113 protein-coding genes, 1 tRNA gene, 1 other RNA gene and 3 pseudogenes (1 of these 118 running past the window's edge) are annotated in these 115343 nt (G+C 38.8%); 66 read left to right on the top strand and 52 right to left on the bottom strand.

Annotated elements, in window-relative coordinates:
• The 4 genes from gatA to DBU79_RS05170 all read left to right on the top strand — a co-directional run.
• Positions 1-428, top strand: partial view of an Asp-tRNA(Asn)/Glu-tRNA(Gln) amidotransferase subunit GatA gene (gatA, locus tag DBU79_RS05185; protein WP_154411749.1) — the final stretch only. Its footprint begins 934 nt before the window's first position; only the last 428 of its 1362 coding nucleotides appear in the window; its start codon lies off the left edge, out of view; the stop codon is at positions 426-428.
• A gap of 9 nt (positions 429-437) precedes the next feature.
• Positions 438-1883 (top strand): IMP dehydrogenase, encoded by a 1446-nt coding sequence (guaB, locus tag DBU79_RS05180; protein ID WP_154411748.1) that lies wholly within the window; start codon positions 438-440, stop codon positions 1881-1883.
• A 121-nt stretch (positions 1884-2004) separates the two neighbouring features.
• Complete coding sequence (locus tag DBU79_RS05175) at positions 2005-2685, top strand: F0F1 ATP synthase subunit A (protein WP_000401209.1); 681 nt, start codon at positions 2005-2007, stop codon at positions 2683-2685.
• A 322-nt stretch (positions 2686-3007) separates the two neighbouring features.
• A complete protein-coding gene (locus DBU79_RS05170) occupies positions 3008-3256 on the top strand; it encodes an RNA-binding protein (protein ID WP_000790555.1) in 249 nt (82 codons plus the stop codon).
• Between the two features lie 219 nt (positions 3257-3475).
• Here the strand turns inward: DBU79_RS05170 and DBU79_RS05165 are convergent, their stop codons facing one another.
• From DBU79_RS05165 to DBU79_RS05135, 7 genes are all read right to left on the bottom strand, one after another.
• Entirely contained in the window at positions 3476-4297 is an 822-nt protein-coding gene (locus DBU79_RS05165) for a glycosyltransferase family 25 protein (RefSeq protein ID WP_154411747.1), read from the bottom strand.
• Between the two features lie 357 nt (positions 4298-4654).
• Positions 4655-5590, bottom strand: a complete 936-nt coding sequence (gene trxB / locus DBU79_RS05160) for a thioredoxin-disulfide reductase (protein ID WP_042631524.1) — start codon at positions 5588-5590, stop codon at positions 4655-4657.
• Positions 5591-5594: 4 nt separating this feature from the next.
• Positions 5595-5915 (bottom strand): thioredoxin, encoded by a 321-nt coding sequence (gene trxA, locus DBU79_RS05155; RefSeq protein ID WP_000020199.1) that lies wholly within the window; start codon positions 5913-5915, stop codon positions 5595-5597.
• A gap of 88 nt (positions 5916-6003) precedes the next feature.
• Positions 6004-6348 (bottom strand): YraN family protein, encoded by a 345-nt coding sequence (locus DBU79_RS05150; RefSeq protein WP_001211718.1) that lies wholly within the window; start codon positions 6346-6348, stop codon positions 6004-6006.
• Positions 6349-7614 (bottom strand): homoserine dehydrogenase, encoded by a 1266-nt coding sequence (locus tag DBU79_RS05145; RefSeq protein WP_120910038.1) that lies wholly within the window; start codon positions 7612-7614, stop codon positions 6349-6351.
• 10 nt (positions 7615-7624) lie between these two features.
• Positions 7625-9409, bottom strand: a complete 1785-nt coding sequence (gene uvrC, locus DBU79_RS05140) for an excinuclease ABC subunit UvrC (protein WP_154411746.1) — start codon at positions 9407-9409, stop codon at positions 7625-7627.
• Positions 9410-9871: a hypothetical protein gene (locus tag DBU79_RS05135; protein WP_097687839.1), complete on the bottom strand. Its 462-nt coding sequence runs from the start codon at positions 9869-9871 to the stop codon at positions 9410-9412.
• On the opposite strand from DBU79_RS05135, the gene DBU79_RS05130 reads away from it, so the two are divergent.
• The gene (locus DBU79_RS05130; RefSeq protein WP_000468791.1) at positions 9863-10042 is read left to right on the top strand and encodes a hypothetical protein; all 180 of its coding nucleotides are present in this window, start codon (positions 9863-9865) and stop codon (positions 10040-10042) included. The two genes, DBU79_RS05135 and DBU79_RS05130, sit on opposite strands and share 9 nt — an antisense overlap.
• Positions 10043-10053: 11 nt before the next feature.
• On the opposite strand, the gene egtV is transcribed toward DBU79_RS05130, so the two are convergent.
• The 7 genes from egtV to DBU79_RS05095 all read right to left on the bottom strand — a co-directional run bounded on the left by egtV (position 10054) and on the right by DBU79_RS05095 (position 15820).
• Complete coding sequence (gene egtV / locus DBU79_RS05125) at positions 10054-10695, bottom strand: ergothioneine transport ATP-binding protein EgtV (RefSeq protein WP_154411745.1); 642 nt, start codon at positions 10693-10695, stop codon at positions 10054-10056.
• Position 10696: 1 nt separating this feature from the next.
• Positions 10697-12358, bottom strand: coding sequence for an ergothioneine transport permease/ergothioneine binding protein EgtU (egtU, locus tag DBU79_RS05120; protein WP_154411744.1), 1662 nt, complete (start codon positions 12356-12358; stop codon positions 10697-10699).
• Positions 12359-12426: 68 nt separating this feature from the next.
• On the bottom strand, positions 12427-12864 hold the full coding sequence (locus tag DBU79_RS05115; protein WP_001875641.1) for a hypothetical protein: 438 nt from the start codon (positions 12862-12864) through the stop codon (positions 12427-12429).
• Between the two features lie 5 nt (positions 12865-12869).
• A complete protein-coding gene (gene motB, locus DBU79_RS05110) occupies positions 12870-13643 on the bottom strand; it encodes a flagellar motor protein MotB (RefSeq protein ID WP_001085358.1) in 774 nt (257 codons plus the stop codon).
• Between the two features lie 2 nt (positions 13644-13645).
• Positions 13646-14419: a flagellar motor stator protein MotA gene (gene motA, locus DBU79_RS05105; RefSeq protein ID WP_000366185.1), complete on the bottom strand. Its 774-nt coding sequence runs from the start codon at positions 14417-14419 to the stop codon at positions 13646-13648.
• A 15-nt stretch (positions 14420-14434) separates the two neighbouring features.
• The gene (locus DBU79_RS05100) at positions 14435-15202 is read right to left on the bottom strand and encodes a HesA/MoeB/ThiF family protein (RefSeq protein WP_154411743.1); all 768 of its coding nucleotides are present in this window, start codon (positions 15200-15202) and stop codon (positions 14435-14437) included.
• Positions 15203-15820 (bottom strand): MBL fold metallo-hydrolase, encoded by a 618-nt coding sequence (locus DBU79_RS05095; protein ID WP_154411742.1) that lies wholly within the window; start codon positions 15818-15820, stop codon positions 15203-15205.
• A 132-nt stretch (positions 15821-15952) separates the two neighbouring features.
• Between DBU79_RS05095 and DBU79_RS05090 the strand changes: the two genes are divergently transcribed.
• From DBU79_RS05090 to DBU79_RS05065, 6 genes and pseudogenes are all read left to right on the top strand, one after another.
• Entirely contained in the window at positions 15953-16963 is a 1011-nt protein-coding gene (locus tag DBU79_RS05090; protein WP_154411741.1) for a class I SAM-dependent methyltransferase, read from the top strand.
• 434 nt (positions 16964-17397) lie between these two features.
• Positions 17398-17724 carry a dihydroneopterin aldolase gene (locus DBU79_RS05085; protein ID WP_140530995.1) on the top strand — a complete coding sequence of 109 codons (327 nt, stop codon included), beginning with the start codon at positions 17398-17400 and terminating at the stop codon, positions 17722-17724.
• Positions 17703-18305 (top strand): 16S rRNA (guanine(966)-N(2))-methyltransferase RsmD, encoded by a 603-nt coding sequence (gene rsmD, locus DBU79_RS05080; RefSeq protein ID WP_154411740.1) that lies wholly within the window; start codon positions 17703-17705, stop codon positions 18303-18305. The genes DBU79_RS05085 and rsmD overlap by 22 nt, the downstream gene beginning before the upstream one ends.
• An 8-nt stretch (positions 18306-18313) precedes the next feature.
• A complete protein-coding gene (fliL, locus tag DBU79_RS05075) occupies positions 18314-18865 on the top strand; it encodes a flagellar basal body-associated protein FliL (protein ID WP_154411739.1) in 552 nt (183 codons plus the stop codon).
• Between the two features lie 6 nt (positions 18866-18871).
• Positions 18872-19228, top strand: a complete 357-nt coding sequence (gene acpS, locus DBU79_RS05070; RefSeq protein WP_154411738.1) for a holo-ACP synthase — start codon at positions 18872-18874, stop codon at positions 19226-19228.
• A gap of 191 nt (positions 19229-19419) precedes the next feature.
• Positions 19420-21800 (top strand): annotated as a pseudogene (locus DBU79_RS05065) (TonB-dependent receptor family protein).
• Positions 21801-21810: 10 nt separating this feature from the next.
• On the opposite strand, the gene DBU79_RS05060 reads toward DBU79_RS05065, so the two are convergent.
• The gene (locus tag DBU79_RS05060; protein WP_154411785.1) at positions 21811-22425 is read right to left on the bottom strand and encodes a M48 family metallopeptidase; all 615 of its coding nucleotides are present in this window, start codon (positions 22423-22425) and stop codon (positions 21811-21813) included.
• An 81-nt stretch (positions 22426-22506) separates the two neighbouring features.
• On the opposite strand from DBU79_RS05060, the gene DBU79_RS05055 reads away from it, so the two are divergent.
• The 16 genes and pseudogenes from DBU79_RS05055 to DBU79_RS04980 all read left to right on the top strand — a co-directional run bounded on the left by DBU79_RS05055 (position 22507) and on the right by DBU79_RS04980 (position 37509).
• Entirely contained in the window at positions 22507-23343 is an 837-nt protein-coding gene (locus DBU79_RS05055) for a glycosyltransferase family 25 protein (RefSeq protein WP_154411737.1), read from the top strand.
• 82 nt (positions 23344-23425) lie between these two features.
• Entirely contained in the window at positions 23426-24460 is a 1035-nt protein-coding gene (locus tag DBU79_RS05050) for a bifunctional 3,4-dihydroxy-2-butanone 4-phosphate synthase/GTP cyclohydrolase II (protein ID WP_058337857.1), read from the top strand.
• Positions 24461-24639: 179 nt separating this feature from the next.
• Positions 24640-25386: a DUF3943 domain-containing protein gene (locus tag DBU79_RS05045; RefSeq protein WP_229764023.1), complete on the top strand. Its 747-nt coding sequence runs from the start codon at positions 24640-24642 to the stop codon at positions 25384-25386.
• A gap of 474 nt (positions 25387-25860) precedes the next feature.
• Complete coding sequence (gene ribA, locus DBU79_RS05040) at positions 25861-26439, top strand: GTP cyclohydrolase II (RefSeq protein ID WP_000825041.1); 579 nt, start codon at positions 25861-25863, stop codon at positions 26437-26439.
• Positions 26440-26516: 77 nt separating this feature from the next.
• Positions 26517-26738, top strand: coding sequence for a MoaD/ThiS family protein (locus tag DBU79_RS05035; protein ID WP_167599563.1), 222 nt, complete (start codon positions 26517-26519; stop codon positions 26736-26738).
• On the top strand, positions 26739-27176 hold the full coding sequence (locus DBU79_RS05030) for a molybdopterin synthase catalytic subunit (RefSeq protein WP_154411735.1): 438 nt from the start codon (positions 26739-26741) through the stop codon (positions 27174-27176). It abuts the gene before it with no gap.
• A 12-nt stretch (positions 27177-27188) separates the two neighbouring features.
• Positions 27189-27719: a molybdopterin adenylyltransferase gene (gene mog, locus DBU79_RS05025; protein WP_154411734.1), complete on the top strand. Its 531-nt coding sequence runs from the start codon at positions 27189-27191 to the stop codon at positions 27717-27719.
• A gap of 8 nt (positions 27720-27727) precedes the next feature.
• Positions 27728-28204, top strand: a complete 477-nt coding sequence (gene moaC, locus DBU79_RS05020; RefSeq protein WP_154411733.1) for a cyclic pyranopterin monophosphate synthase MoaC — start codon at positions 27728-27730, stop codon at positions 28202-28204.
• 118 nt (positions 28205-28322) lie between these two features.
• Entirely contained in the window at positions 28323-29105 is a 783-nt protein-coding gene (gene hpaA / locus DBU79_RS05015; RefSeq protein ID WP_120884880.1) for a flagellar sheath lipoprotein HpaA, read from the top strand.
• A gap of 28 nt (positions 29106-29133) precedes the next feature.
• Entirely contained in the window at positions 29134-29970 is an 837-nt protein-coding gene (locus DBU79_RS05010) for an outer membrane protein (RefSeq protein ID WP_154411732.1), read from the top strand.
• Positions 29971-30081: 111 nt separating this feature from the next.
• Entirely contained in the window at positions 30082-31437 is a 1356-nt protein-coding gene (gene tig / locus DBU79_RS05005; protein ID WP_154411731.1) for a trigger factor, read from the top strand.
• A 21-nt stretch (positions 31438-31458) separates the two neighbouring features.
• A complete protein-coding gene (gene clpP, locus DBU79_RS05000) occupies positions 31459-32046 on the top strand; it encodes an ATP-dependent Clp endopeptidase proteolytic subunit ClpP (protein WP_000540573.1) in 588 nt (195 codons plus the stop codon).
• 4 nt (positions 32047-32050) lie between these two features.
• Complete coding sequence (gene def / locus DBU79_RS04995; RefSeq protein ID WP_154411730.1) at positions 32051-32578, top strand: peptide deformylase; 528 nt, start codon at positions 32051-32053, stop codon at positions 32576-32578.
• 2 nt (positions 32579-32580) lie between these two features.
• On the top strand, positions 32581-34101 hold the full coding sequence (locus DBU79_RS04990) for a YifB family Mg chelatase-like AAA ATPase (protein WP_154411729.1): 1521 nt from the start codon (positions 32581-32583) through the stop codon (positions 34099-34101).
• A gap of 24 nt (positions 34102-34125) precedes the next feature.
• The gene (locus tag DBU79_RS04985) at positions 34126-36186 is read left to right on the top strand and encodes a heavy metal translocating P-type ATPase (RefSeq protein WP_154411728.1); all 2061 of its coding nucleotides are present in this window, start codon (positions 34126-34128) and stop codon (positions 36184-36186) included.
• A 35-nt stretch (positions 36187-36221) separates the two neighbouring features.
• Positions 36222-37509: pseudogene (locus tag DBU79_RS04980) on the top strand (restriction endonuclease subunit S).
• Positions 37510-37722: 213 nt separating this feature from the next.
• Here the strand turns inward: DBU79_RS04980 and hofF are convergent.
• The 3 genes from hofF to secA all read right to left on the bottom strand — a co-directional run bounded on the left by hofF (position 37723) and on the right by secA (position 43320).
• Positions 37723-39222 (bottom strand): outer membrane beta-barrel protein HofF, encoded by a 1500-nt coding sequence (hofF, locus tag DBU79_RS04975; RefSeq protein WP_154411727.1) that lies wholly within the window; start codon positions 39220-39222, stop codon positions 37723-37725.
• Positions 39223-39500: 278 nt separating this feature from the next.
• On the bottom strand, positions 39501-40733 hold the full coding sequence (locus DBU79_RS04970) for an ABC transporter permease (protein WP_154411726.1): 1233 nt from the start codon (positions 40731-40733) through the stop codon (positions 39501-39503).
• Positions 40723-43320: a preprotein translocase subunit SecA gene (secA, locus tag DBU79_RS04965; RefSeq protein ID WP_154411725.1), complete on the bottom strand. Its 2598-nt coding sequence runs from the start codon at positions 43318-43320 to the stop codon at positions 40723-40725. Before secA ends, DBU79_RS04970 begins: the two co-directional genes overlap by 11 nt.
• 146 nt (positions 43321-43466) lie before the next feature.
• On the opposite strand from secA, the gene lolA reads away from it, so the two are divergent.
• The 3 genes from lolA (at position 43467) to DBU79_RS04950 (ending at position 45033) form a co-directional block, all read left to right on the top strand.
• A complete protein-coding gene (lolA, locus tag DBU79_RS04960; protein ID WP_154411724.1) occupies positions 43467-44021 on the top strand; it encodes a LolA-like outer membrane lipoprotein chaperone in 555 nt (184 codons plus the stop codon).
• Between the two features lie 56 nt (positions 44022-44077).
• Positions 44078-44463, top strand: a transfer-messenger RNA (tmRNA) gene (gene ssrA, locus DBU79_RS04955).
• A 42-nt stretch (positions 44464-44505) separates the two neighbouring features.
• Positions 44506-45033, top strand: coding sequence for a hypothetical protein (locus DBU79_RS04950; RefSeq protein WP_025313891.1), 528 nt, complete (start codon positions 44506-44508; stop codon positions 45031-45033).
• A gap of 21 nt (positions 45034-45054) precedes the next feature.
• On the opposite strand, the gene DBU79_RS04945 is transcribed toward DBU79_RS04950, so the two are convergent.
• From DBU79_RS04945 to acnB, 4 genes are all read right to left on the bottom strand, one after another.
• The gene (locus tag DBU79_RS04945; RefSeq protein WP_154411723.1) at positions 45055-46422 is read right to left on the bottom strand and encodes an outer membrane family protein; all 1368 of its coding nucleotides are present in this window, start codon (positions 46420-46422) and stop codon (positions 45055-45057) included.
• 92 nt (positions 46423-46514) lie between these two features.
• The gene (locus tag DBU79_RS04940; RefSeq protein ID WP_154411722.1) at positions 46515-47804 is read right to left on the bottom strand and encodes a hypothetical protein; all 1290 of its coding nucleotides are present in this window, start codon (positions 47802-47804) and stop codon (positions 46515-46517) included.
• A gap of 267 nt (positions 47805-48071) precedes the next feature.
• Positions 48072-48338 carry a hypothetical protein gene (locus DBU79_RS04935; RefSeq protein WP_180582319.1) on the bottom strand — a complete coding sequence of 89 codons (267 nt, stop codon included), beginning with the start codon at positions 48336-48338 and terminating at the stop codon, positions 48072-48074.
• A gap of 79 nt (positions 48339-48417) precedes the next feature.
• Positions 48418-50976, bottom strand: a complete 2559-nt coding sequence (gene acnB / locus DBU79_RS04930) for a bifunctional aconitate hydratase 2/2-methylisocitrate dehydratase (RefSeq protein WP_195834233.1) — start codon at positions 50974-50976, stop codon at positions 48418-48420.
• A gap of 131 nt (positions 50977-51107) precedes the next feature.
• Here acnB and DBU79_RS04925 point away from each other — a divergent pair, with 131 nt between their 5' ends.
• From DBU79_RS04925 to DBU79_RS04890, 8 genes are all read left to right on the top strand, one after another.
• Positions 51108-51794, top strand: a complete 687-nt coding sequence (locus DBU79_RS04925; RefSeq protein ID WP_154411719.1) for an MqnA/MqnD/SBP family protein — start codon at positions 51108-51110, stop codon at positions 51792-51794.
• A 109-nt stretch (positions 51795-51903) separates the two neighbouring features.
• Entirely contained in the window at positions 51904-52626 is a 723-nt protein-coding gene (gene pyrH / locus DBU79_RS04920) for a UMP kinase (protein ID WP_001148049.1), read from the top strand.
• Between the two features lie 42 nt (positions 52627-52668).
• Positions 52669-52893, top strand: a complete 225-nt coding sequence (locus tag DBU79_RS04915; RefSeq protein ID WP_000712202.1) for a DNA-directed RNA polymerase subunit omega — start codon at positions 52669-52671, stop codon at positions 52891-52893.
• Positions 52880-55207, top strand: a complete 2328-nt coding sequence (locus DBU79_RS04910; protein ID WP_154411718.1) for a RelA/SpoT family protein — start codon at positions 52880-52882, stop codon at positions 55205-55207. The genes DBU79_RS04915 and DBU79_RS04910 overlap by 14 nt, the downstream gene beginning before the upstream one ends.
• A gap of 23 nt (positions 55208-55230) precedes the next feature.
• Positions 55231-56439, top strand: a complete 1209-nt coding sequence (gene tyrS / locus DBU79_RS04905; RefSeq protein WP_154411717.1) for a tyrosine--tRNA ligase — start codon at positions 55231-55233, stop codon at positions 56437-56439.
• A gap of 16 nt (positions 56440-56455) precedes the next feature.
• A complete protein-coding gene (gene fabX, locus DBU79_RS04900; RefSeq protein ID WP_000255219.1) occupies positions 56456-57547 on the top strand; it encodes a decanoate oxidase/trans-2-decenoyl-[acyl-carrier protein] isomerase FabX in 1092 nt (363 codons plus the stop codon).
• Positions 57548-57553: 6 nt separating this feature from the next.
• On the top strand, positions 57554-58861 hold the full coding sequence (locus tag DBU79_RS04895; protein ID WP_154411716.1) for an N-acetylmuramoyl-L-alanine amidase family protein: 1308 nt from the start codon (positions 57554-57556) through the stop codon (positions 58859-58861).
• 18 nt (positions 58862-58879) lie between these two features.
• Positions 58880-59617 (top strand): hypothetical protein, encoded by a 738-nt coding sequence (locus tag DBU79_RS04890; protein WP_154411715.1) that lies wholly within the window; start codon positions 58880-58882, stop codon positions 59615-59617.
• 82 nt (positions 59618-59699) lie between these two features.
• On the opposite strand, the gene flhB is transcribed toward DBU79_RS04890, so the two are convergent.
• The gene (flhB, locus tag DBU79_RS04885) at positions 59700-60776 is read right to left on the bottom strand and encodes a flagellar biosynthesis protein FlhB (protein ID WP_154411714.1); all 1077 of its coding nucleotides are present in this window, start codon (positions 60774-60776) and stop codon (positions 59700-59702) included.
• A complete protein-coding gene (gene mobA, locus DBU79_RS04880; protein ID WP_154411713.1) occupies positions 60769-61374 on the bottom strand; it encodes a molybdenum cofactor guanylyltransferase MobA in 606 nt (201 codons plus the stop codon). The genes flhB and mobA overlap by 8 nt, the downstream gene beginning before the upstream one ends.
• A gap of 87 nt (positions 61375-61461) precedes the next feature.
• Here mobA and moaA point away from each other — a divergent pair, with 87 nt between their 5' ends.
• From moaA to DBU79_RS04855, 5 genes are all read left to right on the top strand, one after another.
• Complete coding sequence (moaA, locus tag DBU79_RS04875; RefSeq protein ID WP_154411712.1) at positions 61462-62427, top strand: GTP 3',8-cyclase MoaA; 966 nt, start codon at positions 61462-61464, stop codon at positions 62425-62427.
• A gap of 277 nt (positions 62428-62704) precedes the next feature.
• Positions 62705-63565 (top strand): hypothetical protein, encoded by an 861-nt coding sequence (locus DBU79_RS04870; protein WP_180395580.1) that lies wholly within the window; start codon positions 62705-62707, stop codon positions 63563-63565.
• Positions 63566-63576: 11 nt separating this feature from the next.
• Positions 63577-63879, top strand: a complete 303-nt coding sequence (locus DBU79_RS04865; RefSeq protein WP_134890017.1) for a lipocalin/fatty acid-binding family protein — start codon at positions 63577-63579, stop codon at positions 63877-63879.
• Positions 63880-63890: 11 nt separating this feature from the next.
• Complete coding sequence (locus DBU79_RS04860; RefSeq protein WP_134890018.1) at positions 63891-64940, top strand: TrbL/VirB6 family protein; 1050 nt, start codon at positions 63891-63893, stop codon at positions 64938-64940.
• A 60-nt stretch (positions 64941-65000) separates the two neighbouring features.
• The gene (locus DBU79_RS04855) at positions 65001-65321 is read left to right on the top strand and encodes a YkgJ family cysteine cluster protein (RefSeq protein WP_134890020.1); all 321 of its coding nucleotides are present in this window, start codon (positions 65001-65003) and stop codon (positions 65319-65321) included.
• An 8-nt stretch (positions 65322-65329) separates the two neighbouring features.
• Here DBU79_RS04855 and ftsY read toward each other — a convergent pair whose 3' ends face one another.
• Both ftsY and DBU79_RS04845 read right to left on the bottom strand, forming a co-directional pair.
• Positions 65330-66223, bottom strand: coding sequence for a signal recognition particle-docking protein FtsY (gene ftsY / locus DBU79_RS04850; protein WP_154411711.1), 894 nt, complete (start codon positions 66221-66223; stop codon positions 65330-65332).
• 6 nt (positions 66224-66229) lie between these two features.
• Positions 66230-66787, bottom strand: coding sequence for a hypothetical protein (locus tag DBU79_RS04845; RefSeq protein WP_154411710.1), 558 nt, complete (start codon positions 66785-66787; stop codon positions 66230-66232).
• A 97-nt stretch (positions 66788-66884) separates the two neighbouring features.
• Here DBU79_RS04845 and DBU79_RS04840 point away from each other — a divergent pair, with 97 nt between their 5' ends.
• Positions 66885-67559 carry a 5-formyltetrahydrofolate cyclo-ligase gene (locus DBU79_RS04840; RefSeq protein ID WP_154411709.1) on the top strand — a complete coding sequence of 225 codons (675 nt, stop codon included), beginning with the start codon at positions 66885-66887 and terminating at the stop codon, positions 67557-67559.
• On the top strand, positions 67537-69048 hold the full coding sequence (gene rny / locus DBU79_RS04835; protein ID WP_229764025.1) for a ribonuclease Y: 1512 nt from the start codon (positions 67537-67539) through the stop codon (positions 69046-69048). The genes DBU79_RS04840 and rny overlap by 23 nt, the downstream gene beginning before the upstream one ends.
• On the opposite strand, the gene DBU79_RS04830 is transcribed toward rny, so the two are convergent.
• The 15 genes from DBU79_RS04830 to DBU79_RS04760 form a co-directional block, all read right to left on the bottom strand.
• Positions 69049-70365, bottom strand: a complete 1317-nt coding sequence (locus DBU79_RS04830; protein ID WP_268221533.1) for an MATE family efflux transporter — start codon at positions 70363-70365, stop codon at positions 69049-69051. It abuts the gene before it with no gap.
• A complete protein-coding gene (locus DBU79_RS04825) occupies positions 70365-71678 on the bottom strand; it encodes a Na+/H+ antiporter family protein (protein ID WP_154411706.1) in 1314 nt (437 codons plus the stop codon). The genes DBU79_RS04830 and DBU79_RS04825 overlap by 1 nt, the downstream gene beginning before the upstream one ends.
• Before the next feature lie 126 nt (positions 71679-71804).
• Entirely contained in the window at positions 71805-72683 is an 879-nt protein-coding gene (locus DBU79_RS04820; protein ID WP_000638533.1) for a carbon-nitrogen hydrolase, read from the bottom strand.
• 3 nt (positions 72684-72686) lie between these two features.
• Positions 72687-72833 (bottom strand): hypothetical protein, encoded by a 147-nt coding sequence (locus tag DBU79_RS04815; protein ID WP_000656207.1) that lies wholly within the window; start codon positions 72831-72833, stop codon positions 72687-72689.
• 25 nt (positions 72834-72858) lie between these two features.
• Complete coding sequence (locus tag DBU79_RS04810) at positions 72859-73518, bottom strand: tRNA threonylcarbamoyladenosine dehydratase (protein WP_195834232.1); 660 nt, start codon at positions 73516-73518, stop codon at positions 72859-72861.
• Positions 73519-73570: 52 nt separating this feature from the next.
• Positions 73571-73810: a hypothetical protein gene (locus DBU79_RS04805; RefSeq protein WP_154411705.1), complete on the bottom strand. Its 240-nt coding sequence runs from the start codon at positions 73808-73810 to the stop codon at positions 73571-73573.
• A complete protein-coding gene (gene fliS, locus DBU79_RS04800; RefSeq protein ID WP_001199081.1) occupies positions 73797-74177 on the bottom strand; it encodes a flagellar export chaperone FliS in 381 nt (126 codons plus the stop codon). Before fliS ends, DBU79_RS04805 begins: the two co-directional genes overlap by 14 nt.
• A gap of 39 nt (positions 74178-74216) precedes the next feature.
• Positions 74217-76274: a flagellar filament capping protein FliD gene (fliD, locus tag DBU79_RS04795; RefSeq protein ID WP_195834231.1), complete on the bottom strand. Its 2058-nt coding sequence runs from the start codon at positions 76272-76274 to the stop codon at positions 74217-74219.
• Between the two features lie 16 nt (positions 76275-76290).
• On the bottom strand, positions 76291-76650 hold the full coding sequence (locus DBU79_RS04790; protein WP_060760708.1) for a FlaG family protein: 360 nt from the start codon (positions 76648-76650) through the stop codon (positions 76291-76293).
• 99 nt (positions 76651-76749) lie between these two features.
• Positions 76750-77952, bottom strand: a complete 1203-nt coding sequence (locus DBU79_RS04785; RefSeq protein ID WP_154411704.1) for a murein hydrolase activator EnvC family protein — start codon at positions 77950-77952, stop codon at positions 76750-76752.
• A complete protein-coding gene (locus DBU79_RS04780) occupies positions 77945-78751 on the bottom strand; it encodes an FtsX-like permease family protein (RefSeq protein WP_154411703.1) in 807 nt (268 codons plus the stop codon). Before DBU79_RS04780 ends, DBU79_RS04785 begins: the two co-directional genes overlap by 8 nt.
• A complete protein-coding gene (locus DBU79_RS04775; RefSeq protein ID WP_000111061.1) occupies positions 78738-79409 on the bottom strand; it encodes an ABC transporter ATP-binding protein in 672 nt (223 codons plus the stop codon). Before DBU79_RS04775 ends, DBU79_RS04780 begins: the two co-directional genes overlap by 14 nt.
• Entirely contained in the window at positions 79406-80587 is a 1182-nt protein-coding gene (gene trmB / locus DBU79_RS04770) for a tRNA (guanosine(46)-N7)-methyltransferase TrmB (RefSeq protein ID WP_134890325.1), read from the bottom strand. The genes DBU79_RS04775 and trmB overlap by 4 nt, the downstream gene beginning before the upstream one ends.
• A gap of 10 nt (positions 80588-80597) precedes the next feature.
• Positions 80598-81845, bottom strand: coding sequence for a fibronectin type III domain-containing protein (locus DBU79_RS04765; protein WP_195834236.1), 1248 nt, complete (start codon positions 81843-81845; stop codon positions 80598-80600).
• The gene (locus DBU79_RS04760; protein WP_154411701.1) at positions 81808-82791 is read right to left on the bottom strand and encodes an RluA family pseudouridine synthase; all 984 of its coding nucleotides are present in this window, start codon (positions 82789-82791) and stop codon (positions 81808-81810) included. The genes DBU79_RS04765 and DBU79_RS04760 overlap by 38 nt, the downstream gene beginning before the upstream one ends.
• 133 nt (positions 82792-82924) lie before the next feature.
• Between DBU79_RS04760 and DBU79_RS04755 the strand changes: the two genes are divergently transcribed.
• From DBU79_RS04755 to DBU79_RS04740, 4 genes are all read left to right on the top strand, one after another.
• Positions 82925-83377 carry a GTPase gene (locus tag DBU79_RS04755; RefSeq protein WP_134890327.1) on the top strand — a complete coding sequence of 151 codons (453 nt, stop codon included), beginning with the start codon at positions 82925-82927 and terminating at the stop codon, positions 83375-83377.
• Between the two features lie 106 nt (positions 83378-83483).
• Positions 83484-84134 carry a YcjF family protein gene (locus DBU79_RS04750; protein ID WP_229764020.1) on the top strand — a complete coding sequence of 217 codons (651 nt, stop codon included), beginning with the start codon at positions 83484-83486 and terminating at the stop codon, positions 84132-84134.
• Positions 84135-84156: 22 nt separating this feature from the next.
• Positions 84157-85302 (top strand): FtsW/RodA/SpoVE family cell cycle protein, encoded by a 1146-nt coding sequence (locus DBU79_RS04745; protein WP_154411783.1) that lies wholly within the window; start codon positions 84157-84159, stop codon positions 85300-85302.
• Positions 85264-85340 (top strand) — tRNA-Ile (locus tag DBU79_RS04740). The genes DBU79_RS04745 and DBU79_RS04740 overlap by 39 nt, the downstream gene beginning before the upstream one ends.
• Positions 85341-85379: 39 nt before the next feature.
• Here the strand turns inward: DBU79_RS04740 and DBU79_RS04735 are convergent.
• The 6 genes from DBU79_RS04735 to DBU79_RS04710 form a co-directional block, all read right to left on the bottom strand.
• Positions 85380-86336, bottom strand: a complete 957-nt coding sequence (locus DBU79_RS04735; RefSeq protein ID WP_154411700.1) for a ribose-phosphate pyrophosphokinase — start codon at positions 86334-86336, stop codon at positions 85380-85382.
• 64 nt (positions 86337-86400) lie between these two features.
• Complete coding sequence (locus tag DBU79_RS04730; protein WP_154411699.1) at positions 86401-86886, bottom strand: HIT family protein; 486 nt, start codon at positions 86884-86886, stop codon at positions 86401-86403.
• A gap of 9 nt (positions 86887-86895) precedes the next feature.
• The gene (locus DBU79_RS04725) at positions 86896-88377 is read right to left on the bottom strand and encodes a Mur ligase family protein (protein ID WP_154411698.1); all 1482 of its coding nucleotides are present in this window, start codon (positions 88375-88377) and stop codon (positions 86896-86898) included.
• Positions 88364-89089, bottom strand: a complete 726-nt coding sequence (gene estV, locus DBU79_RS04720) for a lipase EstV (protein WP_154411697.1) — start codon at positions 89087-89089, stop codon at positions 88364-88366. Before estV ends, DBU79_RS04725 begins: the two co-directional genes overlap by 14 nt.
• Positions 89089-90132: a D-alanine--D-alanine ligase gene (locus DBU79_RS04715; protein WP_154411782.1), complete on the bottom strand. Its 1044-nt coding sequence runs from the start codon at positions 90130-90132 to the stop codon at positions 89089-89091. Before DBU79_RS04715 ends, estV begins: the two co-directional genes overlap by 1 nt.
• Before the next feature lie 77 nt (positions 90133-90209).
• Positions 90210-90686 carry a phosphatidylglycerophosphatase A family protein gene (locus DBU79_RS04710; RefSeq protein WP_154411696.1) on the bottom strand — a complete coding sequence of 159 codons (477 nt, stop codon included), beginning with the start codon at positions 90684-90686 and terminating at the stop codon, positions 90210-90212.
• 149 nt (positions 90687-90835) lie between these two features.
• On the opposite strand from DBU79_RS04710, the gene DBU79_RS04705 reads away from it, so the two are divergent.
• From DBU79_RS04705 to sabA, 11 genes are all read left to right on the top strand, one after another.
• The gene (locus DBU79_RS04705; protein WP_154411695.1) at positions 90836-91945 is read left to right on the top strand and encodes a pyridoxal-phosphate-dependent aminotransferase family protein; all 1110 of its coding nucleotides are present in this window, start codon (positions 90836-90838) and stop codon (positions 91943-91945) included.
• Positions 91946-91953: 8 nt separating this feature from the next.
• A complete protein-coding gene (locus DBU79_RS04700) occupies positions 91954-92415 on the top strand; it encodes a phosphoribosyltransferase (protein WP_108305339.1) in 462 nt (153 codons plus the stop codon).
• A gap of 1 nt (position 92416) precedes the next feature.
• Entirely contained in the window at positions 92417-93736 is a 1320-nt protein-coding gene (gene rimO / locus DBU79_RS04695; RefSeq protein WP_154411694.1) for a 30S ribosomal protein S12 methylthiotransferase RimO, read from the top strand.
• Between the two features lie 106 nt (positions 93737-93842).
• Positions 93843-95927, top strand: a complete 2085-nt coding sequence (locus tag DBU79_RS04690) for a GTPase (RefSeq protein ID WP_229764019.1) — start codon at positions 93843-93845, stop codon at positions 95925-95927.
• A complete protein-coding gene (locus DBU79_RS04685; protein WP_154411692.1) occupies positions 95917-97635 on the top strand; it encodes a LeoA/HP0731 family dynamin-like GTPase in 1719 nt (572 codons plus the stop codon). The genes DBU79_RS04690 and DBU79_RS04685 overlap by 11 nt, the downstream gene beginning before the upstream one ends.
• A 163-nt stretch (positions 97636-97798) precedes the next feature.
• Positions 97799-98050 carry a hypothetical protein gene (locus tag DBU79_RS04680; protein ID WP_223822635.1) on the top strand — a complete coding sequence of 84 codons (252 nt, stop codon included), beginning with the start codon at positions 97799-97801 and terminating at the stop codon, positions 98048-98050.
• 9 nt (positions 98051-98059) lie between these two features.
• Complete coding sequence (locus tag DBU79_RS04675) at positions 98060-99127, top strand: HP0729 family protein (protein ID WP_154411691.1); 1068 nt, start codon at positions 98060-98062, stop codon at positions 99125-99127.
• Positions 99128-99149: 22 nt separating this feature from the next.
• Positions 99150-100181 carry a tRNA lysidine(34) synthetase TilS gene (tilS, locus tag DBU79_RS04670; protein ID WP_154411690.1) on the top strand — a complete coding sequence of 344 codons (1032 nt, stop codon included), beginning with the start codon at positions 99150-99152 and terminating at the stop codon, positions 100179-100181.
• 93 nt (positions 100182-100274) lie between these two features.
• Positions 100275-101261 (top strand): tRNA dihydrouridine synthase, encoded by a 987-nt coding sequence (locus DBU79_RS04665; RefSeq protein WP_000346138.1) that lies wholly within the window; start codon positions 100275-100277, stop codon positions 101259-101261.
• Positions 101231-102148, top strand: a complete 918-nt coding sequence (locus DBU79_RS04660; protein ID WP_154411689.1) for an outer membrane beta-barrel protein — start codon at positions 101231-101233, stop codon at positions 102146-102148. Before DBU79_RS04665 ends, DBU79_RS04660 begins: the two co-directional genes overlap by 31 nt.
• A 215-nt stretch (positions 102149-102363) precedes the next feature.
• Positions 102364-104337: a Hop family adhesin SabA/HopD gene (sabA, locus tag DBU79_RS04655; RefSeq protein ID WP_229764018.1), complete on the top strand. Its 1974-nt coding sequence runs from the start codon at positions 102364-102366 to the stop codon at positions 104335-104337.
• A 70-nt stretch (positions 104338-104407) separates the two neighbouring features.
• On the opposite strand, the gene DBU79_RS04650 is transcribed toward sabA, so the two are convergent.
• On the bottom strand, positions 104408-105739 hold the full coding sequence (locus DBU79_RS04650; protein ID WP_154411688.1) for an anaerobic C4-dicarboxylate transporter: 1332 nt from the start codon (positions 105737-105739) through the stop codon (positions 104408-104410).
• A gap of 75 nt (positions 105740-105814) precedes the next feature.
• Between DBU79_RS04650 and DBU79_RS04645 the strand changes: the two genes are divergently transcribed.
• Positions 105815-106867, top strand: a complete 1053-nt coding sequence (locus DBU79_RS04645) for a type II asparaginase (RefSeq protein ID WP_154411687.1) — start codon at positions 105815-105817, stop codon at positions 106865-106867.
• A gap of 275 nt (positions 106868-107142) precedes the next feature.
• On the opposite strand, the gene DBU79_RS04640 is transcribed toward DBU79_RS04645, so the two are convergent.
• Together DBU79_RS04640 and DBU79_RS04635 are read right to left on the bottom strand one after the other, a co-directional pair.
• A complete protein-coding gene (locus DBU79_RS04640) occupies positions 107143-107613 on the bottom strand; it encodes a sialic acid-binding protein (RefSeq protein ID WP_154411686.1) in 471 nt (156 codons plus the stop codon).
• A gap of 28 nt (positions 107614-107641) precedes the next feature.
• Entirely contained in the window at positions 107642-108064 is a 423-nt protein-coding gene (locus DBU79_RS04635; RefSeq protein WP_154411685.1) for a DUF1104 domain-containing protein, read from the bottom strand.
• A gap of 262 nt (positions 108065-108326) precedes the next feature.
• Between DBU79_RS04635 and DBU79_RS04630 the strand changes: the two genes are divergently transcribed.
• The 5 genes from DBU79_RS04630 to DBU79_RS04610 all read left to right on the top strand — a co-directional run bounded on the left by DBU79_RS04630 (position 108327) and on the right by DBU79_RS04610 (position 113150).
• Positions 108327-108959: a LysE family transporter gene (locus DBU79_RS04630; RefSeq protein ID WP_154411684.1), complete on the top strand. Its 633-nt coding sequence runs from the start codon at positions 108327-108329 to the stop codon at positions 108957-108959.
• Between the two features lie 68 nt (positions 108960-109027).
• Positions 109028-110770 carry a DNA polymerase III subunit gamma/tau gene (locus DBU79_RS04625; RefSeq protein WP_154411683.1) on the top strand — a complete coding sequence of 581 codons (1743 nt, stop codon included), beginning with the start codon at positions 109028-109030 and terminating at the stop codon, positions 110768-110770.
• The gene (gene tsaE, locus DBU79_RS04620; RefSeq protein WP_134890002.1) at positions 110767-111168 is read left to right on the top strand and encodes a tRNA (adenosine(37)-N6)-threonylcarbamoyltransferase complex ATPase subunit type 1 TsaE; all 402 of its coding nucleotides are present in this window, start codon (positions 110767-110769) and stop codon (positions 111166-111168) included. The genes DBU79_RS04625 and tsaE overlap by 4 nt, the downstream gene beginning before the upstream one ends.
• 12 nt (positions 111169-111180) lie before the next feature.
• Positions 111181-111903 (top strand): LPS export ABC transporter ATP-binding protein, encoded by a 723-nt coding sequence (lptB, locus tag DBU79_RS04615; RefSeq protein ID WP_000353224.1) that lies wholly within the window; start codon positions 111181-111183, stop codon positions 111901-111903.
• A 2-nt stretch (positions 111904-111905) separates the two neighbouring features.
• Positions 111906-113150, top strand: a complete 1245-nt coding sequence (locus DBU79_RS04610; RefSeq protein WP_154411682.1) for an RNA polymerase factor sigma-54 — start codon at positions 111906-111908, stop codon at positions 113148-113150.
• An 11-nt stretch (positions 113151-113161) separates the two neighbouring features.
• Here DBU79_RS04610 and DBU79_RS04605 read toward each other — a convergent pair.
• Positions 113162-113865 (bottom strand): annotated as a pseudogene (locus DBU79_RS04605) (Fic family protein).
• Complete coding sequence (locus DBU79_RS04600; protein ID WP_154411681.1) at positions 113865-115085, bottom strand: HD domain-containing protein; 1221 nt, start codon at positions 115083-115085, stop codon at positions 113865-113867. Before DBU79_RS04600 ends, DBU79_RS04605 begins: the two are co-directional and overlap by 1 nt.
• Between the last annotated feature and the right edge of the window lie 258 nt (positions 115086-115343).

The following is a 115343-nucleotide window of genomic DNA, read 5'->3' as shown; positions in this document are numbered from 1 at the left end:
AAGAGTTGTATCTCAAAAGCCGCGCTGAAGGTTTTGGCGATGAGGTGAAACGGCGTATCATGTTAGGGAATTTTGTCTTAAGCAGCGGGTATTATGACGCTTATTATTTGAAAGCCCAACAAATGCGTTTGATGATTAAAGAGCAATACAACAAGATTTTTGAAGAAGTGGATTTGATTTTCACCCCTGTAGCTCCCACGAGTGCCCACTTATTCAATCACCATGCAAGCCCTTTAGAAATGTATTTGAGCGATATTTACACGATTGGGGCGAATTTGAGTGGTTTGCCGGCGCTTTCCTTGCCGGTCGCTAAAGATCCTTTAGGCTTGCCCATAGGGATGCAATTCATTGCTAAGGCTTTTGATGAGCAAAGCCTTTTAGATGTTTCTTACGCTTTAGAGCAGGAATTAGATTTAAAATTAGATTAAGGATAGAAAATGAGAATTTTACAAAGGGCTTTGACTTTTGAAGACGTGTTGATGGTGCCTAGAAAATCTAGCGTTTTACCTAAAGATGTGAGCTTAAAATCTCGCTTAACTAAAAACATTCGTTTGAATATCCCTTTTATTAGTGCGGCTATGGATACGGTTACAGAGCATAAAACCGCTATCGCTATGGCGCGCCTTGGGGGTATTGGCATCGTGCATAAAAACATGGATATTCAAACGCAAGTCAAAGAAATCACTAAAGTTAAAAAAAGCGAGAGCGGGGTGATTAATGATCCTATTTTTATCCATGCGCACAGGACGCTAGCGGACGCTAAAGTCATAACGGATAATTACAAGATTTCAGGCGTGCCTGTGGTAGATGATAAGGGGTTGTTGATTGGGATTTTAACCAACAGAGATGTGCGCTTTGAAACCGATTTGAGTAAAAAAGTGGGCGATGTGATGACTAAAATGCCTTTAGTTACCGCTCATGTGAGCATTAGTTTGGAAGAGGCTAGGGACTTGATGCACAAGCATAAGATTGAAAAATTGCCCATTGTGGATAAGGATAATGTTTTAAAAGGCTTGATTACGATTAAGGACATTCAAAAACGCATTGAATACCCTGATGCCAATAAAGATGATTTTGGGAGGTTGAGAGTGGGGGCGGCTATTGGAGTGGGGCAGTTGGATAGGGCTGAAATGTTAGTTAAAGCTGGGGTGGATGCGTTGGTGTTAGACAGCGCACATGGGCATTCAGCTAATATTTTACACACTTTAGAAGAGATTAAAAAAAGCTTGGTGGTGGATGTGATTGTGGGGAATGTGGTAACTAAAGAAGCCACAAGCGATTTGATTAGCGCGGGAGCGGACGCTATTAAAGTGGGTATTGGGCCAGGAAGCATTTGCACCACTAGGATTGTGGCTGGGGTGGGAATGCCTCAAGTGAGCGCGATTGATAATTGCGTAGAAGTGGCGTCTAAATTTGATATTCCTGTGATTGCAGATGGAGGGATCCGCTATTCAGGCGATGTGGCTAAGGCTCTGGCTTTGGGGGCATCAAGCGTGATGATAGGCTCTTTACTCGCTGGCACAGAAGAATCACCGGGGGATTTTATGATCTATCAAGGGAGGCAATATAAAAGCTATAGGGGAATGGGCAGCATTGGGGCTATGACAAAAGGGAGTTCTGATCGGTATTTTCAAGAGGGCGTGGCGAGTGAAAAATTAGTCCCAGAAGGCATTGAGGGGCGTGTGCCTTATCGTGGTAAGGTTTCGGATATGATTTTCCAATTAGTGGGGGGCGTGCGCTCTTCTATGGGGTATCAGGGGGCGAAAAATATTTTGGAATTGTATCAAAACGCTGAATTTGTAGAAATCACTAGCGCGGGGTTAAAAGAAAGCCATGTGCATGGCGTGGATATTACTAAAGAAGCCCCTAATTATTATGGGTGAATTTTAAAAGAAAACAAGACAAATCGTTAAAAAACTCGTTAAAAAGCTTGGTTTAATGAGTTTTTAAAACTTAATTGCTACAATTAAGGAAATTTTCAATAAGGCTTAGAGAAACTTTTTCATGGAACACAGAGTATTTACTATTGCTAATTTTTTTAGCTCCAATCATGATTTTATCACCGGGTTTTTTGTCGTTTTGACAGCGGTTTTGATGTTTTTCATTTCGCTTGGCGCGTCGCGCAAAATGCAGATGGTGCCTATGGGTTTGCAGAATGTGTATGAGAGCATCATTAGCGCGATTTTGAGCGTGGCTAAGGATATTATAGGCGAAGAATTAGCCCGCAAATACTTCCCCCTAGCAGGCACGATCGCTTTGTATGTCTTTTTTTCCAACATGATAGGCATCATTCCTGGTTTTGAATCCCCTACGGCTAGCTGGAGCTTTACGCTGGTTTTAGCGCTGATTGTGTTTTTTTATTACCATTTTGAAGGCATTAGAGTGCAGGGCTTTTTTAAGTATTTCGCTCATTTTGCAGGCCCTGTGAAGTGGCTCGCCCCTTTCATGTTCCCTATTGAGATCATCTCGCATTTTTCTAGGATCGTGTCTTTATCGTTTCGTTTGTTTGGGAATATCAAGGGCGATGACATGTTCTTGCTCATCATGCTTTTATTAGTGCCTTGGGCGGTTCCTGTAGCGCCCTTTATGGTTTTGTTTTTTATGGGGATTTTACAAGCTTTTGTTTTTATGATCCTCACTTATGTGTATTTGGCAGGGGCTGTTTTAACTGATGAAGGGCATTAAGCAAAACGTTCTTGTTTGGCTTTAATATTGTTTTTTAAAACTTTGTTTTATGGTAAAGCTTTTAAAAGGATAGGGGGTGATTTTGAAACCATGTTCCCCTTATCTTTTGATAACGCTTTTTAAAATTACCGCTTGCTTGTGTAAGTTCTATTTTATTATCAATACCCAATTTTAATAGCTTTTATAATTTTTTAAGCAATCATTAGATAAAATCCACTATACTTCTGTTTTGGATGTGTTTGGGTTTTAGAAGTGTTACTTTTTTATAACTTTTTCATATTCTTATGGGTATGTTGTCATTTTTTTACCGGAGAATTTTATCTTGAAAAACATTTATGTAGGGAATTTGGTTTATAGCGCTACCAGTGAGCAAGTCAAGGAGCTTTTCAGCCAATTTGGCAAGGTGTTTAATGTCAAGCTGATTTATGACAGAGAAACAAAAAAACCTAAAGGTTTTGGCTTTGTGGAAATGCAAGAAGAGGGCGTTAGGGAAGCGATTGCTAAATTGGATAATACGGATTTTATGGGCAGAACGATTAGGGTAACCGAAGCCAATCCTAAAAAGTCTTAATCTTAAAGCATTAGAAAATTAGAAAATAATTTTCTAATGCGCTTCATTCTTTTAATGCGTCTTATTTAGATTGCTTATAGAGGCTAAAAGGGGTTAAAACCCTTTTAAAATCTACTTAAAATTTTAATCCATTTTTAAAAGCGGTTAAAAACTGGTTTTGTTCTAATCAAACAGGGATAGCTAAAGCTTTAAAACGCTCTTTAGTATTTTTATTATTGATTATACAAACTGCCAATATTTCAAATATTTGAAATGGAGTTCTCTCATTAAAGCGATTTTAGGGCTATAGGGTTCTTCTTTTCGCGCTATCGTAGAGATTTGCTCATCATCAGCGATCACAAAAGGTTGTAACACCAGATTTTTCACGCCATGGATAAAAGTAGCGTCCATTATCGTATCCACAGGAACAACCCATTTTCGGCTGTGTTTCAAAAAAACTTTGGCAATCTTGGGCGTGATTACATAGCCTTGCGTCCCCACCCCATGACTATAAGCTTTAATGATCCCCACACGCTCTTGTATCTCGTGGTTTTTATGGCTCAATGGCTCACTTTTCACGCTGGCATCATACAATAAATGCATCAAGCGGATATAACCTAACTCTTGGATGTGTTTTTCTAAAAAATCCAAGCCCTCTTTAAAATCCTCTTTCAAGGTTATATCGTCTTCTAAAATACAGATCGCTTCATTGAGCTCTATGCATTTTTCCCACAAGGAATAATGGCTCGCATAGCACCCAAGCTCCCCCAAGCTCATAAACTTCGCATGGTATTTTAAAGCGTAATAAAACTTAGAAACCTCACTGATGAGACTGGTTGTAATCCCCATGTCTTTGATATTTTGCGTGATGAAATAAGGGTGTAAATGCTTTTTCACTAAGGGGTGCAACCCGCCTTCAAAAGTTTTAGAATAAATCGCATCAAAAATTTGCGCTTGGTGGTGGGTAGCATTGATGCTATTGAGTAAAGTCGTGGTGTCTCTAAAAACCAAACCAAATTTATCGCACACTTTTTGATTTAAAGAAATGATAAAAACACGCAAAGCTTAGACTCCCATAATTTTTAATAGAGTATATCGTTTTTAGGCTCTGTTTTACAATAAAACTCTTAAGAGAATAGGGGGCATTAAAATAGTTCTCCCCCCTACAACCCCCAACTAAATCCCCACAACCCCCTAAGGAGCGCTTTTTTGATCAAACAAGTTCTTTTATTATATTGATTGTAAAAAATATTTTGAGCGTTTTTAAATTTTGTGATCAATATTTAATTAAAACAAAGCAAGAGAACGAAATCGCATTGCAACTAAACAAAAAACTAAAATACCTTACAAGTTTTGAAAATCCAATGAATGTTTGAAGCGAGAACTCATAACCCTAAAATCTAGGGCTATAAGCTTGATTTAATGGTGTTCTAAATAAGAAATCACGCTTAAGGCTGCCGTAGCGCCATCGCTTGCCGCGCAAACCACTTGCTTAGGGGCAAAAATGCGAATATCTCCTGCCGCAAACAAGCCTTGAACATCCGTTTTCATGGAAAAATCCACGACTATAGATCCGTATTCATCGCATTTGCATAGCATAGAGCCGTCTTCTTGTTTCAACACGGCGTTATTCACATCATAACCCACAAAAATAAAAAACCCCGGCACGACTAATTCTCTTTTTTCGTTAGTGGCTGTGTTTTTAATGCTTAAAGAAGACACGCCAGAAGCATCGCCCTTGATTTCTTCCACCACATAAGGGGTTAAAAACTCAATCTTATCATTGTTTTTGGCATGTTCTAAAGTGATAGGCGCACACCTAAAACCATCTCTTCTGTGGATGAGATAGACTTTTTTGCAGATATTGGCCAGATAAATCGCCTCTTCTACGGCGGTATCGCCTCCACCAAGCACCGCTACTTCTTTATTTTTGTAAAAGAAGCCATCGCATGTCGCGCAAGTGCTAACGCCTTTACCCCAATATTCTGACTCGCCCTTGATGCCTGTGCGTTTAGGGCTACCACCGGTAGCGATAATCACGCTCTTAGCTTCAAAAGTCTTGCCATCTTCTGCCAAAATAACAAAATGAGAGTCTTTTTTAGAAACCCTTTGAATAGCGGTCATTTCATGTTTTAAGCCAAAGCGAAAACATTGCTCTTGCCATGGTTGCATGAAATCCAACCCGCTCACCACTTCCTTAACGCCCGGATAGTTTTCAATCTCACTACTGCCAGTGATTTGCCCTCCAGGCATTCCTTTTTCAAATAAAACGGCGTTTTTAACACCGCCTCTAGTGGCGTAAAGCCCCGCGCTCAAACCTGCAGGACCACCTCCAATAATCGCACAATCTATCATGCTATTAGCCTAAAAGTTTGTTCAATTGCTCTTTTAAAGCAACTTTAGTTTGCACGCCCACCAACTGATGGACTACTTCGCCATCTTTTGTGAATAAAAGCGTAGGAATACTTCTAATCCCAAATTTCGCACTCAATTCTTCTTGCTCATCGGTATTGACTTTACAAATCTTAGCCTTACCTTCATATTCGCTAGCTAATTCATCAATCACAGGGGATAGCATCTTACAAGGACCACACCATGGCGCCCAAAAATCCACTAACGCAACCCCTTTTTTAATGGTGCTTTCAAAATTTTCTTCAGTTAATTCAATATAGTGACTCATTGGTTACTCCTAAATATATGATTTTGATTAACGAGAATTATATTAGCTTAAGAATGTTAATAAAAACGCATTGATTTTTGATAAAAATCTAAAAAGTGATATTTTCTAAAAGCTCAAATTTACCATTTTTCACAATAAGAGCGTCAATGCAAAAATCGCTATTGGGATCTTTTTGAGACAAATAACAGCGGATCGTTTTAATCATCTTTTTCAATTTGCTCGGCGTGATCGCATAAATGGGATCAAAATTTTCCCCGCTTTTGACTTCAATGAAATGCAAAACCCCTTTTTTCAAAGCGATAATATCAATTTCGCCAAATTGTGAAAAAAAGTTCCTCTCCACCATTTCAAAACCCAGCGTTTTTAAAAATCCGCAAGCTTCTTCTTCAGCCTTTAAGCCTTTTTCTCTATGTTTGTTGTTTAAAAAACGCATTCAATTTTCCAAACGGATCATTTTAGGGGTATCCAACACGCTTTGTAAATTTTCAAGCTCTTTAAGGGCGTTCAGCATAGATTTTTCGTTGGTGGTGTGCGTGGAAAATAAGATTTTAGCCTTGTTGGAATGCGGGATTTCTTTTTGCAAAACATTGTTGAGCGAAATATCATTTTGGGCTAAAATCGCGCTGATTTGAGAAAAAACCCCTTTTTCATCGCTCACTAACAAGCGTGCATAATAAGCGCATTGGATTTCTTCTTTAGGTTTTAGGGGGAGTTTTTGAGGGGTTTCAAAGCCTAGCATTAGAGAGCTTTTTTTCCTTGCGATTTCTATAATATCGCTAATGACCGCGCTTGCGGTAGGCTCTCCCCCAGCCCCAGCCCCATAATACAAAGTTTCGCCCACCTTATCCCCTATAACGCTGATAGCGTTCATCACCCCATCCACTTTAGAAAGCATGCATTCGTTTTTAATCATACTTGGATGCACCCTTAATTCAATGCAATCTGGGTGTTTTTTAGCGATGCCTAAAAGTTTAATGCTATAACCAAACTCTTTAGCAAACTCCATGTCGTCTGGCTCTATTTTTTCAATGCCTTCAATCAAGATTTCTTCTAATTTCGCGTCAATGCCATACGCTAAAGACGCTAAAATCAACAATTTGTGCGCCGCATCAATGCCTTTAATGTCAAATTCAGGGTTCAATTCCGCATAGCCTAAATGCTGCGCGTCTTTCAAAGCGTCCTTAAAGCTCGCTTGATTTTTAAACATCTGGCTTAAAATGTAATTGCTCGTGCCGTTTAAAATCCCTTTAAAAGAAAGGATATGATTAGCGCTCAAGCCGTCTTTTAAAGCCTTGATAATAGGGATACCTCCGCACACGCTCGCTTCAAAGCCTATGGGGGTGTTTTTAGCGATTTGCTCTAATTCATAGCGGTGATACGCTAACATGGCTTTATTGGCTGTAACGAAGGCTTTTTGTTTGGCTAAAGTTTTTTTAGCTAAAAGATAAGGCGCTTCAACCCCACCCATAAGCTCCACAACAATATCAATTTCTTTATCTTCTATCAAGCTTTCTAAATCATCACTGATTTCAAAAGCATAGCCTTTGTGCTTTTTCACATCTCGCACCACCGCTTTTTTAATTTTAATTTCCACACCGGCCCTGTCTTTAATGATTTCTTGATTTTCTTGTAAGATTTTAGCGACCGCGCTCCCCACACACCCTAAACCCACAAGCCCTATATTCAATCTTTTTTTCATGTCTTTTCCTTTAAATTCGTTTTTTTAAAACGGCGTTTTTTTCCTGCTCGCTCGCTTTTTCTATCGCTTCAAAACTCCCAAAATAATCCAACAATTTTTTCACGCTGGCTTCTCCTATGCCCTTTTCTTTTAAAAGAGCGATTTGTTTCATGTTTTTAAGTTTAGTGGATCTGTGGAAGTTTATCGCATACCGGTGGCTTTCATCGCGCAATTTTTGCACCCACTGCAAGCGTTTGTCGCTAGGGATCAATTTAAAAGTATTGTTAGGCGTATGGATAATGTCTTTAGCACCCCCTTTAGAGCGATAAGCTTTAGAATCCCTTTTTTCTTTAGAAATAGCGATCACTTCTACAAAACTCCCACTGCTTTTTAAAATTTCTAAAGCGATGTTTAATTGCGCCCTCCCTCCATCTATCACCCACAAATTAGGCGGTGGCTCTTTGGCAAAGTCTAAAGCCCTTCTGGTGAGCAATTCGCTCATTTGATCGTATTCGTTAGAGCCTTTTAAATGGTAGCGCCGATAAGAGTTTTTTTGGAAGGCGTTATTTTCATACACGACCATTCCCCCCACGCATTGGCTGTTGGCATGGTGGCTTGCATCAAAGATTTCCACCCTATAAGGCACGCACTCTAAATTGAAAAGTGATCGCGCTTCTTCTAAAATCAGATCTTCATTAGAGGTTTTTTCCTGGCTAAAAATCTCTTGAGCGTTTTTCATAGCGATTTCTATTAAAGCGAGCTTATCGCCTTTTTTAGGAATGCTAAGAGCGATTTTTTTAGAATATTGATGAGAGATAAATTCTTGCAATTCTTTAAGCACTTCATTAGAGCAAGCACTCAATAAGATTTGTTCAGGCATCAAAGGCAAATGCGATTGGTAATGGTTGATAATGGCTTGTTTCATCGCTTCATCAGTGTCAAACCCATTGAGGGAGTGGATTTTTTCAAACGCTGAAGAAATGATTTTACCCCCGCGCATGAACATTTTCACTAACACCGCCTTATTGCTTGCGCCATAAAAAGCAAAAATATCCAAATCGTAGAGTTTGGCTAAATCCATGCAAGTGAAAGGGGCGATTTTTTGGATTTTTGCAATCCTGTCCCTATAAATGAGGGCTTCTTCAAAACGCAAGTTATTAGAAAGGCGCTCCATTTTTAATTCAAGCTCTTTGATGAGTTTGTCTTTATTTTCAATCATTTCTAAACATTCTTTAGCGATTTTCAAATACTCTTCTTTGGTGATTTTATTCTCGCATGGGGCTTTACAACGCTCTATTTGATAAAACATGCATGCCTTTTTATCTTTGATGCAATTTTTCTTTTGAACTAACGGGAGCAATTCATACAAGCTGTCTAAAATATCCTTAGCCCCGCTCGTAAAAGGGCCAAAATATTTAACGCCAGGCTGTTTTAAAATTTTTCGTGTGATTAAAGGGATAGGGAAATCAGTGGAAAAATCCATGTAAATATAAGGGTAAGTTTTATCATCTCTTAAAAGAATGTTGTATTTGGGCTTGAGCTGCTTGATTAAAGAATTTTCTAAAATCAAAGCGTCTTGCTCGTTTTCCACTAAAATGGTTTCTAAAAAAGCGATTTGTTTGACCATCATTTGGATGCGTAAGCTTGTGCGATGATTGGGCGTGATTTCATTATTGCGGATAGAAAAATAGCTTTTGATGCGCTTTTTTAAGTTTTTCGCTTTACCGATATAGAGTAATTGGCGGTTTTTATCAAAATATTGATACACGCCACTACTATTAGAAAGGTTTTTCAAACTGGACAATAAATCAGCCATTCATTTCTCAAAAAAACTTCGTTGGTAGTGGATCAAAGCGCGCGCTTTTTCAAAACATTCATGCAAACGGGCGTCTTTAATGGGGTTATGGAACAACCCTAAAGCGCTAGGGCGATAAAAACGGGCTTGTTTTTTAATGGGGGCATAAAAATTGGCTTTTTCTAAGGAATCTTTAGGCACATAACCTAAAATTTCTAACGCGCTAAATTCATCAAACCCATAAGCATGCCCTTGCGTGTTCAAAAAATGGCTGATTTCTTTAGCGAATCGCTGGTTAAATTCCTTAGAAGCCCAAAGATCTTTAAACGCAAAAAGCAATTTAGAGTCTTTTATGAAGATAAAAAGCAAATTTTCTTGTAAACTTAAAGGCATAAAAACCTTAAGCTTTTTGAGTTTCAAAAGAGTTTCAAGCTTTTTATAAGACTTTTTTTGAATGAGTAAGGAGAAAATATTTTGTTCCATAAACTGATCTTAACATGCTTTTTAATACTTGTAGCGATAACGATTCAAGCTTGCGGCTATAAAGCCCCCCCATTCAATGAAAAACCCGCTAAAAAAACTTCAAACAGCTCTAATTCTTCTATGCAAACGCCCACTAACAACACCACGCCAGAATTTTTAAACGAGCCTTAAAATCATTGCTCTTATTTAAGGGCTTTGATTTCTAGGGTTTTTGTGGCTAACTTTTGCGCCTCGCTTTCATCATGCGTTACCATAATGAAAGTAGCGCAAGAATTTTGGTGTATTTCTTTGATGAGATCCTGTAAATTCTTACGATTTAAACTATCTAAAGCGCTAAAAGGCTCATCTAATAAAATGAGTTCTGGCTTGTGGATAATCCCCCTAATAATGCCCACTCTTTGGGCTTGCCCCCCACTCAATTCATTAGGGAATTTATCCATAAGGCTCTCGTCTAACCCCATTTTTAACGCTAAGGCTTTGGCTTCTTTTTGAGCGGCTTCTTTGTTTATGCCTTGTAAATTAAGACAAAAAGTCATGTTTTGTAGAGCGTTTAAATGAGAAAATAAGGAATTGCCTTGAGCGATATAGCCTATTTTTTGGCGTAAAAAAGCGTTGTTTGAAAGGGTCTCATTAAAGATTTTAACGCTCCCCAAACTGGGTTTTAAAAGCCCTAAAATCAAGCCCAAAAGCGTGCTTTTACCGCTCCCGCTCTCCCCTAAAACGCATAAAAAATCCCCTTTTTCAATGCTTAAATTAAAATCCTTAAAAACAGCGCGATTGTGGTAGTTAAAAGACACATTCTCTATTGTAACGATTTCTTTCATGCTATAACCCCAAGCTTTCTAAAAACTCTTTAGCCACGATTTTAGGGCTTTTTTTCAACACTTCCACCTGATAGTTTAAATCCTGCATTTTCTCATCGTTAATTTTTGCATTCAATTTTTCTAAGATTTCTAGTGCTTCAGGATACTTTTTTATAGTTTCTTTTCTTATAACAATACCGGCCTGATAATTAGGGAAAAATCCTTTATCGTCCTTAAGCACCTTTAAATCCAATTCTTTGATTTGAGCGTCTGTAGTGAAGACATCTAAAGCGTTGATCTTATGGGATTCAAAACTCTTATAACGCAAATTAATATCCATTTCATGCAAACTTCTAAAATGAAAGCGATAAGCTTTCACCAAGCCTTTAAAAGCGTCCTCTCTTTCAAAAAAGTCAAACTCCGCGCCAAAATCAAAATTTTGGCTATGAAGGGCTAAATCGCTGAAAGTTTCAATCGCGTATTTTTGAGCGTCTTCTTTAGAAATCGCTAAGGAATAGGTGTTATTAAAGCCCAAAAGCCCCACCCATAAAAGATTAAATTCCTTCTCATAACGCTTTTTAATCGTTTCAAAATCCACTTTTTGAGTCAAAGGGTTTTTGAGCGTGTTCACCCAAGCGGTGCCGGTATATTCCACATACAAATCAAAATCGCCCCTAATTAATGCCGGATGGATATTCATCGTCCCCCCACCAATACCAAACGCTCGCTTGATAGGGATATGGTGTTTTTCTAACAAAAGGCTTAAAATTTCGCCCAAAATATACTGCTCGCTGTTAGGTTTTGTGGCCACGACTAAGGGCTTTTCTTCTATGGCGTTTCTAGGAATGAGCCATAAAGCGCTCGCTAGCAATAAAAAAAGAAACACCGCTAAATTAGTATAAACTCTTCTTTTTTGTTTTTGGGTGGCGTTTTGAGAAAATAGGCGTTGCAAGGCGTTTTCATGCTGAAAAACGCTCACAAATTGATCCGCTAAAACGCTAAAAAGAGCAATGATCAAACTGCCCGCCACTAAAAGCGTGGTATTTTGCGTGTTTAGCCCTCTAAAAATCGCCTGCCCTAAGCCTCCAGCCCCAATGAGCGCCCCGATCCCAGCCATCGCCACTAACATCACCACCGCAACCCTTAAGCCCGCTAAAATTTGGGGGATAGCGAGTAAGAAGTGCACCCTAAAAAACAACTCTTTGGGGTTACACCCTAGCCCAACAGCGGCCTTAATGACTTCTTCTCGCACCTCTTTAAAAGCGTTATAAGTGCTATGGACAATGGGTAATAAGCCGTATAAGACCAACACTAAAAGGGCGTTTTTTAACCCCACCCCAATCACAGGAATGAATAACGCAAATAACGCCAGCGATGGGATGGTGTAGAGAAAATTCACCACAGGGAGCAAAAACGCCCTAGCCTTTGAGTTATAAAACACAAAAACCCCAATCAAAACCCCAAACACCAGAACGAGAAGACTAGAAAGCGCAACGATGATAAAATGCTGTGCAATCAAATCTATAAAGTAAATAAAGCGATCATGAAATTCTTTTACCAAATATTTTACCATGCTTATTTTTAACACCATAACAACTAAATGCTGCGTAATTACATCCACAGAATGGAGCAACCATTCATACAATTCTCTGATCAATTGTTTAAAAACGCCCATGCTTAGCATTATAACCAAACTTATTTGAATAAAGGGGTTTTAAAACGCTAAAGGCATTCTTTAATGTTGGTTGTAGGTTAAAACTGAAAGGTGCGTTTGCCTAAATTGGTGCTCACTTCTATCCATAGCGGTTGGTTTTCGCATAAAATTTCATAGGCTACGCTTTGATTCCTAACCAAAGAAACGCTTTTAGGCGTGGGGTAGAGCGAGCAAGAACGCCCTTGATTGATGTCAATCTTTAAAATAACCACGCTCTCCACCACAGCGCTCACCTTCAAATAATACGACTCCCTAGCCCCTTGCCATTCTAAATAGGGCGTTTCTTGGGGGACAATCTCTAACGCTACTAAAGGGCTTTGAGCCAGTTTCAAGCGCGTTTTTTGCTCCTGCTCTTTTAATTCTTGTTCTCTGTTGATCCCCTTATCAATCAAATCAAAAAGGTTTGAAGAAGCGTCCTTTTCTCTAGCAACAAGGCTCGCTAACAACAAAAAGATTAACAAAAAAATTGGTTTCATGCGATTCATTCTTGCTGTTTGTGGGGATTGAATTCTTCATCTAAAATAGAATGGATCTTACTCAAATCGTTCGCATCGGTTGAAAAAAAGATTTCCACACGATTGTTTTTCATTCTGTTTTCTAGGGAGTCATTAGGCGCGATAGGGTTTGTAGAGCCGTAAGAAGAAAAAGACAATTGGTTAGGATCCACGCCGTATTGTATAAGGACTTTCATCACCCTATAAGCGCGATTGGCGGCTAATTCATAGTGGCTTTTAAAACGGGTTTTAGTTAAAGGCGTATTATCCGTAAAACCTCTTACATTGATATGCACCCTTTTAGGGAGTTTTTGAATGATTTTAGCGATCCGTTCAATATAGAGCATCATGTCTTGATTGATAGCGTCTGAAGTGGCGTTTTCAAACAGCAAACTAGAAGGGAGCTTTAAAACAGAGCCTTGATCAATTTGCTCTAAAACACTGCCTTCGCCTTTGCGAGCGATAGTGGCTTTTGTTTCGGTATTTTGCGAAGCCGGTTTGGAGCTTTCGCTCGCCATTTGCTCTTCTTCTTTCCCTGAATCAGGGGGGATCACTACAACCGGTTGCATCGCCTCTGGCTTGGGAGCGTAATTAAAAATCTTAATAAATTCGGTTTTTAAGGCTTCCACTTTGGATTTATTGACCGCTGAAATGGCATAAAGAGCGATAAAAAGTGCGAGCAACAACGACAAAAAGTCCGCATAAGGAACCGCCCATTTTTCGCCGGCGGGGCATTCGGTGGGTTTGTTTTTCTTAGCCATCTTTAGCCCTCAAATTGAGATTTTTTAGGCTCACCGGGAGCGATGTAGTTTAAGAGTTTGTTTTCTAAATCCCTTGGGTTTTCTCCGTTAGCGATGCCTAAAATCCCCTCTAAAAGAACGGTTTTTTCTTTGATAATGTCTTTAGACTTAGCTTTGAGCTTATGCCCAAAAGGGCCAAAAATCGCATAAGAACACATAATCCCTGTAACAGTAGCCGTAAATGCCCCAGCGATCCCTGCTGCCATTTCAGCCGGGTTGTCTAGTTTTTGTAGAGCAAGCATAAGCCCCATAACCGCCCCCACTAACCCCATCGTAGGAGCGGTCTCACCGGCAGTCTCCCAATAATGAGCGGCACCGTGGTAATACTCTTCCATTTCCTCAATGCTGATTTCTAAGCTTTCCTTAACGGATTTTAAATCCTTGCCATCTATGATCATAGACAAGCCATTGCGGGTGAAATCGTCTTCAATTTGCGCCACTCGCCCCTCTAAACTCAACACCCCATCTTTTCTGGCTAAAGTGGCTAATTCCACTAAATTTTTAATGGTTTCGTTCAAATTGATTTTAGGGTTTAAAAAAACAATTTTTATCTCTTTGTAAGCGGCTTTCACATAACGCGCATGCGTGCCTGTCATAGCGGCAAAAAGCGAAGTAGGCACGATGATAATGACTGAACTCAAATGGATAATGTGCAACGGGTTGCCATCTTCTAAAATATCGCCTAACGAAATAGAAGCGACCGCCAATACCAAGCCTAGTATGGTTGATAAATCCAAAACTTACCCCTTAATCTAAATTTCATAATCTTGTAAATGCGTGATTTTATGCGTGCCACAAACCCTACATTCAGGGTTTTTGGGTGCTTGAATTTTTTTAAAATCCATCGTTTTAATATCGGCTATAAGTAAAGTATTTATAAGTAAAGTTTCAAACCCTAAAAAATATTTAAGGCATTCGCTCGCTTGGATACACCCTAAAACCCCAGGTAAGACCCCAAAAAGCCCTGAAAGTGGATTTAATCCCTTTTTAGGGGGCTTATCAAAAACACACGCTAAGCATGCGCTATGGGGTAAAACACTCATGCTTTGCCCCCTGTATTTTAAAACCCCGGCATGCGAATAGGGTTTTTGGGCTAACACGCAAGCGTCATTGATCAAAAATTTAGCGTTGAAATTGTCTGTAGCGTCTATGATAAAATCGTAAGGCTCCATAAGAGAAAGAGCGTTATGGGCCTCAAAGCGTTCTTCAAAGGTTTCTATTTCAATACTAGCATTGAGTTGTTTTAAGCGCGCTTTCGCGATAGAGGCTTTAGGTTGGTTTAAAAAATCCTGTGAATGGATGATTTGGCGTTGCAAATTACTCATACCCACCACATCAAAATCCACAATGCCTATTTTTCCTATCCCAGCGGCGCAAAGATACATCAAAACCGCTGATCCAAGCCCTCCGGCTCCAATGACTAAAACGCTAGATTTTAAAAGCTTCAATTGGCCTTCTTCGCCCACATCTTCTAGCATGATATGGTGCAAATAACGCTCTTTTTCTAGCCGGCTTAGCAATTAAGCCATCCTTGAAACCCAAATTTTAGAATGCTCTCTTTCGGCAAAAAAACTCGTTTTATCCCCATGCCCTGGATAAATCTCTATGTCTTTAGAAAAATCTAAATTTTGAAACCTTATCAGGGACTCTTTCATGTCTTTTTCATTAGAATAAGGGAAATCATAACGGCCAATGCTGCGATAAAAAATAAAATCCCCGCTAAAAATCACCCCTTCAATTTCTATGATAGAACAACCGGGCGTGTGTCCGGGAAAATGCCAATATTTAATGGTGGTGTTTGCTATCTCTAAAGTGGTGCAACCCTTATTGCAAGGCACGCTAAATGTGGGGCTAAAAACCGGCATGCCCAAATGAAAAATATCATTTTTTAGCATGAACACATCGTCTTTGGGGGCGTAAATGGGGGTGTCTTTAAGGGCTTTTGACAATTGAGCGCTATCCCATACATGATCATAATGCCCATGCGTGATTAAAATCGCCTTAGGATTTTTGGCGTTTTCTAACACCCATTCGCTGCTAGAAAATCCGGGATCAATGATAAAATCTATCCCACTAGAAAGCTTCACAATATAAGCGTTTTCTTCCACCGCCCCACACTCTCGCCTTAAAATTTCCAAACTCTAAACTCCCTTCAAACTTAGCTCAAAAAGTCATTATTATTGAATATCATAGCGCAAAAATAAGGCGATTTTGACTAGAATAGCGCTTCTATTGTTGTTGGTTGAGATGGGTTTAATGAAAGGAAAATCATGCGTTCGTTTGGGAATTACATGCAAGAGTGGCTTTATGGAGAAAAGGGGTATTACAAAAAGGCGCTAATCGGTCCAAAAGGGGATTTTTACACTTCGGTGTCTTTGAGTAAGTTTTTTGGGGGCGCTGTTGCGTTTTATATCATCAAGCTTTTAGAAGAAGAAAAATTATTTTTGCCTTTAAAAATTGTAGAAATTGGCGCTCATCATGGGCATTTTTTGAGCGATATAGCGAATTTTTTAAACGCTTTGAGCGTGGGCGTAATGGAAAAATGCGAGTTTGTCAGCTGTGAGCCTTTAAAGGAATTGCAAAAACTCCAACGAACTATTTTCAAACAAGCCACGCAATTAGATCTAATCAGTTGCGCTTTAGAAGAGCTTGATTTTAAAGAGCGCGAAAGCGCGTTTGTTGTCTCTAATGAATTGTTTGACGCGTTCGCTTGCGAGATCATTAAAGACAACAAAATGCTTTTTATTACCCATGATCATCAGGGCGTTTGGGGCGGTATTGATGAACCCACTAAAGAACTTCTTAAAACTTTGAATTTAAAACAAGGGTGCGCGCCGTTATTTTTGAACGCTTTCATTAAGGATTTGTTAGAGAAATTGAACGAGGCTTCTTCTTGGGTGTTTTTGAGCTTTGATTATGGCGATGAATTAGAGCGGAAAGACATGCATTTAAGGGCTTTTAAAAACCACCAAGTATTAGATTTTAAGGATATTTTAAACCATCTGGCTTCTTTGTATCAAAAGAGCGATCTGACTTATGATGTCAATTTTTCTCTGGTGCGCTTTTTGTTTGAAAAACACCATGCACAATTTTCATTCTTCAAATCGCAGGCTAGTGCTTTATTGGATATGGGGCTTATGGAGTTACTGGAAACATTTTCAAAGAGCGTGAGTTATGAAAGGTATCTAAAAGAAGCGGCTAAAATCAAGCCTCTAATTAGCCCTGGGGGTTTGGGGGAGCGTTTCAAAGCGTTAGAGTTGGTGAAAAAAAATAAAATGTAAATTAAAAGTATTTTACAATCTAAATAATAGAGAGTTTGCGTATTTTTAAAGGGGGGATTGGTATAATTGGTATATTGGATTTTAGAATATTAAACACTACGCTTTCAAGATCAGTTTGTGTGAAAAGTTGAGAGAGACTGACTCGCTTTCTCAATTACAAGGTAAGAGCGTCAGGACATTTTAATGAAAAAGTTTATTAAAATGCTAAGTTATAGTAAAGAAGGAAGGAATATAAAACGCCTTTTGCTCTTACCTTCGCCGAGCATTATACAAAAAAAAAAAAAAACGATGTTATTTAAACTCTACTTTTAACATTCTTTTTAACTTTTTTACAAAATGAAACAATTTTTGAATTTATTTATTTAATATGGCACTTAAAAGAAAGAATTGCTATAATTTGAAACAATTTAAATTGATGGGATAAAAGGGGTTTTTTGAAAATTTTTCTTTCTTGCAAGTCTTTGTTGATCCAAAGGAGTTTGGAATTTTATTTGAGCGGTTGTCTTTCTCCTATGGAAGTTTGCGACTTTGTTTTAAGCGATGATGAAACGCTAGAAACCAATAAGCCCCTATGCTTTATAGAAGAGCGCTTAAGAAAGCCTTTCACTAAACAGAGCGTGAAAGAAGATATAAAAAATTTTTATCACGCTTTAAAGACGAGCGAAAAACCTTGCGAAGAAATCCCATTTTCTAAAGAGCAAAAGATCCAACAATTACTAGAAGAATACACCCAAAAATTATGCCAAATCATCAGCCAGTAAAAAAATTTAAGATTATTGGGGGGGCTTGTAAGGGATTGGGCTTGAATTTGCCCAAAATTTCTAGCACGCGCCCCACGAAAGCGATCATAAGAGAGTCGTTTTTTAACACCTTGCAAGCAGAAATTAGGGGAGCGCATTTTATAGAAGTGTTTTCAGGTAGCGCTTCTATGGGTTTAGAGGCTTTGAGTAGGGGGGCTAAAAGCGTGGTGTTTTTTGAGCAAAATAAAAGCGCTTATGCCACGCTTTTAGAAAATATTTCCCTCTTTAAAAACCGCCTGAAAAAGGAAATTGAAATTCAAACCTTTTTAGATGACGCTTTCAAGCTTTTGCCCACGCTGTGTTTAAAAAATGGCGTTTTGAATATCCTTTATTTTGATCCTCCTTTTGAAACAAGCGGGTTTTTAGGGATTTATGGAAAGTGTTTTCAAGCTTTAGAAATGTTATTGAAACGCTTCAATCCAAAAAATCTTTTAGTGGTTTTTGAGCATGAAAGCGCGTATGAAATGCCTAAAAGTCTTGTAACTTTAGCTATAATCAAACAGAAAAAATTTGGAAAAACCACTTTAACTTATTTTCAATAGGAATAGGCATGGCAGAAGAACAAGAAAATACCGCGCAACAATCTCCCAAAAAAAGCAAAGCCCTTTTATTTGTCATTATTGGAAGCGTGTTAGTGATGCTTTTATTGATGGGGGTGATTATCATGCTGCTTATGGGGAATAAGGAAGAATCTAAAGAAAACGCTTCTAAAAACACCCAAGAAGTTCAAGCTAATCCTATGGCAAACAAAAATCAAGAGGCCAAAGAAGGTTCTAATATCCAGCAATATTTGGTGCTTGGGCCTTTGTATGCGATTGATGCGCCTTTTGCGGTGAATTTGGTTTCTCAAAATGGCAGACGCTACCTTAAGGCTTCTATTTCGTTAGAATTGAGTAATGAAAAGCTCTTAAATGAAGTCAAGGTTAAGGACACAGCGATTAAAGACACGATTATAGAAATTCTGTCGTCTAAAAGCGTGGAAGAAGTGGTTACCAATAAAGGCAAAAACAAGCTTAAAGATGAAATTAAGAGCCATTTGAATTCGTTTTTGATTGATGGCTTTATTAAAAATGTCTTTTTCACTGATTTTATCATCCAATAATTTTAAATGATTGGCATAGATATTGTTTCTATTGCTAGGATAGAAAAGTGCGTAAAACGCTTTGAAATGAAGTTTTTAGAGCGTTTTTTATCGCCAAGTGAGATTGTTTTATGTAAGGATAAATCTAGCAGTATCGCCGGGTTTTTCGCGCTTAAAGAGGCTTGCTCTAAAGCCCTTCAAGTAGGCATTGGTAAGGAATTGAGTTTTTTGGATATAAAAATTTCTAAAAGCTCTAAAAACGCCCCCTTAATCACCCTTTCTAAAGAAAAAATGGATTATTTTAATATCCAAAGCTTGAGCGCAAGCATCAGCCATGACGCTGGTTTTGCGATAGCGGTTGTAATGGTTTCTTCATCAAATTGATAAATAACGCATTCTAAAACTAACATTCTGTTTTAAAAAGTGCTTAGCGGCTGTTAAAAAACCTTTTTCAAATTGTTTGGATAACAAAATAAATAAAATCAAACTTCAAATTTTAAGATAATTTTAAGATAATTTTAAGATAATTTTAATAATATCCTTTAGTTTAATTTTGATTAATTAAAGGCTATTGTATGAACGATTGTTTTAGGATAAAATCCCTTTCCTTTTTAGCATTGGGTGCTTTGACTTTTCTCTCTTTTAATTCTTTTGTGGGCGCCAGAGAACAGCATCACACTTTACAAAAAGTGACAACTACCGAGCAACAATTCAGCTCAAGCGCGCCGCTTTCATGGCAAAGCGAAGAAGTGCGTGACTCCACAAGCTCTCGCATGGTGATTTCCAACAGACAACTCAAAAAAACGGGTAATTTGAATATTGAAAATGCCTTGCAAAATGTGCCAGGAATTCAAATCAGAGACGCTACAGGCACAGGCGTGTTGCCTAAAATTTCGGTGCGCGGTTTTGGTGGAGGCGGTAACGGGCATAGCAACACTAACATGATTTTAGTCAATGGTATCCCTATTTATGGTGGTCCGTATTCTAATATTGAACTAGCGATTTTCCCTGTTACTTTCCAATCAGTGGATAGGATTGATGTGATTAAGGGGGGCACGAGCGTGCAATACGGCCCCAACACTTTTGGTGGCGTGGTGAATATCATCACTAAAGAAATCCCTAAAGAGTGGGAAAATCAAGCGGCTGAAAGAATCACTTTTTGGGGGCGATCATCTACGGGGGGTTTTGTAGATCCTAAAGAAAAAGGCAAGCCTTTAGCCCAAACTTTAGGCAATCAGATGCTGTTTAACACTTATGTGAGAACGGCTGGAATGCTGGGCAAACATATAGGCATTAGCGCGCAAGCCAACTGGATCAACGGGCAAGGTTTCAGGCAAAACAGCCCCACAGGGGTGCAAAACTACTTGCTTGATGCGATTTATAAAATCAATCCAAGCAACACTTTTAAAGCTTATTACCAGTATTATAAATATAATTCTTACCATCCAGGCACTTTGAGCACGCAAGATTATGCCTATAACCGCTTCATTAACGAACGCCCTGACAATCAAGATGGAGGGCGAGCCAAACGCTTTGGGGTCGTGTATCAAAATTATTTTGGCGATCCGGATAGTGGGGTTGGAGGGGATTTTAAATTCACTTATTTCACGCATGACATGAGCAGGGATTTTGGGTTTTCTAACCAATACCAAAGCGTGTATATGAGCAGTCAAAATAAGATTTTACCCTTTAAAGGAAAGGGGGAAATTAGTGCAAAAAACCCTAATTGCGGTTTGTATTCTTATAGCGACACAAATAGTCCTTGTTGGCAATTTTTTGATCAGTTCCGCCGCTTCGTAGTGAATGCCTTTGAGCCCAAACTCAATCTCGTCGTCAATACCGGCAAGGTCAAACAAACTTTTAATATGGGAATGCGGTTTCTAACTGAAGATTTATACCGCCGATCCACCACCAGGAAAAACCCTAGCGTGCCTGGAAACGGGTTTGATGCAGGAACTTCAGTCAATAACTTCAACAATTATACCGCTATACCGCCGTGTATGCCAGCGATGAAATCAATTTCAATAACGGCATGCTAACGATCACGCCGGGCTTGAGATACACTTTTTTAAATTACGACAAAAAAGATGTTCCTCCTTTTAAAGAAGGTCAAACAGGAAAAACCACGAAAGAGCGTTATAACCAATGGAATCCGGCAGTGAGTGTCGGCTATAAACCCATTAAAGATTGGTTGTTTTATTTCAATTATCAAAGAAGCTATATTCCGCCCCAATTCAGCAATATCGGTAATTTTGTAGGCACAAGCACAAATTATTTTCAAATCTTTAATGTCATGGAAGGCGGCCAAAGATTTTATTTTAACAATCAAGTGAGCTTTAATGCGAATTATTTTGTGATTTTTGCGAATCACTATTTTACCGGGCGCTATGGGGATAACCAAGAGCCGGTCAATGCGAGATCGCAAGGCGTGGAGCTGGAATTGTATTACACGCCTATTAGGGGGCTTAATTTCCATGCGGCTTACACTTTCATAGACGCCAATATCACAAGCCACACGATGGTTACTAACCCTGCTAGTCCTAAAGGGCCTAAAAAAGATATTTTTGGCAAAAAGCTCCCTTTTGTCAGCCCGCACCAGTTTATTTTAGACGCGAGCTACACTTACGCTAAAACCACGATTGGCTTAAGCTCTTTCTTTTATAGCCGTGCCTATACAGATGTGTTAAACACCGTGCCTTTCACAGAATACGCTCCCACCATTAAAAATGGGGCCATCACCACAAGGACAGCGGGAATGACGCCATGGTATTGGGTGTGGAATTTGCAGATTTCTAGCACTTTGTGGGAACGCAAAAAGCAAAGCATTAATGCGAGCTTGCAAATCAATAACATCTTTAACATGAAATATTGGTTTAGCGGAATAGGCACTAGCCCTAATGGGAAAGAAGCCGCGCCTCCTAGGAGCATCACAGCGTATGTGAGTTATAATTTTTAAGGTTTAATTTTTATGGTTGTAGTTGCTTGAGCAGTTGGGTATAAAAAACAACCTTTTGTTTTAAATGCTCTCTTAGAGCGCGGTAATTAGGGCAAAAGATTTCCACGCAACGCCAGAAATTTTTGGAATGGTTTTTGTGGATCGTGTGGGCGAGTTCATGGATAATGACATAATCAATCGCTTCTTTTTTGGCGCAAACCAATAATAATGCAAAACTCAAGCGGTTATGATAAGAGCAACTCCCCAAAACTTTAGCGTTGTTTCTGACGCTAAAATGGGTGTATGAAGTTTGCATTTTTTGAGCGCTTAAAGGGAGTTTCTGCTCCAAATAAGTTTTTAAGATTTTTTTAAGCTCTGTTAGGGTGTAATCGTTGGCGTTTTTTTCCTCATCAAACACAAGGATTTTGTTTTGATAGGTTTGCGAGTGTAAAAGGGAGTATTTTTTTTGCATGGCTGAAAGGGTTTTTTGTAGCCAAACTTTCTGTTCTTTTAAAAAAGCATGCGCTCTATTTTGAGAGCAAGAATCAGGCATTTTTAGAATCACTTCTAAAGAGGGCGTGATATTCAAGCTTAAGGTTTTGATTTTTTTACTTTTTTGAATGGTAATAGGAATATCATCTAACATCATGCGTATTTTACTAAAATTTGCGCTAGAATGTAAGTCTGTTTAATATTGATTTTATTTGTATTAAGAATTAAGGCTAACATGCGTGTTTTTATTATTCATTTAAGCCCAAAAACCTGTCAAAATTTTTCTTTAAAAGAAACTCATATAATCCCCCTTTTAGAGAGCCTTAAACTTCAAGGGATCTCTTATGAAATTTTTGATGCGATCTATTCTAAAATCTCTCCCACTCAATTACACCCCTTGATTTTGGAGCATTTGCACCCTTCTTTTATGATTGAAGATTTATGGGCTTTTTGTAAGAATGAAAAACACCCCCCTTGCGCGTTAAAAAATTTCTTTTACGCGCTCAAGCATTGCGGGAAGAGGATGGGATTTGGGGAGCTTGGGTGCTATGCGAGCCATTATTCATTGTGGCAAAAATGCATAGAACTCAATGAAGCGATCTGTATTTTAGAAGATGATATTATTGTAAAAGAGCGTTTTAAAGAGAGCTTGGAGTTTTGTTACCAACACATCAACGAATTAGGCTATATCCGTTTGATGCATTTAGAAGAAAATGTGGCCAAACAAAAAACTCCCATTAAAGGGGTTTCTCAAATCTTAAATTTTAAAGATGGCATTGGCACTCAAGGGTATGTTTTAGCCCCAAAAGCCGCGCAAAAATTGTTGAAATACAGCGCGAAAGAATGGGTGATGCCTATAGATTGCGTGATGGATAGGCATTATTGGCATGGGGTCAAAAACTATGTGTTAGAAGAATTTGCGATTGCTTGCGATGGAATGAACACTCAAAACTCCAACACAGAAAAACAAAGGCCTAAAAAATTACCTTTAAGCATTAGGATTGGCCGCTCTTTGCATAAAAGCGCGGTTAAACAATGGAATGTTTTGAGATCATTTTTTCCCCATCAATAATCAAGTAATAATCGTTATTAAACATGCTATATTTGTTGTCTTTATAACACTTAATATTATTGAATAAAACTAGGGAGTTAGAATGATCTCAAAACGAGTTACTGAAGCTTTAGAAGCGTATAAAAATGGCGAAATGCTTATTGTTATGGATGATGAAGACAGAGAAAATGAGGGGGATTTGGTTTTAGCCGGGATTTTTTCCACCCCTGAGAAAATCAATTTCATGGCCACGCATGCTAGGGGGTTGATTTGCGTGTCTTTGACTAAAGATTTAGCGAATAAATTTGAATTGCCCCCTATGGTTAGCGTGAACGATTCTAACCATGAGACCGCTTTCACGGTTTCCATTGACGCTAAAGAAGCCAAAACCGGGATTTCTGCTTTTGAAAGGCATTTAACGATTGAATTATTGTGTAAAGACACCACCAAGCCTAGCGATTTTGTGCGCCCGGGGCATATTTTCCCTTTAATCGCCAAAGATGGAGGCGTGTTAGCGCGCACGGGCCATACTGAAGCGAGCGTGGATTTATGCAAATTAGCTGGATTAAAGCCCGTGAGCGTGATTTGTGAAATCATGAAAGAAGATGGCTCTATGGCGAGGAGAGGGGATAAATTTTTGAGCGATTTCGCCCTTAAACACAACCTCAAAACCCTCTATGTTTCTGATTTGATTAGCTATCGTTTAGAAAATGAAAGTTTGCTGAAAATGTTTTGTCAAGAAGAAAGAGAATTTTTAAAACACCAAACGCAATGCTACACTTTTTTAGACCACCAGCAAAAAAACCATTACGCTTTTAAGTTTAAGGGCGCAAAAACCAATGATTTAGCCCCTTTAGTGCGTTTCCACCCTATCAAAGAGGATTTTGATTTTTTAACGACTGGCGCGTTTGAAGTGTTTTTTAAGGCTTTAGAATATTTAAAGCGCGAAGGGGGCTATTTGATCTTTATGAACACGCATGCTAAAGAAAACAATATCGTTAAAGATTTTGGGATCGGGGCGTTAGTGTTAAAAAATTTGGGGATAAAGGATTTCAGGCTTTTAAGCTCTTCTGAAGACAGGCAGTATAAGGCTTTGAGCGGGTTTGGGCTTAAGCTTGTAGAAACGATTAGCCTTTGAGACCTGTTAAGTTTTATTGAATGTGTTGTAATGTTTTTAAGGTATAATAAACTCTTTTTAAGTCAAGCAATAAAGTTTGCAACCTGATGAGAGTAATAATAGAGTTTATGCTGATTTCATTAAAAACATTCCTAAAAATATTATTGAAAATATTCCTAAAAACCTTCCAAAAGATTTGGATGGTTTGCGTTATTATTTGGGGGTTAGGCTGTAGTTTTTTAAACGCTAACAGCATTCAATTAGAAGAAACGCTCAAACGAAGTCCTAAAAATCTTATTTGGCAACACTTTAAAAAGAAGTTTAAAAAGAGCAATACGATCCCTTATGCCCCAAATAGCCGTTGGAAATATTTAGGCACAAGCATTGGGATTTTAGGCGTGTCGTTGGTGATAGGGATTGTAGGGTTGTATCTCATGCCAGAGAGCGTAACGAATTGGGATAGAGAAAAGTTTGGCGTCAAAAGTTGGTTTGAAAATGTCCGCATGGGGCCAAAACTGGACAATGATAGTTTTATTTTCAATGAAATTTTGCACCCTTATTTTGGGGCTATGTATTATATGCAACCGCGCATGGCTGGGTTTAGCTGGATGGCCTCAGCGTTTTTTTCTTTTATCACTTCCACGCTTTTTTGGGAATATGGCTTGGAAGCGTTTGTGGAAGTGCCTAGCTGGCAGGATTTAGTGATCACCCCTTTATTAGGCTCAATTTTAGGGGAAGGGTTTTACCAGCTCACGCGCTACATCCAGCGCAATGAAGGCAAGCTTTTTGGCTCTTTATTTTTAGGGCGTTTGGTTATCGCTCTTATGGATCCTATCGGTTTTATCATTAGGGATTTAGGGCTTGGGGAAGCTTTAGGGATCCGCAATAAACATGAAATCCGTTCTAATTTAAGCCCTAATGGTTTGAATTTGACTTACAGATTTTAAAGGAGTAACCCGCATCAAGCGGTTTTAAAAACATTTTTATCGGTGCTAATAATTCTAAACGCACCAAATCTAACTTATTGGATAGTGAAAAAGGTCCTATCCATTCTCATTTGTTATCATCTCTCATTGATGCCCGCTTTTTAAGGAATACAAGGAAGCTAGAAGCCAACTACCTCTCTTAAAATCTCTTTCAATCCTAACCAATCCCTATCCGCCCAATTAAACGAGTATGATGAAAAAGTCAGCGTTAAGAGCCGTTTTAAACACAAAATGAGATGATAAATCTAAATCCTCTAGGTTTGGTTTCTCCACCTATCTATAACGGAGCGTATAGTTTTAGGGGTGGTGAGTGTGTTAGAGGTTTTTAAAAGATGGGGTTGTTCGTTCAATAACTTTTTAAGAAAATTATAAAGAGTTTTGATAGAATACCTTTTTTTAAAAGATGCGTTTTTAAAACTAATTTTAGGAGTATCCTTGAAACGATTAGAAGTTTCTAACCAAGCCAAATTACCCACTCAATTTGGGGAGTTTTGTATCCAGTGTTTTAGAGAAAAGGGTTCTAATGGCTCTAAAGATCATTTAGTGGTTTTCACCCCTAATTTTTCTCAAAACCCCTTAGTGCGTTTGCATTCAGAATGCTTGACCGGCGACGCTCTAGGCTCTCAAAAATGCGATTGTGGGGGGGCGTTGCAAATGGCGTTAGAAAGGATTTCTAAAGAAGGGGGACTAGTGATTTATTTGCGCCAAGAAGGGCGTGGGATAGGGCTATTTAATAAAGTCAATGCCTACGCTTTGCAAGATAAGGGTTATGATACCATTCAAGCCAATGAAATGATAGGGTTTAAAGACGATGAAAGGGATTATAGTATTGCGGGTGAAATTTTAGAATATTACGGCATTAAAAAAATGCGCTTACTCACGAATAACCCTAAAAAAATCGCCGCTTTAGAAAAATACGCTGAGGTAACAAGAGAGAGCTTGATCGTGTGCGCTAATGAGCACAATCAAGGGTATTTGGAAGTCAAAAAGCTCAAAATGGGGCATTTGTTGTGAAAACTAAAAGCGCTTTTCAAAGAGGTTTTAAAAATATTTAAAATCATGCTTTAAAAGATTTAATATAAAGGTAAATGATGGTGGAAGTGCGATTTTTTGGACCCATAAAAGAAGAAAATTTTTTCATCAAAGCAAATGATTTGAAAGAATTAAGAGCGATTTTACAAGAAAAAGAGGGCCTAAAAGAGTGGTTGAGCGTTTGTGCGATAGCCCTTAATGATCACTTAATAGACAATTTAAACACGCCTTTAAAAGATGGCGATGTGGTAAGTTTGTTGCCACCGGTTTGTGGGGGCTAGGTGTTAAAAATCATTCAAGGGGCATTGGATACGGAGAAGCTTTTGAAAGCCTACCAAGAAGAAGCTCGCATTAAAAAATTTGGAGCGTTTTGTGTGTTTGTGGGGATTGTGAGAAAAGAGGATAACATTCAAGGCTTGAGTTTTGATATTCATGAAGCGCTATTAAAGACTTGGTTTGAAAAATGGCACCATAAAGCCAAAGATTTGGGCGTGGTGTTAAAAATGGCGCACAGCTTGGGCGATGTTTTGATAGGACAAAGCTCATTTTTATGCGTTTTAATGGGAAAGAATAGAAAAAATGCCTTAGAACTATACGAAGATTTTATTGAAGATTTTAAGCGTAACGCTCCTATTTGGAAATACGATTTGATTGATAATAAACGCATTTACGCTAAAGAAAGAAGCCACCCTTTAAAAGGGAGTGGGCTTTTAGCTTAAAAAGGAGTTAAAATGCAAACGATTCATATAAGCGTTTTGAGCGCGAGCGATAGGGCGTCAAAAGGGATTTATGAAGATTTAAGCGGCAAGGCGATACAAGAAGTGTTGAGCGAATATCTGCTCAATCCTTTAGAATTTCATTACGAAATTGTCGCTGATGAAAGGGATTTGATTGAAAAATCGCTGATTAAAATGTGCGATGAATACCAATGCGATCTAGTCGTTACTACAGGAGGCACAGGCCCTGCTTTAAGAGATATAACCCCAGAGGCCACAGAAAAAGTGTGCCAAAAAATGCTTCCTGGTTTTGGAGAGCTTATGCGAATGAATAGTTTAAAATATGTGCCTACAGCGATTCTATCGCGACAGAGCGCTGGCATCAGGAATAAGAGTTTGATTATCAATCTCCCTGGTAAGCCAAAAAGCATTAGAGAATGCTTAGAAGCGGTTTTTCCAGCCATTCCTTATTGCGTGGATTTGATTTTAGGGAATTGCATGCAAGTGAATGAAAAAAACATTCAAGCGTTTCGCCCCAAACAATAAGGTAAAAAATGCCGCTCACTCATTTGAACGAAGAAAATCAGCCTAAAATGGTGGATATAGGGGATAAAGAAACCACTGAAAGAATCGCTCTAGCAAGCGGTCGTATCAGCATGAATAAAGAGGCTTATAACGCTATTATCAATCATGGCGTTAAAAAGGGTCCGGTGTTACAGACTGCTATTATTGCTGGGATCATGGGGGCTAAAAAGACAAGCGAGCTCATTCCTATGTGCCATTCAATCATGCTCAATGGGGTGGATATTGATATTTTAGAAGAAGAAGAGACTTGCAGTTTTAAACTCTATGCGAGAGTCAAAACTCAAGCTAAAACGGGCGTGGAAATGGAAGCGCTAATGAGTGTGAGCATAGGGCTTTTAACCATTTATGACATGGTGAAATCCATTGATAAGAGCATGACAATTAGCGGTGTGATGTTGGAACATAAAAGTGGAGGCAAAAGCGGGGATTATAACGCTAAAAAATAGAAAAAAACTAATAATCTAAAGATGTTAGGGTAAAATAACATTTTGACAACAAAAGCGTGTTGGTTGCTTCGGGTTTGTTGTTATAGAAGTCTAAAATATTACAATCAAGGATAGAACGATGAAAGCAAATAATCATTTTAAAGATTTTGCATGGAAAAAATGCCTTTTAGGCGCGAGCGTGGTGGCTTTATTAGTGGGATGCAGCCCGCATATTATTGAAACCAATGAAGTCGCTTTGAAATTGAATTACCATCCAGCTAGCGAGAAAGTTCAAGCGTTAGATGAAAAGATTCTACTTTTAAGGCCAGCTTTCCAATATAGCGATAATATCGCTAAAGAGTATGAAAACAAATTCAAGAATCAAACCGCGCTCAAGGTTGAACAGATTTTGCAAAATCAAGGCTATAAGGTTATTAGCGTGGATAGCAGCGATAAAGACGATTTTTCTTTCGCGCAAAAAAAAGAAGGGTATTTGGCTGTTGCTATGAATGGCGAAATTGTTTTACGCCCCGATCCTAAAAGAACCATACAGAAAAAATCAGAACCTGGGTTGTTATTCTCTACCGGTTTGGATAAAATGGAAGGGGTTTTAATCCCGGCTGGGTTTATTAAGGTTACCATATTAGAGCCTATGAGTGGGGAATCTTTAGATTCTTTCACGATGGATTTGAGCGAGTTGGACATTCAAGAAAAATTCTTAAAAACCACCCACTCAAGCCATAGTGGGGGGTTAGTTAGCACCATGGTTAAGGGAACGGATAATTCTAATGATGCGATCAAGAGCGCTTTGAATAAGATTTTTACAAGTATCATGCAAGAAATAGACAAAAAACTCACTCAAAAGAATTTAGAATCTTATCAAAAAGACGCCAAGGAATTGAAAAACAAGAGAAACCGATAAAGACAAATACGCATAAGATAAAGAACGCTTGAACAAACTGCTTAAAAAGGGGTTTTTAGCGTTCTTTTTGAGCGTGTATTTAAGGGCTGATGATCTGGTTACTTATACGATCGCAAAAGAAGAAGATCTAGGATACCAGCGGTTTTTAGCCAAGAAGTGTTTAAGGGGCAAAACCCACCCTCCGTGTTTTACTAAGCCTAAAAAGCCTAAAAGAAAACTTTTTAACACAGACAAAAGTTCCCATTATTACGGCACAAGCGTGGTGCAAATGTCATGGCTACAGAGTAGGGAAAAATTTGAAAACCATTCAAAATACCGAGATATTCCTTTTGCTGAAGTCAGTTTGATTTATGGCTATAAACAATTTTTTCCTAAAAAAGAGCGCTATGGTTTCCGTTTTTATATTTCTTTGGATTATGCCTATGGTTTTTTTCTTAAAAATAAAGGCGTATTGGGCGATAGTTTGAGAGGGAGTTCGCAAATCCCTAAAAGCTATAGGGAAAAATTGCAAAGAAAAGAGACTTTTATCAACGCTATTTTTTATGGCGTGGGAGCTGACTTTTTATACAAACGCGCTTTCGGGACGCTGATTTTAGGGATGAATCTCGTGGGAGAAACCTGGTTTTATGAAACAAAGATTTTTAAAAAGTGGGCTAAAGATCCTTCAAGTATTTACCACCCTTACATGTTTCAAGTGATGTTGAATGTGGGGTATCGTTACCGCTTTTCAAGGTATAAGAATTGGGCGATAGAATTTGGCGCGCGCATCCCTTTTTTAACCAATGATTATTTTAAAACCCCTTTATACACCCTTCATTTCAAGCGCAATATTTCTGTCTATCTCACTTCAACTTATGATTTTTAGTTTTTTAAATTTTTGAAAACCAGAATTAAAACCGCTTTTTATCAACCGGAATTAAAACAAATTAAGCTATAATGATACAAAAGTTTAATTTTTTAACCATTAAGGAAAGAAATGAATCTTGAAGTGAAAAAGATTGACACCGCTAACGCCCGTTTGAGCGCTAAACCTTCCGTTGAAAATTTAGAAAAGCGTTATGATAAAATCGCTCAAAGAATCGCCCAAAAAGTTAAAATTGATGGCTTTAGAAGAGGTAAAGTTCCCCTTAGTTTAGTGAAAACCCGTTATCAAGCCCAAATTGAACAAGACGCTCAAGAAGAAATGATTCAAGAGGTTTTAAAAAATGCTTTTAAGGAATTAGGGATTGAAAATAAGGATCTAATCGGCAGCCCCAATCTCACTAAATTTGAAAAAAAAGACACGCATTTTGAAATAGAAGCGGACATCGGCTTAAAACCCACGATTGTTTTAGACAAGATCAAAGAGTGTGTGCCTAGCGTGGGAGTGGAAATTCCAAATGAAGAAAAAATTGAAGAGCGTTTGAAACAGCTCGCTAAAGACTATGCGAAATTTGTGGATACTGACGCTCAAAGAAAAGCTCAAAACGACGATAAATTAACGATTGATTTTGAAGGCTTTATAGATAATGCGCCTTTTGAAGGGGGCAAGGCTGAGAATTTCAGTTTGATTTTAGGCAGTAAGCAAATGCTAGAAGATTTTGAAAAGGCTCTTTTAGGCATGCAAGCGGGCGAAGAAAAAGAATTCCCTTTGACTTTCCCTAGCGAATACCACGCAGAGCATTTAGCCGGCAAAGAAGCCCTTTTTAAAGTGAAATTACGCCAGATTCAAGCGCGTGAAGTGTTAGAAATCAATGACGAACTCGCTAAAATCGTGTTGGCTAATGAAGAGAATGCGACTTTAAAGCTTTTAAAAGAAAGGGTTGAAGGGCAGTTGTTTTTAGAAAATAAAGCCAGACTCTATAATGAAGAGTTGAAAGAAAAATTGATTGAAAATTTAGATGAAAAGATTGTTTTTGATTTGCCTAAAACGATCATAGAGCAAGAAATGGATTTGTTGTTTAGGAACGATCTTTATTCCATGCAAGCTGAGGAAGTCAAATCCTTACAAGAAAGTCAAGAAAAAGCCAAAGAAAAGCGTGAGAGCTTTAGGAATGATGCGACAAAAAGCGTGAAAATCACTTTTATCATTGACGCTTTAGCGAAGGAAGAAAAAATTGGCGTGCATGACAATGAAGTCTTTCAAACTTTGTATTATGAAGCGATGATGACAGGGCAAAACCCAGAAAATCTCATTGAACAATACCGCAAAAATAACATGTTAGCGGCGGTGAAAATGGCGATGATTGAAGATAGGGTGCTGACTTATTTGCTGGATAAAAACCTGCCTAAAGAGCAACAAGAAATTTTAGAGAAAATGAGGCCCAACGCTCAAAAAACTCAAGTGGGTTAAACGGCTAAAAAAGGAGAGATGATGGGATACATTCCTTATGTAATAGAGAATACCGATCGTGGGGAGCGCAGCTATGATATTTACTCGCGCCTTTTAAAGGATCGCATTGTTTTATTGAGCGGTGAAATCAATGATAGCGTGGCGTCTTCTATCGTGGCCCAACTCTTGTTTTTGGAAGCTGAAGACCCTGAAAAAGACATTGGCTTGTATATCAATTCTCCCGGTGGGGTGATAACAAGCGGTCTTAGCATTTATGACACCATGAATTTTATCCGCCCTGATGTTTCCACGATTTGCATCGGTCAAGCGGCTTCTATGGGGGCGTTTTTACTGAGCTGTGGGGCTAAGGGCAAGCGCTTTTCACTACCCCATTCAAGGATTATGATCCACCAGCCTTTAGGGGGGGCTCAAGGGCAAGCGAGCGATATTGAAATCATTTCTAACGAGATTCTCAGGCTTAAAGGTTTGATGAATTCTATTTTGGCTCAAAACTCAGGGCAGAGCTTGGAACAAATCGCTAAAGACACGGACAGGGATTTTTATATGAGCGCTAAAGAAGCTAAAGAGTATGGCTTGATTGATAAAGTGTTACAGAAAAATGTGAAGTGATTGCATGGCGTTATTAGAGATTATCCATTACCCTTCTAAAATTTTAAGAACGATTTCTAAAGAGGTCGTTTCTTTTGATTCAAAACTCCACCAACAGCTAGATGACATGCATGAGACTATGATCGCTAGTGAGGGGATAGGGTTAGCTGCTATTCAAGTGGGCTTGCCTTTAAGAACGCTCATTATCAATCTCCCACGAGAAGACGGCGTGCAACACCAAGAAGACTGCTTAGAAATCATTAACCCTAAGTTTATAGAAACTAAAGGGACAATAATGTATAAAGAGGGGTGCTTGTCTGTGCCGGGATTTTATGAAGAGGTGGAACGTTTTGAAAAGGTTAAGATAGAATACCAAAACCGCTTCGCTGAAGTGAAAGTTTTAGAAGCGAGCGAGCTTTTAGCGGTAGCCATTCAGCATGAAATAGATCACCTCAATGGCGTGTTATTCGTGGATAAATTATCCATTTTGAAGCGTAAGAAATTTGAAAAAGAATTAAAAGAATTAAATAAAAATCCCAAAAACAAGTCCTAACCATGATTAACACGATATTTTGCGCGACCATGCAAAGGGGAGTGGCAGAAATCGTGGCTGTGGAAGTGACTTTCACAAGGGCTTTGCCGGCGTTTGTAATTTCAGGATTGGCTAATAGCTCTATCCAAGAAGCCAAACAGCGGGTCCAATCGGCTTTACAAAATAACGATTTCACTTTCCCGCCTTTAAAAATCACCATCAACCTTTCCCCTTCAGATTTGCCTAAATCCGGGAGTCATTTTGATTTGCCTATCGCTCTTTTAATCGCTTTGCAAAAACAAGAGTTGGCTTTTAAAGAGTGGTTTGCTTTTGGGGAGTTAGGGCTTGATGGCAAGATCAAACCCAATCCTAACATTTTCCCCATGCTTTTAGACATTGCCATTAAACACCCCCATGCTAAAGTCATTGCGCCTAAGGCTAATGAAGAGCTTTTTTCGCTCATCCCTAATTTGCAATGCTTTTTTGTGGAGCATTTTAAAGAAGCTTTAGAAATCTTGCAAAACCCTGAAATCAAAGCAGACACCCACACGAAAAAATTACCCTTTAAAACGATAGAATTGAACGATAAAGAGTATTATTTTTCAGACGCTTATGCCTTAGATTTTAAAGAAGTTAAGGGGCAAGCTGTCGCTAAAGAAGCCGCTTTGATCGCTAGCGCTGGGTTTCATAACTTGATTTTAGAGGGAAGTCCAGGGTGTGGGAAAAGCATGATTATTAATCGCATGCGTTATATCTTGCCCCCATTAAGCCTGAATGAAATCCTAGAAGCGACAAAATTACGCATTTTAAGCGAGCAAGACAGCGCCTATTACCCCTTAAGGAGTTTTAGAAACCCTCACCAAAGCGCTTCAAAATCCAGCATTTTAGGCTCAAGCTCTCTAAAAGAGCCAAAACCTGGCGAAATCGCATTAGCACATAACGGCATGCTTTTTTTTGATGAATTGCCTCATTTTAAAAAGGATATTTTGGAAGCTTTAAGAGAGCCTTTAGAAAACAATAAATTGGTGGTTTCACGAGTGCATAGCAAGATTGAATACGAAACCTCTTTTTTATTTGTGGGGGCTCAAAACCCTTGCTTGTGCGGGAATTTACTCAGTGCAACCAAAGCATGCCGTTGCCAAGATAGAGAAATCACGCAGTATAAAAACCGCTTGAGCGAGCCTTTTTTGGACAGGATTGATTTGTTTGTGCAAATGGAAGAGGGGAATTATAAAGACACGCCGTCGCATTCTTGGACTTCAAAAGAGATGCATCAATGGGTATTATTAGCTTTCAAACAGCAAAAATTAAGGAAACAGAGCGCTTTTAATGGTAAGCTTAATGAAGAGCAGATAGAACGATTTTGCCCTTTAAACGCTGAAGCGCAAAAGTTGTTAGAGCAGGCGATTGAAAGGTTTAATCTGTCCATGCGCTCTGTTAATAAGGTCAAAAAAGTCGCTAGGACGATTGCGGATTTAAACGCTTGCGAGAATATAGAAAAATCTCACATGCTTAAAGCACTGAGTTTTAGAAAGATTTCTTAAAAGGATTTTTATAAGGGAGAGAAAATGCAAGAATACCACATTCATAATTTGGATTGCCCTGATTGCGCGTCTAAATTAGAAAGGGATTTAAACAAACTAGACTATGTGAAAAAAGCTCAAATCAATTTCAGCACCAGTAAGTTGTTTTTGGACACGAGCGATTTTGAAAAAGTTAAGGCTTTCATCAAGCAGAATGAACCGCATTTGAGCCTGTCTTTTAAAGAGGCCACAGAAAAACCCTTGAGTTTTACGCCACTCATTATTACGATCATTGTATTTTTGGGCGCGATTTTAATCTTACACTTTGAGCCTAGCCCTTTTATTGAAAAGGCTATGTTTTTCGTGTTGGCTTTAGTGTATCTAGTGAGCGGTAAAGATGTGATTTTAGGGGCGTTTCGTGGGCTTAGAAAAGGGCAGTTTTTTGATGAAAACGCTTTGATGCTCATTGCGACTATTGCGGCTTTTTGCGTGGGGGCTTATGAAGAGAGCGTGTCTATTATGGTGTTTTATTCAGCGGGCGAATTTTTGCAAAAACTCGCTATCGCTCGCTCTAAAAAATCCCTTAAGGCTTTAGTGGATGTCGCTCCTAATTTGGCTTATTTGAAAAAGGGCGATGCGCTAGTGAGCGTCGCGCCTGAAGATTTAAGAGTCAATGACATCGTGGTGGTGAAAGTCGGCGAAAAAGTGCCTGTGGATGGCGTGGTGATCAAGGGTGAAAGCTTGCTAGATGAAAGGGCGTTGAGTGGGGAGTCTATGCCTGTTAATGTCAGCGAACGCTCTAAAGTTTTAGGGGGGAGCTTAAATTTAAAAGCGGTCCTTGAAATTAAAGTAGAAAAAATGTATAAAGATTCTTCTATCGCTAAAGTGGTGGATTTAGTCCAACAAGCCACGAATGAAAAGAGCGAAACCGAGAAATTTATCACTAAATTTTCACGCTACTACACCCCAAGCGTTTTATTCATTGCTTTAATGATCGCTATATTACCGCCCTTGTTTTCTATGGGGAGCTTTGATGAGTGGATTTATAGGGGGCTTGTGGCTTTAATGGTGAGCTGTCCTTGTGCGTTAGTGATTTCTGTGCCTTTAGGGTATTTTGGGGGCGTGGGAGCGGCGAGCAGAAAGGGCATTTTAATGAAAGGCGTGCATGTTTTAGAGGTGCTTACCCAAGCTAAAAGCATCGCCTTTGATAAAACCGGCACTTTGACTAAAGGCGTTTTTAAAGTGATAGATATTGTGCCGCAAAATGGGCATTCTAAAGAAGAAGTTTTGCATTACGCTTCTTGTTCGCAGCTTTTATCCACGCACCCGATCGCTTTATCCATTCAAAAAGCATGCGAAGAAATGTTAAAGGACGATAAGCACCAGCATGACATTAAAAATTACGAAGAATTGAGCGGAATGGGGGTTAAAGCGCAATGCAATACGGATTTAATCATCGCAGGGAATGAAAAAATGCTCGATCAATTCAATATCGCGCACAGCCCTTCCCCAGAAAACGGCACGATCGTGCATGTGGCTTTCAATCAGACTTATGTGGGTTATATCGTCATTAGCGATGAGATTAAAGATGACGCCATAGAGTGCTTAAGGGATTTAAAAGCGCAAGGGATAGAAAATTTTTGCATTTTGAGCGGGGACAGAAAAAGCGCGACTGAGAGCATCGCTCAAACTCTAGGCTGTGAATACTATGCGAGCTTACTACCTGAAGAAAAAACGAGCGTGTTTAAAACTTTTAAAGAACGCTATAAAGCCCCGGCGATTTTTGTAGGCGATGGCATCAATGACGCTCCGACTCTAGCGAGCGCTGATGTGGGGATTGGCATGGGGAAAGGCTCAGAATTGAGCAAGCAAAGCGCGGACATTGTGATCACTAATGACTCCTTAAGCTCTTTGGTAAAAGTCCTAGCGATCGCTAAAAAAACTAAAAGCATTATTTGGCAAAATATCTTGTTCGCTTTAGGGGTTAAGGCGGTTTTTATCGTGCTAGGGCTTATGGGGGTAGCGAGCTTGTGGGAAGCGGTCTTTGGCGATGTGGGGGTTACGCTTTTAGCTTTAGCCAACTCCATGCGCGCGATGAGGGCTTAATGATCTTATCATCAGCCATTTAGAAGAAGGGCAAAATGCATAAAATAGAGCGCTTACTCCAAACTTTAGCGCCTAAAGGGGTGGAGTTTAGGAAATTGGGGGAGGTGTGTGAAATCATTAGAGGTAAAAGGGTTACAAAAAAAGAAATATTAGATAAAGGAAAATATCCCGTTGTATCTGGTGGAATAGGATTTATGGGATATTTAAATGAATATAACAGAGAGGAAAATACAATTACTATAGCTCAATATGGAACAGCCGGATTTGTCAATTGGCAAAATCAAAAGTTTTGGGCAAATGATGTTTGTTTTTCTGTCATTCCAAACGAAACCCTAATCAATAGATACCTTTATTATGTATTAACAAACATGCAAAATTATTTATATTCTATTTCAAATAGAAGCGCTATACCTTATAGCATTTCTAGTAATAATATTATGCAAATAACCATCCCCATCCCACCCCTAGAAATCCAACAAGAGATCGTTAAGATTTTGGACGCTTTCACAGAATTAAACACAGAATTAAACACAGAATTAAAAGCGCGAAAAAAGCAATATGAGTATTACCAAAACATGCTTTTAGACTTTAAGGACATTAAACAAAACCACAAAGACGCAAAAATGAGCGCAAAAAACCTACCCCAAACCCTTAAAAACCCTACTCCAAACTTTAGCGCCTAAGGGGGTGGAGTTTAGGAAGTTGGGGGATATTGGGGGATTTTATAGCGGACTTGTTGGAAAAAGTAAAAAATCTTTCTCTCAAGGGAATAAATTTTATGTTCCTTATGTCAATGTTTTTAATAATCCACAATTAGATCTAAATGCTTTAGAAAGTGTTCAAATAGGGGATAAAGAAAAACAAAATACAATTCAATTAGGCGATGTGCTTTTTACTGGTTCATCTGAAAATTTAGAGGATTGTGCGATGTCTTGCGTAGTTACTCAAAAGATTGAAAAAGATATTTATCTTAATAGTTTTTGTTTTGGTTTTAGATTTTTTGATGAGAATTTATTTAATCCATCGTTTCTTAAACATTTTTTAAGAGATTACAATTTTAGGAAAAATATTTCAAAAGTTGCTAATGGTGTAACACGCTTCAATGTTTCAAAGAAATTACTTTCAAAAATAACAATCCCCATCCCACCCCTAGAAATCCAACAAGAGATCGTTAAGATTTTGGATCAATTTTCAATCCTAACCACCGATTTATTAGCCGGTATACCAGCTGAAATAGAAGCCAGGAAAAAACAATACGAATATTACAGAGAAAAACTATTAACCTTCAAACCACTAACCTCACACAAAGAAGTTAAAAAATGAGTTTTAAGATGACAAAACCAAGCAACTAAAAGCCCATTTTTAAAAATAAAAGTTTTAGTATAACAGAGCCAAAAATAGCGTAATAAAAAAGTTTAAAAATTCCAACGCTTTTTTAAAAACAACCCCTAAGATAGGCAATAAAGCACTTTTTAATGGCTGATTTCTTGCTAGGCGTTTTAACAACCCCTTAAAGGGTCGTTATTTAAAGAGGGCTTAAAGCTTCCACACTATCTCGGTGAAAATATGGCTTCTGTCTTGATCGGTTGCAGGCTGGCTGTCCAATTTTGGCCCGTTCCACCCCATTTTATAGCCTTGATGCATGAGCACATTGTAATATTCAAATTTGATGTCGGCTGAGAAATTTTTAGTGAATTTATAGCCCAAGTTGAGCGATAGGACTTGTTCGTTCGCCCTAGGCCCATAGGTCAAACGCCCCAATAAGCCCCAAAGGAATTTCCTATGCACCCCACCGCCAAAGGCAAACACGGTAAAAGCGTTCGCATCCATCATGTAAGACAAAGAGTTAAGGGTGTTTGCATAAACGGTGTTTGTCCAAAAGTCAAAGCCTAAGCGGTTACCATGGTAGCCTATCATCCAGTTAGCGTTCCCAAAGGATTTATAAATCCCAAAACCAAAATTGTATTCATTCCATTCAAACTTTTGTTTGATCATCAAGCTGTGCGCATTCTTACCGGCCGGCATGCCAAATTGATAGGTGTCCCAAAACCTTTTAGCATAAAAAGGATTAAGCACGGTAACATCGGTTTGAGAGCGAAACCCTAATCCAGTAAAAGTGGGGTTACTATCATAAGTGATCGTAAAGTTAGGGTCGTATTCATTAAAGGGTGAAAAATAGACAAAAGGCTGAATGCTGAAACCCTTGTAATTCCAAATGATATAAAAGGCATGCACCCCAGGGTTTATGGTTTGCCCGTTTTTAAGGGTGTAGGTTTTAGGCGAATAGAAATTATAAAGCCATTCATTATAGGCAAAACCACGACCAAAAGAGCTAAACCACCAGAATTTGAAATTCCCTAAGTTTAAGGTCATATCCAAGCCTTGGTTGTAACCACTCATATAATCCGCTGGGGATTCGTATCTTCCGCCCCTAATTTCAAAAATATCTTTGTAGTTGTAGCGCAAGTAAGCGTTATAAATCACATAATTTCTGGTGTGATCGGCATAAGTTTTTGCACAAGTGGAAGCCTCTAAAGCCTCTTGATTGGACAATTGTGTCATTTGGGCTTGAGTCATCTTATCGTATTGGCCTTGGGTCAAATTCCCTGTGGCTAACCCGCAACTAGCCCATGGTTTTTGCCCTACAAGACCGCCCCAATAGCCCACATAGTTCCAAGCCATAGCTCCATAGGGTTTTCCTGTAACTTCGTTAATGAAATCCTTAGTGCTATCAAAAATAACAGCACCCCCCCAACCCCCAAGACTCCCGTCTAAGTGATGCCCGTTAGCCGTAGCGCTTTTGGGCAAGAGCTCCGTAAAATCCACTTGCATGTAAGCCATGATCGTCATAAAGGTTTCGGTAGGGTAAAGCCCTTTATTAGTGTTGATAGGTTTGTTATTGAAACCGACTTTAGAGAAACTTTCAGCACCTGCTTTAATTTTAGCGATTTTACCCAAATCAAAAGCTTGACTTTGAGAAGAGAATAAAAAAAGAAGCGTTGCGATATTTTTAGCGGATGCAACTTTATAGTTCATGTTTAACCCTTAGTATAAACAAAAAATTCTAAATAGAGTAAGCCAACACCATTCAAAGAAAATTTTTTCTTACAGATCTTGAGAGTCTAATCAGTCTGTTCATCTTTCGTCCTTTTTTCTACGAAGTCCGACTTACAAAGTTAATTCTTAACTAAGTCGTTCTTTAATACTAGCATAATATTATTGTTTTTTTTAATTTTGAGAATAAAATTTTTTTTGTCAATCAAATACAGACACTCAAAGCCTTATTTAATCTCAATATTATTTAATTTTTTAATTTATTCATTCCTTAACACGCTTAAAGCGTCAATATGAGAAGCTTTTTTAGACGGATAATAAGAAGAAAGCGCTACGATAATCACAGAGCCTATTAGAGTGAGCATAAAATCCATTAAAGACAGATCCAAAGGCAAGGTGTTAATGCCATAAACATCCGCTGGGAGCGAGATGATAGGGAACACACTTAAAAGATACATGCTTAAAAACGCTAAAACCACCCCAAGCGCCACACCGCCTAAACCAATGATATTGCCCAAATAAAAAAAGGTTTTTTGGATTTCTTTTTGGCTGCTCCCCATGCTAAAGAGTAGGGCGATTTCTTTACGCCTGTTCATCACCACCATTAAAAGCGAGCTGATGATATTCAAAGACGCCATTAAAATAATGAGCATGAGCACAATGAATAACGCTCTTTTTTCTAATTCCATAGCCGAGAAAAAATTCCCGTTTTGTTGCCACCACCCTTCAATGCCTATGCCATGGTGGTTGATGGTTTTTAAAGCGTTGCGTAAAATTTCAATATCCTTCATGGGCGTTTTAGAATAGACATGCACCCCATCATAAAGCCCTAAGGGCAATCTCCTGATCGCGCTTATGGCTTGAAGGCTAGAATACATGTAGCTCATGTCATAAGATTTTAGCCCTGAATCAAAATCGCCTTTGATGGTAAAACGCTTCATGATAGGGGAGAGCGTGAGGCCTGTTGGCTCTAATTCGGTGAAAAACAAATCGGCTTTTTGGTTGAGATCTAAATTCAAGCTGTATCTCAAGCTTTTCCCCACGATCAAATTAAAAGGGTTTTTAAAAAGATCGTTTTCATTGGTGTTTTTTAAAGCATCATTTAAAACTTCATTGATGCGCCTTTCTTTAGAAAAATCAACCCCAAACACCACGCCACCATTCATGGAATGCGCGCTTTTAATCAGGCTTTGAGTTTGCAAATAGGGGCTAAAAAGCAAATTGGGGAACTTTTTTTCTAAAGCTTGCACCACTTCTTCGCTGATCCCATAAGGGCTTGTGGTATAGAGCGTTAAGGGGTAGTTCATCACAAAAAGCTTTTTTTCAAATTCCTTACTCATGCCGTTCATGATCGCCATAGCCACAATTAAAACCATCACGCCAACCGCCACGCCAAAAAAAGCCAACAAAGCGGTGATACTAATAAATGGCTGGCTTTTATCAAAACGCAAATAACGCTTGATAAGGAAAAAAATCAACGATCTATTTGGCAAATAAGCCCTTTTTAGGCCCGCTTTTAGCGCAACAATCTTTATATTTTTTGCCGCTCCCACAAGGGCAAGGCTCGTTCCTTTTAGGGGTTTTAGCGAAAGCTTTCATGGCCGCATTCAAATCTTCATCTAAAGTTTCTTCATGGCGGTAAGTTACGCTCTCATGCTCTCTTTCTTCGCTAAAGTTATCCAAATAACGCTCCGCATCGCTAGAATCTTGCTCATTTTCAAACTGGATCTTAGAAAAGGTTTTGATTGCTTCCATTTTAATGTCTTCAATGAGTTCTAAGAAAAGGTTGTAACTCTCTTTTTTGTATTCTACAAGGGGGTCTTTTTGGTTATAGCCTCTTAAATTAATACCGGTTTTGAGATTATCCATTGTGTAAAGGTGCTCTCGCCATGCGTTGTCTAAAATCTGCAAATACACGATGCGTTCAATCCGGCTTCTTTGTTCGCTATCCAAAACTTTCATTTTGTTTTCATAATCGCTTTTTAATTTTTCAGCGACAAAGTTTTCAATAGGAGTGGCTTTTTCTAAATCTTCTAATTCAACATGAGCGTTAAAATCTTCTTTTAAGATGTTTTTAAGCCCTAAAAGTTCCTCTTTAGACAGGTTTTGATTGTCAAAGGCTTTGAGTTTAGAAAAGATTTGATGGAGCGCGTATTCTCTGTTTTCAGCGATTTTAGCGCCAATATCGTAAGTGGCATCTAATAACTCATCTCTAAATTTATACACGCTTTTTCGTTGCTCATTAGCCACATCATCGTATTCCAACAAATGCTTACGGCTTTCAAAATGCAAGTTCTCCACTTTTTTTTGCGCGTTTTCCACCGCTCTTGTAACAAGCTTTGATTCAATGTGTTCGCCGTCTTTAAGCCCTAATTTTTCCATCACCCCCTTAATCCTATCGCTCCCAAAAATGCGTAACAGATTGTCTTCTAAACTCAAATAAAATTGGCTTGTTCCCGGATCGCCTTGGCGCCCGCTTCGCCCCCTTAATTGGTTGTCAATCCTGCGGCTCTCATGCCTTTCAGTGCCAATGATATACAGCCCCCCAAGCTCTTTAATTTCATCAGTGAGTTTAATATCAACGCCCCTCCCTGCCATGTTAGTCGCAATCGTAACCGCCCCTTTAAGCCCAGCGTCTTTGATGATTTCAGCTTCTTTGGTGTGCTGTTTGGCGTTTAAAACGGTGTGAGGGATGCGTTCTTTTTTGAGTAAAGCGTGCAAGGTTTCACTCTTTTCAATACTAGCCGTGCCAACTAAAACGGGCTGCCCTTTATCGTGTAATTCTTTAATTTTAAGGATCACAGCGTCAAATTTTTCTTTTTCACTCTTATAGATCAAATCGTTCAAATCTTTTCGCTTGATCGCTAGATTAGTAGGGATAGACACCACTTCTAAATTATAGATTTCTAAAAATTCTGTGGCTTCGGTTTGAGCCGTGCCTGTCATTCCTGAAAGTTTAGAAAACATCCTGAAATAATTTTGGAAAGTAATATCGGCTAAGGTTTGGCTCTCTTCTTTAATGCTCACGCCCTCTTTAGCCTCTAAAGCCTGATGCAGGCCCTCACTAAAGCGCCTCCCCTCAGACAAGCGGCCGGTAAATTCATCTACAATCACCACTTCATTATTGGCTACAATATAGTCTTTATCAATAAAAAAGAGGTAATTCGCTTTCAAAGCCTGGTCTAAATGGTGCGATAAGGCGGCGTTTTCAATCTTGTATAAATTATCCACGCCAAAGAGGTTTTCGGCTTTTTTAATCCCTTCTTCAGTGATCAAAATCGCGCGGTTTTTTTCGTCTATGGTGAAATCGGTTTCCACTTGCATGCTTTTAGCGACTTCATCAGCCTTGTTGTAATTTTCCATGCGCCTATCCACAGGCCCTGAAATGATTAAAGGGGTTCTGGCTTCATCAATTAAAATGGAATCCACCTCATCAACAATAGCGAACGCATGGGATTTTTGCACCTTATGTTCTAAAGAATATTTCATGTTATCCCTTAGATAATCAAAGCCAAATTCATTATTAGTGCCATAAACAATGTCTTTAGAATAAATTTCTAAGCGTTCATCATCATCGCGCACGCTCGCAGTGATCGTGCCTACGCTATAACCTAAAAATTGATACAACGGCTCCATTTCTTTAGAGTCCCTATGGGCTAGGTAATCATTAACGGTTACTACATACACGCTCTCGCCCTTTAAAGCGTTCAAAGCCACCGCTAAAGTAGCGACTAAAGTCTTACCCTCCCCGGTTTTCATTTCAGCGATTTTGCCATCGTTTAAGACCATGCCCCCAATGAGTTGCACGTCAAAATGGCGCATCTTTAAGATCCTTTTGCTCGCTTCTCTAGTGATAGCAAAACTTTCTGGTAAAACTTCTAAAAGGGTTTTTTCTTGCAAATCTTTTTCTACGGATCGCACTCGTTTTTTTAATTCTTCAAAAGCGTTTTGTAATTCAACATCGCTCATTTTTTCATAAGCAGGCTCTAAGGCGTTGATAGCTAGGACTTGTTTTTTGTATTGTTTGATCCAGCGATCGTTTCTGGTGCCAATGATTTTTCCAATGATTGCTTTTATCATGGTGGTGCTAACCTTTTAAGAGTGCTTCAATCTCATTTATTTTATTAAAGCGTCAGTTTTTAATCCCATTTTAGCATGGATAAAATAAAAGTCTTGTAAAATAAAGGGTTTTATTAAAGATGAGAGATTGTTTTAAGGTTTGAATAATGAAAGTTTTTTTAAAGATTGTAATGGTTTTGGTTTTTATGAGCGTTGCTCATGCTAAAAATCCTCCAACCCTTTCTAAAGAAGAAGAGGTTTTGCAGCATTTGCAAAGTTTTAGCGCGCATTTCAAGCAGGTTTTAAAAAGTGAAAAGCCTTTAGTTTATTACGGGGTTTTAAAGGCTAAAGCCCCTAATTGGGCTTTATGGGTTTATGAAAAGCCTTTAAAAAAAGAAATTTACATGAATGATAAAGAAGTGGTGGTTTATGAGCCTAATTTGTTTCAAGCGACCATCACGCCCTTAAAAGACAAGACGGATTTTTTCACCATTCTCAAGCGTTTAAAAAAGCAAGATGACGGATCTTTTAAAACGACTATCAACAAAACCACTTATCGTTTGGTTTTTAAAGACGGCAAGCCTTTTTCGCTGGAATTTAAAGATGACATGAACAATCTCGTTACGATCACTTTTTCTCAAACAGAAATTAACCCCACCATTGCTAATGAAATCTTTGTTTTTAAGCCTAAAGATGAAAATATTGATATTGTGCGCCAATGATTTTTAGCCGCTCATTAATAAAAGTTAGTTACAATAACCAAGCTTTTAAAAATCATGGGGCTGACTTGGATTTCGACAGATTTCTTGTCGCACAGATAGCATGCCAAGTGCTGCTTGTAAAACAGCAACAAAAATAACTGTAAACAACGCAGATTACGCTCCAGCTTACGCTAGAGTTGCGTGAGTTAATCTCCTTTTGGAGCTGGACTGATTAGAATTTCTAGCGTTTTGATCACTCCATAACCTTAAGCTAGACGCTTTTAAAAGGTGGTTCGCCTTTTAAACTAAGAAACAAGAACTCTTGAAACTACCTCAAGGTTTTAGAAAGTTGGACCAGAGCTAGTTTTAAGGCTAAAAAACCAACCAATTTTCTAAGCATTGTAGAAGTTTGTGTTTAGGACAAGATTTTTGGACTGGGGTTCGATTCCCCACAGCTCCACCATATTAAAAAGTATCATTTTTATAGCGTATTTAAGGAAGGTAAATGCAGAAGTTTTTCTCTCGTTTTAGAAGGTGGGCGTTGCCCTTTTATTTTGTGAGCGCTTTAGCAGCGATTGATATTGATGAAGTAACAGAAGCTCAAGCTAACAGCATTAAATTAAGCGATCAGTTAGTGAGCCTGAGCGATAAGCTTTTAGAAAAAGCGGTGGATAGGGGGCGAAACACCGATCACTTAAAAGATCTTAACGATTTGCATGAAAAAATCAAACATTTGCGCTTGATCTTAGAGCCTAAACCTAAGGATAAAGAAAATAATCCTAACTTAAAAGATCATCAAGGCTCTGAAACGATTGAAATCGGCGAAGCGATTAAAAAGGCTTTAGGCGATCCGGTATTCCCCCAAGACGCGCTAGATGCCGCTTTGCAAATTGACAAACAGCTGGATTCTTTCAAGCAAGACAATTTGGTTGATGTTAAGCCCTTAAAAGATGTTTTAGCCCAACTAGAAGCCGAGTTGAGAAAATCTATTGATTTCCAAAAACAATGGCTCAATTCTACTAAGCCTAATTGATAGGGGCCTAATTGATAGGGTTTAAAAAAAGAATTTCAAACTCACTATGAGATTGCTCCTGTCTTGTGTGTTCGCCTTAAAGGCTTTATCAAAAGGGCTAGTGAGATCATTAGTCTTATAGCCAGTGTGCATGCTCACCGCATAGTATTGTAAATTCACATCAACGCTAGCAAAAAAACCCCATTTATAACCCAAGTGCAAGTCAATGGATCTTTCGCTCGCTCTGGTGGCGTAAGTGTATCTGCCTAAAATACCCCATAAAAACTCTCTATACACCCCCCCACCAAAGACATATCCGCTAACAGAGTCTGCGGTAACAGCGTTACTAAAAATCAAACCATAAACGCTGTTACTTCTTATGTCAAAAGGGATCGGGTTACCATACCAGCCAATCCTTGCGTTAGCGTTGCCAAAATTTTGGTAATAACCAAAGCCAAAGTTAAATTCGTTGTAGTCAAAGCGTTGGTGGATTAAAAGCGATGAACCCCACTCGCCAATCTTAGAGTTACGCCAATACACATCGTATAAATCTTTAGCATAAACAGGGAAAATCACATTGATAAGGGTTTGAGATCGTAACCCTAAACCTTTAAATTTCGGGTTGCTATCAATATGGATTTTAATCCCGGGCGCTTCGTAAGTTTTAGGTGAAAAATAAAAAAAGGGCGTGGCTTGAACATGCTTGCTAGAAAAATAGAGTTGCACCGCATGGATGCCATAATCAACATCTTTTCTGCCATCTTCAGTTACAAGAGGGGCATACCAATCTCGTATCCATTGCCCCGCAGCTAAAGCCCTCCCAAAAGAGCTAAACCATTTTAACGACACCTTAGGTTTGATTTTATATTCTACTTCAAAACCCTCTGTATAACCGCTCATAAAATCCATGTTAGAGAGATAGCGCCCTAGTTTTAAATGGAATTTATCGCCATAAGAATAAAATAAATAGGAATTATACAAGACATAATTACGAGTGTGAGCGTCAGATTCTATGCGAGAGTCTTTCCAAGGAGCGTTCCCTAAAAAACCCCACCAACGCCCTATGAAGTAGTAAAGTTCTGATCCATAGACTTGATTCGTGGCTTGGTCGATGAGCGTTTTTGTAGAATCATAAGCGAGCGCTCCTAAAATCCCGCCAACGCCTATTTTTAAGCTGTGTTTTTCAATGCTTTTAGGGAGCAGGTTGGAATCAACTTGAAGCTTGATCGTGGCGGTTACAAAAGTGGCTGTAGGGAAAATGCCTTCTTTGGAATTGAGTTTGGAATGGTTAAACCCCACTTTAGAAAAGGATTCTGCTACCCCGCTAAACTTATAGTCAAAAGCCAACAAAGGGCTTTGATTATAAAGAATGGAAGCAAACAATAGAGGTAATTTTTGAAATTTTAACACAGAATAACCTTTGTTTAATTTTCGCTCGCATCATACTCCAATTTTATTAAAAACCCATTAAAAATGAAAGTATTCAAATAATTATCTAAATATTATTCTTTTTTTGTTTCGCTTCCATTTTTTATCGGCTCAAAAGAATACCCCAAAGCCTGATAGATTTGATTGTGGTAACGGACCTGATTGTCTTCTAAACTCTCTTGAAAAGATTTTTTAAAATGCGGATCTAGCGTGTTTAAAAACACCTCTAACCCTATCGTGCTGGAATAATTCACCCAATCATGCCTTAAATCGCTCTCCAATAAGGAGGCGTATTCTATAAGCGTTTCATCGCTATTTTGTAAGGCATTGACAATGAATAAATTTTTTCTGTCTTTAGGCTGGGTGAGTAAGAGTAAAGAGGGGTTGAAATTGATTTGTGTGGAAAGGATTTTAAAGGGCTTGTATTCTAAAAGCCCTATTTGAGAAAGGATTAGACCGCTTTTAGTGGTAGGGGTGTTTAAAATCAAGGTAGAATTTTTAAAAAACGCATCATTTTTTCTAAAATTTTTAGAAAAACTGGTGGCTTGCTTGTAAGAAATATTTTCTTGGTGTTTGACTGCAATGTTTAAAGACTCCGTGATTTGCCTCAAGCGTTCGCCTATTAGGCCATCATCATCGTATTCAATCACGGGTGAATTAGGGCTAATGAAAGCCGTGAGCATGCCTAATTGCTCTTTATAGTCAATCCCCCCAAAATACAAGCGCTCGCTTAAAGAACGCTCAGTATGATTTTCTAATTGCGCTTTATTCACCGTAGGCACATAAGTAGGGGTGCTAATGGTGGTGTTTTGGAGCAAATTTTCCACGCCCTCTTTAGTCAATAAGGCTATCACAAAAGGGAATTTTTCTTTTTCAATTTCTTTATAGGTTTGCTCTAATTTTTCAGGACTTTCTTCATCGCTGTCAAAGACTTGGATATTGAAATCGTTATTTCTGGTGTTCAAATACGCTAAAAGGGTGTTCATCACCGAAATCGCATAACGCCCCACCACCTTTTTAGGCAATAAAACCGCTAATTCAATCTTAGGCTCATAGCTTTCTTTAGCTGGAGTTTGAGAAGCGATGAATACAGGGTTGAGTTTATTGAGTATGTCTTTGTAATAAGTTTTAAGACTCTCATCTTGGTTGTTGTTATCGTATTGAGAAACAAAAGAAAAGATTTGATTTTGCAGCATCAAGTCTTTCAAGCATTCCAAAGAGCAAGGCTCTGTCTTAATGATTTGCTGGTGCGCTGGGGGCAAAGGGGAAAACAGATAGCTTTTAGCGTTCAAGCTTATCGCGCAAAAAGTTGAAACAATCAGCACAAGGCGTTTGAAAAATCTTTTTCTTAAGGCGTATGGCATTTTTTAATATCTTTTAAACTGAATTTCCTAAAATTTTATTATAGAATATTTAATGAGAAAACTAATCTCACCCCTCCAACAAGAGGACTTTTTTAAGGCGTTAAACGCGTTTTTGGAGATTTAAACTCTATAAAATCCCCATTACATGGACACAGAGCGAGAGCCAAACCCCACAACTTTAATTTTTCAACCAACTTTAATTTCTCAACCATTAAAGGATTGCATCAAAGGATTGAATGGCGCATGCTTTCATGTTTTGATTATCCCCTAGCGCCAATTATAGATATAAGGCCTTAAGCTAATGCAATAATCTCTAGTGCTTAATATATCCTTACGCATATCCCCTAATTGCCCAGATAAGACTTCTTGCACTTTTCTTAATTGGTTAATCTCAGTGTTTTGCGCACTGATGATTTTTTTTAAGTCCCTTATTTCTTTAATCAAATCCGCATTACTGATCGCTTCATTGGCTTGCATTGGATCCGCGCTTAAACAAGCCAACGCTACACACCAACTCACAATGATTTTTTTCACCACCACTCTCCTTTTTATCCTCTTCCAACACTCAGCCACAGCTAAATAAAAGGGATCGCCCCTTTTAATGAAAACAAAACTAGAGCCTGAAATTCTCCATTAAGTTAAAGTTCATGTAGCGATAGATCTTGTCTTTTTGGCTCTCTAGCTTTTCGCTCACTAAATTCATATATTCTTCTTTAGTGGGGATTCTCCCTAGTAAAGCACACGCCGCCCCAAGCTCTGCGCTGCCTAAATACACTTTAGCCCCTCTACCCATACGATTATCAAAATTCCGTGTGGAAGTAGAAAAGACGACCGCATTATCCCTAACCCTCGCTTGATTGCCCATGCACAAGCTACAGCCTGGGACTTCAGTCCTTGCTCCGGCAGCCCCAAAAATCGCATAATAGCCCTCATTAATAAGCTCTTGTTCATCCATTTTACTGGGTGGCACTACCCAAAGGCGTGCTTGACTGGGAGGAGCGTTTTTAACGATTTCGCCAAAGGCTCTAAAATGCCCAATATTCGTCATGCAAGAGCCAATAAACACTTCATCAATAGCGTGGGGTCTTTTGCCGGTCGTATCCGCTAAAACTTCGCTCAAAGTAGCGACATCATCAGGGTCATTAGGGCATGCCAAAATAGGCTCAGTGATTTCTGCCACATCAATTTCAATGACAGCGGCGTATTGAGCGTTACTATCTGGCTCTAACAATACCGGATTATCCACCCAAGCTTGCATCGCATCTCTGCGTTTTTTCAAAGTCTCTTTGTCTTCATAACCGCTCGCAATCATCTCATCAATAAGCTTGATATTGGATTTCAAGTATTCAATCATCGGCTCTTTATTCAAACGCACCACGCAAGCAGCCGCACTCCTTTCTGCGCTCGCATCGCTTAGTTCAAAAGCCTGCTCCATTTTAATATCAGGCAAGCCTTCAATCTCTAAAATACGCCCGTTAAAGACATTGATTTTACCCTTTTTCTCCACCGTGAGTAACCCTTTTTTAATGGCATAATAAGGGATCGCATTCACTAAATCCCTTAAGGTGATCCCAGGATTCATTTCCCCTTTAAAACGCACTAATACGGATTCTGGCATGTTCAAGGGCATCGTGCCTGTAACCGCTGCAAAAGCGACTAACCCGCTCCCTGCCGGGAAACTAATGCCTAAAGGGAAACGAGTGTGGCTATCCCCCCCTGTGCCTAAAGTGTCAGGTAATCCCATGCGGTTTAGCCATGTATGAATCACGCCATCGCCTGGATGCAACGCCACACCGCCTCTTTGAGTGATAAAGCTAGGCAAGGTTGCATGCAAACTCACATCGCTAGGCTTTGGGTAAGCGGCGGTATGGCAAAAACTCTGCAACACAAAAGGTGCATCAAATTTCAAACTCGCTAATTCTTTAACCTCATCCCTAGTCATCGCCCCTGTGGTGTCTTGACTGCCCACGGTGGTAACCTTTGGCTCACAATAAGTGCCAGGTAAGATCCCTTTTACCCCACAAGCATGGCCTACAATTTTTTGGGCTAAAGTGTAGCCTTTGGCGTCGCTTTTAGGAGCGGATGGCTTTTTAAACGCTTCAGATTCGCCTAGCCCTAAAAATTTACGCGCTTTATTCGTCAAACCCCTACCAATGATTAAAGGGATACGCCCAGAAGCCCTGACTTCATCTAATAAAGTTTCAGGCTCTAGCTTGAAGGTGCTAACCACTTTATCATTCAGCGTGATTTCGCCTTTATAAGGGTAGATTTTAATCGTATCGCCCTCTTTTAAATCCTTAACATCAGCCACAATGGGTAATGCCCCACTATCTTCACAAGTCGCAAAGAAAATCGGAGCGATCACCCCCCCAATCACAATGCCCCCACTCCTTTTATTAGGCACAAAAGGAATGTCCTTACCAAAATGCCACATGATAGAGTTTGTTGCACTTTTTCTAGAGCTTCCTGTGCCGACCACATCGCCCACATACGCTACAGGAACGCCTTTAGCCTTAATGGCTTTGATGCGTTGTTCGTAATTTTCAATCCTGTTTTTGAGCATGGCTTTGGCGTGTAAAGGAATATCGCTTCGTGTGAAAGCATCGCTCGCTGGGCTTAAATCATCGGTATTGGTTTCGCCATCAATCTTAAACACGCACGCTTCAATGCATTCATTCAAAGGCTCTTTATTCAAAAACCATTCGGCGTTCGCCCAAGACTCTAGCACCTCTTTAGCCAAAGCGTTAGTTTTACTCATTGCAGCGATTTTATCAAACGATCCATAGACTAAAAGAGTGGTTTTTAAAGCTTTCGCGCTCTCTTTGGCGATGTTCTTGTCTTGACTTTCTAAGCCTATAATCAGAGGCTCTACATTATACCCCCCAAGCATCGTGCCTAAAAGAGTGGTCGCCTCTAAAGCGCTAATATGGGCGCATTCTAGTTCTTTTTGAGACAATTTGGCTAAAAATTCCGCTTTCACTTTCGCCCCCTCATCAACCCCAGGGCTCACTCTGTGAATGAGTAATTCTTTAGCGAAAGCGGCGTTTGTAGGATCTTTCATCAAAATCTCAACGACAGCCTCCACTTGTTTAGCGTTTAAAGGGAGCGGCGGGATACCCTCGCTTTCTCTTTCTAAAACGCTTTTTTTATAATCTTCTAAAAAATCTTTCATCATTTCTCCTTTTTTAAATAGCATTATTTGCTAATGCCCTAATCATTTGCCCCATGATAACAAAACTCTTTTTACTTTTAGTTAAGTTGTAAGAAACTTTAGCTACCATGCGATACAAAAAAGGATTTTAAGTGCGTTTTGGTAAAATTGATTATTTAAACATGCTCCCTTTTGACGTGTTTATTAAATCCTACCCCACCCCTTGTTATTTCAAACAATTTTTACGGCTTAAAAAAACCTACCCTTCCAAACTCAATGAGAGTTTTTTGTTCAGGCGTATTGATGCGGGGTTTATTTCTTCTATCGCTGGCTATTCATTCGCTCTCCATCCCCATTCTCTAGGCATTGTCGCTTATAAGGAAGTTTTAAGCGTGCTGGTTGTGGATACAAAAAAAAACGCTTTTGATAAAGAAAGCGCCTCTTCAAACGCCCTCTCTCAAGCGCTAGGGTTAAAGGGCGAAGTGTTAATTGGCAATAAAGCGCTGCAGTTTTACTATTCTAACCCTAAAAAAGACTTTATAGATTTAGCCGCTCTTTGGTATGAAAAAAAACGCTTGCCGTTTGTTTTTGGGCGTTTGTGTTATTACCAAAACAAGGATTTTTACAAGCGCTTGTCTTTAGCTTTCAAACATAAAAAAACAAAAATCCCTTACTACATCCTTAAAGAAGCCGCTCTAAAAACCAACTTAAAACGCCAAGACATCCTGAACTACTTGCAAAAAATTTACTACACTTTAGGCAAAAAAGAACAATCAGGCCTTAAAGCGTTCTATCGTGAATTGTTATTCAAACGCATTCAAAAACCCAAGCGCTTTTAGTTATCCGCCAAGAACAGAGGCTTAAAAATTCAGAAAGGGTGTTTTTAAGCAAGATTAGGTTACAATCATAAGTTTTATTAAAGTTTTATTAACTGATTAAGAAGGGATCATGCAAGCAAAAATAAAAAACAAACGGGTTTTGGTGAAATTTTCTGGGGAAGCGTTAGCTGGGGATAACCAGTTTGGGATTGACATTCATGTGTTAGATCACATCGCTAAAGAGATCAAAAGCTTAGTGGAAAACGCTATTGAAGTGGGTATTGTGATTGGTGGAGGCAATATCATTAGGGGGGTTAGTGCGGCTCAAGGGGGGATTATCAGGCGCACCAGTGGGGATTATATGGGCATGTTAGCCACCGTGATTAATGCAGTAGCCATGCAAGAAGCTTTAGAGCATATCGGCTTAGACACAAGAGTGCAAAGCGCGATTGAAATCAAAGAGATTTGTGAAAGTTACATTTACAGAAAAGCGATCAGGCATTTAGAAAAGGGTAGGGTGGTGATTTTTGGCGCAGGCACGGGAAACCCGTTTTTCACTACGGATACGGCTGCCACTTTAAGAGCGATTGAAATCGGATCGGATTTAATCATTAAAGCGACTAAAGTGGATGGCATTTACGATAAAGACCCTAACAAGTTTAAAGACGCTAAAAAATTAGACACCTTAAGCTATAACGATGCCTTGATAGGGGATATTGAAGTGATGGATGATACCGCTATTTCTTTAGCTAAAGACAATAAGCTCCCTATTGTGGTGTGTAACATGTTCAAAAAAGGGAATTTATTGCAAGTGATCAAGCACCAACAAGGCGTATTTTCTATGGTAAAATAAGCCCTTTAAAATTTGATAGAACTCTAAAATAAAAGGATCAGTTTGAAAAAAGAGAGAACGGAGAGTTTAGTCGCTCAAGCCTTAAAAAATATTGGGAACGACCGCTACATGCTAGATAATTTAGTTTTCGCTCGTGTGAAGCAATTAAACGCCGGAGCCAAAACTTTAGTGAATATGGACCCTAAGCGTCATAAATTAGTGGATATTGCCATTAGAGAAATCGCTGAAGGGAAAATTGATATAGACAGGATAGATGAACGAAATTGATAAATCCGTTGATATCGGATTCTTACGGATTCTTGATGTTATTAAAAAAGTTACGACCCCAAAGGGCGGCATTGAAATCTTAAGGACTTTAATTGATTTCACGCCCAAAATTGAAAACGCCCTAAATTTAGCGACCAAAAGCCATAAGGGGCAATACAGAAAAAGCGGAGAACCTTATATTGTCCATCCTATTTGTGTGGCAAGCTTGGTAGCGTTTTGTGGGGGCGATGAGGCGATGGTGTGTGCGGCGCTTTTGCATGATGTGGTAGAAGACACGCCCTGTAAAATTGAAACCATTGAGCAAGAATTTGGGCAAGATGTGGCTAATTTAGTGGATGCGCTCACCAAAATCACTGAAATCAGGAAAGAAGAGTTAGGAGTGAGCGCTCAAGATCCCAGAATGGTGGTTTCAGCGCTCACTTTTAGAAAGATCCTAATTAGCGCGATACAAGATCCAAGAGCCTTAGTGGTAAAGATTAGCGACAGGTTGCACAACATGCTCACCTTAGACGCCTTGCCTCATGACAAGCAAGTGCGTATTTCTAAAGAAACTCTAGCGGTGTATGCCCCCATAGCGAGCCGATTGGGCATGTCTTCAATCAAAAATGAATTAGAAGATAAGAGCTTTTATTATATTTATCCAGAAGAGTATAAAAATATCAAGGAATATTTGCACAAAAACAAGCAGTCTTTACTCTTAAAACTCAACGCTTTTGCAAGCAAGTTAGAAAAAAAACTTTTTGATAGCGGGTTTAGCCATTCGGATTTTAAACTCGTTACAAGGGTGAAGCGCCCTTATTCTATCTATCTTAAGATGCAACGAAAAGGTGCGGTTAATATTGATGAAATTTTGGACTTGTTAGCCATCAGGATTTTATTGAAAAACCCGATTGATTGCTATAAGGTTTTAGGGATCATCCATTTAAATTTCAAACCCATTGTTTCTCGTTTTAAAGATTACATCGCTTTGCCCAAAGAAAATGGCTATAAGACGATACACACGACCATTTTTGATGAATCTTCTGTTTATGAAGTGCAGATTCGCACCTTTGATATGCATATGGGGGCGGAGTATGGTAATTCAGCCCACTGGAAGTATAAAGCTGGGGGCGTGGATAATGAAGATCATCATGAGGGCATGAGATGGTTGCAAAATTTTAAATACCATGACAGCGATTTGAAAAACGACCCTAAGGAATTTTACGAACTCGCTAAGAACGATTTGTATCGTGAAGACATTGTCGTTTTTTCGCCCCATGGGGACACTTACACCTTACCGGTGGGAGCGATTGCTTTAGATTTTGCTTACATGGTGCATAGCGATTTAGGCGATAAAGCCACGGACGCTTATATCAATAGTAAAAAAGCCTTACTCAATCAAGAATTAAGAAGTGGGGATGTGGTTAAAATCGTTAAAGGCGATAAAGTAATACCTCGTTTCATTTGGATGGATCAGCTTAAAACTTCTAAGGCTAAAAACCATTTGCGCATCCAAAGAAGAAACCGCTTGAAAGAAATTGACACTAAGAGCATGATCAATATATTAGCGACTTTTTTTGGGCGCTCTGTTTTTGAAGATGTGGATTTGAAAGATTATAAAAACTTTGAAGAAAAATTAACAGATTGTGGGGTGGAAACCACCTTAACAGAAGCGATGAAAAGCTTTGAAAATTTAGCCAAACTCACTGAAGAAATTGAAAATAAGGTGTTTTCTTTAAAAGAAGATGCGATTTTAGAATACCAAGAGATGAGTTTATGGACTCGAGGTTTAAGGTATTTGGGTTTTAAAACCAACGTTTTGAATTTTTTAACCCCAAACCGGCAGTGGCAGTGTAAGGAATTAGAACATTTTAGCGTTTGTTCAAGCAACGCTTTAGAAATCAAACAGGTGTTGTTGAATGATTGTTGTTATCCTAAATATGGCGATGAAATCATTGCGATTGTAACGGATTTAAAAGATCCAAAAGCGATTGCACACCATAAATTTTGCAAAAAAGCGATGGCAGAAGTGGATGCTAAAGTGCCGATGGTTTATATAGAATGGCACAAGCGGGATCGAACGATTTATAAAATGATGTTTTATTTAGGCGAAAAAAAGTCGGTTTTAGCGAGTTTATTGACTTTTTTAAACAGGAATGAATGCAATATTGTGGGCGTGTCTTACTTAGGCTATAAAGACAAGTATTCTAGCCATTGTGAAGTGAGTTTTGAAATAGCTACGGATAAGGCGGATTGGATCAGAGCCTTAATCAATCGCAAATATCAAGATAGGATTGTAGAATTATCCAGTCTGGATGATGCTTATGAATTATAATAAGCCCTAATTAAGGAATGAACATGGAACAAAAAATCAGTATCGCCTTAAAAGAGATCGCTAGAGGCGCTAATGAAATCATTGGATTGGAATATATTGAAAAATTGGTGAGAAAATATTATGAAACCAATGAACGCTTTATCGTTAAAGCCGGGTTTGATCCTACCGCTCCAGATTTGCATTTAGGGCATACGGTATTGATTCAAAAATTAGCTTTATTGCAGCAATATGGGGCTAGGGTTAAGTTTTTGATTGGGGATTTTACCGCTATGATAGGCGATCCCACGGGTAAAAATGAAACGAGGAAACCCTTAAACCGGGAGCAAGTCTTAGAAAACGCTAAAACTTATGAAGAGCAAATCTATAAAATTTTAGATCAAAAACACACCGAAGTGTGCTTTAATTCCACTTGGTTGGATACTTTAGGCGCAAAGGGCATGATAGAATTGTGCGCGAAGTTTTCAGTCGCTAGAATGCTAGAAAGGGATGATTTTGCTAAACGCTATAAAGAAAACCGCCCCATTAGCATTGTGGAATTTTTATACCCTTTGTTGCAAGGCTATGATTCAGTAGCGATGGATGCGGATATTGAGCTTGGGGGCAATGATCAAAAGTTTAATTTGCTGGTGGGGCGTTTTTTGCAACGAGCTTATGGCTTGAATAAAGAGCAATCAATCATCACCATGCCTTTATTAGAGGGGCTTGATGGGGTGCAAAAAATGAGTAAAAGCTTGGGGAATTATGTGGGGATCACTGAAGAGCCTAATGCGATGTTTGGGAAGATCATGAGCGTGAGCGATGATCTCATGTGGTGCTACTACACCCTTTTGAGCGCTAAGACTTTAGAAGAAATTGAAGACTTAAAACATGGTATTTTAAATCAAACCCTGCACCCTAAAGCCGTTAAAGAAGATCTCGCTAGTGAAATCGTGGCTCGTTATTATGACAATGATCAAGCATTCAAGGCTAAAGAGCAATTTTCTAAAGTGTTTAGTGCAAACCTTTTGCCTGAAATTTTATCAGAGAGCGATTTTGATGAGGGGGTTGGGGTTTTAGATGTTTTAAAACAGATTGGCTTTTGCCCATCCACTTCACAAGCCAGGCGCGATATTCAAGGGGGAGGGGTAAAGATTAATCAAGAAGTGGTAAAAGATGAGAGTTATCGTTTTGTTAAAGGAAATTATGTTATACAGCTTGGTAAGAAAAGATTTATGAAATTAAATATTAACTAATATTAAGGAAAGAGCTATGGTATCAACACTCAAACCGCTAAAAATCGGTAAGCACACCATAAAATTCCCTATCTTTCAAGGGGGAATGGGTGTGGGGATTAGCTGGGATGAACTAGCTGGAAATGTTGCCAAAGAAGGGGCTTTAGGAGTGATTTCAGCCGTAGGGACTGGTTATTATAAAAACATGCGTTTTGTAGAAAGGATTGTGGCTAAAAAACCCTTTGAAGCCTTGAATTTTTACTCCAAAAAAGCGTTGAATGAGATTTTTGCAAACGCTAGGAAGATTTGCGGGAACAAGCCTTTAGGAGCGAATATTTTATACGCTATCAATGACTATGGTCGTGTTTTAAGGGACGCTTGTGAAGCGGGAGCGAATATTATCATTACAGGGGCTGGCTTGCCCACCAACATGCCTGAATTCGCTAAGGATTTTAGCGATGTGGCGCTCATCCCTATTATTTCTTCAGCGAAGGCTTTAAAAATCCTTTGTAAAAGGTGGAGCGATCGGTATAAAAGAATCCCGGACGCGTTTATTGTGGAAGGGCCTTTGAGTGGGGGGCATCAGGGCTTCAAATACGAAGATTGTTTCAAAGAAGAATTCCGATTAGAAAACTTAGTGCCTAAAGTCGTGGAAGCTTCTAAAGAATGGGGGAATATCCCTATCATCGCTGCTGGGGGGATTTGGGATAGAAAAGATATAGACACCATGTTAAGTCTTGGAGCGAGTGGGGTGCAAATGGCAACTCGTTTTTTAGGAACGAAAGAATGCGACGCTAAAGTGTATGCCGATCTTTTGCCCACGCTCAACAAAGAAGATATTTTACTCATTAAATCGCCTGTAGGCTATCCGGCTAGGGCTATTAATACTGGGGTGATCAAACGCATTGAAGAGGGTAATGCACCCAAAATCGCATGCGTGAGCAATTGTGTAGCACCTTGTAACAGGGGTGAAGAGGCTAAAAAGGTGGGCTATTGCATCGCTGATGGATTGGGGCGCAGTTATTTAGGGAACAGAGAAGAGGGGCTTTATTTTACCGGGGCTAACGGCTATAGAGTGGATAAGATTATCAGCGTGCATGAATTGATTAAAGAGCTTACAGAGGGTTAATTTGTAGTGCTTGTGAGGTTAGGGGTTGTTGCATGTCTTTTTTGGTTGCATTTTGCTTATGCTACAACCCTTAAAATTACCAACATTGTGCCTTTTGGCTCTAGCAGTGTTAAAATCTCGTTCAATCAAGAAATTAAAAAATTCAAAGAAGTTTCGCTCAAAAATTTCAAGAGTTATTTGGAATTAGAAGCCATTTTAACCATTCCTAAAAAGCATTACCAATTTTCTAAACAATCGTCCATCACGATCGCGCAATTTAGCCCTAAATTAGCGCGAGTGGTCATTAGCCATGCCCCTAAGATGACTTATGAAGTTAAAATCCTTAAAGACAAGCTCTATGTTTCTATCGTGGAGAAAAAGCCCTTAACAAGGCATCAAATGGCACCAAAACCACCCAAACACCGGACGCTAAAACACCCCACACCTAAACCCGCCCCTAAATCTATTAAAAAAGAGGCTAAAGAGATTAAAGAGAAAACGCCAACTAAGCATGCGCGCTCAAAACACGCGCATTCTCCATTGAACGAAAGAAACGCTAAAAAAGAGATTCCTAAAAAAGAAGCAGAAAATGAGAGTAAGAACCAAGTTTTTATAGCAGAAAAAAATGATACTTTCATCAAAACCAAGCGCAAAAAACACAAAAAGATCGTTTTAGACGCTGGGCATGGGGGGAAAGATTGCGGGGCGATGAGCGCGAATTCAGTGTGTGAAAAAGACATTGTTTTAGAAGTGGTGAAGTTTTTGCATAAAGAGCTTAAAAAAAGAGGCTATAGCGTTTTATTGACAAGGGATAAGGACATTTATATTGATTTAGTGGCCCGCACGGAATTAGCCAATAAAAAAAGCGCGGATTTATTCATCTCAGTGCATGCCAATTCCATCCCTAAACGCTCCACCTCTAACGCTCATGGCATAGAAACTTATTTTTTATCCACCGCAAGGAGCGAAAGGGCTAGGAAAGTGGCTGAGCAAGAAAATAAAGACGATGTGAATTTGATGGATTATTTTTCTAAAAGCTTGCTTTTAAATTCATTAAACACGCAGCGATTGATTGTTTCTAACAAACTGGCGATTGATGTGCAATACGGCATGCTCCAAAGTATCCGCAAAAATTACCCTGATGTGGTGGATGGGGGCGTGAGAGAGGGGCCTTTTTGGGTGTTAGCCGGGGCTTTAATGCCTTCAATTTTAATAGAAATTGGTTATAATTCCCATGCGATAGAATCTAAACGCATCCAAAGCAAACCGTATCAAAAAATCTTGGCTAAGGGCATTGCTGATGGCATTGATAGTTTCTTCAGCAAGAATGATTAGGCAATGATTAGGTTGTAGATGAATTTTTATCAAAAAATACACACGCATAAAGTCGTTTTTTCTTCATTGTTTTTTTTGTTGTTTTTGTTCAATGTGGAAACTTTGTTGTTTTCGCATTTCAGCGATGATTTTTCGCAATTGTTTTTTTTGTTTGAAAACCATGTTTATGATTTCATTGTCAAATTAGATTACTTGGGGTTAATAGGCGTTTCTTTAATTTATCTGCTTGTGCTTATTGTAAAGCCTTTCACCCTCACGCGCCAAAAATGCGCGTGCGTAGGGATATTATGCCTTTCTTTTTACGCTTGGAATTTTCCTGTTAAAGATTCTTTAATGGTGCTTTATATTTTCTATTTTGCGCTGTTAGCGACTTTATTGTGGCGTTTTTTAGGGGCTAGCATGAAGCAATCCTTCTTGCCTTCTATGAATATTTGCGTCGTGTGGGTTTTTGCTTCTTCTTTACAGAGTTTTAGATTTTTAAGCGTGTCTGATTGCGTGGATTTTTCCCTTTTTACACTCGCTCTTATTTTATTGATACTGGTTTTAATCTATCACAAACGCCTTTTTGGGTTGTATGAATACGCTAACACGCTTATTTTGATCGTGGGGCTTAGCGTGGTGGTGCTGTGTTCTAGCATGTTCATTCAAACTAAAGAATATTATGGCATGCGGTTGGGTTTTTACTTTTTAGGCTTGTTAGGGTGGCTTTTAGAATATGTGCATAACACTTTAAGGCGTTTGGAGCATCAAATTTAAAGCTCAAGTAGGGATAGCTAAAGTTTTTTGAGTGTCTTTGATTGAGTGTCTTTTTGGGGCTTAAAAGCGGGTTTAAAAAATCTTAAAGAGGTTTGATGATCTTTTGTTTTTGGCGTTCTTGCTCTAATTTAGCCACTTGAGCAAAGACAATCGCCACCGCTTCAAACAATTCTTCTGGTATGGCGGCGTTTAATTTCACATCCCTATAAAGCTCTCTAGCGAGCGTTTTGTTTTCTATAATTTCTATGTCATGCTCTCTAGCGATGCCCTTAATCCTAATGGCTAAATAGTCCGTGCCTTTAGCCACCACCACCGGCACAGGGTGTTCTTCATCAAATTTGAGAGCGATGGCATAATGGGTAGGGTTAGTAACCACGACATTGGCTTTGGGGATTTCTTGCATCATTTTATTCGTGGCGTTTTTTACCATCATTTGGCGGATTTTGGCTTTGATTTCTGGGTTTCCTTCTTGCTGTTTGTATTCGTCCTTAACTTCTTGTTTAGTCATTTTTAAAGAGTTAGTGTATTGGCGGCGTTTGATGACTAAATCCACAAAAGCCAAGACAAAAAATAAAAACAAAAGCGAAGAAATGAGTAATAACGCCTTGCTTTTAAACCACAACAACTGGCCTTGCAAATTCAAAAGAGCCGCATGGTTTAATTCCCCTAAAAATAAGGAAAAAATAAAAAACCCCAGAAAAAAAGCTAAAAAAACTTTTAAAGTGATCAAACTCCCATCAAGGAGCTTTTTTAAAGAAAAAAGGTTTTTGACGCCATTGATAGGGTTGATTTTAGAAAATTTAGGCTCAATGACTTTAGGGGCAAAGAGCCAGCCAAATTGCAAGACATTGGATAAAAACGCCACCACCATTAAAATGATTAAAATGGGTAAAAGCAATAAAAAAGTGTTTTTAGCCAGCTGGTTAAACAGCTCTTGAACGCTTTCTTTGCTAAAATCTAGGGAAAAATCTTTCAACACATGGCGATACATTTCGCTAAAGCCATCCACCCACCATATAAAAAAAATAAAAATACTCACTAGCCCAGCCAATAACCCCAAAACCCCCACCACTTCCATGCTCTTAGGCACATTGCCTTCTTCTCTGGCTTTTTGGATTTTTTTCGCGCTAGGGAGTTCGGTCTTTTCTTCTTCAGCCATTTGCCCTCTCTTTTAAAATTTGAACGGCTAATTCATAGTCTTTTAGGGTGTTGAGGTTTAAAAACTCTTCTTCTTTATCAAAATGGATAGCGATTGAAGAGGCATTTTTCATAAGATCGCTCAAGCGATAATTTTGCGTTTTAAGAGCGTAATTAAGAGCGTTAAGGACGCTTTTGTGCCACAAAGAAATCAAATAATGCTCTTTTGTAGGGCTTTTAGCATAGACTACGCTAAAGTTTTGAATCCCACAAAGAGTTTTAATGCTTTCAAAGGACACTAAAGGCGCATCTATGGCGATAAAAAAAATATAAGGGGTTTGCAGCGTTAAAAAAGCGTTATGAATGCCAAAAAGGGGTGAAAAAAGGCCGCTTTCTCTTTCTAAAAGATAGGGAGCGTTTAACTCGTAAGATTTCTTAGCGCTGATAATGACTTGTTTGAAAAGTTTTAAAAGGCGTGTGTATTGGTATTCTAAAAGGCTAGAATACGATTTTAAAGGCATGAGAGCCTTATTGATTGGAATATTATTGATGATGAAACGAGAGCTTTTGCCCCCAGCTAATAAAACGCAAGGGATGTTATCAATGATAGGGTTTTTCAAAAAATCTATCCATGTTTATGTTTGTTAAGTCATTGTTTTACTATGTTACAATAAAAGCTTAAATAAAGGGCATAAGGGATAAAGGGAGTGTTAGTAGATAGTTTTAATAGGGTTATTGACTATATTAGGGTTTCTGTAACCAAACAATGCAATTTCAGGTGTCAGTATTGCATGCCTGCTACGCCATTAGATTTTTTTGATGATGAAGAATTATTGCCTTTGGATAATGTTTTAGAATTTCTTAAAATCGCCATTGATGAAGGCGTTAAAAAAATTAGAATCACGGGTGGGGAGCCGTTGTTGCGCAAGGGTTTAGACGAGTTTATCGCTAAACTACACGCTTACAATAAGGAAGTGGCGTTAGTTTTAAGCACTAATGGTTTTTTACTCAAAAAAATGGCTAAGGATTTAAAAAACGCCGGGTTATCACGGGTGAATGTTTCATTAGATTCTTTAAAAAGCGATAGGGTTTTAAAAATCTCTCAAAAAGACGCCCTTAAAAATGCGCTAGAAGGGATTGAAGAGTCCTTGAAAGTGGGTTTAAAACTCAAATTAAACACGGTTGTGATAAAAAGCGTTAATGATGATGAAATCTTAGAGCTTTTAGAATACGCAAAAAATAGGCACATACAAATCCGCTACATTGAATTTATGGAAAATACGCATGCTAAGGATTTGGTTAAAGGCTTGAAAGAGAAAGAAATTTTAGATTTGATCGCTCAAAAATACAAAATAATGGAGACAGAAAAACCCAAACAAGGGTCTTCTAAAATCTACACGCTAGAAAATGGCTATCAATTTGGCATTATCGCCCCGCACAGCGATGATTTTTGCCAATCTTGCAATCGTATCCGCTTGGCTTCTGATGGCAAGATTTGCCCATGTTTATACTATCAAGACGCCATAGACGCTAAAGAAGCGATCATAAATAAAGATACAAAAAATATGAAAAGGCTTTTAAAACAATCTATCATCAATAAACCAGAAAAAAACATGTGGAACGATAAAAATAACGACACTCCCACAAGGGCGTTTTACTACACAGGGGGGTAGGGGCGTAAAATATTTATTATTTTAAACATTTTTATTAAAAATCAAGCGGTTTGTTTAGGATTTTTGGTTATAGTGGCTAGGATCAAACAATAGGGAGGTCTTTATGGAAAAAGTCCTAGCGTTTTTTATCCCTAGCTTTTTTAGTCCTAGTCTTTTTATTTCTCGTCTTTCTGGGGGGGGGGTTACTTATAAGCCTACCCTAAACCTTTTAAAATCCCCCAAATTTCTCGCTTTTTTTAAATCTCACCTATTAACACCGCTAAAGAGAGGGTAATTCATGTTAGAAAACATGCAAGATATTTCGTTACAAAGCTCTCATGAAGCAGGGGTGGATGCTTTAGGGCTTGAAATCTTGAATGGTTTTGTTTCATCCATAAAGAGTATCTATGAATGCCAAAAAAAAGGAAAAGACCACAAAGAAGCGTTCAAGTGCACCATTAAGACTACTCTAGAGAATGGGGTGCATAGTTATGGTATTGCATTTGGGGGCTCGTTGTTGGGGGATATGATACAAAATAACCCTAACAAATTCATCCAAAGCTTTGGTAATGGTTCAGTGCCTACGATGATTGTAGGGGTTGGTGTGGTAAATTGCAAAGTTTTAGTTGATTATTTTCGTGGAAAGATTGATAGGGTGGAGTGTTTGGAGAAACTTGGGAAAGAAAACACTACTTTTTTAAGCGGTATAGCTATGGGGAGCATTGGTCAATTAGCGATCCCCATTCCTGTAGTTGGAGTGCTCATTGGGGGCTTTGTGGGTGGAGTGATGAGTAAAACTTTTTATGATGTCTCGCTAACGATTTTCAAAGAGGCTAAATCGGCGTGCCAAAGGCGTATTGAGATTGAAAAAGAATGCCGTGAGAGTATCAGACAGTTAGAGATGTATCAAAATCAATTTAATGAAGTGTTTGAGCGGTATTTTCATGGGACTATAAAATTCTTTAATGAAAGTTTTGATGAGCTGGAGAGGGCACTTTGTGCGGGCGATGCGGATTTGGCTATAGAAGTCAATAACAAGATCCAAGAGGGGATGGGTCAAGAGTTGCTGTTTGACAATAAGCAAGAGTGCTGGGAATTTATCACTAGCCGTAAAGAGGGTTGGAATTTCATCACTAGCCGTGGAAAAACAGAAATTTAAAGGAGAAGTCAATGGATAAAAATAGAGATGATCATGCGATTATGGCTAATGTGATAAAGTCGTTGGAAAGGGGTGACTCTTTTAACTCAAGCGATCGAGAAAAATTCGTGCAAGCTGCTAGAACGCATGGGATTGAAGATAGCGTTATTGAAGAGGTTATTGACATCACTCAGACCATTAGTCTTATCCATCTCCATGAAGATCGGCTTGATGCAAGCGATTTGCCAAGAGAACAAAAGAAAACCATGCGTGCTGAGCTCCAAAAAAGCATTGATGAAAATCTAGAAGTTTTAAAAAAAATCATAAACATTTAAAGGAGAAAAACATGCCATTACCATTCATTTTAGGAGATATAGCCCTAGCGGTAGCAGGATACGGAGTCAAAAAAGGGATTGATGCAAAGGATACTAACGACAAAGCCAAAGATCTACTCAAAAAAGCAGAGGAACTGCTAGAAGAGGCAAAAAAGAGGGTTGAGCTTGCGGAGTCTGGTTGCAAATTGGCTTTTGCAAGGTTTGGCAAGAAAAAACTCCATGTTTTAAGCCATACGGTTTCAAACTTTTTGGATCACTTCCACCAATTGAAGGGTCATGAGTTTGTCATCAGCAATATTGATATGCAAAATATTCAAGAGCAAGTCTTAGAAGCGCTAAATATTGTCAATAAGTATAAAATGGGCTTGTTGGATCTTGCTAATTTGGGTGGCGTGGGCATTGCAGTTGGAGTTCTTGCCACTTATGGTGCATACACTGGTATAAGTGCGGCGGCTGGTGGCACGGTGCTGTCTCATATTGGTGGCGCTCTTGCTTGGATGAGTGGTGGGGCGATTTCTTTGGGAGGTGGGTTGGCTGCTGGGAGTATGGCGTTGATTGGAGGGGTTGGTGCTGCACCCGTGATCGCTATCTTGGGGGCTTTGAGTGCCGCTAAAATGGAAAAAAAGCGAGACGATGCCAAGGCTTATTACTCTCAAGTTGAAGCAGCCGCCAAAAAAGCGGATGTGATGATTGATAATCTTAGATCCGTTGAGAAAATGGCAAAGCTTTTCACTAGGCAAATCATAAAGTTTGAAGCGCTGTTTTTCTCGCTCTCCATAGATGCCATCGCTACGATGAAAAAGCATCACTACGATACCTCTCGTTACAATCAAAAAGAAAAAGATCAACTCTGCGTTACCGTTTCAACGCTCTCTAGTTTGAGTGCTTTTTTGAAAGTCTCTATCATGGATAAACACCAAAAGATCAATGAAAAGGCAAAAAACGCGCTAAATCTCATGCGAGATCAAATGGGTAGCTTAGAAAATGGGAATTATAGCTTGCGTGATATTAGTTTTAGGCAGGCACGGCTTGAAGATCTAAGAGACGATAAGACTTCTTAAAATTATAGAGCTTTAAAAGAGGAAAAAAGGGTGCGAAAGAGAGGGTATAAAGAAGCGAGCATGGAAGAATCCAAAAAGCGAACAACCCTTAATCGTTTCCCTTGCACCTCTTGTGGGCTTTGCTGTAAAAATATCACCGGGATTATTGAACTTATTGAGTTTGATGCTGGCAATGGGGTGTGTAAGTTTTTGGATTTAGAAACGAATTTGTGCAAGATTTATGAATCGCGCCCGTTAATTTGCAGGATTGATGAAGCGTACAAAAAGCTTTATTCCCATATCCCGCTGAAGGAGTTTTATATCAAAAACGCAGAGATTTGCAACGCTTTGCAAGAGACAAACCATATGGATATAAGTTTTAGGGTTATTATTAATCAATAATTTTTAATTTATTGTTCCACAAACACCGCATCAACCAAATCTGCTATAAAGCGTTCTTCATCAAAAACGATCAAATCGTCTTCTTTTTCGCCCATTCCTAAATAAAGAATGGGTAATTTCAACTCATACAGTACGCTTAAAATCGCTCCGCCTTTAGAAGTTCCATCAAGCTTAGTCATGATCACGCCGTCTAACGCCAAAGTCTCATGGAAAATTTTGGCTTGCGTTAGCCCAGAACTCCCTTGCGTGCCGTCTAAAATAAGGAATTTATAAAAGGGGGCGTCTTTTAAAACTTTAGAGCAGGTGCGTGCGATTTTAGAAAGCTCGTTTTTAAGGTTGGTCTGGTTGTGCAGCCTCCCGGCGGTGTCTATAAAAACTTCATCTATATTTTTAGCGATCGCGCTTTCTATGGTGTTGTAAGCTAGAGAGCTTGGATCGCTCCCTTCTTTGGCGCTAATGACTTGAATGTTAAGCTTTTCACCCCATAATTGCAGCTGTTTGACTGCGGCCGCTCTAAAGGTATCGCCGGCTCCTAAAAGCACTTTTTTATGCTGTTTTAAAGAGAGCTTAGCTAATTTAGCGATCGTTGTGGTTTTGCCCGCCCCATTAACCCCCACAATCAAATGCACTAAGGGCTTTGTGGTGATAGTCTTTAGGCGGGTTTTATCATAATAGCTTTCCCCACGCACAAAACGCAACAAAGCGACTTCTAATTGCTTGGGCGTAACCAAATCGCCTAAATGCTTTAACAGGCTCTCTATCAAATCGTATTGAATGTCAAAGCCAATCAAAATTTCTTCTAATTCCTCTTTAGGAACGCTTTGGCGCTTTTTTTCTTTAGCCTCTTCTTTAACCTCTTCACCCTTAATTTTATTGACAATTTTTTTGAAAAAATTAAACATGGTTTGTTAATCCTTTAAATTGGAAATATCAAATTGGAGCATTTCTATTGGCACGATCCCCTGATACATTTTAATCAATTGGTGTTTGTAATATAAGAGCATGTTAAAAGAATGGTTTAAAGAGTCATGCTTTAAATGATCAAAAAGAGCGGTATCTTTAGGGTTTAAAATCATAAAATCAGCTTGAAAATGTGCACTAAAGTCTTTGATTTCATCGCTTGAATAGGGTTTATTGAGTAAAATAAGCACCCTCAAATGATCTTTAAAAGTTTTTTTTAAGATGTTAAAGCTGGGGGCGTAATCTTTTAAAAAATCGTCTAAAGCGCTTAAAACTAGTAGGGTAGGGGCGTTAGAATCCGGGCTGATATTTAGAGAATCTAAATCGCCCATGATGGTGTATTCTTGGTTATTCAAATCCATAGCGGTGTAGGTTTTAGGGCTATCTTGTTGGGTGGTATTGTTTTGAGAGTCTTGAGATTTTTGAGAATTTTTACAAGCACTAAAACCTAACAAAACGATCAAAACCAGCACGATAAAACGCAACAAATAAGCCTTAATTCTCATTATAAATACATCCTTAAGAATAATAAAATGGTAACTAATAACCTAAAATTATACTATAATGTAAGTCTAAAATTTAAGGATTATAACCATTAAAACGATTTTTAGAGATTTTTGTAAAGAACGCTTGAAAAGGGCTAAACCAACCAAAAATAAAGCAGTTAGGGATAAACTCGCTTGCAAGCTTTTATTTTTGAAACTCAAAGATTATCAAAATATTTTATTGTATAGCCCATTAGGGCATGAGCTTGACATTAGGCCTTTGATTTTGAAGTTAAGACAAAAAAGTAAGTGCGTGTGGTTGCCTAAAAGCATCAAAAAAGGCGCTAATTTTTCTAAAGAGGGTTTCACTATTGCGCCCTTTAGGTTGCCCTTAAGGCGTTTGGGGTGGTTTGATGAGCCGAGTTTGTCGCGTTATTATAAGCGGGAATTGGATTGTATTGTCGTGCCAATTTTAGGAATGGATACAAGCTTTAGGCGCGTGGGTTTTGGGCTAGGCATGTATGATAGGAGTTTGCCCCCATTATTCAAAAGGCGGCTAAAACGCCCCTTAATCGTGTTTGTGAGTAGGGAGTTAGCACTAGCTAATGGTGTTCTTACAGACGCCTATGACATTGAAGCGGATCTTTATATGAATGCTCGTATCGTTATGAAGAATAATAAAAGGAAACATTATGAGCATGGGGTTAATTTACATTTCATTAGAAGTCTTGGTAGCGTGTTTGATTACCGCTCTAGCCATGTATTATGTGATGAAAAAGATCTATTATGCTAGAGGGCAAACCATTTTAAAAGGCGCTTCAGCTAAAGCTAAATTGATGGAGTTTCAAGCTAAATCTTTTGTGGAAGCTGAAGAGATGCGCATGAAAAGCCAAGAATGCAAATTGCAACAGCAATACGAAAATAAAAATTTGCAACTCCAAACCCATTTTGAAAAAAAAGAAGTGCATTTGAAGCATTTAGAAGCGCAACATAAAGAATTTGTAAGAGATGAAAAACGCTATTTAGAAAAGGAAAAACAAGAGCTTGAAAAAGAACGCCAAATTTTAGAACAAGAGAGGGAAAATTTTAACAAACAGCGTGCTGTTTGTAAAGAAGCTCAAGCCAAAGCTTTAGATGCGATGCTCAATTACATGGCTTATACCAAAGATGAAATTAAAAACATGATTTTAGAGCAATTAGAAGAAGAATTAGAAGCGCAAAAAAGCGCGTTAATCAAGCGTTATGAAAAAGAAGCCAAAGAAGAGGGCAAGAAAAAATCGTATGCCATTTTAGCGGAAGCGACAGCCCGTTTTGCGGGTAATTATGCGGCAGAGAATTTAACAAGCCGTATCGCTTTGCCTTGCTCAGATTATATCGGTCGTGTGATAGGCAAAGACGGGAAAAATATTGAAGCGTTTAAAAAGGTCAGTGGGGTGGATATAGAATTTAGCGAAGACAGCAGCGAATTGTGTTTGTCTAGTTTCAATCTTTATCGGCGTGAAGTAGCGAGCGAGACGCTTAAGATTTTAATAGAAGACGGCCGTATTCAGCCTAACAGGATTGAAGAGGTCTATCATAGAGTCGCGCGCAACATGGAAAAAGAATTGCTTTCTGAAGGGGAGAGCGTGGTGTTAGAATTAGAGCTTGGGGCTATGGAAGATGAGCTTAAAATTTTAATAGGCAAAATGCGTTACCGCTCCAGTTTTGGGCAAAATGCCTTACAGCATTCTAAAGAAGTCGCTCTTTTGGCCGGCTTGATTGCAGAGCAGCTTGGGGGGGATAAAAAACTCGCCAGAAGAGCCGGTATTTTGCATGATATTGGTAAAGCGCTCACTCAAGAGCTTGGGAGAGATCATGTGAATTTAGGGGTTGAAGTGTGCAAGCGCCATAAAGAAGATCCGGTTGTGATCAATGCGATTTATGCCCACCATGGGCATGAAGAGATCATGAGCGTAGAGTGCGCGAGCGTGTGCGCGGCTGATGCGCTTTCAGCAGGGCGTCCTGGGGCTAGAAGAAAGAGCGATGAAGAATACGCTAAACGCATGCAAGCTTTAGAAGAGATCGCGCTAGAATTTGATGGGGTGGAAAAAGCGTATGCGATGGAGAGCGGGCGAGAATTAAGAGTGATTGTCAAATCCAACCAAGTCAGGGACAATCAAGTGCCTATTATTGCCAGAAAGATCGCTAAAAAGATAGAAGAGAGCGCTCAGTATTTGGGCGAAGTGGGCGTGCAAGTGGTGCGAGAAAATCGTTTCAAAACGACCGCTACACTCAAGCAATAATCAAGCCTTTTTCCCGCACCTTTTCCATATGCCTTTAGAAAAAACTTTATAGTAGATGAATGAGCGTAAAAAAGTTTCTGATGCGATCACTACAAAAATAAATTCCACCTTAAAATGATAAATTAAAAGCAAGTAAATAGGCATGATCCTTAACCCCCATAAACTTAGGGTGTTAATGTATAGTGAGACTTTAGAAATACCAGCCCCCCTAAAGACTCCATCTAGCACAAAATACCCGATTAAGGGGGCTTGAGAGAGGCCCACAGCGATCAGATAAGATCGCGCCACTTCTAAGACTTCTTCATCTTGAGAAAAAAGGCTCGCGAATTCTTTAGCGAATAAGACTAAAACAATCCCTAAAACCCCCATTAAACCCATAGAGATTTTTAAAATCAAATGCACGTATTCTGTGGCGATCTTTGGCTTGTTCGCCCCTAAATTTTGCCCTGTTAAAACCATCGCTGCGATCATAAACCCAAATCCGGGCATGAACGAAAAGGTTTCAACCCTAATGCCTATTTGCATGCCCGCTAACACCTTATCCCCATAGCTCGCTACAAATTTGGATAAGAGGATTAAAGAAAACAAGCTCAATAAGCGCTCAAACCCGGCCGGCCAACCCACTCTAAACATGGTTTTTAAAAAAGAAAAATGAAAGGTTATTTTGAATTTTAAAGGGATTTTTTTGATTTGTATCCAAACGCTAAGCGCGAGTAATTCCAAATAAGAGACAACCACATTCGCTAAAGCCGAGCCTACAATGCCCATTTCTTTAAAACCAAAATCCCCAAAAATCAAGGCTTGATTCAAGAAAATGCATGCGATGACCATGATAATTTTAACAATAAAGGGGGTTAGGGTGTCTGAAAAGCTAGCGAGCGCTGAAACTAAAACATTTTTTAAAAAAATACTCGGTAGCGCGATGACTAAGACTTCTAAATAATCTTGTGTTAATTGGCGCGAAGGATCTTGTAATCGCATCCAATTTAAAAAAGGCTCAATCAAAAAATAAGAAACAAACAGCACGCCCAAACAAATCACAAACGCCCCTATAAAAATACTTGAAAAAGCGTGATTGATTTGAGCAAAATCCCTAGCCCCCACAAGCCTGGAAAGAATGGCGTTAGTGCCGGTGTATAAAATCGTGTTGATGCCATAAAAAAGCATCAAAAATTGCAAGCCTACCCCTAAAGCCACAATGTGATGGTGCGAAATCTTACCCACAAAAAAAACCGAGAGCGCGACCACTAGCACATCTAAAAAGGCATTAACCCCAGAGGGTAAGGCTAAAGAAAAGATTTTCTTAACTTGATAGATTAGCCTAATAGTAACGCTCCAAGAACTCCAAAAACAATCAAAGGGAGGTTATAGACTAAAAAAGTCGGCACGCATGTGTCATAGATATGATTGTGTTGGTTGTCTGCGTTAAGCCCGCAAGTGGGCCCCATGGTGCTATCGCTAGCCGGTGAGCCTGCATCGCCTAAGGCTGCGGCTATGCCGATGAGTAAAATCGTAGATTCTATGCTAAAACCTAATTTCGCGCATAAAGGGACATAAAACACAGCGATGATAGGAATAGTGCCAAAAGAAGTCCCTATCCCCATAGTGATAAAAAGCCCTACAACAAGCATTAAAAAAGCCCCTAAAAACTTCCCTTGGATTATGCTTGTGATCGCATTCACTAAGCCATCTATCGCATGCACTTTTTGCAACACTTCTCCAAACCCGCTAGCCACTAACATCACAAAAGCGATAAACGCCATCATTTTCACGCTATCATCCATAAGCGAGTCTGTTTCTTTAAACTTAATGCCACGGCCTAGTAAGATGATCGCTAACGCTAAAAAGGCGGCTAAGGGCATCGAATCGGTGGCTAATTGGATCGCAAACGCCACGACAATCCCTATAAAAGTCAAATAGTCATGGTAGTTTAATTGGAGCGAGGCGTAATTTTCTATATCAAAAGATTTTTCTTTGTAGCGCCTGGGTTTTTTGTATAGCGTTAATACCGCTAAAAGCAGTCCAACAACCATCGCTAATCCCGCTATCCACATCACTCCTGTGATTTGCGCTAGGGTAGCGCTAACGCCATTAGCTTTTAATTGCTCTAAAATGGTGGTTTGAAAAATCAAGCCAAACCCTACAGGAAGCACCAAGTAGGGGGCTTGCAAGCCAAAGGTTAAAGCGCAAGCGACCGCTCTTCTATCCAATTCTAGCCGGTTCATTAAATGCAAAAGAGGGGGGATTAAAATAGGGATAAAAGCGATATGCACCGGCACTAAATTTTGCGAAAAACATGCGATGAAAGCGATCAAAAAGCAAAAAGTGGATCGCTTGTAATTCATTAAGCCTATTAATTTACTCAAAGCGACTTTAATGAGATTGCTTTTAGCGATCGCTACCGCTAAAGCCCCTAAAAGGATGTAGCTCAAAGCGATGTTTAAATTGCCTTTCATGCCATCTATCATTGCATTAAAACTCTCCGTGATCCCAAGCCCTCCCATAAGCCCTGCTATGAGAGTCGCACTAATCATAGAAAGCATGACATTGAGCCTTAAAAGGCTAAGAACGCACATGCAAATGATAGCCACAAAGGCAGGATTGCTCCATATAGAGCTATTTTCTAGCATTTTTGCTCCTTGTTAAAATGAAAATACCGCGCAAAAATGATAGAATTTTTGCGCTTGTTTAGCGCAAAAAACCACACCTACCATGTTTAATCCTTTCTAATCTTAAATTTTAAATTGATTGACTGATTAGATATAGCGTTTCAATAAATCGTTATAAAAATCAATGCGTCTGTCTCTTAAAAACGGCCACATTCGGCGCACTTCTTCGGTGCGTTCTAAATCAATTTCCGCATACAAAATCTCTTCTTTATCGCTCGCTTTAGCTAAAAATTCGCCCAAAGCCCCCACCACAAAACTAGAGCCAAAAAAAGTAATGCCCCCCTTAATCGCACCGCTAGGATCTAATTCTACGCCCACTCTGTTAGTCGCAATCAAAGGCAAGCCATTAGCGATCGCATGCCCTCTTTGGATAGTCTCCCATGCGTTTTGCTGGCGTTTTTTTTCTTCATTAGAATCTTCTTCTAAAAACCCTATCGCGCTAGGATAGATTAAAATTTCTGCCCCTTTTAAAGCCATAATCCTTGCTGCCTCAGGATACCACTGATCCCAGCACACCATAAGCCCTAATTTGCCCACGCTTGTAGTGATAGGCTCAAAGCCCAAATCCCCCGGCGTGAAATAAAATTTTTCATAAAACCCCGGGTCATCAGGAATGTGCATTTTGCGATACACTCCAGCGATCGATCCATCTTTTTCAAACACAACAGCGCTATTGTGATACAACCCTTTAGCGCGTTTTTCAAACAAAGAAGCGATAAGCACCACTTGAAATTTTTGAGCTAAAGCGCTAAAAAAAGCCTTATCTTCTTCAAAATATTCGCCCAAATCAAAAAATTTAGGGTTTTCGCTCTGGCAAAAATAACTATAAGGGTTCAATTCTTGTAACACCACTAAATTGGTCTTAGGGTGTTTTTTTAGCGCTTGTTCAAGCAAGTTGGCTGTATGCTCTATGGTTTTTTTTCTAGAGCCGCAATAAGCATGCTGGAGAACGCCTGCATAAATCATTTTTCACTCTTCTTCATAATCAGAGTTATAGTCTTCATAATCGTCATCATCATAGACATTCTTATAATCATTATACTCTTCATCTTCTTCTTCAAAGCCCTCTAATTCTTCTTCTTCAAAATCTTCCAATTCGTCTTCGTAATCTTTCATTCCACTTCCTTTCATTGGTAATATTTTATTTGATAATATCTTGCACGACTTCACTCGCTATTTGCAAACCAAAACTCGCCGTAACCGCATTAAAACTCCCAAGCTCTATGCAATGCGGAACTTCAGGGCTAAAAACCACTTTAAAATCCCCTTTAAAACGGCGTTTTTTTAAAAAATCCCTAAATTTACGCCCGAATTTATCGCCATAGCTTTCCCACACGCTCCTTACTTGGATGTGTTTAGGGTTCAAGCGTTTCGTGCTCCCCATAGAGCTGATAAACTTCCCGTAAGCGAAATTTTGACATTTTATCGCCAAGCTTGTTTTAATAGGCAAATCGTCCATGCAATCTAAAATGTAATCATAATCTCTAAAATTAAATGAATTTAAAAACGTCTCATCTATATGCAAATTCAAAGCTTGAATGCCCTTATAGAGATCTTGCAACACCAACACTTTAGATTCTCCTATCCTTTCTGAGCCAATCTGGCGGTTTTGATTGGTAACATCAAACACATCTTTATCAATGATAGTGATTTGCCCTATCCCCACACGATACAAAGCGTCTAGCGCAAAGCCCCCCACACCCCCAACGCCACAGATTAAAACCCTTTGTTGGCGGATTTTTTCAAAATCGTTTTTAAACAACCACCTTATGCGCGTGAATCTATCTATGGGTTCAGACAATCTTTAGCCTTCAATAAAAATAGTGCTTTTATTGTATCGTAGTTTAAAAAATCTAAGACAAAAATTTTTGAATATTCTTAGCCTTATACATTTGCGATTGCAGTTCTTCTTTTTCTTTTTCCAATAGTTCAATGCTCTGGGCTATCATTTCCTTAAGGCTTAAAAGCGTGTCTAAATCCAAGCTCTTTATTTGCTCTAAAGAAAGGCGCTCTATCAATGAAAAGGCTTGTTTAGAATCTTTTTTAATGAGAGCGATTTTAAAGGAATCTAATAACATGTTAGGCGAGTTCATCTGAATGGATTTCCCTCCATGCTTCTAACAACCCCCTAGCCACATTCAACACCAAATCAATCTTACTCGCATCGTTTTCCACATTAGCCTGCGTTAAAACTTTGATTTGATGGGTGTATAAGCCTGTAAGATACACTGCCACTTCCCCCCCTTTTTCATAATCTAAAATATTCAACAATTCCGTGAAAATATCCGTAACCCTATTAATATAATAAATCTTTTTTTCAATGTCTTCATTTTCAATACAGCGTTTGGCTTGCGAAGAAAATCTTAAAATCCCTTCATAAAGCATTTCAATGAGTTTTGCCGGGGATTCCACACTCACTCGGTTATGCTGGTAGGCTTGATAAGCGTTAGCGTATTGCATGATATTCCTTTATCCTTTAAAATTGATAACTCTCTGTTTTTAATTCTTTTTAGCCGCCGCTTGATCGATCATCATTTGCACGGAATTGAATTTTTGATTGGCTTTAGAGATTTGGCTATCATAAGCCGCAAAACGCTCCGCCATGATGTTGTAGCGGGTTTTTAAAAGCTCTTGAGCGTTTTCTTTGTCTTTGGTCAGGCTTTTAGCGTCTCTGTCTAGGGAATCTTCATAAATCTTTAATTTAGCGTTCCCTCCGTCTATGAGGTTGGCGATGACTTGATTGAATTTAGAAAAAATGCCCTCTTGGTGGATTTCTCTGCCCCCCATATCCTTGCTATCGCTCCCATAGAAAAAATCTTGAGTCGCTTTAGGGTTAGAATTTAGCGCACTTGATAATTTAGCCTCATCTAAACTCATCACGCCTTTATCGTCTAAACTAAGCCCGTATTTCATCAAGCTTTCTACCCCATTATCCGTATGCACGCTATAAGAAAACACATTATTAAGAGAAGAGCGGATCGTGCGAATATCGCCCACGCCGTTAAAAATCCCAGCGATTTTGGTGTCAGCGTCATAGCGCGTGTCTTCGTCTAATTTAGGGATAAGCTCATTATAAGCTTTGACAAATTCAGTAAGGCTGTCTATAATGGCTTGATTGTCCCTGCTCACGCTGATAATGGCAGGCTTATTAGGCTCTGTGGTTTGTTCTAAAGTGATATTAACCCCACTGATCACATCATTGACCTCATTAGTGGGGCGCGTGATGCTCACCCCATTATAAGTGAATTCTGAATCGCTCGCTTTTTGTAAGTTTTTAGACATAAAAAGCGTGTTTTGTGAAGCTTCATAAGATTGCACCATGCCAGCACTCAAACCCAAATCCTTCAAACTGGCCTTGCCTAAAGCGTCCTCGCCCTTAATCGTTAGCATTCCGGTTTTAGAATTGATCACAAGCTTGCCTTCGGCGTTTTTAAACGCATTCAAGCCTTCTTTAGAATTGATTGCTTGAATGATAGCGTCTGTGTTTTCTTCGCTGGTGTTGCCCTCTTTGGTTAAGGCTTTTAAATCCAGTTTTTGACCATTCAAACTAACCACCCCTTCTAATTTACCCTCTTTTATGGTGCGAGAGCTTTTCAATAAATCGCTTTCTTGGGTAGTGGTTTGCAAAAACCCAAGCTCTTTAGCCTTACTCCCTTTAATTTCAATGTTTCCCCCACGCCTGTCATTAATGATTAAAGATTCCCCCCCATGAAGAGTGTCTATGGAAATATCCCCATTAGCGATCAAGTCTTTAAAATTAGGGTCATTTTCTAAAGCCTGCTCTATCGCTTTTTGGATTGCGGTGTTTTTTTGTTTGATAGAAGCGCTTTCAGGGAGTTCTAGCATAATGGGGACTTCATGCATACTCCCATCAGCCCCTTTTAAATTCAAACTCACTTCACTTTTTCCACTCCCATCAACCCCCAAAGAAAGGGCGTTTTTGTTAGTGAGCGTGGATTGGAGGTGTGAGCCAAAATAGATGCGGTTGTCTTCGCCGGTGTTTTTGGTATTCACCATTAATTGGTAGGGGTCATTCCCTCCTGTTTTCATCACAATGCCCATCACTTCGCCGTTGGTAGCGTCCGTGATGCTTTGAGCCACATCGCCTAAAGTCATTCCTGCTTTAATATTAACGGCGTAGTCCTTGTTTTGCGTGTAAAATTTGAGCGTGGTATCCACTTGGCTAAAAATATCATCTCTTGAAGAAAATTTCGCCCCTAATTCGTTAATATCGCCTTGCGCTAAATTTTGCACATCCACTTTAATATCTTGAATAGGCACGCCAGCCCCCACGCTCGCACTCAACGCATCGCCTGTAACATTGCTTTTCCTGCTGATATAAGTGGAATAATCTGAAAGCGTTTTAACCGGGCCTTTTAGAGAAGAAAGGAGCGTTTTAATCTCCACAAGGGCTTTTTGTTTTTCAACATTTTGCTCCATTTTCTTGTCTAAGGGGGCGATTAACGCTTTTTCATCAGCGTCCTTAAGCTTGTCAATCACATCGTAATTCAAAACCTTACTGCCAAGCCCTAATGAGCTTAATGAACCTATTGCCATGTTTTACCTCTAATTTTTAGCCTTTTTTATCAAAGATAATGCCTATCACATCGCGCATTCTTTGCATAAGTTCTACGGCTTCTTTAGAGGGTATTTCTCTTATCACCTTATCCCCATTAGCGTCTTTGACTGAAACCACTAACCCTTTAATCGTATCGTTATAACTAAAATTAATATCCGTGCCGATGCGCTTCATTTCTTCATTCAGACGCTTGCTCAATAATTCTAGCTTGGGTTTGTATTGCTCAGGGTCTATCGTTGTTTTAGATTCATCAATAGTGTTTATAGTATTTGTGCGACTGATCTCTTTTGTGGGGGTTGTTTGAACGCTTGCGTGAGATGTGGGAATCCCAATCCCTTGAATTTCATTGACCATAAAAACCTCCAAATTTTTCCATGCCTACAAGTAATGATTATTTATTTGTTTGCATAAACTCTTTAGCCAACATCGGCAATAAAAACGATTTGTTAAATCTTAATTGCGTGCGATGAGTTCTAGGGGGTTGATGTGTTTTTCTTTCATGGTAACTTCAAAGCCCAAGCGTTGATCAATGCGCCCTAAAACATAGCCTTTTTGGATCCGCATGCCGCTTTTAATGGTGGGAGCGATTTTATCCAGTTGAGAATAAATCGTGCGGATGCCGTTTTTATGCTCAATGATAACGACTTTTTTAAGCATGTTGATTTTTTTAGCGAACACGATTTTCCCGTCTAAAACATTACGCACCAAAGCGTTTGGGGTTTTTGACACTAGCGTAATAGACTCGCTAAAAATTTTTAAATTATAAACCGGATCAATATAGGGGCCAAATTTTTGCACCACTTCATAATCGTTCAAAGGAGCGATCGTTTTTGGCCCATTATAGCTCGTGGTGTTGATATTTTGATAAGAGCTCGCTACTTGTTTGACTTCTAAGGCTTGAGAAGATTTTTTCAAACTGACCCTCTCTTCATTTTCTTTATTTTGTTTGATGATATTCAAGCGTTTTAAAAGAGCGTTTAAGTTCTGGCGCTCTTTTTCTAAAAGGGTTAGCCGTTGGTTATAGATCGCATAGTCTTTTTGCATGCTCAAAATGAGCTGATTTTGTTCGGTTTGCAAGGATTTTAAGGCTACTTCACGAGTTTTTTGCTCATCTATGACAGATGAGATTTTTTGAATGCTATTTTTGACTTTTAAGGCTTGCGCGTTGAGATCCTTTTCTTCTTGGCTCAATTGCGACATTTTAGACAGAGTGCTTTGGTGCAAGTTTTCAAACGCTACTTGTAAAATCACATCATTAGAAGAGGCTAAATTCTGCCCCTTTAGGGCTTGTGAAAAAAGAAAATCCTCTAAAAGCGTATCAAACACCCTCTTTTGTAAAAACGATCGTTGTTTTTGCAAATGATCTAAAGACTTGCGGTAGTTAGTGAGAACTTTTTCTTGCGCCAAACTTTCGTTACGATTTTTTTCAAGACTCTTTTTTAAGGCAACCATTTGGCGCTCAATTTCCGTTTTTTGAAGCTCTTTAGAGCGGATCGCTTCGCCTAAAGAACTCAAACGGCTGTTTAGCTGGTTTTTTTCTTCATGGGTTTTTTTTAAAAGGGTTTCTTTATGTTGAATATCTTTAGCAATATCGCTCACTTTTTGCGTGTTAGCTGATAGTAAGGTGGCTAACAAAAACACCCCTAATTTATGCATGTCTAGTCCTCCAAGCTACAAGTAAAACAGAAACAAATGAGACCACAAGGCTAAAAAGCAGTCCCCATAAAAAATGGTTTAAAGCAAACGCGCCTCCTATAATACCCAAAGTATCCATCGTTTTTTCAAAACCTTTTTGCGAAGTGATATAGAGCATGAGCATGGGGGCTAAAAAACTAGCGATTATGGAATCCATTAAAGCTATTTTATACAAAAACCCGTTTTTAAAAGACACCGAAGCCCCTAATAAATCCATGATTTCTAACCTCTCATGGTATTGATAGATCCAGATGCGGACTTGTTTAAACATCAATAAAACCGATAAGACAAAGACCACTAATGCAAAGATATAGACCGTTGCTTTAATAAAACTCAAGAGATCATACACTTGCATGTAAGTTTTGGCAAAGACTTCAACTTTTTGAACGCCAGGGATTTTGAGCAATTTTTCTTTAATGTTTTCTAAACGCTCTTGAGTGGGGAATGTGGAAAGTTGTAAAGAATAAAAAAAGGGTAAATTTTTTCTCAATTCCTTAAGCCCATCCATGCCTAAGGTTTTTTGAAGAGGCTCTAAAGAGTAATTAGGATCAATTTCTTTTAACGCTATGATTTCGCTAAAATTTTGACGCAACAATTCCAAGCCTAATTTTTGCGTGCTGGCCAACACGACTGAATAATCTTCAATCAATTTTTTTTCTTTCTGTTCGATCGCTTGATTGATAAACAACACACACTCCAAGCTAAACAATAACGCTACTAGGGGAATGATAAAGGCTAAATGCTTTTTAAGAGTATTCATAAACTTCCCCATCTTCTATGTAAAATTTTCGGTGATAAGCGCTAAAATTTTTAGGGAATTTGTGCGTAACCACCACGATCGTAGCGTTTAATTGCGTGTTCATGCCCCTTAATAGGCTCCAGATTTTATCGCTAGAATAATCGTCTAAATTCCCCGTAGGCTCATCGGCTAAAATGAGTTCAGGGCAGTTCGCCATAGCCCTAGCCATAGCCACTCGCTGTTGTTCGCCCCCACTGAGCTCTTTGGGGTAGCGGTTAGCCTTATGGCGTAAATCAATATGCCCTAAAAGTTTTTCTAGCTGCAAATGGCATTCTTCTTTTTTAACGCCACAAATAATCATCGGCAGTTTGATGTTTTGCTCAATCGTGTAATCTTGGATCAATTTATAATCTTGGAAAACCACGCCAATATTTTTACGCAAATCTAAAATCGTTGCTTTTGAAGCGTTGTTCATGTTGATATTGCAAACTTCTAATTTACCGCTAAAAAGTTTTAAATCCCCATAAAACGAACGCAAAAGCGTGCTTTTACCGCTCCCGCTAGGCCCTGAAATGAACACAAAATCCTTCCGTTTGATGCGCAAATTCGCATGCTTGATGACCGGTTCGTTTTGCTGGTATTGTAAGCATAGATTGTTCGCTGCGATGATCACACTCATCCAATTCCCTTTTGGCTTAGGATATTTTGAAGCAAAAGATGCGCTTTGTGGTTGTTTAAGGTTTTTAAGGGGCTTTTATTGAGGTAAAAAATCTGATTTTCTGCCAATAAAATAAACAAACGCACAGGCCAATCAAAATCCCCCATGCTCAATTCCACTAAAAAATCCCCCTTATTTTCATAAATATTACAAACATGCACAAAATACCCCTCTTGGATGATTTTTGGGGTTTTTAAAATCGCTCCAACGCTTTTTTTACTCATTGTTATTGTATCAAAAGAAAAATCAAATGCATGGTTATCAAAAGGGGTTTCATCCAATTCTAAAGAATAAATTCTTAAATCATAAATATCTTTTTTGAGTTTATTCCAACGCGCCTCATACTTGCTGATAACCGGGATTTGAGCGTTTTTTTTGATTTCTATCTCGCATTGAAAGTTTTTTAGGGCTAATTTTAGGCTGTCTTCAAAATAAAGACCATCATCGGTTCGTAATTCCAAAAACCCTCTAGGCTTTAAAACCCTTAAAGCTTCGTTTAAAAATTTTTCGCTTAGCACCCGGCGGTGTTTTTTCTCATTCCATGGCACAGGGAAATGCACAAAAATCTTCTCGCATTTGTGATTTGGCATGCTCTCTAAGATCAAACGGCCATCGCCTTGCAAGATGTGCAGATTTTTTAAATCCAACAATTCAATTTGCTTTAACGCTTGCGCGATAGAGGGGGTGTGGATCTCTATCCCTAAGCATGTTTTAGTGGGGTTGTTTTTGGCTAATTCTATCAAATGCCGCCCGCTCCCAAAACCAATTTCGGCTAGAATAGGGGCTTGATTGTTTTGGATAAAGTCTTCAAAAGCTTCTAAATCAAGGGCTTTTTTTTGGCTCGCATGTTTAGAATTTTCTTGCAAATTATGCGAAATGACTTCAAAAGATTGCGAATAAATCCTTAAAGCTTGTTTTAAAATCTCTCGTTTTAAGGGCGTTGCTTTTTCGCTTTTGATCAAAAAATCACCCGCTCTCCGGATTTTTTGCAATAAAAAAATGCGATCCTTAAAACTCGCATACACACAGCTTTTAGTGGGGTGTTTTAAGCTTAAAAATTCCTTATGGAAACAAAAATCCCCCCTTATTAAGGGGTATTCTAAAGGCTTGGAATTTAATTTGGCTAAAAAATGGGGCATTAAAACCCTTTTAGCGCTCTAAAAACAAACGCACTTCTTTGCTGGGGTGCGACTCTAAACCATCTTTATCCACGCTCACCACTTGATAGCGGTAAGCCACGCCCACTTTCATGTCTTTATCCACGAATTGGTTTTTGGTGATATTCCCAAAACGCAAAGGGGTTTTAGAATTGGCTTCAAAACGATACACCGCATAAGTGGCTATTTTAGCGCTTGGGTTATTTTCCCATTGAATGAAAGCTGAAGAGTCTTGAATAGTCCCTTTAGTGATGATAGGGGCTTCGGGTCTGTCAGCGGTCTCACCCATGGCAGGCTCTTTGGGTAATGCCCCTTCAAGATGCGTTTTATCAAGGGCGACGACTTTGTAATAGCGCGTGAGATTGTCTTTTTCTATTTTATCCACATAAGAAGTGTTATTAGTTTGAGCGATGAACTTGTATTTATCGTTGCGGTTATTGGAAGCGTAAATGCGATAAGCTATCACATCTTCTTCTGGGGATTTATCCCAACTCAATTCAATGTGTCGTGTGAGGTTTTGGCTCACTCTAACATTAGTGATTTCTTTGGGTAAATCTTTGGTTTTTCCCTCCACTATCACGCTAGGCCTAGATTTATCCCCCATGAAATTTTCAGCGATGACTTGGTAGCGGTATTTTTTCCCATCCTCTAAATCTTTATCAAAAAACTCCACAAACAAGCGATTCCTAACAGCCCCTACATTTAAAAATTTGCCGTCTTTATTCTGCCTTTGAATGATGTATTTAGAAACGCTGGGATTTGGGTGCGGGCTCCAAAAGACTTTCACGCTTTTAGGGTATTTAAGGCTTGCGAACACGCTTTCTACAGGATTGATAAAAGAGGTTTTTACTAGAATGGGGTCTGAAAGGTTAGAGATTTTATCGCCCTTGTAAGTGGCTAATTGGTAAGTGTAAGAACTCTCTGTTTCTAGCCCCTCATCATAATAGTGGGTCGCATAAGGGTTTTTAATCGTAGCGATTCTTTTAAGCTTGGAGTCTTTTTTCAAACGATACAAAATAAACCCATCAATGTCATAAGTATCAGCGATTTTAGGCCATTCAAAACCCACTGAACTCACATCGTTAATGGTTTTAATAGAATGGACTACCGGAAGCTTAGTATCTATATTTTCTTGATTATTAAGGGCTGAAAAAGTATGATTCCTGGTAGAAGAACACCCTATAAAAACCGCTAATACCACACTACTTTGCAATAAAAGCGTGAAGTATTTTTTCTTCATCCAAGACCTCATCTAAATTCTCCTTGTTAAAAACTTTTTTAAGATATTCTAACATATCCTTTAATAGGGGAACTTTAAAGCGCAGTTTTTGCTCGCTTCTGGGGTGTTTGAACTCTATCAAATAGGCATGCAGCATGATTCTTATTTCTTCTTTAAAAAGCGCTCCATTAAGCCCATAAAGATTATCGCCGATGATGTGTCTGTTCAAATATTCTAAATGCGCTCTGATCTGGTGCGTGCGCCCGGTGAATAGTTTAGCCCCTATCAAATCCATGCCATTTTGAGAAGTCAGCAAGCTAGTAAATTCGCTTTTAGAATAGCGGCTTTTTTCTTTTTTAGCCGCTTTGAGTGCTATCATTTTTAAGCGGTTATTGGGGTTTCTTGTCAAATAGCATTCCACGCTCATTTTTTCTTCTTTTAGGGGCGTTGAAAGTAAGGCGATATAGTAGCGCCCCATCATTTTAGTTTTGAGTTGCTCGCTCAAACAAACATGGGTAAAATTGTTTTTAGCGATGACAATCCCTCCACTCGTGTCCTTATCCAAACGATGCACAATCCCATAGCGCTCTTTTAAGCCAAGATTAGAAAGCTCGTAATTTTTAGATTCCAACCAATCCACTAAAGTAGGCTCTTTCACGCTTGGGGCTTTATGGACGACTAGATTAGGGGGCTTATTCAACACTAACAAGTCTTCATCTTCAAAAATGACTTCTATTTCTAAATCAAGCTCTTTTTTTAAGGGTTTGGGCGTGATTTTGGGCGTTAAAATCGTGATTGTATCGCCCTCTTTTAAAGCTAGCCCCCCTTTTTTGACCTCCTTTTTTTGACAAAACACTAGCCCTTCTTTAATCAAATTCAATACCTGGTTTTTAGAAATTTGCAATTCTTTGGCTAAAAATTCATCAATGCGTTTGTAATGGGTAGGGGCGATGAAAACTTTTTGCATTCAAACTCTTTTTTGCATTTTTAAAAACCATTATTCTACTCAAAACCTTAAAAAAATCCTATTTCATTATTTGAATACGCTATAATCGGTGCGCCAACATTGTGTGGCTCAAATCATTTTTAAAGGGGTTCTAATGGAACACGACGGGCATGATAAACTGAACGGCATTTTGCGTGGCTTTTTAGGCGACTCATTCACGCTTGATGGGAAAGAGGGAGGATTGAACATGAGCAAGATGCTTGAATTTATCAAAAAGGAAAAACCAAAGATGAACGTTTTGCTCATGGGGGGTACTGGGGTGGGTAAAAGCTCGCTCATTAACGCTCTCTTTGGTAAAGAAATCGCTAAAGCAGGCGTAGGAAAACCTATCACTCAGCACCTTGAAAAATACATTGATGAACAGAAGGGCTTGATTTTGTGGGACACTAAAGGCATTGAAGATAAAGATTACCACGACACCGTGCAAAGCATTAAAAAAGAAATGGAAGATTCTTTTAAAACGCTTAGCGAAAAAGAAGCCATTGATGTGGCGTATTTGTGCGTTAAAGAGACTTCTAGTAGGGTTCAAGAGAGAGAGAGTTATTAAGCTTCGCTAAAGATTGGAATATCCCAACGATTGTCGTTTTCACACACACTCAAGCCGAAGCCGGCGAGGCGTTTGTCCAAGAATCTAAAGCGATCATAGACGAAGAATGGGGGTTAAAGGTTTTGTCAGAGCTTATGTGAGAGTCAATTCCGTTGCCTTTTCATTTAGGGGGTTGAAAGTCCCTGTTGAAGGTTTAGAAGAATTGGTAGATGAAACGAAAAAATGTCTTTCAGACGCTATAAAAAATAAGAGAAGGCATTTCTTGAGTATTCAAAAAGTTAAGATTCAAGAAAGAAAACAGGCCATGATAGAGGAATGTAAAACCATTATCCATGTTGCATCAGGAGCTGCAGGAGCGGCTGGACTTATCCCCATACCCTTTAGCGATGCACTCGCTATCGCGCCCATTCAAGCAGGAATGATCTATAAAATGAATGACGCTTTTGGAATGGATTTGGATAAATCTGTGGGTGCAAGTTTGGTCGCAGGATTGTTAAGCGTAACCGCTGTCGCGCAAGTGGGGAGAACGCTCGTTAGTGGTTTCCTTAAATTCATTCCTGTTGTGGGGAGTGTTGCAGGGGGCGCAACCGCTGCTGTTATCACAGAAGGCATTGGGTTTGCGTATTTGAAAGTGCTAGAAAAGTGCTTTAATGATGAGACGGGCGAAGTCAATTTGCCTGATGAAGTTGGCATGATCACTTCTCTCTTTAAGGAGAATTATCTCAACTTGGATACAATCAAGAAATTAACACAATAAGATTAGGGGTTATGAAAAACGCATGGCATTAGACAAAAGGATTTGGATGCATTTTGATCTTTTGCCTTTTGTGTTTATCATCCCCTTGTTGGTGGTTTCTTTTGTATTGATTTTTGAGAGCAGTGCGGTTTTGAGCTTGAAGCAAGGGGTTTATTATGCGATAGGGTTTCTTCTCTTTTGGATCGTGTTTTTTATCCCTTTCAGGAAGCTCGATCGGTGGCTCTTTGTGTTTTATTGGGCATGCGTTATTTTATTGGCGTTAGTGGATTTTATGGGTTCTAGCAAGCTTGGGGCGCAACGATGGCTAGTCATTCCTTTCACTTCTATCACCTTACAGCCCAGCGAACCCGTGAAAATCGCTATCCTTTTGTTATTGGCGCATTTGATTAAAATCAACCCGCCTCCTTTTAAGGGCTATGATTGGGGCATGTTTTTAAAGATTAGTTTTTACATTTGCTTACCGGCGGCTTTGATTTTGAAACAGCCTGATTTAGGCACGGCTCTTATTGTGCTGATCATGGGTTTTGGGATTTTATTGATCGTGGGTTTAAGAACTAGGGTGTGGCTCCCTCTTTTTGTCGCTCTTTTAGTGGCTTCGCCTATCGCTTATCATTTCTTGCATGATTACCAAAAAAAGCGCATCGCAGACTTTCTTTCTGAAAAGCCTAATTACCATGTCATGCAATCCATTATCGCTATAGGATCGGGCGGGTTTTTAGGCAAATCTAAAGAAGCCTGCACGCAAACCAAATTCAAATTTTTGCCTATTGCAACGAGCGATTTTATCTTCGCTTACTTCGTGGAGCGTTTTGGGTTTTTAGGGGCTATGTTGCTTTTTGCGATTTATATAGGCTTGAGTTTGCATTTATTTTTTTATCTGTTTGAGAGCAACAGCGATTGGTTTTTAAAGATTGTAGCCCTTGGGATTTCTATTTTAATCTTTGTTTATTCCAGCGTGAATATCGCCATGACTTTAGGGTTAGCCCCTGTGGTGGGGATTCCCTTACCCTTATTCAGCTATGGGGGGAGCAGTTTTATCACTTTTATGATCCTATTTGCAATCCTAGAAAACCTGCTTGCTTTTCGCTATATTTTTGGATACAATAGCGAACCATCTTTTGGGAATTTTGGATTCTTAGCTCAGCTGGTCAGAGCACTCGGCTCATAACCGATTGGTCGTAGGTTCAAGTCCTACAGAATCCACCACTCCCCCTTTTTTTTATCATCTTTTTAACCCCTCCCTTTTTAAGTGAAAAGCGATTGGACGCTTTCGTTATGATAAATCCTTCTGATCACTTCCGCAAATAAGGACGCTACGCTTAAGGTGGTGATTTTATCGCATTTTTGAACTAAAGGGATAGAATTAGTTACCACCACTTCATCTAACGCGCTTTCTTTAATGCGCTTGATCGCATTCCCGCTCAAAACCGCATGCGTGCCTAACGCCATGACAGAAGTTGCCCCCTGTTCTTTTAAGGCCAAAGCGGCTTTACAGATCGTGCCTGCGGTATCAATCATATCATCCACTAAAATCACATCGTGCTCCTTTGCTGAGCCGATAATATTCATCACTTCGCTTTCATTAGCTTTTTCACGGCGCTTATCCACGATGATTAAATCTAAGCCCATTTGATTGGCAAAATACCTGGCTCTTGTAACCCCACCCACATCAGGGCTAGCGATCACAGGGTTTTTTAACGCTTTAGAGCGGATATAATCTCTAAAAACGATAGATCCGTATAAATTATCCACCGGCACATCAAAAAAGCCTTGGATCTGCCCGGCATGCAAATCCATTGTAATGATCCTTTCAATCCCCACTTCTTGCATCAAATTAGCGACCATTTTAGCCGTGATAGGCACTCTTGGGGCCGCTTTTCTGTCCTGTCTGGCATAGCCAAAATACGGCAACACCGCTGTGATAGAATTGGCCGAACTGCGCCTTAAAGCATCTACCATGACTAACAATTCCATTAAATTGTCATTAACCGGCACGCAAGTGGGCTGGACAATAAAAATATCCTTACCGCGCACCGATTCGCTGATTTGGATATTGATTTCGCCATCGCTGAATTTGCCTATCACCGCTTTGGATAAGGGAATGCCTAAATGCTTTGACACTTCTTTACCAAATGCAGGGTGAGCGCTCCCTGAAAAAATTTTAAACCCACGCATCTTTATCTTAAACCCACGCACCTTCATCGCTTACACTCCCTAAAATGAATTAAAATCAATTGTAGCGCACCCAAACTAAAAGCGTTTATTTTCAACCAAGCTCCTTTTCTAATAAGTTTTTTAAGGTAAGATAGGTTTCATTTAAATCAATCCCGCACACCCTGGTTTGAGCGATAACGCTTATAAAATTGCTATCGCCTAAAAACCTAGGCACTAAATGCATGTGCAAATGATCAGGAATCCCTGCTCCGGCACTTCTGTGTAAATTCAAACCTAAATTAATCCCTTGAGCGCCATAAGCATACAACGCTTTTAACACTTTAGGCGCTAATATATTCATGTTCAGCCAAGTATTCAGCTCCAAAAGTTCAACGCTCGCTTGATGCACATGGGGAATGATCAACAAATGCCCTGGGTTATAAGGGTAGGCGTTCATCACAACAAAGAGATCGCTATTTCTATAAAGCACTCTGTTTTCTGAATCTTTTGTAGGGTTTTGAGAAATTTCACAAAAGACACAACTCTTATCTTTCTCTTTCAAATAACTTTCGCGCCAAGGAGCGTATAAATGTTGCATGTTCATTTCCTAAATGTAATTAGGGGCGTCATTAGCGAATAAGATCAAATCGCCTTGAATCGTGGTGGCTTGTAAGATATTTTCCAATTGCGCCTTATCCTTGAGTAAGATTTTTTGGGGGGTTTTCAATTGTGAAGCAATCGTTTTGGAATTCAACTCCCCTGTGATGATAGCGACATCAAAAACCTCGTCTATTTTTTGCGCTAAAGTTTCATTACTTTCTGTATTGCTTTCCACTAATCCCGGTGTTACAATGACTTTACGCCCTTCATACAAACTCGCTAAACGAATGCCTTCTAACATGCCCTTTAAATTCCCATTAAAGCTATCGTCTATAATGATTTTTTGATTCACTTCCAAAAGTTGCAAACGATGGGCAGTGGGGTTGAGTTCCAAAACAAGCCGTTTGATCCTTTCTGTTTCTAAGCCTAAATGCTTAGCGATTAAAATGGCTGAAGCGATATTATAAGCGTTGAATTTGCCTAAAACTTTTGTTTCAAAGCTTTCCCAAACGCTACCTATAAGCATTTCAAAAGAAGTGCCTTTTAAAGTGGATTGGATGTTTTTAACCAGGCTAGAATAGTCTATTAAAGGGCTATCTTTAGGGGCATAGGGCTTGATTTTTTCTACAGAGTAACAAAAGGCTTTTTCTAAGCGTTTGGAATCCAATAATTCCGCTTTAGTCTCGCAAATATTTTCTAAAGTTTTAAAATATTCTAAATGCTGTTCGCCCACTTCTGCGACCACGGCAAGGTGCGGTTCAATGAGGCGGGTGATTTCTTGAATATCGCCCTTATTCCTTGCCCCGGCTTCAGCGATATAGATTTCACTCCTATCGTCTAAATTCTGGTTAATATCATTCGCAAGCCCTAAAAGGGTATTGACGCTTTTGGGGCTTGCATGCGTGTTGAATGTGGTTTGTAAGATTTGAAGCAAGAAATTTTTGGTGCTGGTTTTCCCAAAGCTTCCGGTAATGGCGATGACTTTTAAATTTTTTAAAGAGGCGATTTTATCTTTAGCGGTTTGCAAATACTGCTTGGATAAGACTTTTTCAAAGATTAAAGAAGCGCTTAAAACAAATATGAATAAACACAAATAGCCTAGCGCGAGCGAAATCCCATTCAAAGGGACTAATTCTGCATTTAAGATTTCATGCAAGATTAAAAATAATAATAAGAAGATAAAAAAGCGCTTCACCCTTGGCGTGAAAACTAAAGGTTTGTCGTTGCGTTTGGCCCAAACAATGAGCATGGGCATTTGAATAACGCCGCAAAAAAAATCAAAAACAAACGGCATTGTGAAAGCATACGATAGGATAAACACCCCTAAAGGCAATAAAAAATAAATCCCATGCCAACGCATTTTGTGGTGCTTGGTTAAGATCCTAAACACGCTGTAATGATACCACTGCAATAAAGTCATTATATAATAACCAAGCCCTGTTATAAAGAGCCAACGAAACGCTAAATTCAGCCAACTAAGACTTTGCATGATGATAATTCTCCACTAGTTTTTCAATCTCTTTTGCCTGGTTTAAAAAAAAGAAATGATCCCCTTCTAAAACGAATAACGCGCTTCTTTTCAATAAGGTTTGCATTTTTTGAGCGGAGCTTAAGGGGGTTGCTTTATCATCTTTACCCCAAAATAATAAAACTTCTTTCTCGCATCGTTTGAAATGATCGCTAAAGTCTTCGCTAACTACTTTTTTAAAGGTTTCATACATCGCTTGATTAAGTCCCATAGCGTCCTTACTCCTCAAAAACCCTAAATTCAAGCCTAATTTTTTAAAGATTTTAGCTAAAAGGATTTTACAATGTACTTTCAAGGGTTTTGGCTCTAAAATCCCAGCGCTGCTCAATAAAACCATCCGTTCGTTTTCACACAAGATCGCCACTTTCCCTCCAAAGCTATGCCCAAAGGCTACATGCGCTTTTTTATCCACGCTTTTTAAGAACAAGTTGATGATATTAGCATAATCTTTAGTTTCTAAGACTTTTTCATCGTTAGGGCTTTGATTGAAGCCGGGCAAATCCACATACAAATGGTTATAATTTAAAAAACAGCCTTGAAACGCTTGTTGCATGATCTCTTTAGAACTCCCCCAGCCATGCAAAAACAAGGCGTTTAAAGGGCTATGGTGGTCTATAAAAGTGTAGGAAATGTCAAAAACGCTATCCAAATAAGCGATACTGCGTTTGGCCATTACTTATTCTTTTGGATTTGCAACAAATAAGAGTTTTTGATTTGGATTTTAGGGGTTTTGGGTAATGATTGCGCTAAATTTTCTAGCGTTGTTTTAAAATCATCAAACAAATAATTGGCTAAACTGCCAGGAATGGGGTTGATCTCATTAAGATACACTTCATTTTCTATGACAAAAAAATCGCAACGGATGAGCGCGCCATCAAACAAATCGCTATAGAGTTTTTTAAAATTTTCTTTTAATTGTTCTTCTAGGGCGTTAGAAAGGCTCGCTTTAGGGGCTTTATTGCGTGAAAAATCCAAATATTTTTGTTTGAAATCTAAAAATTCCTGTTTGTTAGGCTCTTCAATATGGGAAAAACAAAAATCCTTTTTGATCTTGCAGCCGGCTAAATTGTATTCTTTCACTCCCTGAATGAAAGGCTCTATTAAAACTTCTTTAGAATATTCAAACGCGCTGTCTAAAGCGTAATTTAATTCTTTTTCTTCTTTCACAACACTCACCCCTAAGGAGCTTCCGGCGCTATTAGGCTTGACAATGAAAGGGAAATTAAACCCAATTAAATCCAAGGCGTTAGCGCGGTTTTTTTCATTCAAAAGAACATAATCTAAAGCCTTTACCCCTAAATCTTTAGCGTAAAGCTTGGTTAAATATTTGTTGTAACTCAGCACGCTCGCTTCAATCCTAGGACCTATAAAAGCGATACGATAAAATTCTAACAAGCTCGCTAATTTCCCGTCTTCGCCATCGCCCCCATGCACAAGATTGATCACTAAAGGCAATTCTATTATCTTAGCCCCTAAAAACGAGTTTTTAAGCAAGCCATTGTGTGTGAGAATTAGGGGGGGTAATTTTTTTTCTTTGATTTGAGCGAAGTATTTTGAATGCATGTTGGATTCTTCAATCAAATAAAAATGGTGGTTTTCATCTAAAAAAATAAAATATTTAATCCTATCCTTTAACACTCCTTTAAGTGCGATCGCGCTCACAATGCTGATTTCATGCTCAAAACTCGCCCCACCAAATAAAACGCAAAACTCCACGATCAAACTCCCTAAAAACGATTGCAATAAAGTCTATCTATATTTACCTAAAAAAAGGCTTTTGAATTTTCTTAAAATTAAAGTTTAATGTTGAAAAATCCTAAAACATTGATAACTAATAACACGCTCAATCCGGCTAAAACACCCGCTAAAGCGTCATCAGCCACCACCCCCAAGCCCCCTTTAACTTCTTTGTCTATTTTGCCAATGAGTGAGGGCTTAGTAATATCATAGATCCTAAAAAAGATAAAACTCAAGATCACACCCGCTAACGATAACCCGCTAATCGCCATCGCCAGCCACATGCCCACTAATTCGTCTATCACAATGTAAGAGCTGTCATGGATCTTACTCTCTTCTTCTTCCTTATCTATTTGAGCGATAGCGATAAGCCCAACAAAAACCGCCCCTAAAAACAAAGTGTTAGCCGAAAAAAATAAAATAGGTAAGCCCAGTAACAACGCTACTAAACTCCCTATCGTTCCAGGAGCTTTTTTGGAATACCCGCTAAAAAAAAGGGTTAAAAAACACGTGCGAAGACTGAATTTATTCAATTATTGCCTTAAATTCTTTTTAAACCATGGCATTTTAGCATTTTATTTGGATTAAAAAGCGAATTTCTTAAACAATAAGGCTTAATTTTAAGCGCGTTTTAGTATGATAACTTTTAAATTCTCTTTAAAAATTAAAGGTTAATTTTAAAATGTTGCTTTTCACTCCAGGCCCTGTAGCCATTAATGAAGAGATGCGCTCAAGCTTTTCTCAGCCAATGCCCCACCACCGCACTAAAGATTTTGAAAAGATTTTCCAAAGCGTGCGAGAAAATTTAAAAAAAATGACCGGTTTAGAAGAAGTTTTGCTTTTAAGCAGCAGCGGGACGGGGGCTATGGAAGCGAGTGTGATTTCCTTATGTCAAAAAGAGTTGCTGTTTGTTAATGCGGGTAAGTTTGGCGAAAGGTTTGGCAAGATCGCTAAAGCCCATTCAATCAAAGCCCATGAATTAGTCTATGAATGGGACACACCGGCTCAAGTGGATGAAATATTAAACGTGCTTAAAGCCAACCCTAACATTGATGCGTTTTGCATTCAAGCATGCGAGTCTAGTGGGGGGTTACGACACCCTATAGAAAAAATCGCTCAAGCCATTAAAGAAACTAACCCGAATGTTTTTGTAATAGTAGATGCGATCACCGCTTTAGGGGTTGAGCCTTTAGAAATAACGCATGTGGATGCGCTCATTGGAGGGAGTCAAAAAGCGTTCATGCTGCCTCCTGCGATGAGCTTAATCGCATTGAGCCAAAAGGCAATTGATCGCATAGAAGAACGCGATGTGGGGTTTTATTTTAATTTGAAGAGCGAATTAAAAAACCAAAGAAACAACACCACAAGCTACACTGCTCCTATTTTACACACTTTAGGGTTGCAGCGCTATTTTGAATTGGTGCAGAATTTAGGGGGCTTTGAAGTGCTCTATCAAGAGACTAAAAGAGTTGCTTTAGCCACTCAAAAAGCCGTTTTAGCGCTGGGTTTAAAGATTTTCCCTAAAAGCCCGAGCTTGAGCATGACAACGATTGTTAGCGAGCATGCCAAAGAATTAAAAAACCTTTTGAAAGAAAAATACCAGGTGCAATTTGCGGGCGGTCAAGAGCCTTATAAAGACGCGCTCATTCGCATCAACCACATGGGGATCATTCCTGTTTATAAAAGCGCTTACGCCTTAAACGCCCTAGAATTAGCCTTAAACGATTTGGATTTAAGGGAATTTGACGGCGTGGCGAATACAACTTTTTTGAAGCAATATTACGAAATTTAAGGATCACAATGCATTATTCTTATGAAGCCTTTTTGAAAGACAGCTTGGAGTTAGTAAAACAAGTAGAGCGAATTTGCGGTGTCCCAGAAGCCCTTGTGTGCGTGATGCGAGGGGGCATGACTTTAGCGCATTTTTTGAGTTTGCACTGGAATTTAAGGGAAGTTTATGGCATCAATGCGATTTCTTATGACACCACCCACCGACAAAACGCCCTAAAAATTGAAAATATCCCCACGATCAAAGAGCGTCTAAAAACCATTTTAGTGGTAGATGAAATCGTAGATAGCGGTAATTCTTTAGAAGCGGTGCTTAAAGTGTTGCAAGAAAAACACCCTGATAAAAAGTTTTATAGTGCGAGTTTGTTCCAAAAAACAAGCGCGAAATACAAAGCCGACGCGTTTTTGAAAGACGCTCCTGAATGGATTGATTTCTTTTGGGAAGTGGATCTGAAAAATCTAAAAAGCCATTAACATGCAAGTTAAAGAAAACAAACAACTCTGCCTAATCTCATTAGGTTGCTCTAAAAACTTGGTGGATTCAGAAGTGATGCTAGGCAAGCTTTATAACTACACGCTCACTAATGACGCTAAAAACGCCGATGTGATCCTTATCAATACTTGCGGATTTATTGAAAGCGCTAAACAAGAGAGTATCCAAACCATTCTCAACGCCGCTAAAGACAAAAAAAAAGGAGCGCTTTTGATTGCGAGCGGGTGCTTGAGCGAGCGCTATAAAGATGAAATCAAAGAGTTGATCCCTGAAGTGGATATTTTTACCGGCGTGGGGGATTATGACAAAATTGATATTTTGATCGCTAAAAAACAAAACCAATTCAGCGAGCAAGTGTTTTTAAGCGAGCATTATAACGTGCGCATCATCACAGGATCAAGCGTGCATGCTTATGTTAAAATTTCTGAGGGCTGTAACCAAAAATGCTCTTTTTGTGCTATCCCTAGCTTTAAGGGGAAATTGCAAAGCAGGGAATTAGACTCCATTTTAAAAGAAGTAGAAGATCTGGCTCTTAAAGGCTATAAGGATATGACTTTTATCGCTCAAGATTCTAGCTCATTTTTATACGATAAGGGGCAAAAAGACGGCTTGATCCAGCTCATTAAGGCGATTGACAAACAGCAAGCCTTAAAGAGCGCTCGTATTTTATATCTCTACCCCTCTAGCACCACTTTAGAGCTGATTGGTGCGATTGAAGACTCGCTTATTTTTCAAAATTATTTTGACATGCCCATCCAGCATATCAGCGACTCCATGCTTAAAAAAATGCGGCGCAACTCCAGCCAAGCGCACCATTTAAAGCTTTTAAACGCCATGAAACAGGTTAAAGAAAGCTTTATAAGAAGCACGATCATTGTAGGGCATCCAGAAGAGAATGAGGGCGAATTTGAAGAATTGAGCGCGTTTTTAGACGAGTTCCGGTTTGACAGATTGAATATTTTTGCTTTCAGCGCGGAAGAAAACACGCATGCCTATTCTTTAGAGAAAGTGCCTAAAAAAATCATTAACGCCCGCATTAAAGCCTTGAATAAAATCGCTTTAAAACACCAAAACCATTCTTTTAAGGCTTTGTTAAATAAGCCCATTAAGGCGTTAGTGGAAAATAAAGAGGGCGAATATTTTTACAAAGCAAGGGATCTCAGGTGGGCGCCTGAAGTGGATGGGGAAATTTTAATCAATGACAGCGCCTTAACCACCCCTTTACAACCCGGACATTACACGATTATGCCTAGTGCGTTTAAAGACAATATCTTACTCGCTAAGGTTTTAAGCCCTTTTTAAAAGTTAGCCATAAGGCTAAAAGCACGGCTAGAGCGCAGTTAGAGCGTGGGGGTTTGCGTTTTTTTTTGTTAAAATGCACGAGAAAAATCCGCTTGAGGCATGCAAAATGAAAAACATTTATCTTGGCGTAGAAAAGAGTATTAAAGAACTTCAGAGTATTTTTGAAAACGCTGATGACAAAGATGAAAAACTAAAGCAATTCAACCAAGAAGCGTTAAAGGTATTCCAACAATTAGAACTTAAAAGTTTAAAAGAGCTTGAAAGTTTAAAAAATAATGAAGAGTGGGAAAATTTTACCATTGCCTTTTATGGGGAAACCGGTGCGGGGAAATCAACCCTCATTGAATGTTTGAGGATGTTTTTTGAAGAACAAAGTAAAAGAGATCAACAAGAACGATTCAAGCGACTTGATTTAGATTATCAAGAAAAATATAAAGATGATGAACGCCTTATAGAACAATACGATACGGAAATTTCTGACTTTCAAAAAACATTGCAAGATCTTGAAAATAAACTTACCTCTTTAAAAGAATGCAACATATTTTTTAAAATTTTTCATTTTCTTACAGGAAATAGAAAATTTAAGGAAATATCAAAATGTTTCCAAAAATCTCAAGATGAATTAAATAATATAGAACTAAAAAAAGAAAATCATATATCTGAAAAACAAAATATTTTAAACGAACTCCATTCATTGCAAGATGGAGCGATTATAGGCGATGGGAGGAGCGATTCCACTTTAAAAACACAATCTTATCCTTTCCAATACAACCATCAAACCTTTACTTTGCTGGATGTTCCAGGGATAGAAGGCAGCGAAAAAAAAGTGATTGATCAGATTTCTAACGCAACGCAAAAAGCCCATGCTATTTTTTATGTTACCAAAACGCCTAATCCTCCGCAAAAAGGAGAAGAGAGAAAAGAAGGAACGATTGAAAAAATCCAAAGACAGCTTGATTCGCAAACAGAGGTATGGGCGATTTACAACAAACCGATTACTAGCCCAAGAGCCTTAAAAGATGAGCTTGTTAATGAAAACGAAAAAGAAAGCTTAAAAATTTTAAATAAAGAGATGAAAAACATTTTAGGAAAACACTACATGGGCTATAAAGCAGTGAGCGCTCAAGCGGCTTTTTATGGTCTTTCACAGGCTTTGATCCCAGAGACTGATTTTGATGAAAAGAAACAAAAATTTCTAGAAATTTTTAAAGTAGAAGAATTATTATTGTATAAATCCCATTTCAAACAACTAGTAGAATTTATAGCCGAAGAGCTTCTTAAAAACTCGTGCGCCAAAATCATTCAATCAAATTGCAATAAAGCCTTAAAAGTGGTAGAAGAATTACAAAAAGCGATCAAAACCATGATTGAAAAACAGATCGATCCAGGGATTAAAGAAACACAAGAACACCAACAAGAAGCTCACTTTAATTTGGATCGTTCTAAAGAAAAATTTATATCAGATTTAACAAATTCAGCGTTCAGCAAAATCGATCAATTCAAATCTGATTTTAGAAAAGAAATGCATGAGCGTATTGAAAAAGGTATTGAAGATGAGGAATGTAAAGAAATTCTTGAAAATGAATGCAAACAAAGAGTTAAAGAATTGGGCAAAAACATAAAATGGCGGTTCAAAGAATGCGAGGAACAATTCCGCGGAAGTGTAGGAAAAAATATTGAACAACTTGAAGAAAGAGTTAAAGATTCTCTAGCAATGTTAGAACGCATCGGTATTGATAGCGGTAATTTTAATGCTGATTTTAATATGGATAACGGCATTGATACAATAGGCTTATTTAGTTCAATAGGAGGTTTGGTGTTGCTTTTAATAACGCCTATAGTAGGTGAGTTTGTGCTAATTGCAGGAGTGGGTTTAGTATTTGTGGGGGGAGTTAAAGCAGTGTGGAGTTTTTTTGATTCAGATTATAAAAAATCCCAACAAAGAAAAGCAGTGGATGAGAAGTTAGATGAAGCTTGTGAAAAAATTGCAGAGAATGTGAAAAGCCGCATTGAAAGTTATAAAAAAGGTGCATTGGGAATGATTGAAGAACTCAACGCCGGTTTTAACAAACTTGTCAATCATTGCGAACGCATGAAAGGACAATTGAAAGAAGCCCATGAAAAATTAGGATACATCTCTCATAGCATCAATCTAACAATATCAAAGCAAGGAGCATGCAATGAAGAATGAAACGCTAGAACAATTTAAAAGAAACCAAAAGAGGAATCAAGAAATTCTTAAAAAATTACTTGATTTTGTCCATATTGGGGAAGAATACGGAATCAAGGTTGAAAAGTCTCTCAAAGACAAGATTCGTAATGCGATGGAAAATATTGCCGGTCAAAAACTTAAAGTGGCTTTAGTGGGAGGTTTTTCTGAAGGGAAAACATCCATAGCGGCAGCTTGGATCGAGCGGCTAGACAAGAGCATGAAGATAGACCACAAAGAATCCAGCGATGAAGTTAAAATCTATGATATAGACAATGAAATTGAGCTGGTTGACACCCCTGGATTGTTCGGGTTTAAAGAAAAAATAACTGATAGCGGCGAAATAGAACGCTATAAAGATATTACGAAAAAAAAATATATCAGCGAAGCCCATCTCATTTTATACGCGCTCAACCCGTCAAACCCTATCAAAGAAAGCCATAAGGACGATTTGAATTGGTTGTGCAGGACGCTCAATCTTTTATCCAGGACGATATTTGTCATCAGCCGTTTTGATGAAGAAGCGGATATTGAAGATGAAGAAGATTACAACAAAAGATTTAAGATTAAAAAAGAAAACATTCAAAACCGACTGAATGATTTGATTTTTTTAAGCGAAGAAGAAAAAGAAAGTTTGATTATTGTCGCTGTTGCGGCAAACCCTTTTGATTTGGGGATGGAACACTGGCTAAAGCATCAAGAAGAGTTTCAAAAGCTCTCACACATCAAAGCCTTGCAAGATGCGACGCAAAAAAAGATTAAAGAAAATGGCGGGAAATTAACCATCATAGAAGAAGCCAAAAAAAGCGTCATTCAAGATGTGGTCTATAGGCAAATGCCGCCCGCAAAACAAGCGTTGCAAGATATTAATAGAGAAATGGAATATTTGAATAAAACGCTTGAAAAAAGGCGAAAGGAGATTCAAGATTTAAATAAAGAAATTTCTCAAGCCCGCATTCATTTAAGAGAATTTATAATAAGGTATTTTAGCGATCTCATCCGTCAAATTTTGGGCACCAACATAGAAACCTTTAATGATTTTGCTATTAGAGAAATAGGCGATAAAGGTATCAATATAGACACAAAAATTCAAAATGAATTTGAAAGGCAAACGCAAGGGATTTCAAATGAAATTGCTAAAATCGGGACGACTTTTAACGCCGATATGAGTTCTTTTGAAAAACATGCCGGAACATTTGGAAGGATTGGAATCGATCTTTTAAAACAAAGCAAGTTTATCAATGCAACTAATATCAAACTAACTAGAGACGGGATAGTGGCTGTGGCAAAATTTGTAGGCATAGATTTGGCTTTAAAATTCAAACCTTGGGGCACTGTCAAATTGGCAGGCAACATAAACAAAGCTTTACCGCTTATCGGTCTTGTTATTGAAGGAGTGGATTCTTTGATTAAATACAAAAAACAACAAAAATTTGAAGAAACTAAAGAAGAAATGAAATCTCATTTTGACGGACAAAAACAAGAAATCTTAAATCTCATCAACGATGAAACCAGATTTAAACAAACATGTTTCCCGAGCGTGTTTGAACTGGAAAAATGCATTCAAGCATGCGAAGAAAGCGTTAAAAAAACGCAAGAGTGCGCTCAAGGATTGGAAAAATGGATTCAAACTGGCGAGGATTTTATCAAGGGCAAAGATATTATAGATGTTGAGCCTGAAGAGGAATGAACTGAATTTATGTTAAAATTTCAAAAACGCATCAAAAAGGCTTTTTGGCTGAGCTTGAAACGGGCTAAGCCAACAAGCGGTATTTTAAATCTTTTAATAAGGAAAGGCGATGTTTTCTAAAATTTGCGCATCTTTTAAGCTTGCCAACGCATTCAAAGGCTTTATATGCAAACGCATTTCAAGCCCTGGGCAAAGCACTCGCATTACCAAGATGGTTTTGGGTATAAAAGACGCTTTCAATGACGATAAAGATCCATTGAATAACGCTTGTGAAGCTTTGGATTTGGTAGTGAAGTTTAAGAAAGAGCACCCGCAAGATTTTAACGAATTGTTTGAAATTTTAAAAGATCTCATCCAAGAATACGAACAAAATCCTGACGAGATCAAGCAAAACCTCAAAGAAATCCTAAAATAAGCTCAAGGCATGAACCATCTTTTAATCCTTTATAACCCTTATTATCAAAAAGAGGTGATCCAACAACATTTAAGCGTTTTACAGGAAAAATCCCAAGTGGGCTTTGGTAAAATCCAATCAAAGCTCAACGATCAAGAAAAGCACGACTCTTTAGAAGAGATTTACAAAGCCACCAATGAAAAGAATTTTTTGCAGCTTTTTTTGACCGATTACGCTAATTTATTTGCCGCTAAGGTGATAAAGGTTTCTAAAGAGATTGATGAGAGTTTGATCCCTAGCTATTATAAAGAAAAAAAATTGGAAGTGGAAGACTTTTTTATTATCAGCGATTTAAGGGAATTAGTCAGGGAAGACTTTAGCCTTTTAAGGGATCAGTTTTTAGCCAATTTCATCGCACCCAATAACCACACTTACGCCATTTATGGGAATAATTATGTCTGTCCTTTGCCGGTGAGATTGAAAGAAGAGCGTTCTTATTTTTTAGGCGATGAAAAGCGTTATTTGAGCGTGTATAAAAGCAAAGAATATTTGATTATGCAAGAAAATTTCATGCGTTTTGTTTTTGGCAAAAGGCTTTTTTACCTCTTACACCCTGACAGCATCAATAACATCATTCATGCAGAATTAGAGCTTTTACAAAGCGAAAACGATCTTTTGAATGATTTTACAAGCATCATCGTCAAATATTCCAAAACTTTAGAATACGAAATTTATCTTTTTGCTAAAAAAGTTCTTTTAAAGGCTTGCACAAAAGATCCCAACCTTTATGATTTAAATTATAAAGTCCAGGGAAAATCTTTGATACTTGAAGATTTTTTCACTCAAAAGCCCAATCTTGGGAGCATTAAATACTTGCTGATGCACAAAAGGGTTCAGTGCCATTTGGAAGAGAGCTTGAACAGATTTATTAATTCTTCTTTTCAAAAAAGTTTCAAGTTTTTTCAAGATATTCGCAATGAAGTCGTCCATGAAAAAGCCCCGAGTTTGCATGAAGTAAAAAAGCTTAGGAATGAAATTTTAGGCATAGAAGGCGCAAGCTTGTTGAAAAGCATTCTTTCTCGCAAGGAAGTTTCATGAAAGAATGCGATGAATTAAATCTATGCTTAATGCCGATTTGATAGCGCGAGATTTTAAAACCTATTTAGAGCCTTTAAGAGAGGGGAAAAATTTATTGGGTTTTTCGGGTGGGTCGGATTCTACTTGCTTGTTTCATCTTTTAGTTGAAGAAAATATCGCTTTTGACACCGCTTTAGTGGATTACAACACGCAAAAACAACGCCTTGAAATCATCCAGCACGCCCAAAAACTCGCCCAAGCACACCATAAAAAATGCTATATCCATTACGCCCCAAAGATTGAATGCAATTTTGAAATGCAAGCGAGAAAGATCCGTTATGATTTTTTTGAAACTTTGATCAAAGAGCATTCTTACAAGCATTTGATTTTAGCGCACCACTTGAATGACAGGCTGGAATGGTTTTTGATGCAACTAAGCAAAGGATCTGGGCTAAACACGCTTTTAAGCTTTCAAGCTTATGAAAAAAGAGGGTTTTATGCGATTGTTCGCCCCTTGCTCTACACCCCTAAAGACACCCTTAAAACGCTTGCTAAAGATCGGGAATTTTTTGAAGATGATTCTAATTCTTCTTTAAAATTCAAACGCAATTTTTTCAGGAAAAATTACGCTAACTCCTTGATGCAACATTATTCTAAGGGCATTATCCAAAGTTTTAAATTTTTGGATAAAGAAAAAGAGCGGCTTTACCCTTTGATTCCTGTTTCACAAATGCATGGGATCACTTTTTTTAAGTATTCGCAAAATGCGCTTTTTATGGTGGATAAAATCTTAAAGCAAAAGGGGTATGTGTTGAGCTTTTCTCAAAAAGAAGAAATCAAACGCCATTTTTTTAGCCTAGAAATCGCTCAAAAATTCATCATTGAAAAGGATAGAGAGCATGTTTTTATCGCTCTTAAACCTCAAAAAACTTTAAGCATGCCAAAGGATTTTAAAGACAAAACCAGGAGATTGAATATCCCTAAACGCTTACGGCCTGTTTTATACGCAGAGTTTTTAAAACAACCAACGCATGATTTTTTAACCCGTTTTAAACAGAGTTTAACGGATCTATAAAAGAGCTTCATTTCAATCCAGCGATAAGTTTTTAAAGCGCTTTTTAACCTTGATTGTGTCAAAATACAACAAAAAACTTTGATATGAGAATGAATGGACTTTAAGAATAAAAAATGGCTTTTTCTAGCCCCTTTGGCAGGCTATACGGATTTGCCTTTTAGGAGCGTGGTGAAAAAATTTGGCGTGGATGTTACCACAAGCGAAATGGTAAGCTCGCATTCGTTGGTGTATGCGTTTGATAAAACTTCTAAAATGTTAGAAAAATCCCCTTTAGAAGATCATTTCATGGCGCAAATTTCAGGCTCTAAAGAGGGCGTAGTCAAGGAAGCGGTGGAAAAAATCAACGCTTTAGAGCATGTGAGCGGGATTGATTTTAATTGCGGTTGCCCTGCCCCTAAAGTGGCTAACCATGGTAATGGTAGCGGGCTATTGAAGGATTTAAACCACTTGGTGAAGCTTTTAAAAACCATCAGAGAAAACACTAATAAAAAAATCACAAGCGTGAAAGTGCGTTTAGGCTTTGATCAAAAAATCCCTAAAGAAATCGCTCATGCCTTGAATGACGCGCCGGTGGATTATGTGGTGGTGCATGGGAGGACACGAAGCGACAAATACCAAAAAGACAAAATAGATTATGAAAGCATCGCTTTAATGAAAGGGATTTTAAAAAAGCCGGTGATAGCCAATGGCGAAATTGACAGCGTGAAAAAAGCCTTTGAAGTCTTGCAAATCACGCAAGCTGATGGGCTAATGATAGGGCGAGCAGCCTTAAGAGCCCCATGGATATTTTGGCAAATCAGAAACAACACCACCGAATTACCCGCAGTCGTGAAAAAAGATCTGGTTTTAGAACATTTTGATAAAATGGTGGAGTTTTATGGGGATAGGGGGGTGATCATGTTTAGGAAAAATTTGCATGCTTACGCTAAGGGCGAAATGCAAGCGAGCGCGTTTCGCAACTGCGTCAACACCCTTACAGAGATAAAGAGCATGCGAGAGAGTATAGAGGAATTTTTTAATCAAGAAATGTTGCAAAGTGAAGTGCCATTATGGGTAGAATTGAATCAAAAAAGCGTTTGAAAGCGCTTGTTTTTTTAGCCAGTTTGGGGGTTTTATGGGGCAATGCTACTGAAAAAACGCCTTTTTTTAAAACGAAAAACCACATTTATTTGGGTTTTAGGCTAGGCACAGGGGCTAATGTAAGCACAAGCATGTGGCAACAAGCTTATAAAGACAACCCCACTTGCCCTAGCAGCGTGTGTTATGGCGAGAAATTAGAAGCCCATTATAAGGGGGGTAAAAACCTGTCTTATACCGGGCAAATAGGCGATGAAATAGCTTTTGATAAATACCATATTTTAGGCTTAAGGGTGTGGGGGGATATAGAATACGCTAAAGCGCAATTAGGTCAAAAAGTGGGGGGTAATACCCTTTTATCCCAAGCCAATTATGACCCAAGCGCGATTAAAACCTACGATTCTGCTTCAAACACTCAAGGCTCTTTGAATTTGCAAAAAACCCCAAACCCTCAAGATTTTCTCTTCAATAACGGGCATTTCATGGCGTTTGGTTTGAATGTGAATGTGTTTGTTAATCTCCCTATAGACACCCTTTTAAAACTCGCTTTAAAAACAGAAAAAATGCTGTTTTTTAAAATAGGCGTGTTTGGTGGGGGTGGGGTGGAATACGCAATATTATGGAGTTCTCAATATCAAAATCAAAACACGAATCAAGATGGTAAATTTTTTGCAGCGGGTGGGGGGTTTTTTGTGAATTTCGGGGGTTCTTTGTATATAGGCAAACGCAACCGCTTCAATGTGGGGCTAAAAATCCCTTACTATAGCTTGAGCACGCAAAGTTGGAAAAACTTTGGCTCTAGCAATGTGTGGCAACAACAAACGATCCGACAAAACTTCAGCGTTTTTAGGAGTAAAGAAGTTTTTGTCAGCTACGCATTCTTGTTTTAGTTGGGCTTTATTCCCATTAAATACTGATAAAATTCAAAAGATGATTTTATCGTTACAAAAATCAACGCTCCAAAGATAAATAAGTTAAAATACCCCAAAATCTTTTTTTTTTTTTTTTGAAATTCAATAAGTTTAATGGTAAAATTAAATCAATTGTAAATTTATTACTATTTAGAATATTTTTGCAACAAAAAATTACTTCAAGGAACACTTTTATGAAAAAACGATTTTTACTTTCTCTATCCCTTGTGGCGTCATTGCTTTGCGCTGAAGACAATGGCTTTTTTGTGAGTGCGGGCTATCAAATCGGCGAAGCGGTGCAAATGGTCAAAAACACCGGTGAATTAAAAAACTTGAACGACAAATACGAGCAATTAAACTCATCTTTAGCCCAAGTGGCTGCTTTAAGGCAAAGTATTGAAAATGCAAACAACTACGAGTTGGTTAGACAATCTATATCTAATTTGATAAGCTTTGCGAATAACAACTCTCAAAATAAGGATTTATCGCCCATTTATAGCAGCGCTCAAGCCGTTCTCACTTCCATACTGGCTTTCTGGACTCTTTATGCAGGGAACGCTCTCACTTTTAATGTGGAAGGCTTGACCACTAGCACCAGTCAGAATGGTCAAGGGTTTAGCAATGTGCCTTTGACAGCCAGATGCTCCCAACCAAGTTCTAAAAACTGCATGCCTATAGCTACTTATCAGAAGATGAAAAATCTTGCTGAAAGCCTCCAAAAAGCTCAAGGCACTCTTTGCGCTTTAAATGAAAATGGGTGCAATACAGCCAATCAAGATCAAGGTGCAACCATATCTAGCGCGCTCAATACTGCAAAAGAGCTTATGGATTTGATTAGTGCAACCAACACTAACATGGATTGGAGCAAGATAAGAATCAACGGGCTTTTAGTGCCAAGTGAGGTTAGAGGCGATAAGAATGGTTCTACAACCAAATATGAAGGTAAGATAACCTCCAATAACTCCGTAACCTCTTATGCGTTGTTCCAAAACATTTACAAAATGCTCCCTTATTTGCAAGAATCGCTCAAGCTTTCTGAACAAAACAAAAGCAAATCAGATGGCTTGCAAGGTCAAGTTACAGGCGATAACACAAACCCTAATTACGACAAAGAAATTTATAATTTCGCGCAAAACCAACAGACCATTCTTTCTAACGCTAAAAGCATCTTTAACCTCTTCAATTCTATCCCTAAAGACCAGTTTGAATATTTGCAAGTTGGTTATTTGAAAATCCCCCCTTTAGGCACGACTCCCACTAAGCCTTACAGAAAAAATGTGAATCTAAACGCTGAAATTGATTCGATTCAAAGGAATGTGAGTTATTATAGCAATCGGTTGGATTTGGCTTTAAGCGTGGCTAGAGATGTTTATAACCTAAAATCCAATCAAGCGCAGATTGTAGCCGCTTATAACGGTGCTAAGAATTTGAGCGAAGAGATTTCTAAACTCCCATACAATCAAGTCAATACAAAAGACATTGTCACACTACCTTATGATAAAAACGCTCCAGCAGCGGGCCAATACAATTACCAAATCAACCAAGAGCAAGCATCCAATCTTTCTCAAGCTTTAGCGGCGATGAGCAATAACCCCTTTAAAAATATAGGAATGATAGCCTCTCAAAGCAATAACGGCGCTTTGAATGGGCTTGGCGTGCAAGTGGGCTATAAGCAATTCTTTGGCGAAAGCAAGAGATGGGGATTAAGGTATTATGGCTTCTTTGATTACAACCACGGCTATATCAAATCAAGCTTTTTTAATTCTTCTTCTGACATATGGACTTATGGCGGTGGGAGCGATTTGTTAGTGAATATTATCAACGATAGCATCACAAGAAAGAACAACAAGCTTTCTGTGGGTCTCTTTGGTGGTATCCAACTAGCAGGGACTACATGGCTTAATTCTCAATATGTGAATTTAACAGCACTCAATAACCCTTATAGCGCAAAAGTCAATACCTCTAATTTCCAATTTTTGTTCAATTTGGGTTTGAGAACGAATCTCGCTACAGCTAAGAAAAAAGACAGCGAGCATTCCGCGCAACATGGCATTGAACTAGGCATTAAAATCCCTACTATTAACACCAATTACTATTCTTTTTTAGGCACTAAGCTAGAATACCGAAGGCTTTATAGCGTGTACCTTAATTATGTGTTTGCTTATTAATGGTTTAAACCCTCTTTTTTAAGGGGGGGTTTAGAAAAATCGTCAAGCTTTTTATCGTTGATGATGAAAGCTACAAAACCAACGGCGCGACAACAAACCCTAACGCTACGCTCAAAGACACGACTAAAACCCCAGGGATCAAAAACGCATGATCGAACACATAACGGCCCATTTTAGTGGTGCCGGTATTATCCATAGCGATCGCTCCTAGTAAAGTGGGGTAAGTGGGTAACACAAACAACGCCGAAACGCTCGCAAAAGAAGCCACGATAATATACAAATGCTCGGTATGATTAGCGCTAATGCCTAAGGCTGCGATCACGCTTGGGATGAGTGCTTTAGAAGTGGCAGCTTGCGAATACAAAAGCATGGAAGCCAAAAAGAGCGCTACGGCTAATAAAAACGGGTAATCAGCGATCAAAAAAGAAGCGTATCTTTTGACTTCATCTATATGATTGCTCACAAAAGTATCGCCCAACCACGCCACGCCTAACACGCACACGCACGCTTGCATGCCGGATTTAAACACGCTTGAATGAGCGATTTCATTAGCGTTAATCTTGCAAAAAATCACAATTAAAGTCGCCACGCTTAGCATGAAAGACACAATCGCGTGATCTCTGCCTAAAACCACCGGGCTAATCAAAGCGATATTTTTAGAAATCGCGCTCGCATAAAAAACGATCGCTACAACCCCGCCGATAAAAATCCATAACGATAATTTCGCGCTTTTTGAGGTTTCTTTTTCTTCTTTGATTTTAGGGGGCGAGATTTTTCCCGCTTTCAAGCGCTCTAAATAATGCGGATCGCTGTCTAATTTCAAATCAGTAAAGCCCATAATAAACGCCGTGAGCATGCATGCTAAAAAAGTCGTAGGGATCCAAACCATTAAAAGGGTCAAGTAATTCGCCCCTAAAGGCTCTAAAATACTGCTCATAAACACCACCGCTGCGCTCACCGGGCTTGCAGTAATAGCGACCTGACTAGAGACTACCGCTAAGCTTAAAGGCGCTTTGGGTTTGATGTTTTGGCTCTGGCTCACTTCCACAATCACCGGAATTAGAGAAAAAACCGTATGCCCAGTGCCGGCTAGTATCGTTAAACAATACGCCACGCTTGGCGCGAGGTAGTTGATTTGCTTGGGGTGTTTTCTTAAAATTTTTTCAGCGATTTTGACTAAATAATCCAAGCCCCCCGCTTTTTGCATCGCGCTAATAGCGCTAATGACTGCCATGATGATTAAAATCACATCAAAAGGGATTTTGCCCGGATTTAGCCCCAAAAATAAGCATAAAACAAGCACGCCCAAACCCCCAGCATAGCCCACTCCCAAGCCCCCTAGCCTTGCCCCTAAAAAAAGTGAAAAAAGTAACACTACAATCTGAAAAAAGGTATCCACCATTAACCCTTTTTAAATTTATTTTAACGATGTTTTACTATACTATAAAACCTTTTAAATTTCAAAAGGTGGTCTATAATGAGAATATTTTTGAAATTGTTGATTCTTTTATTTTGTTTGAAGGGGCAAGTTATGGCTCAAAATTTACCCACGATTGCTTTATTGGCGACAGGAGGGACGATTGCAGGGAGTGGTGCGAGTGCGAGTTCGGGTAGTTATAAAAGTGGCGAATTGGGCATCAAAGAGCTTCTTAAGGCTATCCCTAGTCTTAACAAGATCGCTCGCATTCAAGGGGAGCAGATTTCTAACATCGGCTCACAAGACATGAATGAGGAAGTATGGTTCAAGCTCGCCAAACGCGCCCAAGAATTGCTAGATGATAGCCGCATTCAAGGCGTGGTCATTACGCATGGCACGGACACTTTAGAAGAGAGCGCGTATTTTTTAAATTTAGTTTTACACTCCACAAAACCGGTCGTGCTGGTGGGAGCGATGCGTAATGCTACTTCTTTGAGCGCGGATGGGGCTTTGAATTTGTATAACGCGCTGAGTGTAGCGGCCAATGAAAAAAGCGCTAATAAAGGCGTGCTGGTGGTGATGGACGATAATATTTTTAGTGCTAGAGAAGTGGTTAAAACGCACACCACCCACACTTCCACTTTTAAAGCCCTAAATAGCGGCGCGATAGGGAGCGTGTATTATGGCAAAACACGCTATTACATGCAGCCTTTGAGAAAACACACCATGAAGAGCGAATTTTTTCTTTCACAACTCAAAACCCCCCTGCCTAAAGTGGATATTATTTACACGCATGCCGGCATGACCCTTGATTTATTCCAAGCGAGCCTAAACTCGCATGCAAAAGGCGTTGTGATAGCCGGGGTGGGTAACGGGAATGTGAGCGCTGGGTTTTTAAAAGCGATGCAAGAAGCGAGCAAAATGGGGGTTTTAATCGTTCGTTCTAGCAGGGTAGGCAGTGGTGAAGTCACTTCAGGCGAGATTGATGACAAAGCTTATGGCTTTATCACAAGCGACAATTTAAACCCCCAAAAAGCCAGGGTGCTTTTACAACTCGCTTTAACCAAAACGAACGATAAAGCAAAAATCCAAGAAATGTTTGAAGAGTATTGAAACCCTCTTTTAGAATGGTTTGAAACGCTGAAGCGGTTTTAGGTTTTTATTTTTGATTGGAATTTAATCAAATCGTGGTCGGGGGTAGAAGTTGCCTTTAATGATAAATCCTGCGCTTGGCTGATTGCTAAAAACTGCGGTGTTAAAAAAAACAATAAAAAATTACTAATAATATTTTATATAATAGCATGCTTCTATCCCAAACGCCAAAAGCGTTTAGGATTTCTGCTTAAAGAGTTTGAAGCTTTGATAGAAAAAGTGGTGTCATTTAAGCTTTAGTGCTTATCGCTGTGATCTTCATCATGGTGGTCATGGTCTTTATCGTCATGATCTTTATCATGATCTTTGTCATGTTTTTTGCCATGCTTCTTACCATGCTTATCGTGTTTGTGCATTTTCCCATGCTTGCATGATCGCAACCCAAAATCATCGTCCATGTCTTCCATGTTGCCTTTTTTAAGCGCTTCTTTAATGGCTTTTTGGCGGGCTTCAAAATCCGCTACGGTCATTTTGTCTGTGTTTTTAGTTGCATATTCATGCAATTGTTTGTGGAACGCCTTTTTCTTGTCTTCAGGCATCTTTTTCATGCGCATTTTCAACTCTTTTGTGTAATCCACAATATCCTGCGGAGCGACAACGCCAGCCATTTTGGCCAAATCCTCATCGCTTGTTTTGCTGAAATCCTTGGCGTTTAAAGCCACAAATAGCAACGCGCTAACAGAAAGTATTTTCAACGCTTTTTTCATGTTTTATCCTTTTAAATTAAATTTTATCTCACTTAGGAGAGCAATGTTCGTCTTTTTTCTTAACAGCCCTACACCAAACTTTTCTCGTATCGCCACTACAAACGCTCACATTAAGCCCTTTTGCCTTGATTTCTTCAGCACTCAAACCTTTGGTTTTTTCTTCTAATTCTTTACGCACCTCTTCACGCATTTTTTTGAAATCCTCTTCGCTCATTTTGGAAAGATTCTTCCTAGCGATTCGGCTGAAATTCGCACGGAATTTCTTAGCGTCTTCAGCGTTTAAGGCTTTAAGGCGTTTAGACACTTCCATGCGATAATCAATCGCTTCATTAGAAGGCAGAGTTCCTGCTAATTCTAAAAGCTCCTTATCTTTGAGTTGCGAAAAATCCCTAGCGCCTAAAACCTGTAATCCAAGCGCGAGCATTAGGCAAAAAGCCAAACTCCTTCCCATTCCCAATTCCTTGTTGTCTAAATTTTTGCCACATAACGACAGCAAATTTCAGTATTTTAGCATGTCAATTTTAATCTATTATTAAATATTAAACCACTAAAAGTATCAAAATGGCATTTTGGTTATTATCTGTTCTCATTTAATCTTATTCATAGCGATCATAAAGGTCGTTTTAAACCCTAAAATTTTAAAATGTCGTTTTTGAATTTTTAATGGTAGCGTTATGGTTTTGGCTTATTTTGAGTGAAAGGATTTAAGCAAGATGTTTGTGGTTTTTATAGAAGGTTTTGGTTTAGCGATTTCTTTGTGTGCGGCTGTGGGAGCGCAATCCTTGTTTATTGTGGAAAGGGGAATGGCTAGGAATTATGTGTTTTTGATTTGCACTTTGTGTTTTATATGCGATATTGTGTTAATGAGCATGGGCGTGTTTGGCGTGGGGGCTTATTTTGCTAAAAACCTTTATTTGAGTTTGTTTTTGAATTTATTTGGAGCGGCTTTTACCGGATTTTACGCTTTTTTAGCTTTAAAAACCCTTTTTCAAACCTTTAAAAAGAAGCAAGTCCAAACCCCTAAAAAATTATCCTTAAAAAAGACCTTATTATTCACTTTAGGCGTTACCTTACTCAACCCTCAAGTGTATTTGGAAATGGTGTTTTTAATTGGCGCGAGTGCTTTGTCTTTTGATTTAGTGCAAAAATTTGTCTTTTTAGCCGGCACTTTATCGGCTGCCTTTTCTTGGCTTTTATTGTTATGCACTTTATCGTTGCGTTATGGCTCTAAACTTTTAAACAACCAAAAAATTTTTATGGGGGTGAATCTCTTTGTAACCGCCATCATGGGAACGCTTAGCGTTACTTTATTTAGGGATTTTTTAGTGCTATTGAGTAAAACCTAAAAAGGGGCTAGTTTTAAGTCATTTTGCATTACAATACTCCTAAATGAGTTTTAAGGATTACAATCAATATGCAAGTTTTAGCGTTAAAATACCGCCCCAAACATTTTAGCGAGCTAGTCGGTCAAGAGAGCGTGGCTAAAACGCTTTCTTTAGCCCTAGACAACCAGCGTTTGGCTAACGCTTATTTATTCAGCGGGTTAAGAGGTTCTGGCAAAACCAGCTCTTCTAGGATTTTTGCTAGGGCTTTAATGTGTGAAGAAGGGCCAAAAGCTGTGCCTTGCGATACTTGTACCCAATGCCAGAGTGCTTTAAACAACCACCATATAGATATTATAGAAATGGACGGAGCGTCTAATAGGGGGATTGATGATGTCCGTAATCTCATAGAGCAAACGCGCTACAAACCAAGCTTTGGGCGCTATAAAATCTTTATCATTGATGAAGTGCATATGTTCACCACCGAAGCGTTTAACGCGCTTTTAAAGACTTTAGAAGAGCCTCCTAGCCATGTGAAATTCCTTTTAGCGACAACGGACGCTTTGAAATTGCCCGCTACCATACTCAGCCGCACCCAGCATTTCAGGTTTAAAAAAATCCCTGAAAATTCCGTTATTTCTCATTTAAAAACTATTTTAGAAAAAGAACAAGTAAGTTATGAAACAAGCGCATTAGAAAAACTGGCTCACAGCGGGCAAGGGAGCTTAAGAGATACGATCACTCTTTTAGAGCAAGCCATCAATTATTGCGATAACGCTATCACAGAAAGCAAAGTGGCTGAAATGTTAGGAGCGATTGATCGGAGTGTTTTAGAAGATTTTTTTCAAAGCCTAATCAACCAAGATGAAGCGCGATTGCAAGAGCGTTATGCCATTTTAGAAAATTATGAAACCGAGAGCGTTTTAGAAGAAATGATGCTTTTTTTGAAAGCGAAATTATTAAGCCCTGATTCGTATTCCATCCTTTTAATAGAGCGCTTTTTTAAAATCATTATGAGCAGTCTCAGCCTTTTAAAAGAAGGGGCAAATGCTAGTTTTGTGCTGTTGTTATTGAAAATGAAATTCAAAGAAGCTTTGAAGCTCAAAGCCCTAGACGATGCGATTTTGGAATTAGAGCAAAGTAAAGAAAGCGTTTTAAATCCCTTAAATCAAAACGCTAACGCCCCTAAACAAGAACCCAAAAGCACAGAAAAAATAGAACAAGCAGAAAGAATAGAGAACGCAGAAACCCCACAAACTCCTATGCTTTCAGCTAAAGATCGCATTTTTCACAACCTTTTCAAGCAAGTTCAAACATTGGTTTATGAGCGCAATTACGAATTAGGGGCGGTGTTTGAAAAAAATATCCGTTTCATTGATTTTGACAGACAGACTAAAACCTTGACTTGGGAGTCTTTAGCCACTGATAAAGATAAAGAGCTTTTAAGAGAACGATTTAAAATCGTGAAAAGTATCGTTGATGGGGTTTTTGGCAAGGGCGAAAATATCAAAATCGCTTTAAAAAATCATTTGGAAAATAAAAGCACTCCAGAAGAAACTAAAGAGGTTAAAGATTTTAAAATTTCTTCTTTAAGGGAAAAAATCTTACCCCAACCAACCACCGAAACCACGGCTGAAATGAAAGAAAAAGAGATTAAAGAAGCGGTTAAAAAAGAGATTAAAGAAAAAGAAACTAAAGAAAACGACACTAAAGAGGTTCAAGAAACCCAACCCAAAGAAGCCCCTACAGCCTTGCAAGAATTTATGGCTAACCATTCTAACCTCATTGAAGAGATTAAGAGCGAGTTTGAAATCAAAAGCGTGGAATTGTTATGAGAGCGCGTTTAGACGAATTAAACAAAGTGGCGGCTGCAATTTTAAAAGATGATTTTAAGGGGGTGGTGCTTTTAAAAGGCGTTGTGGGGAGCGGTAAAACGACTTTAGTTCAAGCGTGCTTGAAACACTTGGGTTTAGACATTCAAGCGACTTCGCCCACCTTTAGCTTGATGCATGCTTATAGCGAGAGCGTGTTCCATTATGATTTTTACATGCGCGATTTAAAGGCTTGCTTGGAGCTTGGCATGTTGGAGTGCTTGTTAGAAAAGGGGATCCATTTTGTGGAATGGGGCGATGAAAAATTAGAAAAAATTTTAAAAAAATACGATTTAGCTATTAAGGTTGTGGAAATCAAAACCGAATCAACTAGCCGTTTTTATACAATAAAGATCGCTTAAAGGGTCGCTTGAATGGATATTTTAAAAGCAGAGCATTTAAACAAACAGATTAAAAAAACCAAAATCGTTTCAGATGTTTCTTTAGAAGTGAAAAGCGGCGAAGTGGTGGGGCTTTTAGGGCCTAATGGGGCGGGTAAAACCACCACCTTTTATATGATATGCGGGCTTTTAGAGCCTAGTGGGGGGAGCGTTTATTTAAACGATGTGGATTTAGCTAAATACCCCTTACACAAGCGCTCTAACTTAGGCATAGGCTACTTGCCCCAAGAATCCAGCATTTTTAAAGAATTGAGCGTGGAAGATAATCTAGCCCTAGCAGGGGAGAGCACTTTTAAAAACTCTAAAGAGAGCGAAGAAAAAATGGAAAGCTTGCTAGACGCTTTTAATATCCAAGCCATAAGAGAGCGTAAGGGCATGAGCTTGAGTGGGGGAGAAAGAAGGCGCGTAGAAATCGCTAGGGCTTTGATGAAAAACCCTAAATTTGTGCTATTAGATGAGCCTTTTGCGGGCGTGGATCCGATTGCGGTGATTGACATTCAAAAAATCATTGAAAGCTTGATTGGATTAAACATCGGCGTGTTGATCACTGATCACAATGTGCGAGAGACTTTGAGCGTGTGCCACAGAGCGTATGTGATTAAAAGCGGCACGCTTTTAGCGAGCGGGAACGCTAATGAAATTTATGAAAACGCTTTGGTGCGTAAGTATTATTTAGGGGAAAATTTTAAGGTATAGACATGGCGGTTTTACGCGCAAACATTAGCCCTCAAAACAAATTAAACGCTACTTTAAAAGGGTGGCTTCCCATTTTACAAAGTGAGCTTGAAGATTTAGAAGAAGTGTTGAAACAAAACGCCCTGGATAACCCCTTAATCAAAATTGAAAACAAACGCATCAAAAATTTTAGCGATCGCTTTAGTGCTAAAAATAGCAACGATCATTTAGAAAATTTCGCAATCGCTTCTAAAAGCCTTTTTGAAACCTTAGAAGCTCAAATCATTCCCCCCCTCTTTCCTACTGAAACCTCTCAAAAAATCGCTATGGATATTATTAATGGGCTAGATAGTGAAGGGTATTTTGAAGAAAACATTGAAGAAAGGGCTAAAATTTTAGGGGTAGAGAGCGAAGTTTATGAAAAAGTGCGCAAGCGTTTTAGTTACCTTAATCCCGCTGGTATTGGCGCTAGAGATGTGAAAGAGAGCTTTTTATTCCAGTTAGAGAGTAGGGAATTAGACAATAACGAGCTTTATGAAGAAGCGCGAAAAATCATTTTAAATTTAGAAAAACACCATGAATTTTCTAAAGATTTTTATTATGAAAAGGCTTTAAAGATTTTAAAATCCTTTAAAAACCCCCCAGCCATTGAGTTTTTAGAAAAAGAAATAGAAGTCATTCCGGAACTTTTTATTTTAGAAGTGGATGATGAAATCATCGTGCGTTTGAATGATGAGAGCTATCCGACGATCAGTTTAGAAGAAAATCGCTTTAAAGATAGCGCTTATTTAAAAGAAAAATTAAAAGAGGCTAAAGATTTGATTGATGCACTAAATTTGAGAAAAGCCACGATTTATAAAATCGGCCTCATGCTTTTAGAGTATCAATACGATTTTTTTAAGGGTAAAAAATTGCGTCCTTTAAAATTATTGGATTTAGCCAATGAGTTTAACCACTCTGTAAGCACGATTTCAAGGGCCATTTCTAATAAATATTTGGCATGCGAAAGGGGGGTTTTCCCTATTAAACATTTCTTTAGCACCGCCTTAGACAATAGCGAGACTTCAAACGCTGTGATTAAAGACTACCTTTTAGAATTGATTAAAAATGAAGACAAAAAAGAGCCTTTGAGCGACGCTAAGATTTTAGAACTCATTGAAGAAAAATTCCATTTGAAAATGGTAAGAAGAACAATCACTAAATACCGCCAATTGCTCAACATCGCTTCTTCAAGCGAGAGAAAAAGGCTCTATTTGATGCGCGCTTGAAAACCATGATTTTAGGGCTTATTCTTATTGAATACCATTTGCCCTTGTATGCGTGTGAGTTCAAACTCTTGGGATACTTTGGCGAGTTGGTATAAGCTTTCTGTATTGCATGTGTCTAAAGCCTTAATGTAAGCCTCTTTTTGTTCTTTGGTGATCACAAATGGTATTAAGTTTTGCTCTAAAACGCTATAAAAGATTAGCATTCTGCCCACCCTACCATTACCATCGCTAAAAGGGTGTATCCTTTCAAACAAAATGTGTTGTTCTAAAATAGCTTTTAGTTTTTCTTCTTTATCTTGTAAGGTCTTCATCTTATAATTGAGGTTATCGCACCATTCTTTCATAGACATAGGCACTTGAAAATGAGGGGTCGTTTCAAAACTAGCTCCTAAAATGGTATTATCAGTCGTTTTGAAAGCCCCTTTATTAGGGAGTAAAAAATTCACTAAAATCCCATGCAACTCTCTTATAAAAAAGCTATCAACGCTTTGTCCTTTATTCAGGTTTTCTAATAGAAAGAAGAGCATGTTTTGATAGTTTTCACTTCAAAGAAAGCTCTTTGAGGCATTTCTCTAGGAATGTATTCAGTGGTTAAAATACTTATAGTTTCAGCAAGGCTCAAAGGATTGTTTTCAATAGCAGTGCTATGATGAGCCATGCGAATGGTTAAATCCATAGCGTAATCGTTAAATTCTAATAATTCTTTATAGTTCATTATTTAAAATCCCTAAACAATTTCCCTAAATCCAAATCAAGCAGTTCTGTTTGGGATCGCAATTCTAAAAGATTTTGAGCCCCTTTAATCAAATCGTTACTGGAAATGCCATGAGAAAGAGAGATTTGGGCTTCTAAAAACGCGCTCAAATGATCGCACACCTTCAAGAGCTCCCCACAAACCCCAAAATATTCATCGCTGTTATAAAGCGTGAACAATTCTTCAGCGTCTTTAGTGAAAACGATTTGATGAGACTTGTCTTTGTAGCGGTTTTTAAACTCGTTTTCGGTGAAATATTTCAAATCTTCTTGAACGCCCAAAGACACAAAGGAATAGACTTTGTTTTGCATTTCCTTTTTTTCAATTTCTTTAATGCAGTTATCAAGCCCTGCAACGCTTTGTTTGATGGGCGTGATAATGTCTCGGGTTAAAATCTCGGGTAAATCATGGAAAAGCCCGCCCAAAAAATGATTGATCCGCATGCTTTTACAAGCTTTTAAATCAAAGCTCAATAAATACCCCATAATCGCCACGCATAAGGTATGCCCTAAGACACTAGTTTGCGGCACTCTTGGGGTTTGGCTCCAGCGCTTTTGGAAACGCAACTGCCCAAACATGCTCACCAATTTTTTCAGATCTTCTTTTTCCCCAAAAAGCCCTTCAAACAAATGCTCGTTATTGTGGAGTTGCTTGTCAATTTTATCTTTTATTTCTTTCACGCCATACATGTTGGGGTTGAAATGATAAATAATGTCAAACTCCCACTTAGACGCATAAAAATGCGCGCTCTCTAAAATTTGAGTTTCTAAAATTTGGGGCCTGTGGCTTAAATACTCTTTTAATTCCTCTAAAGAGAAATACGCGCTGACTTCATCTTGCAAACTTTGCGCGACATAGGAGGCTAATTCTTGGCTGTGCGTTTGTTGGAGGGCGTAAAAAATAGGGGGTTTAATATCGGTTAAAACCAAGCGCTCCAAAAATTCAAAGCAAAAATACTTGATTAAAAGATCTAAATCTAAGTCTTTGCCCCTGTCTTTTGAATCTTTAGCGAGCAAATACGCAATCATCGCTTTATGGGCTTGTTTGTCTAATTCCACAAATTCCAAAGGGCATGCTTGGTCATTCCAACGCCTAATAGACGCGCCCACAAACACACGCCTTAAAAATTTAGTTTTGAGTTTAGGGGCTTTTAGGGGCTTGATAGGATGAGCCGCATACATAACTTTCCTTTTTATACTATTTTGAATATTAAAGCTATGATCTTATTAGGAAATATTGATTTGATCACGCAAGATTGAAAAACCTTAACGCACCACTATCAATACTAACTTAAATCTTATTATACGAAAAAAAGACAAAAATAAGGCTTTTATTTAAAAAAATATTATATCTATCAATTCATTTCACGCTCAAAACACCCACCCATAATTAAAAAACACCTTAAAATGGTTAGCCCCTTCATTGAAAATAAAAGAGTT

The sequence above is a fragment of the Helicobacter pylori genome (assembly GCF_009689985.1).
Lineage (GTDB): Bacteria > Campylobacterota > Campylobacteria > Campylobacterales > Helicobacteraceae > Helicobacter > Helicobacter pylori_CG.
The sequence above is the reverse complement of the archived record's forward strand: the minus strand, read 5'-3'. Positions and strand labels throughout refer to the sequence as shown.

Excerpts from the sequence above, each read along its gene's own strand:
- guaB (WP_154411748.1), top strand. The coding sequence starts at position 438 with ATGAGAATTTTACAAAGGGCTTTGACTTTTGAAGACGTGTTGATGGTG.
- DBU79_RS05175 (WP_000401209.1), top strand. The coding sequence starts at position 2,005 with ATGGAACACAGAGTATTTACTATTGCTAATTTTTTTAGCTCCAATCAT.
- trxB (WP_042631524.1), bottom strand. The coding sequence starts at position 5,590 with ATGATAGATTGTGCGATTATTGGAGGTGGTCCTGCAGGTTTGAGCGCG.
- trxA (WP_000020199.1), bottom strand. The coding sequence starts at position 5,915 with ATGAGTCACTATATTGAATTAACTGAAGAAAATTTTGAAAGCACCATT.
- DBU79_RS05150 (WP_001211718.1), bottom strand. The coding sequence starts at position 6,348 with ATGCGTTTTTTAAACAACAAACATAGAGAAAAAGGCTTAAAGGCTGAA.
- DBU79_RS05145 (WP_120910038.1), bottom strand. The coding sequence starts at position 7,614 with ATGAAAAAAAGATTGAATATAGGGCTTGTGGGTTTAGGGTGTGTGGGG.
- uvrC (WP_154411746.1), bottom strand. The coding sequence starts at position 9,409 with ATGGCTGATTTATTGTCCAGTTTGAAAAACCTTTCTAATAGTAGTGGC.
- DBU79_RS05135 (WP_097687839.1), bottom strand. The coding sequence starts at position 9,871 with ATGGAACAAAATATTTTCTCCTTACTCATTCAAAAAAAGTCTTATAAA.
- egtV (WP_154411745.1), bottom strand. The coding sequence starts at position 10,695 with ATGAAAGAAATCGTTACAATAGAGAATGTGTCTTTTAACTACCACAAT.
- egtU (WP_154411744.1), bottom strand. The coding sequence starts at position 12,358 with ATGCTAAGCATGGGCGTTTTTAAACAATTGATCAGAGAATTGTATGAA.
- DBU79_RS05115 (WP_001875641.1), bottom strand. The coding sequence starts at position 12,864 with ATGAAACCAATTTTTTTGTTAATCTTTTTGTTGTTAGCGAGCCTTGTT.
- motB (WP_001085358.1), bottom strand. The coding sequence starts at position 13,643 with ATGGCTAAGAAAAACAAACCCACCGAATGCCCCGCCGGCGAAAAATGG.
- DBU79_RS05090 (WP_154411741.1), top strand. The coding sequence starts at position 15,953 with ATGCGTTCGTTTGGGAATTACATGCAAGAGTGGCTTTATGGAGAAAAG.
- rsmD (WP_154411740.1), top strand. The coding sequence starts at position 17,703 with ATGCCAAATCATCAGCCAGTAAAAAAATTTAAGATTATTGGGGGGGCT.
- fliL (WP_154411739.1), top strand. The coding sequence starts at position 18,314 with ATGGCAGAAGAACAAGAAAATACCGCGCAACAATCTCCCAAAAAAAGC.
- acpS (WP_154411738.1), top strand. The coding sequence starts at position 18,872 with ATGATTGGCATAGATATTGTTTCTATTGCTAGGATAGAAAAGTGCGTA.
- DBU79_RS05060 (WP_154411785.1), bottom strand. The coding sequence starts at position 22,425 with ATGTTAGATGATATTCCTATTACCATTCAAAAAAGTAAAAAAATCAAA.
- DBU79_RS05055 (WP_154411737.1), top strand. The coding sequence starts at position 22,507 with ATGCGTGTTTTTATTATTCATTTAAGCCCAAAAACCTGTCAAAATTTT.
- DBU79_RS05050 (WP_058337857.1), top strand. The coding sequence starts at position 23,426 with ATGATCTCAAAACGAGTTACTGAAGCTTTAGAAGCGTATAAAAATGGC.
- DBU79_RS05045 (WP_229764023.1), top strand. The coding sequence starts at position 24,640 with ATGGTTTGCGTTATTATTTGGGGGTTAGGCTGTAGTTTTTTAAACGCT.
- DBU79_RS05035 (WP_167599563.1), top strand. The coding sequence starts at position 26,517 with ATGGTGGAAGTGCGATTTTTTGGACCCATAAAAGAAGAAAATTTTTTC.
- mog (WP_154411734.1), top strand. The coding sequence starts at position 27,189 with ATGCAAACGATTCATATAAGCGTTTTGAGCGCGAGCGATAGGGCGTCA.
- moaC (WP_154411733.1), top strand. The coding sequence starts at position 27,728 with ATGCCGCTCACTCATTTGAACGAAGAAAATCAGCCTAAAATGGTGGAT.
- hpaA (WP_120884880.1), top strand. The coding sequence starts at position 28,323 with ATGAAAGCAAATAATCATTTTAAAGATTTTGCATGGAAAAAATGCCTT.
- tig (WP_154411731.1), top strand. The coding sequence starts at position 30,082 with ATGAATCTTGAAGTGAAAAAGATTGACACCGCTAACGCCCGTTTGAGC.
- clpP (WP_000540573.1), top strand. The coding sequence starts at position 31,459 with ATGGGATACATTCCTTATGTAATAGAGAATACCGATCGTGGGGAGCGC.
- def (WP_154411730.1), top strand. The coding sequence starts at position 32,051 with ATGGCGTTATTAGAGATTATCCATTACCCTTCTAAAATTTTAAGAACG.
- DBU79_RS04990 (WP_154411729.1), top strand. The coding sequence starts at position 32,581 with ATGATTAACACGATATTTTGCGCGACCATGCAAAGGGGAGTGGCAGAA.
- DBU79_RS04985 (WP_154411728.1), top strand. The coding sequence starts at position 34,126 with ATGCAAGAATACCACATTCATAATTTGGATTGCCCTGATTGCGCGTCT.
- hofF (WP_154411727.1), bottom strand. The coding sequence starts at position 39,222 with ATGAACTATAAAGTTGCATCCGCTAAAAATATCGCAACGCTTCTTTTT.
- secA (WP_154411725.1), bottom strand. The coding sequence starts at position 43,320 with ATGATAAAAGCAATCATTGGAAAAATCATTGGCACCAGAAACGATCGC.
- lolA (WP_154411724.1), top strand. The coding sequence starts at position 43,467 with ATGAAAGTTTTTTTAAAGATTGTAATGGTTTTGGTTTTTATGAGCGTT.
- DBU79_RS04950 (WP_025313891.1), top strand. The coding sequence starts at position 44,506 with ATGCAGAAGTTTTTCTCTCGTTTTAGAAGGTGGGCGTTGCCCTTTTAT.
- DBU79_RS04940 (WP_154411722.1), bottom strand. The coding sequence starts at position 47,804 with ATGCCATACGCCTTAAGAAAAAGATTTTTCAAACGCCTTGTGCTGATT.
- acnB (WP_195834233.1), bottom strand. The coding sequence starts at position 50,976 with ATGAAAGATTTTTTAGAAGATTATAAAAAAAGCGTTTTAGAAAGAGAA.
- pyrH (WP_001148049.1), top strand. The coding sequence starts at position 51,904 with ATGCAAGCAAAAATAAAAAACAAACGGGTTTTGGTGAAATTTTCTGGG.
- DBU79_RS04910 (WP_154411718.1), top strand. The coding sequence starts at position 52,880 with ATGAACGAAATTGATAAATCCGTTGATATCGGATTCTTACGGATTCTT.
- tyrS (WP_154411717.1), top strand. The coding sequence starts at position 55,231 with ATGGAACAAAAAATCAGTATCGCCTTAAAAGAGATCGCTAGAGGCGCT.
- fabX (WP_000255219.1), top strand. The coding sequence starts at position 56,456 with ATGGTATCAACACTCAAACCGCTAAAAATCGGTAAGCACACCATAAAA.
- DBU79_RS04890 (WP_154411715.1), top strand. The coding sequence starts at position 58,880 with ATGAATTTTTATCAAAAAATACACACGCATAAAGTCGTTTTTTCTTCA.
- flhB (WP_154411714.1), bottom strand. The coding sequence starts at position 60,776 with ATGGCTGAAGAAGAAAAGACCGAACTCCCTAGCGCGAAAAAAATCCAA.
- DBU79_RS04870 (WP_180395580.1), top strand. The coding sequence starts at position 62,705 with ATGTTAGAAAACATGCAAGATATTTCGTTACAAAGCTCTCATGAAGCA.
- DBU79_RS04865 (WP_134890017.1), top strand. The coding sequence starts at position 63,577 with ATGGATAAAAATAGAGATGATCATGCGATTATGGCTAATGTGATAAAG.
- DBU79_RS04860 (WP_134890018.1), top strand. The coding sequence starts at position 63,891 with ATGCCATTACCATTCATTTTAGGAGATATAGCCCTAGCGGTAGCAGGA.
- DBU79_RS04855 (WP_134890020.1), top strand. The coding sequence starts at position 65,001 with ATGGAAGAATCCAAAAAGCGAACAACCCTTAATCGTTTCCCTTGCACC.
- ftsY (WP_154411711.1), bottom strand. The coding sequence starts at position 66,223 with ATGTTTAATTTTTTCAAAAAAATTGTCAATAAAATTAAGGGTGAAGAG.
- DBU79_RS04845 (WP_154411710.1), bottom strand. The coding sequence starts at position 66,787 with ATGAGAATTAAGGCTTATTTGTTGCGTTTTATCGTGCTGGTTTTGATC.
- rny (WP_229764025.1), top strand. The coding sequence starts at position 67,537 with ATGAAAAAGATCTATTATGCTAGAGGGCAAACCATTTTAAAAGGCGCT.
- DBU79_RS04825 (WP_154411706.1), bottom strand. The coding sequence starts at position 71,678 with ATGCTAGAAAATAGCTCTATATGGAGCAATCCTGCCTTTGTGGCTATC.
- DBU79_RS04820 (WP_000638533.1), bottom strand. The coding sequence starts at position 72,683 with ATGATTTATGCAGGCGTTCTCCAGCATGCTTATTGCGGCTCTAGAAAA.
- DBU79_RS04815 (WP_000656207.1), bottom strand. The coding sequence starts at position 72,833 with ATGAAAGATTACGAAGACGAATTGGAAGATTTTGAAGAAGAAGAATTA.
- DBU79_RS04805 (WP_154411705.1), bottom strand. The coding sequence starts at position 73,810 with ATGAACTCGCCTAACATGTTATTAGATTCCTTTAAAATCGCTCTCATT.
- fliS (WP_001199081.1), bottom strand. The coding sequence starts at position 74,177 with ATGCAATACGCTAACGCTTATCAAGCCTACCAGCATAACCGAGTGAGT.
- fliD (WP_195834231.1), bottom strand. The coding sequence starts at position 76,274 with ATGGCAATAGGTTCATTAAGCTCATTAGGGCTTGGCAGTAAGGTTTTG.
- DBU79_RS04790 (WP_060760708.1), bottom strand. The coding sequence starts at position 76,650 with ATGGTCAATGAAATTCAAGGGATTGGGATTCCCACATCTCACGCAAGC.
- DBU79_RS04785 (WP_154411704.1), bottom strand. The coding sequence starts at position 77,952 with ATGCATAAATTAGGGGTGTTTTTGTTAGCCACCTTACTATCAGCTAAC.
- DBU79_RS04780 (WP_154411703.1), bottom strand. The coding sequence starts at position 78,751 with ATGAATACTCTTAAAAAGCATTTAGCCTTTATCATTCCCCTAGTAGCG.
- DBU79_RS04775 (WP_000111061.1), bottom strand. The coding sequence starts at position 79,409 with ATGAGTGTGATCATCGCAGCGAACAATCTATGCTTACAATACCAGCAA.
- trmB (WP_134890325.1), bottom strand. The coding sequence starts at position 80,587 with ATGCCCCATTTTTTAGCCAAATTAAATTCCAAGCCTTTAGAATACCCC.
- DBU79_RS04765 (WP_195834236.1), bottom strand. The coding sequence starts at position 81,845 with ATGAAGAAAAAATACTTCACGCTTTTATTGCAAAGTAGTGTGGTATTA.
- DBU79_RS04760 (WP_154411701.1), bottom strand. The coding sequence starts at position 82,791 with ATGCAAAAAGTTTTCATCGCCCCTACCCATTACAAACGCATTGATGAA.
- DBU79_RS04755 (WP_134890327.1), top strand. The coding sequence starts at position 82,925 with ATGGAACACGACGGGCATGATAAACTGAACGGCATTTTGCGTGGCTTT.
- DBU79_RS04750 (WP_229764020.1), top strand. The coding sequence starts at position 83,484 with ATGGGGGTTAAAGGTTTTGTCAGAGCTTATGTGAGAGTCAATTCCGTT.
- DBU79_RS04745 (WP_154411783.1), top strand. The coding sequence starts at position 84,157 with ATGGCATTAGACAAAAGGATTTGGATGCATTTTGATCTTTTGCCTTTT.
- DBU79_RS04735 (WP_154411700.1), bottom strand. The coding sequence starts at position 86,336 with ATGAAGGTGCGTGGGTTTAAGATAAAGATGCGTGGGTTTAAAATTTTT.
- DBU79_RS04730 (WP_154411699.1), bottom strand. The coding sequence starts at position 86,886 with ATGCAACATTTATACGCTCCTTGGCGCGAAAGTTATTTGAAAGAGAAA.
- DBU79_RS04725 (WP_154411698.1), bottom strand. The coding sequence starts at position 88,377 with ATGCAAAGTCTTAGTTGGCTGAATTTAGCGTTTCGTTGGCTCTTTATA.
- estV (WP_154411697.1), bottom strand. The coding sequence starts at position 89,089 with ATGGCCAAACGCAGTATCGCTTATTTGGATAGCGTTTTTGACATTTCC.
- DBU79_RS04705 (WP_154411695.1), top strand. The coding sequence starts at position 90,836 with ATGTTGCTTTTCACTCCAGGCCCTGTAGCCATTAATGAAGAGATGCGC.
- DBU79_RS04700 (WP_108305339.1), top strand. The coding sequence starts at position 91,954 with ATGCATTATTCTTATGAAGCCTTTTTGAAAGACAGCTTGGAGTTAGTA.
- rimO (WP_154411694.1), top strand. The coding sequence starts at position 92,417 with ATGCAAGTTAAAGAAAACAAACAACTCTGCCTAATCTCATTAGGTTGC.
- DBU79_RS04690 (WP_229764019.1), top strand. The coding sequence starts at position 93,843 with ATGAAAAACATTTATCTTGGCGTAGAAAAGAGTATTAAAGAACTTCAG.
- DBU79_RS04685 (WP_154411692.1), top strand. The coding sequence starts at position 95,917 with ATGAAGAATGAAACGCTAGAACAATTTAAAAGAAACCAAAAGAGGAAT.
- DBU79_RS04675 (WP_154411691.1), top strand. The coding sequence starts at position 98,060 with ATGAACCATCTTTTAATCCTTTATAACCCTTATTATCAAAAAGAGGTG.
- tilS (WP_154411690.1), top strand. The coding sequence starts at position 99,150 with ATGCTTAATGCCGATTTGATAGCGCGAGATTTTAAAACCTATTTAGAG.
- DBU79_RS04665 (WP_000346138.1), top strand. The coding sequence starts at position 100,275 with ATGGACTTTAAGAATAAAAAATGGCTTTTTCTAGCCCCTTTGGCAGGC.
- DBU79_RS04660 (WP_154411689.1), top strand. The coding sequence starts at position 101,231 with ATGGGTAGAATTGAATCAAAAAAGCGTTTGAAAGCGCTTGTTTTTTTA.
- sabA (WP_229764018.1), top strand. The coding sequence starts at position 102,364 with ATGAAAAAACGATTTTTACTTTCTCTATCCCTTGTGGCGTCATTGCTT.
- DBU79_RS04650 (WP_154411688.1), bottom strand. The coding sequence starts at position 105,739 with ATGGTGGATACCTTTTTTCAGATTGTAGTGTTACTTTTTTCACTTTTT.
- DBU79_RS04645 (WP_154411687.1), top strand. The coding sequence starts at position 105,815 with ATGAGAATATTTTTGAAATTGTTGATTCTTTTATTTTGTTTGAAGGGG.
- DBU79_RS04640 (WP_154411686.1), bottom strand. The coding sequence starts at position 107,613 with ATGAAAAAAGCGTTGAAAATACTTTCTGTTAGCGCGTTGCTATTTGTG.
- DBU79_RS04635 (WP_154411685.1), bottom strand. The coding sequence starts at position 108,064 with ATGGGAAGGAGTTTGGCTTTTTGCCTAATGCTCGCGCTTGGATTACAG.
- DBU79_RS04630 (WP_154411684.1), top strand. The coding sequence starts at position 108,327 with ATGTTTGTGGTTTTTATAGAAGGTTTTGGTTTAGCGATTTCTTTGTGT.
- DBU79_RS04625 (WP_154411683.1), top strand. The coding sequence starts at position 109,028 with ATGCAAGTTTTAGCGTTAAAATACCGCCCCAAACATTTTAGCGAGCTA.
- tsaE (WP_134890002.1), top strand. The coding sequence starts at position 110,767 with ATGAGAGCGCGTTTAGACGAATTAAACAAAGTGGCGGCTGCAATTTTA.
- lptB (WP_000353224.1), top strand. The coding sequence starts at position 111,181 with ATGGATATTTTAAAAGCAGAGCATTTAAACAAACAGATTAAAAAAACC.
- DBU79_RS04610 (WP_154411682.1), top strand. The coding sequence starts at position 111,906 with ATGGCGGTTTTACGCGCAAACATTAGCCCTCAAAACAAATTAAACGCT.
- DBU79_RS04600 (WP_154411681.1), bottom strand. The coding sequence starts at position 115,085 with ATGTATGCGGCTCATCCTATCAAGCCCCTAAAAGCCCCTAAACTCAAA.